The sequence below is a fragment of the Aureimonas endophytica genome, assembly GCF_014642635.1.
In the GTDB taxonomy this organism is placed as follows: domain Bacteria; phylum Pseudomonadota; class Alphaproteobacteria; order Rhizobiales; family Rhizobiaceae; genus Plantimonas; species Plantimonas endophytica.
The window spans coordinates 1-113,534 of sequence record NZ_BMIQ01000002.1; the positions used below are offsets into that span (position 1 = coordinate 1).

Genomic DNA, 113,534 nt, shown 5'->3' on the forward strand with positions numbered 1-113,534 from the left:
CAGCTGCGCACCGGCGGCCAGGGCGGCGCGGCCCGCAAGCCCGCCCCGGCGGCGGACGACTGGGAAGAGTTCTGATCCCTCCCGCCGGGGCGCGATTCGGGGACGGCGGCGCAAGTCGCCGGCCTTCTTCCATGGGTCTGCCGCTTCGCCCGAAATTCGGTTGCCGCGTTCCATCGCAACTTTCGGATGCTTGAGCCGCTACGCTTTTGCGAAGTCTTTTACCAAGTTCATTGAGCCCCTGTTGAAGCGCGATAGCGATGGTGGCGCATGGTCTCGTTTCTCGCCGTCATCGCCGCCAGCCATTCGATCGGCTTCGTCGTCGCGGCCGCCATCATCTGCCTGTCCTCGGCCTGGCTGCTCGCCAGCCTCTTGCCGAAGCTCGCCTCCTTGCAGGGCCGCGTGCCGGCCCTGTGGTTCGGCACCACGGCAGTCGTCGCCGGGATGGGGGTCTGGACGACGCATTTCATGGCCATGCTCGGCTACCGGCCGGACATCGCGCTCGGCTACGATCTGGAAACCACGCTGCTCTCGGCGGCGATCGCCGTCGCTTTCGTCGGGATTCCGCTCGCCGTTTCCGCCGTGAAGACCTCGCTCGTCCTGCGCACGCTGCTCGGCGCCCTGGCCGGGCTCGGCATCGGCGCGATGCATCTCACCGGCATGGGCGCCATCGTCGGCTGCCTCCAGTCCTCGTCCCTCGAAGCCGATCTCATCGCCTGCTTCGCGGCCGCGATCCTGCTCGCCGTCGCGCGCGGCCTGCCGGACCGCTTCGCCACCCCGCCGACCACCTGCACCCTGTTCACGCTGGCGGTCTGCGCCGCCCATTTCATCTCGATCTCCGGCACCTCCATCAGTCCCCTGCTGACCGGCAGGGCCGAGCCGCACCAGAACATCACGCTCAGCATCTTCACCGGGGCGGGCGCGGTGGTGCTGCTGCTCGGCGCCTTTCTGACGCTGATGGCGGCGCGGCGGTTCGAGGCGCAGGAGCGGGCGCATTCTTCGATCCTGTCGACCGCGCTCGAGAACATGTCCAACGGGCTGCTCTATTTCGACCGCAACCACAGTCTCCAGCTCTACAACCGGCGCTATCGCGAGATCTTCGCCCTCGGCGGATCGGCCCTGAAGCCGGGCATGAGCCGAAAGGAGATCATCGATGTCATCGGCGACACCCATGGCTGGGACGCGGCGCGCCGCCGCCTCGCGACCCGCCGGGCGGACGAATGGCTGGCGCCGGAGACGAGCGAGAGTTTCGAATATCTGATGGACGACGGGCGGATCATGGAGATCGAGGTCCGGCCGGTGGCCGCCGGCGGCGCCGTCCTGATCTTCGACGACGTGACCGACATGCGCCGCGCGCATGACCAGATCTCGCAGCTCGCCTATCACGACGTCCTGACCAAGCTGCCGAACCGCCGCTCCTTGCAGATGCGCCTCGACGAGGCCTTCCGGGCGCGGCGCAACATCAAGCTCCTGCTGCTCGACCTCGATCGCTTCAAGGCGGTCAACGACACGTTCGGGCATGGCGTCGGCGACCGGCTGCTCGTCGCGGCGGCCGAGCGCCTGCGCGAGGCCGGCGGCAGCGCCGGCTTCGTCGCGCGCCTCGGCGGCGACGAGATGGCGCTGGTCGTCAATGCCGATCAGAAACAGGCCGTGGCGATCGCCCAGGCCGTGGTCGACGCCATCGCCGAGCCCTTCCTCATCGACCGCATCACGGTGCGCATCGGTTGCAGTATCGGCATCTGCTGCGCCGACGAGGCGGAGGATGCCGAGCAGCTGATGCAGCGCGCCGATATCGCCCTCTACGAGGCCAAGCGCGCCGGGCGCGGACGGGTCGCCTGCTATCGCCCCGGCATGGTGGAGGAGGTGGCCGAGCGGCACCGCCTGGAGGAGGACATGCGTCAGGCCCTGGCGCGGGGCGAGTTCCATCTCGCCTATCAGCCGATCATGGCGCTGGCGAGCGGCGAGATCACCGGCTACGAGGCGCTGATCCGCTGGCGCCATCCGACCGAGGGCGAGATCTCGCCGGCGCGCTTCATTCCGCTGGCCGAGGAGAACGGTCTGGTGGTCGAGATCGGCGAATGGGTGCTGCGCCAGGCCTGCCGGGACGCCGCGACCTGGCCGGCCGGCCGGCATGTCGCCGTCAACGTCTCGACGGTGCAGTTCCGCACGCCGCTGCTTCTGAAGCACATCACCTCGGCCCTCGCCGAGAGCGGGCTTTCGCCCAATCGCCTGGAGGTGGAGCTGACCGAGACGGCGATCGTCGCCGACGGCGCCCAGATCGCGGACGGTCTGGCGGCGCTGCGCGCGCTCGGCATCAGGATCGCCATGGACGATTTCGGCACCGGCTATTCCTCGCTGGCGCATCTGCGCGACTTCCCGCTCGACCGGATCAAGATCGACCGCAGCTTCGTTTCCAACGCGCTCGCCGACCGCCATTCCATGGCCGTCCTCAAGGCGGTGATCCGGATGGGCGAGGAGATGGAGATCTCGACGATCGCGGAAGGCGTCGAATCGGAAGCGGAATTCACGCTGCTCCGCGAGCTCGGCTGCTCGGCCGCGCAGGGCTATTACATCGGCCGGCCGGCTGCGATGCCGGCCGGGGAGCAGGATGCGCGGCGCGTCGGCGGCGCCGGCGCGTTCTAATCCAGAACCCGCGCTTCCGAGACCAGCATGATCGGAATGCCGTCGCGCACCGGAAAGGCGAGGCGCGCCGCCGGGGACACAAGTTCGTCGCGCTCCGCGTCGTAGCGCAGGGGGCCTTTCGTCACCGGACAGACGAGGAAGTCGAGAAGCTTCGCGCCGGGCCTGGCCGGCGACGGGCGCGACATCTGGGACATGCGGGCTTTCTCCGGTGCGGGAAGGCGGGGAGTGGGCCTTCCGGGGCTTATCCTTTTTGCCAGAAAAACCGGCCCGCCGACATGTCTTCGATTCGTTTCGGCGGTATCCTTCCCGAGGGGAGGAATTCGAATGCAGCGGGCATGGCATGCGAACTATCCGGCCGGCGTGCCGCATGAGCTGCCGCCGCTGCCCTACGAGACGCTCGGCGCCCTGTTCGAGGACGCCTTCCGCCGTTATGGCGCGCGGGAAGCCTGCCGCTATCTCGGCCATCGCCTCACCTTCGCCGCGATCGAGCGGGCCGCGGCGGATTTCTCCGCCTATCTCCAGTCCCTCGGCCTTAAGAAGGGCGACCGGCTGGCCCTGATGATGCCGAACGTGCCGCAATATCCGGTGGCGGTCGCGGCGGCGATGCGGCTCGGCCTCGTGATCGTCAACGTCAATCCGCTCTACACGCCGCGCGAGCTCGAACATCAGCTGAAGGATGCCGGGGCCGTCGCGATCGTCGTCCTCGACGTGGTGGCCGGCACGCTCGCCGCCTGCATCGCCGCCACGCAGCTGCGCCATGTCGTGGTGGCGCGGCTCGGCGACATGCTGCCCTGGCCGAAGGGCCGGATCGTCGATTTCGTGGCGCGGCGGGTGAAGAAGCTCGTGCCGCCTTATCGTCTGCCCGGCGCGGTCGCCTGGCGCGAGGCGCTGCGCCGGGGCGCCAAGGGGTCCGTCGCGCCGGTGCCGGTCGCCGGCGAGGATCTGGCGGTGCTGCAATATACGGGCGGCACGACCGGCATCGCCAAGGGCGCCATGCTCACCCATCGCAACATCGTCGCCAATGTCCTGCAGTCGGAGCTCTGGTACGCGCCGGCCCTGGCGCGCGTGCCGCCGGACGAGCAGCCGGTGATCGTAGGGGCGCTGCCGCTCTATCATATCTTCGGCTTCACGGTGAACATGCTGCTCGCGGCCAGGACGGGCAGCGCCAGCCTCCTCATCGTCAATCCGCGCGACATTCCGGCGCTTCTCGCCGCGCTCGGCCGCATGCGCTTCCACAGCTTTCCGGCGGTCAACACGCTCTTCGACGTCATCGCCCGCCACAAGGGCGCCAAGCATGTCGATTGGTCGGGCCTGAAGCTCGCGGTCGGCGGCGGCATGGCGGTGAATGCCGCCACCTCGAAGCGCTGGCAGGCGCTGACGGGGCTCGCGATCTGCGAAGGCTACGGCCTGTCGGAAACCTCGCCGGTGCTCTGCTGCAATTCCGTGCTCGCCACCGGCTGGACCGGCACGATCGGCTATCCGCTGCCCTCGACCGAGCTCCGTATCGTCGACGAGGCGGGCGAAGAGGTGGCGCCCGGCGAGCGCGGCGAACTCGTGGCCAAGGGGCCGCAGGTGATGCGCGGCTATTGGCGGCGGCCGGCGGAAACGGCGGAGGCCTTCACGGCCGACGGCTGGTTCCGCACCGGCGATATCGGCGTGATGAATCCCGACGGCTCCTTCAGCATCGTCGACCGGCGCAAGGACATGATCATCGTGTCCGGCTTCAACGTCTATCCGAGCGAGGTCGAGGCGGTGGTGACGGCGATGCCCGGGATCGCGGAGGCGGCGGTGATCGGCGTGGCGGACGGCGCCTCCGGCGAGGCGGTGAAGCTCTTCGTGGTGCGCGGCGACGGAGCGCCGACGGAGGACGCGATTCGAGATTTCTGCCGCGAGAAACTGACGCCCTACAAGCGCCCCAAGCTGATCGAGTTCCGGGACGAATTGCCAAAGTCCAATGTCGGCAAGGTGTTACGGCGCCTGCTGCGGGAAGATGCGCATTAGCCGCAGCTTTTTCCGCCAGGGGGCTTTTCATTCATCGAGCTGTCGCATATATGGAGCTCACCGGCGGCCGAGGTCGACGGAAATGGCGCGGGGTGGAGCAGCCCGGTAGCTCGTCAGGCTCATAACCTGAAGGTCGCAAGTTCAAATCTTGCCCCCGCAACCATTACGAACTGTGCCAGCAATTCCTTCCTGTCAGCCGCCCCGATCGGGCGGCTTTTTCATGTGCGGTCCGGCTCGCCCTAGCCGCCGCGATCCTGTCCCGTCCTTCATCCCTGTCGCGAACCGACGCCGGCCGCCGCATCGGCGCGCCTCCTCGGAGCGCCGCCCCCGGCGATCCACAGCCGGGAAGGCGTGATGCGCTCAGACGCCGCATTCGGACGATTGCCGCTTGCGAAAACCTAGCTTAAGACTTGTTTCGGGAGCGGATTCGTCGATCGGGGAGGGTTGACCGAATGACGTGGGAGCGGAACGGTGCGCTAAGGCGCGGCCGGGTGGCGGCGCGTGCCGGGATCGAGGGCGCATGAGCCTGCCCGTCAGCGTCGCCGACAAGGCGGAGAAGGCACGGCGGCCGGGCTTCGGCGCGCGGCTTCTGCGGTCGCGCGAGACCGGCATCATCGCGGCGCTCGTCCTCATGGTGGTGGTCCTGTCGATCATCGAGCCGGACTTCGCCAGCACCGACAATCTTCTCAACGACGCCCGCAACTTCTCCTTTGTCGGCATCGTCGTGCTCGGCCAGGCGATGGTGATGATCACCGGCGGCATCGACCTGTCGGTCGGCAGCGTCTGGGGCCTCGCCGCCGTGTCCTCGGCGGCCTTCATGGCCATGGGCCTCGGCACCGTGCCCGCCTGTCTCCTGTCGATGCTCATCGCCGCCTGCTTCGGTCTGTTCAACGGCCTTTGCGTCACCAAGCTGCGCATGCCGCCCTTCGTGCCGACGCTCGCCACGATGAGCATCGCGCGCGCCCTGGCGCTGGTCGTCACGCGCGGCAAGTCGATCGACGAGTTCCGGCCCTATGACGATCCCTTCTTCGCCCTCGGCGGCGGCGACAGCTTCGGCCTGCCGAACCCCTTCATCATCTTCGTCGTCCTGACGGTGATCGCCTGGATCGTCCTCAACAAGAGCGTCTACGGCCGGCAGCTCTACGCCATCGGCGGCAACGAGCGCGCCGCGCGGCTGACGGGCCTCGACGTCGACCGGCTGAAGATCAGCGTCTACGTCATCTCCTCGGTGCTCGCCGCCATCGCCGGCATCATCGAGGTCAGCTACCTGTCCTCGGCCATTTCCAACCAGGGCCTCGGCAAGGAGCTGAGCGTCATCGCGGCGGCGGTCATCGGCGGCACCAATCTGAACGGCGGCGAGGGCACGGTGATCGGCGTCTTCGTCGGCGCGGTGATCCTGGAGGTCCTGCGCAACGGCCTCGTGCTGCTCGGCACCGACGCCTATTGGCAGGGCGTCTTCGTCGGCTCGGTGATCGTGCTCGCCGTCTTCATCGACCAGCTGCGCAAGGGCTTCTGGCGCAGCCGCTGACCGACAAGTTCCGGGCGGCCGGCCGGAGGAACAGGGCCGGGCCGCCGGGAGGCAGGGGCGACGGAGCTTCGGGAGGAAGCGTCGCCCGTCTCGCCGACACGAACCATCGTCTGAGGGAGGAACATCCATGAAACGCATTCTGCTGGCGGGCGCTGCGCTCGCGCTTCTCGCGGCCGGCTCGGCCGGGGCGGCGGAGAAGAAGGTCTTCGCGCTGGTGCCGAAGGCGCTCGGCGTGCCCTTCTATGCCGATGCCGAGAAGGGCTGCAAGGAAGCCGCCGCCAAGCTCGGCGCCGAATGCCTGTTCACCGGCCCGGCCCAGCTCGACGACGCCGAGCAGACGCGCATCGTGCGCGATCTCGTCACCCGCAAGGTGGCCGGCATCGCCATCGCCCCAAACAATGCCGATTCGATCTCCAACGTCATCGCCGCCGCGCTCGACAAGAAGATCCCGGTCGTCACCTTCGATTCCGATGCGCCGAAGTCGAAGCGCATCGCCTTCATCGGCACCAATAACGAGGCGGGCGGCGAGGCGGCCGGCGAGGCCTTCGCCAAGGCGCTGCCGAACGGCGGCACCTATGCCGTGCTGACCGGCGGCCTCTCGGCCTCCAACCTCAACGACCGCATCAAGGGCTTCAAGTCGAAGCTCGGCGACAAGTTCAAGGAAGTCTCCGGCTCGCCCTTCTCCTGCAACGACGATTCCAGCGTCGGCGTGCAGGTGATCCAGGACATCCTGGCGAAGAACCCGAATATCGACGGCATCTTCTTCTCGGGCGGCTGGCCGATGTTCGCGCCGCAGGCCTATACGCGGGCGCTGAAGAACAAGCAGGCCGACCTCAAGGCCGGCAAGTTCGTGATCGTCTCCTTCGACACGCTGCCGACCCAGGTGAAGCTCCTGAAGGACGGCTATGCCACCACGCTGATCGGCCAGCGGCCGCTCGCCATGGGCATGGATTCGGTCGACCAGCTCGACAAGCTGGCCAAGGGCGAGAAGGTGCCGCCGGTCACCGATACCGGCGTCGACATCGTCGACAAGTCCAATGTCGAGAAGTTCGCCGCCGGCAACTGAACGACCCCCGCCGGGCGGCCCTCGCGCCGCCCGGTCCTTCCCGGAGATCCCGTCATGGCCGTGCTCCTCTCCGTCGAGGCCATCTCGAAGAGCTTTCCCGGCGTCCAGGCGCTGAAGGACGTGTCCTTCGCCGTGGAGGCGGGCAGCGTCCATGCCATCATGGGCGAAAACGGCGCGGGCAAGTCGACGCTGATGCAGGTCATCGCCGGCGCCCATCCGCCGACCGCCGGCCGACTGGTCTTCGACGGCAAGGAATTGCAGCTCTCCGGCACGAAGGACGCGGCGCGCGAGGGCATCGCCATCGTCTTCCAGGAGCTGATGCTGGCGCCGAACATGACGATCGCCGAGAATATCTTTCTCGGCCTGGAGCCGCGCCGGGGCCGGGTCTTCGTCGATCGCGCCGCGCTGATCGCCGACGCGCGCGCCGCGATGGGACGGCTCGGCGTCGATCTCGACCCCGAAACGCGCCTCGGCGACCTCACCATCGCCCAGCAGCAACTGGTCGAGATCGCCAAGGCCCTGGTGCACGAGCCGCGTCTCCTGATCCTCGACGAGCCGACCTCCAGCCTGTCGGAGGCCGATGCGCTGGCGCTGTTCCGCGTCGTCCACGATCTGAAGCGGCGCGGCGTCACCATCCTCTACATCTCGCATCGCATGCGCGAGGTCTTCGACAATTGCGACGCCGTGACGGTGCTGCGCGACGGCCATCACGTGCGCACCGCGCGCCTTGCCGACACCTCGCCGAACGAGGTGGTGCGGCTGATGGTCGGGCGCGATCTGGCGGAGGTGCGGCGCGTCGCCCCCGCCGCCGAGGCGCGGCCGGTGATGCTGGAAGTGCGCGAACTCGGCGACGGCCAGCGCTATCGCGACATCTCCTTCCAGCTGCGCCAGGGCGAGATCGTCGGCCTCGCCGGCCTCATCGGCGCCGGGCGCTCGGAAATGGCGCTCGGCCTCTTCGGCTCGCCGCCGGCGCCGGAAGGCACGATCCTGATCGAGGGCCGGCCGGCCGAGATCCGCCGGCCGCGCGACGCGATGCGCCTCGGCATCGGCCTCGTGCCGGAGGACCGCAAGGGCCAGGGGCTGGTGCTCGGCATGGGCGTCGGCAGCAATCTGTCGCTCGCCGCGCTCGGCCTCGGCCGCCTGTCGCAGGCCGGCTTCGTGCGGGAGGGGCGCGAGGCCTCGATGATCGAGGGCTATGTCGATCGCTTCCGCATCAAGACGCCGAGCGTCGAGCAGCTCGTCGGCCTTCTCAGCGGCGGCAACCAGCAGAAGGTGGTGCTCGCCAAATGGCTGGCCTCCAAACCCCGCGTCCTCGTCGTCGACGAGCCGACGCGCGGCGTCGATGTCGGCACCAAGGCGGAGATCTACGCGCTGCTGCGCGAGCTGGCGCGCGAGGGGCTGGCGGTTCTCGTCATCTCCAGCGACCTGCCGGAGGTGCTGACCATTTCCGATCGCATCCTGGTGATGCGCGCCGGGCAGCTGGCCGGCGAGATCCCCTTCGCCGAAGCTTCGGAGGAGCGCATCATGGCGCTCGCCGCGCTGGAACATCCCGATCCCGACCATGCCGCGCCGCCGCCGGCCAGCTACGCCGCCGCCGTCGCGACGAGCTGACCCCGCCGATCGCGCGGGATCGGCCCGAATGCGCCTGGAGGTTGCATCTCCTTCATCCTTGTGCTGCAATCCTTGAAACGGTTTTGATTCGATGGCGCTCCGCCCTCGGGACGCTCTGCGCAAACTTTGGTCACCACGCTTCGCGAAATGTCGATGCGGGTGACGTTTCGAAACATCGGCCGCTTATGTTCGGTGGGCGAAGGCGCGGCCTTCCGCCTTGAGATGTCATGATGTTTCGGGATTTCGCCTCCTCCGTTTCCGCCCTTGTCGGCCGCCACTCGTCCCGCGCCGCCCGTCTCGCGCGCGTGGCGGGTCCTTCGCCGTCAAGGCGCGGGCTGCGGCTCCGCGCCGGCGCCGCTTCGCTGGCCACCCTTCTCGTCGGGGCCGGCCTCGCGCCCTCCGCCTCGGCCGAGGAGGCCGGCGTCACCTGGGCGATCTACGACGCCGCGCCCTTCATGATCGCCGACGGCCCCAATCGCGACCGGGGCATCTTCGATCAGATCCGGCATCTCCTCGACGCCCGGCTCGCCGACATTCCCCACCAGACCCTTTCCGCGCCCTTTCCGCGCATCGTCACTTCGCTGAAGGCCGGCGCGCAATGGTGCTTCGTCGGCGGCGTGAAGACGCCGGAGCGGGAGGATTTCGCCTATTTCTCCCTGCCGGTCGCCCTGTTCTATCCGCTGCGTCTCGTCGTTCCGGCCGAAGAGCGGCAGAAGTTTGCCGCCATGGCGCCGCTTTCGCTGCGGCACCTTCTCGAAGAGCGTCCCGACCTGCGGACCAGCATGCTGCGCAACCGGTCGCTCGGACCGGTGATCGACGACCTCCTGCGCCGCTTCCCGCCTCCGGAGACCCATTCGGATTTTCCCGAAGCCTTCCGCATGCTGCTGAACCGGCGCCTGGACTATCTCATCGACTACGCCAACATCGCCACCTACAATGCCGATCTCCTGGGGCGGCCGGGCGCCTTCGCCATGCTCCCTTTCGAGGAGCGGCCGGAGCCGGTGTTCAGCCGGGTGATGTGCGCGCGCACGCCTTGGGGCCGCGCCTTCATCGATCGTGTCGACGCCGTGCTGCGCGAGGCGCGGCCGATGGCGGATTATCGCGCGATCGTCGAAGCCTGGTCGGCGCCCGAGGACCTGCCGACCATCCGGGCCGCCTATGACGGCGCCTTTCTGGCCAGTGAGTGAGGCCGGCTTGATGAGCCTGTTCCCTTCCATCGACCGGTTCTCGCCCTCGCGGGCTGAGACTCTCGCCGCCCCGCCGCGCCGCAGTCCGCTGGCGCAGCGGCTGATCCGGGTGATGTTCGGCTGCTATCTCGCGGTCGCGGTCGCCCTGACCGCGATCCAGATGGGCCTCGAATATCGCTCGGCCAGCGAAGCGCTGACGGCGAATGTCGTCGCGCTCCAGCGCACCTTCAGTCCTGGCCTCGCCGATGCCATGTGGCGCTTCAATACGGAGGTGGTCGAGGGCATCCTGTCCGGCATGCGGGAGATCCCGATCCTGACCGGCGTCGAGGTGCGGGACGAGGCGGGCCAACGCGTCCGCGCCTTCGGAAGTGCCCTGGCCGATCCGGGGACGCCGCCGGACGGGGCGCTCGGCACGGCGCTCGCCTCGCTCTTCGACGCGCCCTTCCAGCGGACCTTCGAACTGACGCATGTCGACGAGAACGGTGCCCATCACGCGATCGGCTCCTGGACGGTCTATTCCAACCATGCGCTCGTTCTCGATCAGCTGAAGCGCACGGTGGTGATCATCCTGATCAATTCCGCCATCAAGTCGCTGATGCTGCTCGTGATCTTCTATGTGGTGATCCAGCGCATGGTCGGCCGGCCGCTGGCGGAGATGAGCGCCTTCGTCCAGGAGATCGACGCCGACAATCTCGGGACGCGGCCGCTGGTCGTCGCGGCCGGGGGACGGCACGAGCTGCATGCGCTCGCCTCGACGCTGAACCGGATGGCCCGGCGCCTCGGGCATGCCTTCGAGGAGAATGCCCGGCTTCTCGACAATATGCGCGACCTGACCTCGACGCTCCAGGCCAAGGTCGGCGAGCGCACGCAGGAGCTGAAGCTTCTCGCCGAGACCGATCTCCTGACCGGCCTCGCCAATCGCCGCAAGCTGGACGAGGAGCTCGGCCGGGAGATCGCCTTCACCGGCAGGGCCCGGGTGCCGCTCTCGATCATTCTCGGCGATATCGACCGCTTCAAGTCGATCAACGACCGGCACGGCCACAAGGCCGGCGACAAGGTGCTCGCGATCTTCGCCGAGGTGCTGCGCGACCGGCAGCGCCCTGCCGACACGATCGGCCGCTGGGGCGGCGAGGAGTTCATGCTGATCTGTCCGGGAAGCGCTCTGGAGCCCGCCGTCGAATTCGCCGAGGCGATCCGCAGCGCCATCGAGGCGACGTCTTTTCCCGTTGCCGGCCGGCAGACCTGCAGCTTCGGCGTCGCGACGCTCCAGCCGGGCGAGACGGCCGACGAACTCGTCGCGCGGGCGGATGCCGCGCTCTATGCCGGCAAGCGCAACGGCCGCAACCGGGTGGAGGCGAGCCGCCCGGGCGGCTCGGCCTAGACTGTCCCCGCTCCGGTCAGACTTGGCCGGAAGCCAGCTCCACCATGACCTTCAGCGCGGTCGGCTCGCCCGCCCAATAGGGCAGGGCGCCTTCGGCCTCGGCGAAGGGAAAGACCTTGGAGATCAGTCCGTCCGCCTTCGACCCCAGGGTTTCGAGATAGGCGATGACGCGGTCGAAATCGGCGCGCGTCGCGTTGCGCGAGCCCGTGATGTCGAGTTCCTTCAGGTTGAAGAACCGCGTCTCGTAGGTGACGGGCGCCTTGGAATAGCCGACATAGACGACGCGGCCGGCAAAGGCGGCGAGGTCGATCGCCTGGGTGAAGGTTGCCGGCAGGCCGACCGCCTCGATCACCACGTCGGCCCCGTCGCCGCCGGTCAGCGCCTCGATGCGGGCGCCGACATCCTCCTTCGAGCCGTCGATCGCCTCCGCCGCGCCGAAGCGCGTGGCGCGGCCGACCTTCTCCGCGTTGACATCGACGGCGAGGACGCGCGCGCCGGCCGCCGCCGCCGCGATGACGACGCCCATGCCGATCATGCCGCAGCCGAGCACCACCACCGTCTCGCCGGCTGAGACCCGGCCGCGCTCCACCGCGTGAAAGCCGACCGACAAGGGCTCGACCAGCGCCAGATGGCGCTCGGACAGGGTGTCGTTGAGGATGATCTTGTCGAAGGGCAGGGCGATCGCCTCGGCGAGGCCGCCGTCCTGCTGGACGCCGAGCGTGCGGTTGTAGCGGCAGGCATTGACCCGGCCGCGCCGGCAGGAGGCGCAGGTGCCGCAGGCCGTATAGGGCATCACCGTCACCCGGCGGCCGGGCGCGAACTCGGCCGGCACGTCGGCGCCGACGGCGGCGATCGTGCCGCCGATCTCGTGGCCGGGAATGCGCGGCAGCGAGACCAGCGGGTTGAGGCCCTTGAACGTGTTGAGATCGCTGCCGCAGAGCCCGACATGGGAGACGCGGACGAGCACCTCGCCGGGGCCCGGCTGCGGCTCCTGCACCTCGCGCAGCGCGGAACGGCCTTCCGCCTCGATTCTAAGCGCGCGCATCCTCAAGCCTCCTTCTGCCGGCCCGCGCCGGCCCATGCGGGAAAGACCGCCAGCAGCAGCGGAAAGGCCTCGTCGCCGCTTCCCCTGCGCCGCGCCCAGTCCAGGAGACCGCCGGCGCGGCGCGCGATCTTCGCGTCGTGATTGGTGGCGATGTCCGCCAGCCGGTGATCGAGAAACGGATTGGCGAAGCGTTCGAGGCAGGTGGCCCAATAGGCGCCGGCCTCCTCCGCCTTGTCGCCGAAGGCGGGAACGACCTCGCCGAGCATGATGGCGCCGAGCCAGTCGCGGGTGGCGGGCTCGGCCAGCGCTTCCCGGACGGTGAGATCCGCCCGGCCCTTCGTCCTCAGCCAGCGCTCGGCGAGTAGCGTGTGGCCGAGATTGAGGAGGAAGAGCTTCTTGTTCTGGACATCGCCGAGATCGGCGACGAGGCTGATCTGCGGATGCGACCAGGGCAGGTCGAGGCCGGGCCGGGCGGCGATCGCCCAGAGCGCATAGGGCTCGGCCACCGCGCCGAGCGGCTCCAGCGGTTCGGAGACGATGCGGTCGACCAGACTGTCGGCGAAGAGGCAGTTCGCCGAAAGCCAGTCGGAAAAGGCGGCATCGCCATAGGCCGTCGCGGCGAGCTCGGCGACGAGCGCCTGGAGCCGCGCCCCGTTGTCGGTGACGAGTTCGCAGGGCAGGAGAACCAGCGGGCCGCCGCCGGCCTCGAAACGGGCGCGCAGCAGCAGGGTGAGAAGTTCGGGAAAGCTGCGCCAGCCGTCCCGCGTCACGGCGGCGGGCACCGGAATGTCGAAGCCCTTGTCGCCGGTATTGCTGACGACGTAGCGCGCCTCGAGAAAGGCCGCGACCAGCCGGTCGAATTCGCCGCGCGCCGAGATCCCGGCGGCGATGCCCTCGACCTGCCGCGTCTCGTCGATCACCCGCCCGTCCTGAAGGCCGCGGATGCGGATCGGGATTGGCAGGCCGGCATCGAAGGCCTCGATCCGGGCGCGGCTCGCCGGCGCCCCGGTCGTCTCGACCACCGTGACCGGGCCGATCTCCTGGCCGGCGGCGCGCGCCTCCGACAGAATGAGGTCGGCATGGGCCTGGAGAAAGCGGCTGGTGCCGAATTGCAGGATCGCTCCGGCCATGGTTCAGGCCCTCCCGGCCGAAGTCGAGGCCGGGCGCCCGGACGCGCCGCCGGTCCGGCCGCGTCGGCCGCTTGGAAATTCGCTCATCGGTCCTCCCGCCGATCGCCCTCGCCCCGGCGGGCGCCGCCGCGCCTGCCGCGCGCGTCGCCTCGGATCCCGTGGGAACGGGCCGGGCTCAGGGGCCATGGTTAGCCCGTCTTCGTCAATGGCCTTTCGACGATTTCCGGCGCGGCCCTGCCGCAATCGGCGTGCGGCACCTACAGATTCGCGGCGTTTTCGGCTATCAGCGGTGCCGCCGGGCGGCGAAAGCCGGCGCGGCGCGAGGCGAGACGGGTTCGGAGAGCGATCGAACATGGCCGATGGTTTTCATGCGGGGCGCACCTTCGGCGCCTTTCTGTTCGACATGGACGGCACGATCGTCAACTCGCTGGCGGTGGTGAACCGGGTCTGGTCGGCCTGGGCCCGCAAGCACAATGTCGCCGATGTCGAGGAGTTCATGCGCACCATGCACGGCATCCGCGCCGTGGAGAACATCCGGCGCCTCGGCCTGCCGGGCATCGAGATCGAGCGCGAGGCCGAGGCGATCACCATCGCGGAGATGGAGGATGTCGACGGCATCCTGCCGATCGAGGGCGCGCTCGCCTTTCTCTCCGCCCTGCCGGAGGGGCGCTGGGCGATCGTCACCTCCGCCATTCGCGAACTGGCGCTGAAGCGGCTCGCCGCCGCCGGCCTGCCGGTGCCGCGGGTGCTCGTCACCGCCGAGGACGTGGCGCATGGCAAGCCGGCGCCGGATTGCTTCCTTCTCGCGGCCGAGCGGCTCGGCGTGCCGATCGGCGACTGCCTCGTCTTCGAGGACGCGCCGGCGGGCATCAAGGCGGCGGAAGCGGCGGGCGCGGCCGTCGCCGTGGTCACGGCGACGCACAGCCATGTTCTCGAAACGCCGCATCCGAGCTTCGCCGATTACGGCCGCCTGTCGCTCGTCGCCAACGAGCCGGACGGACTGCGGTTCGGCCGCGCCGCCTGAGGAAGGGCCGAGGGTCGGCGGCCTCGCCGCCCTCGCGCTCCAGCCGGAAGCGTCTGGTCGCCGCCTGATCGTGGCGGCGGATGCGCCGTCTCGTGGATCGTCGGCGAGACCCAGTTCGCCGCATGCCAGCCGCCTTCGCGCTCCGGCGTGGAGGACGTGCCGCCAGGGTCGGACGCGCCGGGCGCCTCGGCCGCGATCGGCGTCGGGAGGGATCGGGAGATGTTCCGGGCCCGTCGCTTCGACGCGCCCGTCCGGCCGGGCCGCGCCATGATGCCGCAGCGTCCATCACCCTTTCGGGTGATGTGCCGCGTTCAAGTATTCAATATCCTTTTCATCAATTTTGCTCCGGGCATTAGGCATCCTGTCGCAAGGGAAGTGTCAATCGGACGAAGTTCAGTTATATGAATCCGTCAGGATGTCCCCGGTGAGGTTCAGGGGCAGCCGGGAGGGCCTCAGCATAGGCGGCGAGGCTCAAGAGGTATTGCTGGGATGGCTAACAGTAACAATCTTTTCAATGAGGCAATATTCGTTGATCCGCGCAACGGCGATCGGCGATTGCCGAGTACGATTGCGAGTATCATGCGGAGGCAACGAAGCGGACGGACGCCACGGAGTGCCGTGGCGATCCTGCTCCTCCCGGTCGCGGCAGTGCTGCGCGGGCTGGGCATCGCGGCGATGAGGATCGCCATTTTCCTGAATTCGGCGGCCGGTCGCGGCGCCTCCCGTCGCGAGGATCACGCCGGGAAGGACTGACGCGGCGACGCGGCCGAGAAGCGCCGGCCGCCGGTCCCGACAGGACCGGTACGGCGCCTCGACGGGCGCGGGCGAGGACGGGCGCGGGACGCCCCGCGCCGGCCCGTCGTGGCCGGGGCGCCTGCCGTCAGGCGGCCGGCTTCGGCCGCGCCGTGTCGTTCACCCCTTCGAGATCGGGCGCCTGGCCATAGCTCATGTTCTTCATCTGCTGGAGAACGCGGGCCATTTCCTCGTCCGAGAGGATCGGCGGCTCGCCGAGCGTCAGCGCCTGGACATAGAGGCGCGACAGGGTCTCGACCTCGATGGCGAGGGCGAGGGCGGCGGCCGGCGTCTTGCCGAGCGAGATCTGGCCATGCTGGCCGAGAAGGCAGGCGAGCCGGTCCTCCAGCGCCTCGATCGCGGCGTCCGACAGGCCTTGCGTGCCGAAGGTCGCATAGCGGGCGCAGCGGATGGTCGTGCCACCGGCGATGCCCGTCATGTAGTGGAAGCTCGGAATCGGCTTGTGATGGCAGGCGAGCGTCGTCGCATAGACCGAATGGCAATGCAGCACGACATTGATGTCCGGCCGCGCCTGCTGGATGTCGCGATGGAAGCGCCATTCGGACGAGGGACGGTGGCGGCCCTCGTAGGTGCCGTCGAAGGCCATCTGCACGAGATCTTCCGGCTCCATCCGGTCGTAGGGCAGCGAGGTCGGCGTGATCAGGAAGCCGCGCGGATTGCGCACCGAGAGATTGCCGGCCGTGCCCTGGTTGATGCCGCTGTCGTTCATGCGGCGGCAGGTCGCCACCATCTCGCGGCGCAGGGCCATGTCGTCATAGGCGGTCACGAAACAGTCTCCATTCGTCGGGACAGGTCGCGCCATTGCGACCGGTAGGAAGAGAGGTCCGGCAATCCGGCCCGGGCCGGTTCCTCGGCATCGAACGGGGCGGGGCCGCGCCGCGTCTCGTGGCCGGCGAGCAGCGCCGCGCCGGTCGCGGTGCCGTAGGGATCGTGGTTCACGAGCACGCGGGTGCCCGGCAGGAGCGCCGCCACGAGGCGGCCGAACATCGGCTCCTTCACGAAGCCGCCGTCGAGCGCCACCGTCGCGGCGGGCGGCAGGTCGGCGAGGCATTCGGCGGCGAGGAGCGCCGCATAGAGCACGCCGAGGGTGAAGCGCGCCTGCGGATCGTCGGCGAGGGGGCCGACGAACCGTCCCTCCCGCGCCGTGCCGGGGAACAGGCCGTCGTCCGGGCCGAAGGAGGGCAGGGCGAAGGTCCGGCCGGCGACGAGCCGATGCACCGTCTCCTCGTCGGCGGGGCCGGCCTCGCCGCGGGCGACGAGCGAGAATTCGCGCCCGCCCATCGTCAGCATGCCGGGCATCGGGCGGCCGAGGACATCGGCATTGCAGGCCCGGCCCGGCTTCTCGACATCGAAGTCGATGCCGGCGCGGTCGGTGAGGCAGACGATCCAGGTGCCGGTGGAGACGACGGTGAGATCGGCGAGGCCTGCCGCCTGATAGCGGTAGAAATTGGCCGAGGAATCGTGGATGCCGCAGAGGATGCGGGTCTGCGGCTTCAGGCCCGTGCGCCGGACGAATTCCGGCTTCAGCGGCCCCAGCGTCTCGAAGGCGCTGCGCATCGGCGGCATCAGCCGCGCCCAGCCGCGCCGGTCGACGAGCCGCGCCGGCCGGGCCTCGGCCGAGGCCCAGAGATGCGACTGGGCGGCAAGGCTCGTCACCTCGCCGGCCGCGATGCCGGAGAGGCGGAAGGCCCAATATTGCGGCGTCGCCAGGAAGGCGCGGGCCTCTGCGAATTCCGCCGGCCAATGGCGCTCCAGCCAGAGCATCTGCCGGGCGAGATGGGCCGTGCCGAGCATGACCGCGCTGCCGCGCTCGCGATAGGAGCCGACGATCCCGGCATAGTCGGCGTCGATCTCCGGCGGCGGCGCCTGCTCATAGTCGATCATCGGCATCGCCGCCCCGTCCGCCCCGACGAGAACGCCGCCGGAGCCGTGGGCGCAGGCGACCACCGCCTCGATCTCGTGCCGCGTGCCGAGATCGGCGAGCCCGTCGAGCAGCCAGTCCTCGAGGCCGGCGAGATCGTGATGGCGGTAGGGCGGCCCCTCGCGCACCTGGTTCGGGGCCGAGCCGTGTTCGAGGAGAACGCCGTCCGGCGAGGCGGCGAAGAGCTTCACATTGGTCTTGCCGATGTCGAAGACCGCGATCGCGCCCATGGCTCAGCGCCCCCCGCGCCGGAACAGGCCGGCGAGATGCGGGCGCAGCGTCTGCGCCATCACGACGAGGATCAGCGTCGCGCCCCAGATCGCGACGGTGAGATAGTTCGACAGGCCGAACTGGTTGAAGCCGGAGGAGATGACCTGGAGGATCGCCAGCGCCAGCATCAGGCCGGACACCGTGCCGAAGCCGCCGAAGGGGTCGACGCCGCCGAGCACCGCCGCGAGGATGGTGACGAGGAGATAGGACTGCGCATAGTCGGCCGAGGCCGAGTTGAAGGTGACGAGCATCACCAGCGCCGCGACGAAGCAGGTGAGGCTCGACATCGTGTAGACGCCGACGAGGACGCGCTTCACGTCGATCGCCGAATAGCGCGTCGCCTCGATGTTCGAGCCGATCATGGCGCAGGACAGGCCGAAGGCGGTGCGCTTCAGGATCACGCCGACGGCGAGGGCCGCGACGACGAGGACGAGGAAGATCATCGGCACGCCGAGAAGCGTCGCGTTGCCGACGCGGCCGAAGGCCTCCGGCACGCCGCTGAGCGCCATGCCGCGCGTCAGATAGATGCTGATCCCGTCGATGAGCGACTTGGTGCCGAGGGTGACGAGGATCGGGTGGACGCCGGTATAGGCGACGAGGGCGCCGGTGAGGAGGCCGATCGCGAGGCAGAGGAGAAGGCCGGCGGCGAGCGCCAGGAGGACGACGGCGAGGACGGTGCCGCCGCCCGCGCCCTCCGGCAGGGCGTTCTGCATGATCCAGACCATCAGCAGCGCGCATTGGTTCGTCGTCGCGATGATCGCGAGATTGAGGCCGCCGGTGATCAGCGGCACGACCATGGCCAGCGACAGGAGGCCGAGCAGCGGCAGCTGGTACATGAAGGATTGCAGCGTGCCGAGGCTGGCGAAGCCCGGCACGAAGAGCGCGAAGGCGAGGAGGAGGGCGAGGAGCAGCCCGCCGAGCCCCGCCTGGCCGCCGGGCAGGCCCGGCCGCAGCCGGGCCATCAGATCGGCGAGACCGCCGGATTGCGGGACGGCGCCCGTCGCGCCGCGCGGCTGGTCACGCATGGGCCGGCGCCTCCGCGAGAATGCGATGCCGGCGCCCGCGCCGCGACGACAGGACGGTGATGGAGGTGGAGACGAGGATCGTCAGGCCGATGACGATCTGGAAGAAATAGGACGAGACGCCGAGAAGGTTCAGCCCGTTCTGGAGGATGGCGAGCAGCACGATGCCGAGGAGGACGCCCGGCACGGTGCCGATGCCGCCGGACAGGCTGGCGCCGCCGAGAACGGCGGCCGAGAGCACGGCGAGCTCGGTATTGACCATGGCGTTCGGCACGCTTTCGCCGACGCGATGCGCCTGGACGAGACCGCCCGCCGCCGCCATGAAGCCGAGAAAGCCGTAGGCGACGAAATGCAGCCTGCCGATCGAGATGCCGACGCGCCGCGCCGCCTCCGGATTGCCGCCCATGGCATAGAGCTGGCGGCCGACGGAGGAGCGCGTCATCATCGCCCAGGTGAAGAGCGTGGCGAGAAGCATCGCGACGATCGGCAGCGTCAGGCGCACGAGGTCGCCGGAGGCGGTCTCGACCTCGTAGAAGGTGACGCGGGTGATCCACCAGTCCGGCAGGTCGTAGATCGACTTGCCGCCGGAGAAATACATCAGCAGCGAGAAGCTGACGCTCATCATGGCGATGGTCGCGATGATCGAGGTGATGCGGACGTAGTGGATCAGCGCGGCGTTGACGCAGCCGAGCGCCGTGCCGATCAGCAGGCCGGCGAGGATGACCAGCGGCGCCGGCAGGCCCGCCTGCACCGCGAGGAGCGCCGCGCAATATTGCGCGACGGAGGCGGTGGCGGCGAAGGAGATGTCGATGCCGCCGGAAACGAGCACGACGAAGAGGCCCATCGCCATGATCGCCTGGACCGAATAGGTCTCCAGGAGGTCGATGACATTGGCGAGCGTCAGGAAGCCCGGCGCCAGCGCGCCGAACAGCGCGCCGACGAGAAGGATGACGGCGAAGAGCCAGGCTTCCGGCCGGCGGCGCAGCCGCGCCAGCCGGGGGGCATGCCCGGTGCGGGCGTCAGGCATAGATCCGCTCCTCCATCGCATGTTCCGAGATTTGGCCGGGCACGGCCTCGCCGACGATGCGCCCTTCACGCATGTGGAGGACGCGGTCGCAGGTGGCGAAGACCTCCATCACCTCGTCGGAGATGAGGATGACGCCGACGCCCTGCGCCGCGAGCGCCGCGACCGTCTCGTAGATCCCCTGCTTGTTCTTGATGTCGACGCCGACGGTCGGCGAATCGAGAATGAGGACGCTCGGCCGCGCCGCCAGCCACTTGGCCAGCACGACGCGCTGCTGGTTGCCGCCGGACAGCGTCTGGACCGGCCGGTCGAGGCCCGGCACCTTGATCGACAGGCGCTCCACCCATTCGGCGGCGAGCGCGCGCCGGCGCTTCGGCGACAGGAGGCCGAGGCGCGAGGCGAGGTCCTTCATCACGGCGAGGACGATATTGTCCTCGATCGCCTGCGGCAGGATCACGCCGAGGCCGAGCCGGTCCTCCGAGACATAGGCGATGCCGGCCTTCACCGCGTCGCGGTTGGAGCGGAGGCGCAGCTCCTTTCCCTCCAGCCGGATCGCGCCGCCCTCCGAGCGGTTCATGCCGAAGAGGGTGAGGGCGAGCTCGGTACGGCCCGAGCCGAGAAGGCCGACGATGCCGAGCACCTCGCCGCGCCGCAGCGTGAAGGAAATGTCGGCGAACTCGCCGTCGCGCGACAGGCGGTCGACGACGAGCAGCGGCTCGGCCGCGCCCATGTCGCGGGCGACGACCTTCTGCTCGATGTCGAGGCCGGTCATCAGATGGGCGATGCGGCGCTGGTCGACCTCGGCGACGGGCCAGGTGCCGACCTTCCGCCCGTCGCGGAAGACGGTGACGCGCTCGGCGATCTCCACCACCTCGTCGAGCCGATGCGAGACGAAGACGACCGCGATGCCGTCGGCCTTCAGCCGGGCGACGATCGCGAGGAGGCGGTCCACCTCGGCGCGGGTGAGGGAGGCGGTCGGCTCGTCCATGAAGATGAGGCGCGCGCGGCCGGCGAGCCCCCGCGCGATGGCGACGATCTGCCGTTCGGCGACCGACAGGTCGCCGACCGTCGCGGCGAGGTCGAGATCGAAGTCGAGCCGGGCGAGGACCTCGCGCGCGATGCGGCGCATCGGGCCGATCCGCACCGGCTTCACGAGCGCGTCGAGATGGCTCTCGATCGCGATGTTCTCGGCGACGGAGAGATTGGGGAAGAGCGACAGGTCCTGGAAGATGACCTGGATGCCGAGCGCCTTGGCCTTCGCCGGGTCGAGCGGCAGGACGGACTGGCCGTCGATCTCGACCGATCCCTCCGTCGGCGGATGGACGCCCGCGACGGTCTTGATGAGGGTCGACTTGCCGCAGCCGTTCTCGCCGACGAGGCAATGGACCTCGCCCGGCATGACGTCCCAGTCGATTCCCTCGAGCGCCCGGACCCCGCCGAAATGCTTCGACAGGCCGGTCAGGCGCAGAAACGGCACCCCGTTCGGCATGGGTGGATGCTCCGAAAGGCCAAGCGATGCGGGAAGGGCCGGCGGCGCCACCGTAGCGACGCCGCCGGCCGGGGCTCCTCTAGGGAGGGGTCAGAGCCCGAGCTCGGCGAGCCGCCCGACATTCTCCTTGTCGAGCGATTCCAGCTTCTGCGCCTGGATCAGCTTCTTGTCGGGGAAGACCTGCACCTTGCCGACGCCGACGAGCTCCATGCCGTCGGTCGGCTCCTTGCCGCTGGCGAGAAGGGCGGCGAGCTGGGCGAAGACCTCGCCCGCCGTCATCGGATTCCAGATATAGCCGCCCCGGATCACGCCCGACTTCACGTAGCGCTGGCCCTGGCCGGGCGAGAAGCCGCCGACGAGGGCGATGGACTTCGCCTTGCCGCGATCGTCGAGCACGCGCGCCGCGCCGATCGGGCCCTGGCTGCCGAAGGTGAGGATGCCCTTGAGGCTCGGATTGGCGCGCAGCTGGTCCTGCGTCGTCTTGATGCTCTCGTCGAGGCTTTCGGCGACGCCGAACCGGTCGCCGAGCATCTTCATCTTCGGGTATTTCTCCTTCTGATAGGCGATGGCGGCGTCGGCCCAGGCATTGTGGAGCGGCACGGTCAGCGAGCCGACATAGACGATATAGTCGCCGGCCTCGCCCATCTCCTTGGCGAGAAGGTCCATATGCGCCTTGCCATAGGCCTCGATCGTCGTCAGCTCGAAGTCCCAGTCCTTCTCCTTCTGGTCCGGGCCCTCGTGGGCGATGACCTTGATGCCGGCGGCGCGGGCGCGGCCGAGCACCGGCTCCAGCGCGGCGGAATCGTTCGGCACGATGCCGATCACCTGCACCTTGCGGGCGATGAGATCCTCGATGGCGCGCACCTGCTGGGCGGCGTCGGCCTGGGTCGGGCCGACCATCCAGGCATCGACCTTGTAGTCCTTCGCGCCCTTCTTGATGCCGACCTCCATGGCGTTGAACCAGGGAATGCCGCCGATCTTGACGACGATGCCGGCCTGCGGCTCGGCCGCGGCGGCGAGACCCGGGATGCCGCCGAGCGCGGCGGCGGCGACGCCGGTGCCGAGCATGGCGAGCGTCGTCCTGCGTGTGATGTTCATGCCTTCCTCCCCTTGTGTTCGTTGTCGTCCTGCCCTCAGGCGGCCTCGCTCCTCCGCGAGGCCTCGCGCGGCCCTGTCGAGCCGCGCATCTCGACGGCGCAGGTCAGGCGCCGCGTGATGGATGCGCCGTGGTCGCCCGCCATGCGCTTCGACAGAAGCGTCCAGGCCTCCTCCGCCATGGCCTCGACCGGCTGGCGCACCGCCGTCAGCGGCGGCGCGACGAGGCGCATCCATTCCATCTCGTCGAAGCTCGCATAGGCGATGTCCTGCGGTATCCTCAGCCCGAGTTCGCCGACGAGCCGGTAGAGCGCCAGCGACGTCGTATGGTCGAGGGCGAAGAGCGCGTCGGGACGCGCGGCGCCGACGAGCCGTTCGGCGAGCGGCGCCAGATGGTCCGGCGCGTCGAAGCCGACCTCCAGCATCTCGAAGGCGCAGGAACCGCCGGCCGCGAGAACGCCCTCCCAGCGCTCGCGCACATTGCTGATCGACAGGCTGGTGCCGACGACGAGGCCGGTCCTCGCCCCCGTCTCGCCGAGATGGCGGGCGATCTTGCCCGCCGCCGGCCCGTTGTCGACGGCGACGAGATCGAAGCCGGCGATGTCGGGAATGCGGTCGGCCACCACGGTCGGGATCGCGTGGCCTTCCGGCAGGCGCTCGGCCAGCGCGCCGTCGCACGGGATGACGATGAGGCCCGCCGGACGCCAGGACCGGATGTTCGACAGGCGGTCGGCCTCCTCCGCCGGATCGTTGCGGGCCGAGACGACGACGATGTCGAAGCCGCCCTGGCGCGCGGCATGTTCCAGCGTCGAGACGAAGCTCGCGAACATGGAATTGGCGAGGTCGGGCACCACGACGCCGACCAGCGCCGCCTTGCCGGAGCGCAGGCGCGAGGCGCCGATATCCACCACATAGCCGAGCTCGCGCACGGCCCGCGTCACCCGCTCGGCGAAGTCGGGCGACACGCTCGTCTTGCCGTTGAGGACGTTGGACACGGTCGCGACGGACACCCCGGCGCGCTCGGCCACCATGCGGATCGAAGGGGTCTGCGGCTTCGCGACCATCGTCCCTCCCAAGACGACGAGTGCCAGCGGCATTCTCGTGAAACGTTTTATTGGACGCTAGACATCGGTGCCGACTTTGTCAATCATGCGCGCGCTAGTGCTCTACTGACTCGGATCGGGAGCGGTGCAGCATTCCTTCGCGCATGCGAAGACCTCAACTTGCCGCCTATGGGAGGATTTCATGAACAAGCTCGGCGTTCACGCGCTGGTCTGGGAAGCGGGCTGGAGCCACGAGGAATGCGCTCGTGCCATCGCGAAGACCGCGGAAGTCGGCTACGACTTCATCGAGGCGCCGGCCCTCGATCCCAGCCTCATCGATGTCGACTTCACGCGCCGCGAACTGGAGAAGGCCGGCATCGGCATCAACTTCTCGCTCGGCCTCGACTTCGATTCCGACATTTCCTCGGGCGACCAGGAGAAGCGGGCGCGCGGCAAGCAGAAGCTCGAGGACGCCATCCGCGTCTGCCGCGACTGCGGCGGCCAGAATATCGGCGGCATCCTTTATTCGGCCTTCGGCAAGTACTTCACCCAGCCGACGGCGGAGGGCATCCGCCAGTCGGCCGAGACCCTGGCGCAGGTGGCCGAGATCGCCGCCAAGAGCGACATCACCCTCGTCCTCGAAGTGGTGAACCGCTACGAGACCAATATCTGCAACACGGCCGCGCAGGGCGTGGAAATGGCCAAGCTCGTCGGCGCGCCGAACGTGAAGGTCCATCTCGACGTCTATCACATGAACATCGAGGAGTCGGACATCGCCCAGGCGATTGTCGATACGGGCGACTATATCGGCTATTTCCACACCGGCGATTCGCATCGCGGCTATATGGGTTCGGGCTCGATCGACCTGACGAGCGTCTTCCGCGCCCTGGTGCGCGCCAAGTATCAGGGTCCGATCACCTTCGAGAGCTTCTCCTCGCGCGTCGTCGGCCAGCCGCTGGAAGGCATTCTCGGCATCTGGCGCAATCTCTGGGACGACGGCCACGACCTCGCCAGCCACGCGCTGATGTATACGAAAGCCATGCTGAAATCGGCTCAGGAGGCCGAGCGCCAGGCGAGCGAGCGCAGCCGCCTGCCGATCTGAGGCGAGCCGCGTCTTCGACTTCCGCGTCCGGCCCCGGTCCTCGAGGGGCGGACGCGAACGGTCCGGGGCCGGCTTGCCTCGCCGGCCCGGTTCGTCGCAAGGTCCGGCCCGCGCCCTGCCGGATTCGTCCGCTCGCGCGGGCGGCCGTCCTGGCCAAGCCGGAACGGGCCGGCGGCGGGGCTCCGCCGTGCCGAGCGGGAGTTCCGGTGCCGGGCCCCACGGAACATGCCGAACCATGACGTCCTTCCCGTCCGATCGCGGACCGCGCCCTTCCGAGTTTCCAGCCCTCCGGCCCGCCGCCGCCCCGCGCCGGCCCTTCGCGTCCGGCGCTCGATGACGAGCGGCGCGATCGACCTCGGCGGCACCAAGATCGAGGCCCGGCTCTTCGACGGCGCGATGACGACCGTCGAGATGCGGCGCGTGCCGACGCCCGTCGAGGAGTTCGACAGCTTCATGACGGCGCTGGCCGGGCAGGTCGGCTGGCTGATCGAGCGCGCCGACGCGCCGCATCTGCCGATCGGCATCGGGTTGCCCGGCCTGATCGACCCCGACACCGGCCTGTCCTTCGCCTCCAACGTGCCGATCTCGGGCCGCAATGTCCGCGCCGCCCTGGCCGAGCGGCTCGGGCGCGACTTCGTGCTCGGCAATGACTGCATGTCCTTCGCCTATTCCGAGGCCCATGGCGGGGCGGCGGACGGCGAGGCCGGCGTCGTCGGCCTCATCCTCGGCACCGGGCTCGGCGCCGGCTTCTGCCTCGACGGGCGCGTGCCGCGCCGCCGCAACGGCCTGGCGGTCGAGATCGGCCATGTCGGCATGCCGGCCCGGGCACTGTCGCGCTTCGGCCTGCCGGAATGGCGCTGCGGCTGCGGCAAGAGCGGCTGCATGGAGCGCTATGTCTCGGGCAGCGGCCTCGCGGCGCTCGCCGCGCATCGGCTGGGCCGTCCGGCGACGGCACTCGAGATCGTCGAGCGCGCCGGTGCCGGCGAGGCGGCGGCCGAAGCGGTGCTGACCCTCTGGGCGGAGCTCACGGCCGAATGCCTGCTGACGCTCCAGCTCGTGCTCGATCCCGATTGCATCGTGCTCGGCGGCGGCCTGTCGAAGATGCCGGACATTCTCGCCCGCCTGGAGCCTCCGCTCGCCGGACTCGTCCTCGGCCGGACGCGCCCGCCCGCGCTGCGGCTCGCCCGCCATGGCGACAGTTCCGGCGCGCGCGGCATGGCGCTCCTCGCCCGCGAGGCGCAGGGCGGGTTCTCGAACTTTGCCGGCTTATCTGAAGGGGGATCTCTCGCTTGACCCGTCTCGTCGCGCCCGACCATCTCTGGCTGGACGGCCAGTTGCAGGGCGGCCTCGCCGCCGAATTCGCCGATGGCGCGCTGTCCCGCATCCGGCCGCTCGCCGCCGGCGAGACGCCCGATCTTGCGCCGCATGTCCTGATGCCGGCCGCGACCGACATCCAGGTGAACGGGGCGGGCGGCGTGATGCTGAACAGCCGGCCGACGCCGGAGGGCATCGCCCATATCGTCGCGACCCTGCGCCGGCTCGGCACCGGCTGGGTGATGCCGACGCTGATCACCACGACGGCGGAGGTGATGGCCGAGGTGGCGGAGGCCGCCGTCGCGGCCTATGGCCTGCCGGGCTTTCTCGGCATCCATCTCGAGGGGCCGCATCTCAATCCCGCCCGCAAGGGCACGCATGACGCCCGCCTCATCCGCCCCTTCGAGCCGGAAACGCTGGCGGCGGTGAAACGCATGCGCGAGCGCGGCATCCCGGTGATGGTGACGCTCGCCCCCGAAAAGGTGCCGGCGGAGGCGATCCGGGCGCTGGTCGCGCTCGGCGCCGCCGTGTCGATCGGCCACACGGCCTCGACGGCCGAGGAGGCGAAGGCCGGGCTCGAGGCCGGCGCCGGGCTCTTCACCCATCTCTTCAACGCCATGCCGCCGATGCTGTCGCGCGAGCCCGGCACGCCCGCCGCCGCGATCAACAGCGAGGCCTATGTCGGCATCATCGCCGACGGCCATCACGTCGCCTGGGAGATGATCGCGCTCGCCTGCCGCGCCCGGCCCCGGCCGGACCGCATGGTGCTCGTCTCCGACGCGATGTCGACCATCGGCGGGCCGGACCATTTCGAGCTCTATGGCGAGCGGATCGAGGTGCGGGACGGCCGACTGGTGAATGCCAACGGCTCGCTGGCGGGCGCCCATATCGACATGCTGACGAGCCTTCGCAATCTCGTCGTCCATGCCGGCCTGTCCCTGGCGGAGGCGGTGGCGATGGCGACCGACAATCCCTGGCACGCGCTTGGGCTTCCCCCGGCGCGCCTCGCCGCCGGGGCGGCGCTGGAGGAGGTCGTTGCCCTCGACGCCGACCTCCGGCCGATCCCCCTCGCCTGAAGCGGGGTCAGGCGCTGCGGCGCGCCTCGCTCCCGTCGCCCGCGAGGAGGCTGTCCGCCTCGGCGGGCGACAGGGCGGCCGGCACCGCGCAGCGCGAGCCGATGGCGATCGCCCGTTCCTCCTCCGCCGATCTGAGGATGGCGAGCATGACGTCGAGCGTGTGGAAGGCCCAGTCGCCATTGGCGCGATGCGGCCGGCCCGCCTCGATCGCCGCCGCCATCTCGGCGAGGCCGAGGCCGCGATAATTGGCGTAGATCGGCGCGGCGAAGGGATAGTTCGGCCGCGAATAGAGGCTGTCGCCCGTCGCCACCGTTTCCCAACTCTCGCGATTGGTGGCGATCTCCGTCCGCCCGTCCATGAAGTTCGGGTCGGGCACGCGGAGCGAGGCGTTCACGCCATGCAGCTCGATCGGCCGATGCGCGTGGTTCCAGACGTCCCAGGAGGCGAGCAGCGTCACCTGCGCGCCGGAGGCGAAGGTCAGGATCGAATGGATGGTGGTCTGCACCTCCGGCACGATGCGCTGGCCGAGATTGGGTCCCTCGGCACTGACGATCCGCTCCGGCAGGCCGACCCGCCCGGCCGAGACGACCTTGGCGACCGGGCCGAGCAGCATGACGAGCGCGCCGATATAATAGGGGCCCATGTCGAGGACCGGGCCGCCGCCGGGGCGGAAGTAGAAGCCGGGCGCCGGATGCCAGTTCTCCATGCCGCGCGACATGATGGAGGCAACGCCCGACATGATCTCGCCGACCGTGCCGTCCTCGATGAGGCGGCGGCAGGTCTGCGTGCCGGGGCCGAGCACCGTGTCGGGCGCCGAGCCGACGCGCAAGCCTCGGCGCGCCGCGAGATCGACGATCGCCCGCCCGTCGGCGAGCGAGGTCGCGAGCGGCTTCTCGCCATAGACATGCTTGCCGGCGTCGAGCGCCTTCAGCGCCACCTCGGCATGCGCGTCGGGATTGGTGAGGTTGAGGACGATGTCCACCTCGTCGCTGCGATAGAGTTCGTCGAGGGTGAGGGCGCGCAACCCGTATTCCTCGGCCCGCGCCCGCGCCGCCTCGGGGCGCATGTCGGCGCAGGCCGTGAAGCGGATGTCGCGGAAGAGCGGCGCGTTGTGAAGATAGATTCCCGAGATGACGCCGCAGCCGACGAGGCCGATCCGCTGAACCATGGCTCAGTTCCTTTCCGCATAGGCGCGCATGGCGGCATAGCTCGCCGTGGCGAAACGCTCGAAATCGGCGGGATTGTCGTGCTCGGCGATCATCAGCGTCGCGCCGGCCTCGCGCCCGAGGCGCCAGAGCCGGTCCCAGCCGAGCGTGCCGGCGCCGACATCGGCCCAGCCGTCCTCGTCCGCCTTCTCGCCGGCCGGCGCGATGTCCTTCACGTGCAGCGCCGAGAGCCGGCCCTTGTAGCGCGTCAGCCAGGTGGCCGGGTCCTCGCCGCCGCGCACGATCCAGGCGAGATCGGCCTCCCATTCGAGGCTCATGTCGGATTCGAGGATATGCTCGATCGGCCGCGAGCCGTCCGCCAGCGGACGCATCTCGAAATCGTGGTTGTGCCAGGCGCAGCGCAGGCCCTCGCCGGCGACCCGCTTGGCGATCCCGGCGACGCGATTGCCGAAGGCGCGCCAGCCGGCGCCGTCCGTCGGGCGCTCCTCCGGCGTCAGATAGGGCAGGACCATGATCTCGTTGCCGAGCGTCCGGGCGATGGAAAGGGCGCGGGCGAAATCGCTCTCGAGGAAATCGACGCTGTAATGGGCGCTCTTCACGGTGAGGCCATGCGCGTCGAGCCCGCGCTTCAGCCCCTCGACATCGTCGTAGAGGCCGCGAAAGGTCTCGACGTCGCGATAGCCGATCCGGGCGAGGAGGGCGAGCTGCGCGTCGAGCGGCGGGAAGTTGCGGCCCGAATAGAGCTGCATCGAGATCGTTTCGGTCATGGCGGATGTCCGGTTGGCTTATGGCTCGGGAGCGGGGAGGATCAGAGGCGCGCGCCGGTCTCGACGTCGAAGAGGGAGGCGCGGGCCGGGTCGAAGGAGAAGCGGATCGCCTCGCCGGGCGAGAAGCTCCGCTCGGAATCGATGCGGATCGACAAAGGCTGGCCGGCGAGCTCGGTCCAGAGCAGCGTGTCGGCGCCCATCGGCTCGACGACGCGCACCGTGCCGGCCGCCGAGAAGGCGTGGCGCCCGTCCGGCTCGCCGATCGCGACATGCTCCGGCCGGATGCCGAGGACGGCGGGGCGCGTCGCCGCCTGCCGCGCCATGAGCGTGCCGAGAAGCGGCACCACGAGGCCGCCGGCATTGAAGCTCTCGCCCTCGACGCGGCCTTCGATGAAGTTCATCGCGGGCGAGCCGATGAAGCCGGCGACGAAGCGGTTCACCGGCCGGTGATAGATCTCCGCCGGCGAGGAGAGCTGCTGGATTACGCCGCCCTTCATCACCGCGATGCGGTCGGCGAGCGTCAGCGCCTCGATCTGGTCATGCGTCACGTAGATCATCGTGTTGCCGAGATCCTGGTGGAGCCGCTTGATCTCGACGCGCAGCTCCGCCCGGAGCTTGGCGTCGAGATTGGAGAGCGGCTCGTCGAACAGGAAGACGTCGACCTCGCGCACCAGGGCCCGGCCGATCGCGACGCGCTGGCGCTGGCCGCCGGAGAGTTCGGCCGGCTTGCGGTGGAGAAGCGGCTCCAGCTGCAGCATCCGCGCCACCTTGGCGATGCGCCGCTCGATCTCCGGCCGCGCGACGCGGCTCATGCGCAGGCCGAAGGACAGGTTCTCCGCGACGCTCATGCGCGGATAGAGCGCGTAGGACTGGAACACCATGCCGATGCCGCGATCCTTCGGCTCGGCCCAGGTGACGTTGCGGCCCGAGATCCAGATCTCGCCGTCATGGATATCGAGCAGGCCGGCGATGGCGTTGAGAAGCGTCGACTTCCCGCAGCCGGAGGGGCCGAGCAGCACCAGGAACTCGCCCTGGCCGATCTCCAGATCGATCTTGTCCAGCGCCTTCAGCGCGCCGTAGCGGATGTCGAGATCGCGGACCGAGACGCTGGACGGCGCTTTCACTTCGGACATCATCATCCCTTGACGCTCCCGGCGGCGATGCCGCGGACGAACCAGCGGCCGGAAAGGAAGTAGACGAGGAGCGGCACGAGGGCGGTGAGGATGGTCGCCGCCATGTTGACGTTGTAGAGCCGCTCGCCCTGGGTGGAGTTGACGATATTGTTGAGCTGCACCGTCATCGGCAGGTTCTCCCGCCCAGCGAAGACGAGGCCGAGGATGAAGTCGTTCCAGATGCCCGTGACCTGGAGGATCGCCGCGACGACGAGGATCGGCACCGACATCGGCAGGAGCACATGGGCGAAGATCTGCCAGAAGCCCGCGCCGTCGACACGCGCCGCCTTGAAGAGCTCGGCCGGCAGGCTGGCATAGTAGTTGCGGAAGAGCAGCGTCATCACCGGCAGGCCGAAGATCGTGTGGATGAGGACGATGCCGGGCAGCGAGCCGTAGAGGCCGAGGCCGGAGAAGATGCGCACCAGCGGATAGATGAAGACCTGATAGGGAATGAAGGCGCCGAGCAGCAGCACCGCGAAGAGGAGGTTGGCGCCGCGCATGCGCCAGAGCGACAGGGCGTAGCCGGTGACGGAGCCGAGCGCGATCGACAGGACGACGCTCGGCACGAGGATCTTCACCGAATTGACGAAGCCGCTCTGGATGCCGTTGCAGGCGAGGCCCGTGCAGGCGGTGGACCAGGCGGCGCGCCAGGCGTCCAGCGTCGCGCCGCTGGGCAGGGCGAAGATGCTCGACAGGCGGATCTCGTCCATCGTCTTCAGCGACGTGACCAGCATGATGTAGAGCGGCGTCAGGAAGAACAGCGCGGCGATCATGAGGAAGGCGTAGAGCCCGACCCGGCCGGCGGTGAGCCGGCGCGGCCTGGCGCCGCGCGCCGTGGCGGGAAAGCCGCGCGCATCCGTCGCCGGCAGGGTCTGGGCGGCGGCGCTCATCGCTCGCCTCCCGCCCTGGGCTTGCGGAAATATTCGGCATAGAGCCAGGGCGCGAGCACGCAGAGCACCGTCACCAGCATCACGGACGAGGCGGCGGTGGCGAGACCGATATTCTGGCGGGAGAAGAGATAGTCCATGACGAAGGTGGCGGGCATGGAAGTGGCGGTGCCGGGGCCGCCATTCGTCAGCGCCACGACGAGGTCGTAGACTTTCACCACGGCGATAGAGAGAAGGACGACGGCGGTGACGATCATCGGGCGCAGGAGCGGCAGGACGATCGAGAGATAGAAGCGCCAAGCCGGAATGCCGTCGACGCGCGCCGCCTTCCAGAGTTCGCCGTCGACGCCGCGCAGTCCCGCCAGCATCAGCGCCATGACGAGGCCGCAGGCCTGCCAGACGCCGGCGATCACGACGGCATAGATCGCCATGTCGCGCTGGACGCTCCAGTCGAAGGAGAAGCTCGTCCAGCCGAGGTCGCGCACCGTCTTCTGGATGCCGAGCGCCGGATTCATCATCCATTGCCAGACGAGGCCGGTGACGATGAAGCTCATCGAATAGGGATAGAGGAAGATGGTGCGCAGGCCGTCCTCGGCCCGCACCCGCTGGTCGATGGCGACGGCCAGAAGAAAGCCGATGACAAGACAGAGGCCGATGAACAGGAGGCCGAAGGTCACGAGGTTCTGCAAGGACAGGAGCCAGCGCGCGTCCTTGAACAGCCGGGCATATTGGTCGAGCCCGACGAAATTGTTCACCGGCAGGAGGCGCGAGCTCGTCAGCGAGATCCACACCGTCCAGCCCATCGTGCCGAGATAGGCGAAGAGGACGACGAGAAGGGCGGGCAGAAGCGCCAGGAGCGGCGCCACCTGGACCTTCCGCCGGGATGCGATGCGTGATGCCATGGCCGGATCTCCCTTCCAGCGGGCAGGACGACGGCGGCTGCCGCCCTCCGATGCGATGGCGTCGATCTCCGATCGAGGAGGTCGTCGCCGTTCCGTTTCATTCGTCCCGGCATCCGAGCGATGCCGGACGCTACCCTTTGCAGCTGGCCTGATCTCCGCCTTCGAGGGGAAGATCAGGCAGCGTTGCGGTCTCGCCTCTTCTGTCTTTCAACGGCGCCGGGCATGGCCGCCCGCCTCAATCGGCCGAGCCGATCACGTCGGCGAAGGTGGCGACGAAGTCTTCCGGGCTGGCGGAAGAGTTGGAGAAGAAGTTCGTCACCGCGTCCTGGATCTGGCCGGTCGTGTCGGCGGAGATGAGATAGGTCGCGGCCGGCACCTGCTTGGCGGGGTCCTTCACCAGGGCGATGCCCTTCTGGGCGCAGGCGTCCATCTTCGACGTGTCGACATCGGTGCGGACGGGGATCGAGCCCTTCTTGTTGTTGAACTCGATCTGGGTCGCGGGATCGAGCATGGTCTTGGCGAGCAGGGCCTGGGCCGCGTTCGGGGTCGCCGAGCTGCCGACCTTCGGAAAGACGAAGACGTCGCCGCCCATCACATAGCCCTGATCGCCCGGCAGCACGGCGCAGCCGGCGTCCTGGCCGGGCACCATCTTGGCATTGATGAAATCGCCCTTGGCCCAGTCGCCCATGATCTGGATGCCGGCCTTGCCGGTGATCACCATCGCGGTGGCGTCGTTCCAGTTGCGGCCCGGCGCGCCGGCATCGACATAGTCGCGCAGCTTGCCGAAGCTCTCGACCGCCTTGCGGAAGGCCTCCGACTTCACGGCCTCCGCGTCATGGTCCTTGTAGACCTTCATGAAGAGATCCTTGCCGCCCTGGCCGAGCAGCACGGCGTCGAAGACCAGGGTCTCCTGCCAGGCCTGGCCGCCCCAGGCGAGCGGCGTGACGCCGGACGCCTTCAGCTTGTCGAGCGCGGCAAAGAACTCGTCCCAGCTGGCGGGCGCGGCCGTGACGCCCGCCTTCTCCAGAACGGCGGTGTTGTAGAACATCCAGTTCTGGCCGTGGATATTGACGGGCACGGCGAAGAACTTGCCGTCGCGCGAGGCGGCGTCGACGATCGCCTGCGGCATCACCTTCGCCCAGCCGCCCTCGTCGGCGACGCCCGACATGTCGGCGAGGAGGTTCTGCGACACGAGATCGTCGAACTGGCGGCCGGTATTGAACTGGGAGGAGGCCGGCGGATTGCCGCCGATGATGCGGTTGATCGCGGCGGCCCGCGCCGCCTCGCCACCCGCCACGGCGCTGTCGACCCATTGGCCGCCGGCGGCGTCGAAGCGGTCGGCGAAGACCTTCACGGCTGCGGCCTCGCCGCCGGAGGTCCACCAGTGCATCACCTCGGCGCGCTGCTTTTCCTGAGCTTGCGCGCCCGTCAGGCAAAGCCCGAGCGCGATCCCGCCCAGTAGGGCGCGACGGAAACTCCTCCGCATGTGGATCTCCTCCCAGAGATGTCTCGACTATCTGCTGTAATCGATTACAAGAGGAATGCTAATCGGCTTTGAAATCGATTACAAGACCCTTCCATACTCGCGACGCGAGAGAAACTTGGTTACCCAAACGACGAACGGGCGCGGCCCGAAGATCCGCGACGTGGCGCTGCATGCCGGCGTCTCCACCGCGACGGTCAGCCGGGCGCTGACCGATCCGGCGAGCGTGCGACCGGCGCTGCGCGACAAGGTGCTCGAAGCGGTGAAGGCGCTCGGCTACACGCCGAACGCCGCAGCGCGCTCGCTGCGGGCCGGGCGCACGCGCACCATTCTCGTCGTCACGCGCAAGCGCTGGAGCGCGCCCTTCTTCTCCGAGGTGCTGAACGGCATCGACACGACGCTCGCCCGGGCGGGCCACGCGATGATTCTCGGCAATTTCGATGCGGGCGACCGGCGCGAGGAGGAGATCATCGACATGATGTTCTCCGGCCATATCGACGGGGCGATCATCCTGTCCGGCATCGCCGCCGATACCGGCACGCGCTCCATGCTGGATGCCGGCCTGCCGATCGTCTCGATCTCGGCGGCGGTGGCGGGCACGCTGGCGATCGTCACGGACGAGGGCGAATCGATCGTCCGGCTGGCCGACCATCTCCTCGACGGCGGCCATCGCCGGTTCCTCTATCTCGCCGGGCCGCTCGGCAATTACAACGAGACGGTCCGCTGGGCGGCGCTCCGCGCCCATCTCGCCGGCCGGGCGGACGCGACGCTCGCCCGGATCGAGGGCGACTACACGATGCCCGCCGGCATCGCGGCGGCGAAGGACTTCCTCGCCATGGCGGAGCGGCCGAGCGCCGTCGTCGCCTGCAACGACGAGATGGCGATCGGCTTCATGAAGACGGTGCGCGCCGCCGGCGTCGCGGTGCCGGGCGCGGTCTCGGTCGCCGGCTTCGACGGCATCGAGTTCGCCGACTATTGCGAGCCGACGCTGACGACGATCCGCCAGCCGCGCTTCGAGCTCGGCGCCGCCGGGGCGGAGACGCTCCTGAAGATGCTGGCCGGCACGATGGCGCTGGCCGACGGCCCGGTGCGGCTCGTCAACCGCCTGCGGCTCGCCGATTCCACCGCGCCGCTCGGCGCTGGCTGAGGCTCAGCGCGGCGGCTGCGGCACGGGAAGGAGGGGACCGGGAAAGGCGCGCTCCGCCTCGGCGAGAAGGCGGGCCTCGGCGCGGCGCAGCGCGAGGCTGGCGATCACCGCGCCGACGACGCCGATGGCGAGAAGCGCCAGCCCGACCGGGCCGGCATAGCGCTCGACGAGATGGCCGAGACTATAGCCGCCGAGCCCGAAGACCACCGCCCAGACCACGCCGCCGGCGAGGTTGCACAGCATGAAATGCGGCCAGCTCATGCGGTTGACCCCGGCGAGGAGCGCCGCGAGCGTGCGCAGCAGCGCGACGAAGCGGCCGAAGAACACGACCTTTCCGCCATGGCGGCGGAAGAGATATTGCCCGAGCTTCAGGCGCGGCTCGTCGAGACCGATCCGCCCGCCGTGCCGCACCAGGAGCGGAAAGCCGATCCGCCGGCCGATCCAATAGCCGAGATTGTCGCCGACGACGGCGCCGGCCGCCGCCGCGAGGATCACCGTGCCGATGTCGAGCCGATGCGTCGTGCCGGCATAGATCGCGGCGCCGACGAGAATGGTCTCGCCCGGCAGCGGCACGCCCATGCTTTCCAGCCCCACCACCAGAAGAACGGCCCAGGCGCCATAGGCGGCGATCAGGGCATGCGGGTCGAGGCCGAGAAGATGGATCACGCCGAAGGCACTCCGCGACAGGACGAGGCCGCCTTCGACGCGATGCGAACGGGGCCGCCATCGACCCATCCCAGCCATCCTCGGCAGGAAGATGGCGGCGCCCCCGCCGGAGACCAGGGCCGATCAGCGCTCGTTGAAGGCTCTCGACATGGAGTCGGCGATCGGCTTGGTGAGATAGGCGAAGAAGGTGCGCTCGGCCGTCTGGATCAGGATCTCCGCCGGCATGCCGGGCGTCGGCACGAAGCCGTGCACCCTGGCGATCTCGCTGGCCGGCAGCTTGACGCGGGCGAGATAGATCTCCCGGTTCTCGAAGCCGTTCTGCACCTGCACCGCGTCGGCCGAGACGTAGAAGACCTCGCCCTGGAGGATCGGCGTCGTGCGCTGGTTCAGCGCCGTCAGCCGGACCGACGCCTTTTCCGACACCTTCACGAGGTCGATGTCGGTGCGCGGGATCTGCGTCTCGATGATCAGCGGCACGTCGGAGGGCAGGATCTCCATGATGGGCTTGCCGCTTTCGATCACGCCGCCGGCGGAATGGTAGTACATGCGCACCACCGTGCCGGAGGCCGGGGCCTGGACCGTGGTGCGCTGGAGGACGTTGCGCGCCTCCACCGACTGCTCGCGCACGCTGTCGAGCTCGCCCGCCGCGTTCTGCAACTCGTCCAGCGCCTGCTGGCGGTAGGTCTGCCTGGCCTGGGTGATCTGCTGGTCGAGCTTGTCGATCTGCGCGCGCGTCTCGCCGCTCTCGCCGTCGAGCCGGCCGATCTGCCCTTCCGCGTCGGCCATGGCGCGCTGGAGGGCGGCGAGCTCGGTGCGGCGCAGGAGCCCGTTGCGGAAAAGCTCGTTCTTGCCGGCGAATTCCTCCTTCAGCAGCGCCAGCTGCCGCTTCAGCGCCGTCGTCTGCTCGCCATAGCCGGCGATGCGATAGTCGAGCGAGGCGATGTTCTGCCGGAGAAGTCCGACCTCGCTGTTGAGCTTGGCCCGGGTCGAGGCGAGGCTCGTTTCCTGGCTTTCCTTGATCGCCTGCACGTCGGCATCGGCGAGAGGCGCGGCGAAGGGCGGCGGAAAGGCGATCGGGGTCTCGCTCGCCACATCGGTCTTCAGCCGCGCGACGATGGCTTCGAGCCGCATGCGCCGGAGATAGATCTGCCGCTCGTTGGCGAGCGCCGCCGTCTCGTCGAGTCGGATCAGCGGCTGGCCGGCGGTCACGTGATCGCCTTCGCCGACGAGGAGATCCTTGATGATGCCGCCGCCGAAATGCTGGACGATCTTGTTCTGGCCCGTGGCGACGAAGCTGCCCTGCGTGATGATCGCGGCGGCGAGCGGCGCGGTGAAGGCCCAGATGCTGAAGCCGCCGAAGGTCACGACGAGCAGGAGAAGCCCGAGCACCGTCTGCCGGCCGATCGAGCGCGGCACGTCCGCATACCATTCGATGTCGTGGAAGCCGGTCGTCGCGCCGCCCGTCGGCGCCAGGGACCGGGCGCTCATTGCAGCTGCCCCAGCGGGCCGCCGTCGAGCCGCGTGCCGCGATCGGCCAGCGCCTTCAGGACGTCCTGGCGCATGCCGAACAGCGCCACCGTGCCGTTGTGGACGACGAGGATCTTGTCGACGACATGGAGGAGGGAGGGGCGTTGGGTGATCGTCACCACGGTGATCTTCTGCTTTCGCGCATGGTCGAGGGCGCGGGCGAGGGCGGCGTCGCCGGCGCTGTCGAGATTGGAATTGGGCTCGTCGAGGACGACGAGCTTCGGATTGCCGAAGAAGGCGCGGGCGAGCGCGATGCGCTGCTTCTGGCCCCCGGAGAGCGGCGCGCCGTCGGCCGCGACGAAGGTCTCGTAGCCCTGCCCGAGGGAGGAGATCATCTCGTGGACGTCAGCGAGCTTGGCGGCGGCGAAGATGTCGGCATCGGTCGCGTCGTCGCGCATCCGGGCGATGTTCGCCTTCACGCTGGCCGGGAAGAGCTGCACGTCCTGCGGCAGATAGCCGATGCTCTCGCCGAACTGGCGCTGGTCCCAGTTCCTGAGGTCCATCAGGTCGAGCCGCACCGAGCCGGAGGTCGGCAGGATCGAGCCGACCAGCATCTTGCCGAGCGTCGTCTTGCCGGCGCCCGAATTGCCGATGATGGCGAGGGAATCGCCCGGCGCCAGCGAGAAGCTGATGCCGTTGAGGACGACGCTCTTGGTGCCCTGCGGCACGAAGAGCAGGCGCTCGACATCGAGCCGCCCCTCGGGTTTCGGCAGGGTCAGGCGCTCGAAGTTCAAGGGCGAGCCCTGGAGCAGCGTCGCGATCCGGGCATAGGCGGCGCGGGTCTGGACGAAATGATGCCAGCCCTCGATGGCGCCCTCGATCGGGGCGAGCGCGCGGCCGGCGATGATCGAGGCGGCGATCACCATGCCGCCGGTGAGCTGGCCTTCGAGCGACAGATAGGCGCCCCAGCCGAGCATCGTCACCTGGGTCAGCATGCGCGCGGCGCGGCTGACGGCGGCGCAGGTGATGTTACGGTCCTGCGCGATCACCTGCGCCTTCAGCGAGGAGGCGGTGTCGCGGCCCCAGATGCGCACCGCCTCGGGGATCATCGCCAGCGCGTTGATGATCTGCGAGTTGCGCGACATCGAGTCGAGATGGACGTTCGCCTTCGCCTGATGAAGGTTGGCCTCGCCGAAGGGCGGCGCCGTCAGCTTCTGGTTCACCAGCGTGATGGCGAGGAGGATCAGCGAGGAGACGACGACGATCATTCCCAGATGCGGATGCACGAGGAAGGTGGCGAGCACGAAGAAGGGCGCCATCGGCACGTCGAGAAAGGACAGGAGCACCGGCGAGACGAGGAAGGAGCGCAGCTGCTGGAGATCGCCGAGGATCTGGTATTCGCGGCCGTTGCCGTGCAGCGAGGCGCGCGCCGCCGCGCTCAGCACCGGGGCGCCGAGCTGGGCCGCGACCTCCACCGCCGTCCGCATCAGGATGAAGCGGCGGATGGCGTCGAAGACGGAATGGAGGATCACCGCGCCGACGATCACGGTGGTCAGCATGATCAGCGTGTCGACCGAGCGGCTGGTCAGCACGCGGTCGGAGATCTGGAAGAGATAGATCGGGATCGCCAGGACGAGCACGTTGCTCGCCAGCGTGAAGACGAGAGTGGCGACGAGGTTGCGGATGATGACCGCCTTCGCCTTGCGCAGCAGCGCGTTGAAGTCGACCGGCCCGAGGCGGCGATGGAAGACGCCGTCATTGCCGCCGCCGCCGCCATTGCCGCGCCCCTTGTCCGGCACGGTCGGCCCGCCGCCCCCGGCGACGGGCCGCGCCGGCACCGGGCCGCGATCGGCCTCGATCGTGATCATGCCGGGCGTGGGCGCGGGGCCGGGCGTCGCCTTGGCCTGGACCGGCTCGGCCGGCACGTCGCGCGCCTTGGGCGCGGCTGGAGCCGCAGGGATTGGAGCCGCAGGGGCGGGAGCCGCAGGGGTTGGAGCGGCGGCGGGCGCCGGCGCGGCCACCGGCGGAACGGGCGGCGCGGCCGGCGGCGCGGGCTGAACCGGCAGCGGCGGTGGGGGAGCCGGGGCGGCGAGCGGCGGCGAGGGAAGGACGGGCGCGGCGGGCGGCGGCGCGATCTTGGCGGCGGGACCCCGGCGGACCTCGGCCATGATCGCCGCGACCGCCGTCTCCATGTCGCCGAAGGCCTCGTCGATGATCTCGTCGGCGCTTCGCGACGCCGCCGGCGCGGGGCGGCGGGGCGCGGGCGGCGGCGCGGCGTGATCCTCGGCCTCGTCGTCCCTCATGCGCAGCGAGTCGTAATCGCCGATCCGTGCCCGGTCGTCCATCGCCTCAACCCCTCTGCGAACTCTTACGCGGCCAGGACATGCATCGGGTCGGCCTGCACCGTGCCGAGCGGCAGCGCGCCGTGATGGGCGAGATCCGTCCCGCCATGCGAGCCCATGTCCGGTTTCAGCATGTCGTCGCCGAGAAAGGCGACGGCCTCGTTGACCAGCGCGTCGCCGCCGAGCGGCGCGAGCTGCGGCGTGTGGGAGATCAGGTTCGCCTGGATCAGGATCTCGTCGGAATAGGCCTGGCCGCCGACATGGGTCGGGCCGAAGCCGTCGACATCGAGGATCGAGGCGCTGTTGACGAGCGTGTTGTGGCCGGTGGAGACGGTCCAGTCGGCGCTCGCGTCGCCCTTCACCTTATCCATGGCGAGGGCGACCTTGTCCGCATCGCCGAGGACGTTGGTCTGCTTGACGAATTGCAGGTCGATGACGTCGCCGGTGATGTAGAGCGCCCGGACCACGCCGGAGCCGGCGAAGGCTTCGTCCTTCAGGACGTCGGCCGGGGCGCCCGTGCTGCCCTTGGCGAGATGGTCCGCCGCCTCGCGATAGGCGGCCGGCAACGCGTCGAAGCGGTCGGCCGCGCCGACATTGGTGATCCTCGCCTCGTTCCAGAGGAGGTTGCCATGGCTCGACACGCTGCCCGAACCGGCGGCGAAGCCGCTGACCGCGCCGACCGTGTCGTTGTCGAGCAGGATATTCGTCTGCGTGATGACATTGGCGTCGTAGACGCTGCCGCCGACGATGATGAGGTCGTAATAATGGCCGAGCTCGGCGAGCGAGGTATAGTTCGTCGCGTGGTTGTCGCCGGCGACGACCTGGACCTTGTTGCCCGAGGCCGACATGATCGCGGTGTCGCGGTCCGACATGAAGTTGATCTGCTCGATCCAGTTGAGGATCATGAGATCGCCGGTGACCTTGGTCACGGCCCAGTAGTTCGGGAAGTCGTGCGTGCCGCCGCTGCTCCCGGCCGACGCGGCATGGTCGGCGGCCGGATCGATCCGCCGGAAGCTCGCGATGTTGAAGGCGGCGGTCGCCGCGTCGTCGCCGGCATGGCCGAGCGTGGCGGTCAGCGTGTCGTCGTCGGCATAGGCGTTGATCTGGACGATCGCGTTCAGCTCGACATGGTTGCCGATCACGGCCGTCACCTTCGCCGCGAGCCAGTCGTTGGTCAGCGCCACGGCGTTGACGAGCGTGTTGCCGCCCGCCTGGATGTCGATCGAGGAATGCGGGGCGACGAGCCCTTCGCCGGCGGTGGTCGTGCCCTTGACGACGGCGGGCGTGTCGGGGCCGGGCGTGCCGCCGGCATTGCCGCCGTTGCGGAAGGAGGGCGTGAAGCCGGCGAAGGGATCGTCCGCCGCCGGCGCCGCGACGGCCGGCCGATAGGCGGCATAGTCGGGCACGGCCGCGTCGGCGGTGCCGTTGACGAAATCGCCGTCGAGAACCGCCGCCTTGGCGACGAAGACCGTCAGCTCGTCGCCGTTCGTCGGCGGCGTCGGCGCCTCGTAGGCGCGCAGCGTCGCGGCCGTGTCGTCGATGAAGCTCTTGATCGCCGCGTCCGAGCCGGGCGGCGCGACATGGGCGAGCGGCGAAAGCGCCAGCGTCTTGCCGATGAGCTGCGCCAGGGATTCGCCCGCCTGTTCCGTCGGGCGGAAGACGAGACCGTGGCCGCCGAGGTCGAGGCGGTCGTCGTCGGACAGGATCGCGGCCTGCGCGACGACGACGGCGACGGAGCCGGGCGGCGTGACATGCGGCTCGGGCAGGGTGCCGGTCTGGCGCCACATCATGCCGGAGGTGTGCAGCTGCAACTCGCTCGTCCGCAGCTGGAAGAAGGAGGGCCAGGGCGTGAATTCGTGGAACAGCGCCGGTTCCGGCACCCGCTCGGAAAAGGCCCAATATTGCGCCGGGCCGGGTGCGGCGTAGGAGAGGGAGGGGGCGAAGTCGTCGAGATCGAAGGGGGCGCGGATGGTGACCTGCGTTTCCGCGTGGAGCGGGCGGTCGGCGGTCTGATGCGTCGCGGCGTAGAACTTGTAGTAGTCGTGGCGTGCGCGGGCCTCCTCGGTGGCGAGATGCCAGGAGCCGACGAAATGCGCGATCTCTTCGGTGATCTTGTCCATGGCCGGTTCCCCCGAGGCGCGGCGTCTCCGGCGGCATCGGCGGAGGCGACGGATGGGCCGCGCGCTTGGCGCGCGCGGCCCGGTTTTCGCGGAAGGGACGGGCCTCAGCTCGACGAGTGGTGCGCGCCGGCGTCGTCGCCGGAGATCGTCGAGTAGTGATCGCCGCCGACCACCGTCATGTCCACCGTATTGCCCTGGAGGTTGGCGCCCATGACGAAGGACTGGTTGAAGGCGCTGGTGTCGATCACCGCGTCGGCCGAGGCATGGCTGTAGCCCTGCACATAGCCGTCATGGCCGTTGTTCGAACCCCAGACGCCGCCGTCGCCGCCCGCGCCGCCGAAGCCGGCATTGGCCATCGAGTCGCCGATCGTGCCGCCGAGGCCGCCGAAGCCGGCGCCGCCGGTCGCCGCGCCGCCCGTGCCGCCTTCCGCCCAGGCGCCGCTGAGCGCCGAGGCCGTCGCCGCGCCGGCCGTCGCCGCGCCGCTCATCGCGTCGCCGCCGGTGGCCGCGCCGCTGATGCCGTGACCGGCCGTGGCGAGGCCGCCCGCGCCGGCATCGCCGGCGGTCGCCGTCGAGCTGCCGGTGCCCGAGCCCGAGCCGGAGCCCGTGCCGGAGCCCGAGCCGCCGGCGCCCGCGGCGCCGACCGAGCCGCTATTGCCGCCATTGCCGGAGGAATCGGAGGCGCCGCCGAGGCCGCCCGCCCCGCCGAGACCGCCCGTGCCGCCGGCGCCGCCGAAGCCGCCCGCGCCACCGGCCCCACCGGCGCCGCCGCCGCCCGCGTCACCGGAATTGCCGGCGCCGGCATTGTTGTTGGTGTTCGACAGGTCGCTGCCGAACGGATAGTTGCCGTCGGTGATGCTCGACAGGGACGGCCCGCCGTCGCTGATGCTGCCGCCATGGCTGGCGGAGGAAGCGTCGACGCCGGCCAGTGCGCCGGCGATGCCGCCTTCGCCGCCCGAACCGGCCGAGCCGCCTTCGCCGCCCGAGCCGCCGGTGCCGCCCGTTCCGCCGGTGCCGCCCGTGCCGCCGCTGCCGGCCGAGCCCGTGTTGCTGGCGCTGCCGCCGTCACCCGAAGTGCCGGCCGCGCCGCCGTCGCCGCCGAGCCCGCCGCCGAGGCCGATGCCCGCGCCGAGGCCGAGGCCGAGCGAGCCCGCCGCGCCGCCGGTCCCGCCGGTGCCGCCCGTCGCGCCGCCGCCCGTCGCGCCGCCGCTGCTCGCGCCGCCGCCCGCCACCAGGCCGGAGCTCGCATGGCCGCCGAGGCCGAGGCCGAGGGCCGGACCCGCCACCGCCAGGCCGCCGAGGCCGATGCCGCCATTGGCCGCGCCGCCCGTGCCGCCCTGGCCGCCGCCGGCATAGCCGCCGATCGCGAAGGCGCCGCCGCCTTCACCGCCCGAGCCGCCGGCGCTGATGCCGTCGGCCGCGCTGGAGGTGCCGCCGGTCGCGTTGCCGTTCTGGCTGAGCGTGCCGCTGTTGGAGATGTTGGATGCGGTGTCGTTGTCCGACATATGCGCGTTCTGGCTGATCACGGCGGCGCTGTTGCTGCCGTCGCCGTTCAGCGAGTTGTTCAGGATGTCCTTGAAGTCGACGCTGAACAGGCCGTCGATCGTCGAATCGTTGACCGAGACGCCGTCGATATGCGGCGTCTGATAGGCGTCCATGTTCAGCCCGACATCCACCGCCACGGTCGTCGTGCTGGTGACGTCGGTATGGCTGGTATTGTCGTTGCTGTTGCTGCTGTGGTTGCCGTTCAGGTTGCCGTTGAGATTGGCCGAACCGTTGAGATTGCCGTTGGCGTTGAGGTTCTGGCCGACGCTGGAGCTGCCGGCATTGGCGCTGCCGCTGGCGCCGGCATTGCTGCCGCTGCCGGAATTGGAATTGCTGCCCGAGCCCGCGCCGCTGAGGGCACCGGACCCCGCCAGCGATCCCGCGCCGCTGAGGGCGCCGGCGCCCGCGCCGGAGCCGGACATGCTGCCGGTGTCCGAGGTCGAACTGTTGGTGTTGGAATTCTCGTTGGACTGGCTCTGATCCTGGCCTTGGCCCTGACCCTGGAGTTCGCCCTGGCCCTGAAGCTGGCCCTGGCCCTGGAGTTCGGCCTGGAGCTGACCCTGGCCCTGATCCTGATTCTGGCTGGGATCGCTGTCATGCGGCATACCGCCGGTGGAATTGTAGTTGTTGTTCCTCGTGTTCGACATTGCCGTATCCTCCCTTTGGATACCGCGACCGGGGAACCGCCTTCATCTCTAACGCGGTTATGGCGATCGCGATGGTTTCGACATGACTGCACTTGCGGACTTCGGACGGAGGCGGATCGGCGGCCGGTGAAACGGAACGAACGGCCTTGGGCCCGCGACCGGACCTGACGACACGACTTCTCCCTGCCTGGCGCGAACGCAAACAACGCCAAGCTTCGACAAGCCCGTCGGCAAGCATCGACTTCGGTATGAGTTGGTCTCTTGTTGCCCTATCCTCCGATGTGGCAACGGATGAATTCTTACGAGGACCACAGGCGCATGTCAGCCGCCATTTCGATCTAGACCCTCGCCAAAGTTGCGGAAAATCCGGTGCTGTCACGGCTCGAAACACCAGCCGTGCACGGGTTTGAGGCAGTTCGATAGCGCGACTGGCTATCAAATGAGCGTAAGGAATCGGCAAGCTTTTCATGCTTCCCTAGCGGAATTATCAGCCGGGAAGCGTATTTTTAGATCGTATAAATCGACCGATCTATATCGGAAAGGCGAAACCCACGATAGGGTTATGTAGATCGAACGTAATGTGCGGTGCAATAAACGATCAGTCGCAGTGCATAGGTTTTAATCGTTTTGTTTACGGCGTTCCACCATGGCAAGCATGATCGATACTTCGGACGTGGCGGCGAGCGCCGTGCTGGGCACTGTTCCCATGCGGCGGCGGACCCTGCTGATCATCGGCGACGACGAGGACTGCGTGTCCCGCAACCTGCTCCATGCCATGGCGCTCGAATTTCCGGGCCTGCGCGTCAGCATCTCCTCCGAGCTGGAGGCGGCCTATCAGCGCTTCGATCCGCAGCTTGCCCTCATTCTCGTCGATGTCGCGCTGCGGGAGGACCTGCGCGAGCACGCCCCCGCCATCCTGCGCTCCCAGCCCGGCGCCTCGCTCGCCCTGTTCTTCTCGGACGAGCGCGCGGTGGTGGACTGGCCGGACGTGCTCGGCACGCCCTTCGTGCGCAGCGTCCTGCCGATGAATCTGCGTCTCGATGTCTGGCTGGCGGCGATGCGGCTGATCCTGATCGGCGGCGACTATCTGCCCTTCGCGCTGCTCGGCGCCTTCGCCTCCCGCGCGGCGGGCGGCGCGGTCCTCGAGCGAAGCGCGCCGCCGCCCGCGCCGATGCTCGGCCCGCGTCCCGGCTTCCGCGACCTGACGCTGCGCGAGCAGCAGATCCTCGAACTCGTGGCGCGCGGCCGGCAGAACAAGCTGATCGCGGCGGCGCTCGATCTGTCCGAGCACACGGTGAAGATCCATCTCCACAACATCATCCGCAAGCTCGGCGTCCACAACCGCACGGAGGCGGCGCGGCTCTATCTCGACGGTCTGGCCGCCCGGCCGGCCGCGCGCGGCGGCGAGGGGGCGCGGCCCGAACCGCCGCTGATGCCGTGAACGCGCCCGTCCCCCAGCGCCTGTCGCGCTTTCAGGAAGTGCTGCTGCTCGTCGGCCAGCTCAACTACAGCTGGACCAATACCGAAAGCCTCCTCATCCATCTCATCGCCGGCTTAGCTAGAGTCGAGAAGGAGGTGGCGATCGTCATCTTCCTCACGCTGAACACCGGCAAGGCGCGGATCGAACTGGTGGAGCGTCTCGCCAAGACGCGTCGCGTCGATCCGGCGCTGCGCCGCGAGGTGCTCGGCGCCATGCGGCAGATGACGCGCCAGGCCAAGCTGCGCAACAAGTACAGCCATTGCATCTACGCCTTCGACGAGACCGGCTCGCACGCCTCGACGCAGCTGATGCGCATCTTCGACAGCGAGACGGAGATCCGCTACGGCAAGACCGAGGATCTCGGACCGGACGAGATGCAGGCGATCATGACGGCGGTCGCCGAGATCAAAGGCGTCAACGCCGCCATCTGGGACATCGTCCAGCGCTACGACTTTCCGCGCTGAAAGGGCCAAACCTCCGGCCGAGGCTCAGTCGTTGCGTCGGTAATGGTAGCGATAGACATCGCGCGTGAAGCCGAGGCTTCGGTAGAGCGCGAGGGCCGGCGCGTTTTCGGCGAGAACCGAGAGGCAGGCCCTTTCACCACCCTGTCCGCCCGCCCAGTCCATCAGGCCCGCAAGGACGTGCCGGGCATGTCCCTGCCGCTGTGCCTGCGGCTCGGTGCCGACCGCTTCCAGACCGAGAAAGCCGCGATGCAGAACGCCATAGGCGATCGAGGCGAGCCGGCCCTCGACCCGGCGCGCCGCGAAGGCCTTTGGTAGGACGATGCCGGCGAGAGAGCGCCGGAAGGCCTCGCGCGCCGCCTCGGAGGCGCCGCCGTCCATGGTCGCCCAGGCGGCCAGCCATTCCTCGGAGGGCTGCCCGGGCGTGATCTCGATCCCGGTCGCCGGTCAAGACGGCGGCAGAGCCGGCGCGAACAGGACGAGGCTTTCCGCCTCGATCCGATAGTTCCGGGCCGCCAGCGCAGCGTCGATCTCGTCGGCGACCGAGAGCACCTTGAAGATGGCCGCGCGGCCGAGCGCGTCGTAGATGGTTTCGGCCGCACCGATCAGGATGTCGGGTGCGACGGATCTGTGTTCGGTCGGCGTCGTGGCGTTGATGCGCCGCACCGGGCCGCCCGAAGCGTTGATCAGCCAGCCGCCGAACTGCACCTGGATGGGAGAGGGGCGGCTGTTGCGGGCGACTTCCTCGACGGTCCAGGCCAGCGTCCGATCCATTGTCCGGTCCTTTCCGGGCGGCTCCGGGCGCCCACGAGGCGAGATCATGCCAGACGGTCGGCACGGTCTCCATGCGCGGACGAAGCGTCCTCGCGCGGCCGCTCGCGGGCGGCGCGGCGGCGGGCGATGCGCTCCGTCAGCGCCGCCTTGAAGCGCCCGCGCCGCGCCGGCCGGCTGGATGCGGCGAGGCCGAACACCGCCTCGCGCAGCGCCTTGGTCAGGTCGGGGCCGTCGAGCGCCGCCGGCCCGTCGCCCGCCCGGATCGGCGCGCCGACCGTCAGATGGATCGGCCGGCCGTAGAGCCGGCGGAAGGCGCCGATCAGGAGGCCGTAGCGCAGCGTCTGCGACCACTTGCTGACGAGATGGAAGAGCGGCCCGTTCTGCCCGTGGACATGGACCGGCAGCACCGTCGCCCGTGCCATGCGCACCAGCCGGGCGGTGAATTGCTTCCAGGGCAGGTCGTCCGCCCGGCCGAACACCTTCGCCGCCGTCGCGACGCCGCCGGCTGGGAAGACGATGATCGTGACGCCCTCCGCCAGGAGGCGCATCGTCTCCTTGCGTGTCCGGAGATTTAGCGCCTGCGCCGCCTTCGTCTCCTCGAAGGAGATCGGCAGGCCGAACTCGGCCATTTCCTCGATCTTCATCAGGTCGTTGCTAATGAGGATGCGGAAGGGGCGGCCGAGCCGCTCGGCCAGCGCCAGGAGGGCGGCGCCGTCGCCGATGCCGAACGGATGGTTGGCGACGAGGATCAGCGGCTCCGCCCTGTCGATCGCCGGCGGCCAAGCGCCGGAAATGTCGAGGCGGATGCGCATGAGATCCAGCATCGACTGGAAGCGCGCGCCGGCGTTTCGCGCCGCGTCCTCGCGCCAGAAGCGATAAAGGCGGGCGAGCCTGGTGCGGCCCGCCGCATGTTCCATCGAGCGGATGACCACGCGCCGCACGAGCCGGTCGTTCGGGCGGGCGTAGCTGAGTTCGGGAAACAGCATCGATCGAAAGGCCGGGGGTCCAACGGGTCCGCCGCTTTTACGACGGGGATCCGACGGTTCGATGACGGTTCGGCCGGAGGGCGCGCGCCGCGCCCGGCTCGCGCTGGACGAGGATGCTGACGAGCGCCAGCAGCCCGCAGCCAGCGACGAGCACCAGCGACACGGCGTTCAGCACCGGCGTCGAGCCGGCCTTCGCCATGCGGTCGTACATGGCGATCGGCAGCGGCGGATCGGCGCCGACGAGCATCAGCGTCGTCGTGAAGTTCTCGAAGGAGACGAGAAAGCAGGTGATCAGCGAGGCGAGGATCGCCGGCCGCAGGAAGGGCAGGGTGACGGTGCGGAGCACCCGGCCGCGTCCGGCGCCGAGATCGAGCGCGGCCTCCTCGAGGGCTGGATCGAACTTCTTCAGCCGCGCGCCGAGGATCAGCGTCGAAACCGTCGCCAGGAACGAGACCTGGCCGAGGACGACGAGGGTCGAGCCCGGGCGCAGCGCCGAGACCTCTCCGCCGGTCAGCGCCTCGATGGCGCTCGCCGTGCCGCTGGCGAGCACCAGGATCGACAGGCCGAGAATGATGCCGGGAACCACCAGCGGCACGATCATCAGGACGTAGAGGAGGCGCTTCAGCGGAAAGGCGAAGCGCTCGAAGAGAAAGGCGGTGCAAAGGCCGGTGGCGGTGGACAGGAGCGCCACCGCGACACCGATCGCGCCCGAGGTGGCGAAGCTCGCCATCAGCCGCCGGTCGTGGAAGAGGCCGAGCTTCGGCTCGGCCGTGCCGAAGAACCAGTCGAGCGTGAAGCCCCGCCAGGGCAGCGCGGGAAACAGCGAATCGTTGAAGGCGAAGAGACAGGCGGCGACGAGCGGCGCGGCGAGGAACAGGGCGAAGAGGCCGAGATAGAGCCGGAACGCGAGGATCGGCCAGGGCGCGCGCCGCATCTCAGGCGCGCCCCATCGTGCCGGCCAGCGTCTGGCCGGTGAGGCGCAGGGCCAGCCAGACGATGCCGGAGGTGAAGGCGAGAAGCAGGATGCCGAAGGTCGATCCCATCTCCCAATTGTAGCGGGTGACGAACTGCTGGTAGATCGCCTCGGTGAACCACATGGCGTTCTTGCCGCCGAGAAGGGCCGGCGTGAGATAGCTGCCGGCCGTCAGCATGAAGACGAGGATCGAGCCCGAGACGACGCCGGGCATCGCATAGGGCAGGACGACGCGGCGGAAGACGGTGAGGCGCGTGCCGCCGAGATTGCGGGCCGCCTCGATCAGGCTGTCGTCCATGCCGTCCAGGGTCGAGACGAGCGGCACGACCATGAACAGGATCACCGTATAGACGAGGCCGAGGACGACGGCGGCGTCGTTGTAGAGGAATTCCACCGGCCCGGAGACGAGGCCGAGCCCTTGCAGCGCCCGGGACAGAAGGCCGGTCTCGCGCAGCAGCACGACCCAGCCGAAGGCGCGCACCAGATCGCTGACCCAGAGCGGCAGGAGGCAGAGCAGGAATAGTGCCGCCTTGGAGCGGCCGGCGGCGATCTTGGCGATGTACCAGGCGACGGGAAAGGCGGCGACGAGCGTCAGCGCCGTGACGAGGAGCGAGGTGGCGGCGGTGCGCAGCAGCAGCGTCCAGTAGATCGGCTCGGAAAAGAACTTCCAGTAATTGCCGAAGCCGAAGCCGTATTGGCGCGGCCCCGTCTTCTCGCGGAGGGAGAGGAAGGCGACGCCGAGATGCGGCAGCAGGATGAGCAGGAGCATCCAGAGCGCGAAGGGCATGAAGAGGAGGATCAGCGTCAGGCGGCGCGCGTCGCGCGGCGCGGCGCCCGTCATGCCGCCTCGGCGAAGCAGCGCGTCTCGGCGCTCGGCCAGCCGAGCTCGATCGGCTCGCCGATGCCGATCTCCGCCGCCGGCCCGGTGGCGGGCAGGGCACTCTCGACCAGGGCGCCATTGGCGACGCGCACGAGGACGCGGCTCGCCGCGCCGTCGAAGAGCACGCTTTCCACCGTGCCGGCGAGGCGGTTCGGCAGCGGCGCCAGCGCCTCGGCCGACGGGCGGGCGAGGGCGATCGCGGCCGGCCGCACGAAGACCGCGACGGGCGCGCCCGGCGCCGGCATCCGGCCGCCGCCGGCGGGCAGGCCGCGCAGGACGACGCCGGCCGAGGTCTCGACCTCCAGCCCGTCCGCCCCCGCCGCGACGACGCGGCCCGACCAGCGGTTCGACTCGCCGACGAAGCCGGCGACGAAGGCGCTGGCCGGCGCGTGATAGAGCTCGCGCGGGCTGCCGACCTGCTCGAAGCGGCCCTCGTTCATTACCGCCACCTGGTCCGACATGGTCAGCGCCTCGGACTGGTCGTGCGTGATATAGACGAAGGTCGTCCGGAACTGGTGCTGGAGCAGCTTCAGCTCGACCTTCATCCGCTCGCGCAGCTTGAGGTCGAGGGCGCCGAGCGGCTCGTCGAGCAGGAGCACGTCGGGTTCGAGCACCATGCAGCGGGCGATGGCGACGCGCTGCTTCTGGCCGCCGGAAAGCTGGGCGACGGAGCGTCCGGCGAAGTCCGGCAGGCCGACGCGCTCCAGGATGGCGGCGACGCGTCGGGCGATCTCCGCCTTCGGCAGCTTCCGGCAGCGCAGGCCATAGGCGACGTTCTCGCCGACATTCATCATCGGAAACAGCGCCAGATGCTGGAACACCATCTTCACGTTGCGCCGGTTCGGCGGCAGCGCGAGGACGGAGGCTCCCTTCAGCCGGATGTCGCCGGCGCTCGGGGCCTCGAAGCCGGCGATCATCCGCATCAAGGTGGTCTTGCCGCAGCCGGACGGGCCGAGGATCGAGAAGAAGGAGCCGGCGGGGACGGTGAACGAGACGTCGCGGACGGCGGTGAAGCCGTCGAAGCGCTTGGTCAGGTTCCGGCATTCGAGGTCGTGCACGGGCTTTGGGGTCTCAAGGGTCGGGGGCCGCGACGGTGACGGCGAGGCCCCCGCCGCCGAAGGGCTTCGGCGGGGAGGGCCGGAAGGGCGGCTGTCAGTTCGCGGCTTGGATGCGGTCCAGCACCTCGCCCTCGATCTCCTCGATGCCGGGCGGGATATTGGCGAAGAACTTCATGTTGCCGAGATCCTCCTCGGTGAAGGCGGCCTGCACCGCGTCGCGCTTGTCGGCCGGCAGGAGATCGATGCCGTTCTTCACGGCGGCGATGGCGCCGGTGCTCGCCGACATCGCCGGCACGTTGTCGGCGCGCAGCACGAAGTTGATCCACTTGTAGGCCGCCTCGTCCGCCTGGCCCTTGGCGGGAATGGCGAAGGTGTCGACCCAGGTCAGCGCGCCGGTCTTCGGCGGCACGTAGCGGATGTCGCGGTTCTGGCCGTAGAGCTTGAAGGCGGTGGAATCCCAAGCCTCCGACAGGACGACCTCGCCGGACAGCATCAGGGCGGCCAGATCGTCGCCGCCGGTCCAGTAGGTCTTCACATTCTTCTTGCAGGCGATGAGCCTGTCGGCGACCTCGTTCATCAGCGCCTTGTAGCCGGCGAGATCGGCATAGGCGGCGAAGGGGTCCTTGCCCATGCCGAAGGCGGTGCCGAGAAGGATCGTGCGGCGCAGGCGCATGGAGGTGCGGCCGGCATATTTCGCATCGCAGAGATCGGACCAGCTCCGGGCCCCCGGCGCCTTGGTCATGTCGGCCATCAGGCCCGACGTGCCCCATTGATGCGGGAAGGCATAGACCTTGCCCTCCACCGTGTCGTTGGCCTTCACCGCCTCGATCAGTTTCGGCGCGATATGGCTCTGGTCGATCTTCGACCAGTCCATCGGCTTGTAGACGCCGTATTCGCTCTCGACGGCGAAGATGCGGTCATGGCTCGGCTGGGCGAGATCGAAGCCGGCGCCGCCCGTGGCGCGCAGCTTGGCAATCATCTCCTCGTTGTTCGACAGCGTCACCTCGACGGTGATGCCCGGATTCTCCGCCTCGAACTTCTTCACGATCGCGTCCGGCGCGTAGCCGCTCCAGGTCAGGAGGCGCAGCGTCTCGGCGCCGGCGGCCGGAATGCCGGCGAGGAGCGCGAGCGCCGACAGGGCGGCGAGGGCGGTTCGGTTCGACATGGGACGATCCCCTTGGGCAGAGAAGGACGGCGGCCGGCGATGCCCCCGCCATGCCGGCGGGAGCCGATCGCGGCGCGGGACGGGCGGCGCGGGCCTCAGAAGAGGCGGACGAAGAGCGTGTAGAACAGGCCGGCGAGCAGCATCGAGGCCGGAAGCGTCAGCACCCAGGCGGCGGCGAGATTGCGCACCGTGCTCATCTGGAGGCCGGACCCGTTGGAGACCATGGTGCCGGCGACGCCGGAGGACAGGACATGGGTGGTCGAGACCGGCAGGCCGAAGCCGTCCGCCATGCCGATCGTCGCCATGGCCGTCAGTTCGGCCGCCGCGCCCTGGCCATAGGTCAGATGCGTCTTGCCGATCTTCTCGCCGACCGTGACGACGATGCGCTTCCAGCCGACCATGGTGCCGAGGCCGAGGGCGATCGCCACCGCCACCTTGACCCAGGTCGGGATGAAGCGCGTGCCGGCATCGAGCGAGCTCTTATAGGCGGTGAGCGCCGTCTTCTCCTTGGCCGAGAGCGGATTGGCCTTGTCGGCCGAGAGCCGCTTGATCGCCTCGGAGGCGAGATACATGTCGTTGCGCACGTTCTTGGTCTCGCCGGCGGGCACCGCCTTCAGCGAGCCGTAGCGCCCGACCTCGCCGTCGATGTCGCGGGCGAGCGCGACGAGCGCCGGTAGCGTGTCCGGCCGCACGGCCTTCTCGGCGATATAGGTCTCGATGGCGCGCGCCGGCTCGGCGACCGGCACCGTCGCGACCTCCGGCCGCTTCGACAGCGCCTCGACGGCCGCCGTCGTCCGGGCATGGAACTCGGCCGTATATTGCTCCGGCACGGCGCGGTTTAGCGCATAGGCGGTCGGCACCGTGCCGATGAGGATGAGCATGATGAGGCCCATGCCCTTCTGCCCGTCGTTCGAGCCGTGCAGGAAGCTGACGCCGGTGCAGGTGAAGATCAGGAGGCCGCGGATCCAGGCGGGCGGCGGCGCCTTGCCGCTCGGCTCGCGATAGAGCGCCTCGTTCCGAACGACGAGCTTCATCGCAGCGAAGAGGAGGGCGGCGAGGCCGAAGCCGATCAGCGGCGAGAGAAGCAGCGACTCGCCGATCTTGATCGCCTCGCCCCATTCGACGCCCGCCGTGCCGCCGCGCCCGGCGAGGAGCGCGTTGGCGAAGCCGACGCCGATGATCGAGCCGATCAGCGTGTGCGAGGAGGAGGAGGGGATGCCGAACCACCAGGTGGCGAGGTTCCAGAGGATCGCGGCGAAGAGGAGGGCGAAGACCATGGCGAAGCCCGCTTCCGAGCCGACCTTCAGGATCAGCTCGACCGGCAGCAGCGAGACGATGGAGAAGGCGACCGCGCCGGTCGAGAAGACGACGCCGAGGAAGTTGAAGACGCCCGACCAGACGACGGCGACCTGGGCGGGGAGCGAATGGGTGTAGATCACCGTCGCCACCGCATTGGCCGTGTCGTGGAAGCCGTTGACGAACTCGAAGCCGAGCGCGGTGAGAAGGGCGACGAAGAGAAGGATGAAGGGCAGGTAGGTCGTCGCCTGGACGCCGGCCTGCGCGGCGTCCCAATAGATGCTGTAGGCGACATAGGCGACGGCGGCGACGATGGTGCCGACAAGGGCGATCCGACCGACCGGTCCCATGCCGCGATCGAGATCGGGGCGATGCGTGCCGAAGGTGGCGGCGGATTCGCTGGCTAGAACCGACATGGAGATTCCGTCCGACCCGTGGCGTCGGAATTGCTTAACCCTCTTTCATGACAGTTCGATGCAAGCCTTCCGCCGGGTGCTTCGGCCGCCGCGCGAGGGAAGGCTACGGTTACGATCGGTTAGGCGCGCAAGCATAGGATAAGCCAGTCCTGCCAAAGGCTGGAGCCGCCGAAGACGGCGCGTCTCGCCGGCGGCGCGACGCTTCAGGTTCCGCATCGCGACGGGTGGTTCATGCAGAGGTTTGCCGCAGCCGAGGTTGGGGAAGAGGATCGCCTGAGGGGCGACGTCCTGCCGCAGGCGCGCCCCGCCGCGCCGCGCAAGGGCGCCTTCCTCACCCTCATCAAGCCGCGCTCGCAGCCGAAGGCGCCGCCCGCCGCCGCCGAGCCGGCCGAGGCGGCGGCGATGGCGGCGGCGCTCCGGATCGTCGACGCCCAGGGCTTCGGCGAGGCCAATCTCGTGCGCATGGGCGACAAGAGCATTCTCCTGTCGGAGGATGGCGAGGCCTTCGTCATGTATGCGCGCCGGGGCCGCTCGCTCGTCGCGCTCGGCGATCCGGTCGGCGCCCCGGCCGCCTGGCCGGGCCTCCTCCGGCGCTTCGCCGCGCTTGCCGAAGAGAGCGGCTGCCGGCCGGTCTTCTATCAGGTCTCCCCGGCGCTGCTCGGCCCCTGTTTCGAGACGGGGCTGCGCACCCTGAAGCTCGGCGAGCAGGCGGTGGTCGATCTCACGCGCTTCGATCTGAAGGGCGGCAAATGGCTGAGCCTCCGCCGCTCGATCAATCGGGCCGAGCGCGACGGGCTGGAATTCTCGCTGGTCGAGGCCGCCGACGTGCCGGCCCTCCTGCCGGAACTCGCCACGGTCTCGAACACCTGGCTCGCCCATATGCGGGCGCGCGAGAAGAGCTTCTCGCTCGGCAGCTTCATCCCGGCCTATCTCGCCACGCAGCCGGTCGCGGTCATCCGTCTCGAGGGCCGTCTCGTCGCCTTCGCGTCGCTCTTGGTCACCGCCAAGCGCCAGTCGGCCTTCGTCGACCTGATGCGCTTCGTGCCGGGCGTCCATCGCGGCATGATGGATTTCCTGTTCGTGAAGACCATGGAGCGGCTGAAGGCGGAGGGCTACGAGGCGCTCAATCTCGGCATGGCGCCGCTGGCCGGCCTCGGGGCGAAGGACGTCGCTCCGGTTTGGGACCAGCTCGGCCGGACGATCTTCGAATGCGGCGAGCCCTTCTACAATTTCCGGGGGCTTCTGGCCTTCAAGTCGAAATTCGAGCCGCAATGGCAGTCGCGCTATCTCGCGGTGCCGCTCCACGCCAATCCCTATCTGGCGATCATGGATGTCGCGATCCTGATTGGCGGCGGCCTGCGCGGCATCATCGGCAAGTGAAGGCCCCGGGCGGCGCCCCGCCGCCCGAGACCGCGCCCGATCAGGGCTGAAGCGGCGTCCAGCGGCTGTCGTCCCGCGCCGAGCGGATGCAGGCATCGACGAAGCGCATGGCGAGAAGACCGTCCTCGACGGTGGGGAAGAGCACGCCGTCCGGCACCGGGCGGCCTTCCTCGCGCGCCCGGATCGCCTCGGCCGCCTCGCGATAGATCGTGGCGAAACCTTCGAGATAGCCTTCCGGATGGCCGCCGGGAATGCGGGTGACGCGGGCGGCGGCCGCGCCGAGGCCGGCCCCGCCGCGCGTCGCCAGACGCTTCTGCTCGCCGAAGGGCGTGAACCAGAGCTGGTTCGGATTCTCCTGGCTCCATTCGAGCCCGCCCTTCTCGCCATAGACGCGCAGCTTCAGGGCGTTCTCGTTGCCGGGCGCCACCTGGCTCGCCCAGAGCAGGCCCTTCGCCCCGCCGGCGAAGCGCAGCATCACGTGGTCGTTGTCGTCGAGCCGCCGGCCGGGCACGAAGGCGGAGAGATCGGCGGCGACGCTGTCCAGCGTCAGGCCGGTGACGAAGGAAAGAAGGTTGAAGGCATGGGTGCCGATGTCGCCGAGCGCGCCGCCGGCGCCGGCCCGGTCCGGGTCCACCCGCCATTCGGCCTGCTTGGAGCCGGTCGTCTCGCTCGCCTCGGTCAGCCAGTCCTGCGCATATTCGGCCTGGACGACGCGGATCCTGCCCAGGCGCCCCGCCGCCACCATGTCGCGCGCCTCGCGGATCAGCGGATAGCCGGTATAGTTGTGGGTGAGGACGAAGACGCCCTTCGCGCCCGCCGCGACGCGGGCGAGTTCCACCGCGTCCTCCAGCCGCGCCGTCAGCGGCTTCTCGCAGATCACGTGGAAGCCGGCTTCGAGAAAGGCGCGGGCCGGCCCGAAATGCAGATGGTTGGGGGTGACGATCGCCACCGCCTCGATGCCGTCGGCGCGCGCCCGCTCCTTCTCCGCCATCTCGGCATAGGAGGCATAGACGCGCTCGGGCGCCAAGCCGAGCTCGGCGCCCGAGGCCCGGGCGCGTTCGGGATCGGAGGAGAAGGCGCCGGCGGTGAGCTGGAACGCGCCGTCGAGGCGCGCGGCGATGCGGTGGACGGCGCCGATGAAGGCGCCCTGGCCGCCGCCGACCATGCCGAGACGGATGGGGCGGACGGCGTTCGGGCCTTGTGCTGCGGAAACCATGGATCGCGCGCCTTTCGTCAGCGGTCGAGGCCGAGGGCGCGGCGGTTCATCGCCTCGTCGGCGCCGGACCCGGCGAAATCGTCGAAGGCTCGTTCGCCGCGCTCGATGATATGGGCGGCGATGAAGGGCGCGCCTTCGCGCGCGCCCTGCTCGGCGCTCTTGATGGCGCATTCCCATTCGAGGACGGCCCAGCCGTCATAGCCATATTGCGTCAGCTTGGAGAAGACGGCGCCGAAATCCACCTGTCCGTCGCCGAGCGAGCGGAAGCGCCCGGCCCGGTCGATCCAGGACTGGTAGCCGCCATAGACGCCCTGCCGGCCCGTCGGGTTCAGCTCGGCGTCCTTCACGTGGAACATGCCGATCTTCTCGTGATAGATGTCGATATTGGCGAGATAATCGAGGCCCTGCAGCACGTAATGCGAGGGGTCGTAGAGCATGCGGGCGCGCGGATGGTTGCCGCTGCGCTCCAGGAACATCTCGTAGGTGACGCCGTCATGGAGATCCTCGCCCGGGTGGATCTCGAAGCAGATGTCGACGCCGTTCTCGTCGAAATGATCGAGGATCGGGCGCCAGCGCCGGGCGAGCTCGTCGAAGGCGGTCTCCACGAGGCCGGCGGGGCGCTGCGGCCAGGGATAGAGATAGGGCCAGGCGAGAGCGCCCGAAAAGGCGGCGGCCTTGGACAGGCCGAGGCGGCGCGAGGCGACGCCCATCCGCTTCACCTGCTCCACCGCCCATTCCTGGCGCGCCTTCGGATTGCCGCGCACCTCGGGCGCCGCGAAGCCGTCGAAGAGCTCGTCATAGGCCGGATGGACGGCGACGAGCTGGCCCTGAAGATGGGCCGAAAGCTCGGTGATCTCCAGGCCGTGCGAGGCGACGACGCCCTTCACCTCGTCGCAATAGTCCTGCGATTCCGAAGCTTTGGCGAGGTCGAACAGCCGGCCGTCCCAGCTCGGGATCTGGACGCCCCTGTAGCCGAGCTCCGCCGCCCAGCCGCAGATGGCGTCGAGCGACGAGAAGGGCGCGGCGTCGCCCGCGAACTGCGCCAGAAAGATTCCGGGCCCCTTGATGGTCATGGCGATCCTCCTCCGTCCCGGCCCCGGCGCCGCTCCACCGGCGACGAGGCGGGAATCACGTCCTCTGCGTCGCCATCTTGGCCGAAGGCGGGCGGCGGGTCGAGCCGCCGGCTCGTTCGCCGTCTCAGGCGCCGAAGGTGCGGCGCAGCACCGACAGCCAGTTGCCCCAGGCGATCTTCTCGACCAGCGCCCGGCCGTAGCCCGCCTCCGCCATCGCGGCGAGAAGCGCCGGCAGGCCGGCCGCCGAGCCGATCGCCTTCGGGATCAGCGCGCCGTCGAAATCCGAGCCGAGCGCGACGCCGTCCTCGCCGAGCCGGGACAGGAGATGGTCGAGATGGCGCAGCATCGCGTCGAAGCCGGTCTCCTCGTTCATGCAGCCGTCCGGCCGCAGGAAGCCGGTCGCGAAGTTCAGGCCGACGAGGCCGCCGGAGGCGCGGATCGCGTCGAGCTGCCGGTCGGTGAGGTTGCGGCTGTGCGGCGTCACGGCATGGGCGTTGCAATGGGTGGCGACGAGCGGCGCGTCGGACAGGCGCGCCACGTCGTCGAAGCCGGCCTCATTGAGATGCGAGAGATCGACGAGGATGCGCAGCGCGTTGCAGCGGCGCACCAGCGCCTTGCCGGCCTCGGTCAGCCCGTCGCCGATGGCGGGCGAGGACGGAAAGCGCATCGGCACGCCATGGCCGAAGATGTTCGGCCGGCTCCAGACCGGGCCGAGCGAGCGCAGGCCGGCGGCATGGAGCACGTCCAGCATCGCGAGATCTGCGGCGATCGCCTCGGCGCCCTCGATATGGAGGACGGCGGCGAAGGCGCCCGCCGCCCGCGCCGCCTCGATCTCGGCGGCAGAGCGGCAGACGCGGAAGGCCCCGCCCGAGCGCGCTTCCAGGCGGAAGAGGATCGCGGCCATCTCGATCGTCGCCCGCGCCGCGCCGGCCCAGTCGAGCGGCTCCGGCAGCGGCAGGGCATAGGGCGCGGCGGCCATGGCGTCGGACAGCGAGGCCTCGCGCGGCGAAGGCGGGAAGATGGCGAAGAGGCCGCCGCCGAGATGGCCGGCCCGCGCCGACGGCAGGTCGATATGGCCGCCCGCGCCCCCGGTGAAGAAGCCTTCGAAGGCCTGTCCCGTCGGGTCGCCATAGAGGCGCAGCAGCGTGTCGTTATGGCCGTCGAAGACGAGGATTGGGTCGGTGGGCATGGCAGTCCGTTTCGGCAGGAGAGGATCAGGCGGAGACGAGAAGGCCCATGGCCTTGGCGACGGAGACCGCCATGGTGCGGCGGCTGGCGCCGAGCTTGGCGAAGAGGTTCTTCAGATGGAACTTCGCCGTCGCCTCGGTGATGCCGAGCTCGCGGGCGATCTCCTTGTTGCTGCGCCCGGCGGCGAGAAGGGCGAGGACATCGGCCTCGCGCGCCGAGAGCATGCCGGGGCGCGGCGCCGGCGAGCCGTCGCCCGCGCTGGCGACGATGCGGTTGACGAAGGCGCTCGCGGCCGGACTGAGGACGGTGAGGCCGAAGCGGCGCACCAGGGCGCGCACCATGTGGCGGAAGGGCTCGCCCTCGGCGGAAAAGGGCTCGGTCAGCCCCTGCGGCTGCGCCGTCTCGACGGCGCGGATGAGATGCCCGAGCGCGCCCGGCGCGTCGTCGGCGCCGGCCAAGGCCTCCGCAAGAAGGATCTCGGCGGTGAGGCCGGTCAGCGCGTCGTCCTCCTCGCGGCCGGTATCGGCGAACGCTGCGAGGTCGCGTGCCGCGCCATGCGGATCGCCGGCGCGCAGCCGCAGCCGGGCGAGCGCCACCTGCGCGTCGCGCCGCTCGCGCCGGGTCGGCCAGTCGGCCTCGCGGCGCGGATCGGGCAGGCGCCGCGCCGCCTCGGCCGCCGCGTCGAGAAGACCCGCCCCGGTCAGCGTCTCGACGCGCAGGATGTCGGCGACGAGCCGCAGGCGGTCGAGGCCGCGATCCTCGGCCACGTCCTCCGCCCGGTCGGCGACGGCGAGGGCGGCCTGGGCGCCGCCGAGCTGGCGCCGGCAGCGCGCATAGGTCACGAAGCCGCGCGCGAAGACGTCGACCCAGCCCTCGCCGCGCGCGACGACCGGCAGCGCCTCGGCGAGGATCGCGTCGGCCGCCCGCACATGGCCCTGGCGGTAGAGCGTCTCGGCCATCGGGATGCGGGCGATGGCGAGAAGGTTCTCGTCGCTCCACTGCGTCTTCTGGATCAGGTCCTCGGCCTGCCGGCCGAAGGTCGTCGCGGCGGCGAGCCGGCCGCCGAGGAGGTTCACCAGCGCCAGATGGACGAGCATGAAGACCTGGGCATAGGCCGCGCCTTCCTCGCGATAGCAGTCGAGCGCCTTCAGCGCGTGGAGCCGCGCGAGGCGCAGATGACCCTCGCGCGTATGGGCGATGCAGAGATGGTTGTGCAGCCAGCCGCGCTCCCAGGTGTCGGTGACGCGGTAGGAGCGCACGCGCGCTTCCAGCCATTCGACCTGCGCCGCCTCGAAATGGCAGTCCTCGTAGATGTCGATCAGGCTGTCGATATGGACGAGCACCCGTTCCGGCATCTCGGGCGAGCCGCCTTCGGCGGCCAGCGCCTTCAGCTCCTCGATCGCCTCGCGGGCGGCGTGGATCTGTCCTTCCTTGGCGAGCACGAGCACCGCGCAGAGGCGCAGGCCCGGCGAGGCATGGACGACATCCGGCGGAATGCCGTGGATGAGACGGCGCAGCACCGTGTAGCCGGCGCGCAGGAAAAGATCGACGCCGCCGGCCGCCCGGATCGTCTCGGCGGCGAAGCCGAAATCGCCGGCCTCGCCGGCATGGCGCACGGCCTTCTCGATCTGGCCGCTTCCGGCGAACCAGACGGCCGCGAGCGAGTGGCGTCGCCGCGCCTCGGCCGTGTCCCCGTCGAAGGCGAGCGCTGCTCTGACCAGCGGCTGGAGCGCGAACCAGCCGGGCCGGCCGGGCAGGGGCGCCGTCAGCGGCTCCAGCCGCTCGAAGCTCGCGACGGCCCCGGCTTCCGGCAGGCCGGCGAGCCGGCAGGCGAGGGCCGGCGGCACCTCGTCCAGACCGGCGGCGGCGGCGAGAAGCGCGAAGGCGTCCGGCGGCAGCGCGGCGAAGACCTGCTCTTCCAGGAAGGCGCGCTGGTCGCGATGCAGCCCGGCGAGGATCGCCGCCCGGTCCTCTGCTCCGGGATCGGAGGCGAGCCGGGCCGCCGCCAGCCGCACCAGCGCCGGCCAGCCGGCGACGAGCTCGGCGAAACCGTCGAACTCGGCCGGCGACAGCATGCCGAGAAGGCGCCGCATCTCGCCGCGCGTGAAGGCGAGATCCTTCGCGTCGATCTCGGCGAGAAGGCCGCGCATCCGCAGGCGCGACAGCGGCAGCGATAGATCGCCGCGCGTCGCGGCGACGAGCCGCAGCTTGTCCGGCAGCTCAGCAAGAAGCGCCGCGAGCGCCTCGCCATGCGCCGCGCCGGCCTCGTCGAGAAAGAGGACGAGGCGGCGGGCGGGAATGGCGGCGAGTGTATCCAGAACCGGGTCGAGCGCCGCCTCGCAGCCCGGCAGGGCGAAGCCGAAGCTCTGGGCGAGCGCGGCGGCAAGGCCCGTCACGCCCGCCTCGGCCGGCGAGAGCGTTACCCAGGCGGCCTGCTCGCCCTGCATCTACAAACCGTGGAAGGCGCCCGCGAGCAGTTCGGTCTTGCCGTAGCCGGCCGGCGCGCGCAGGAGCACGAGCTGACCGTCGAGGCCGGCCCGCAGCTTCTCGACGAGAAAGGCACGCTCGATGCCGTCCGGCACCCTGCGCGGCGGCCGGAACCGCTCCGCCCGGCCGACCGGTAGTCTCGCCATCGCCCGTCCGCCCTCCTTCGCCCGATCGTCGCCAGGATCGGCGTTCACGCCCGTCTCCGCAAGATCCGACCTTCCGGGCGTGCTCGTGGCGAGCCTTTCTTTGCCATAAGTGAAGTTCGGCTCTTCCGAAAATGCCGCCGTCTGCGACTGGCCTGATCTCCCCCTCAGGAGGGGAGATCGCAGCTTCGAGGCTCCGCAATTCCTGCATCCGAAGCGATGCCGAGCGCAGCTTTCGGCGAAGGGGTGCGCTCAGGCCGCGGCTTCCAGGGGGCGGTAGGCGTGGGGCAGGCCGAAGGCGGCGGGGCCGAAGACCTTCAGCGCTTCCGGCGTGCGCATGATCTCAGGGACCCGCACGGCGAGGATGTCGACGCGCTGGCCGTAGCGCAGGCGTTCCGTCGGGATCGCCTCCGCCGTGTCGAGATCGAGGATCGAGATGAGGTCCGGCACCACGGCAAGGACCTCGCCGCCCTGTTCGGCGACGAGATTCTCGTTCTGGATCTGGATCTCGATCGGCGCGCCGCCGGCCAGGGGCTCGATCCGCACGGTGCCGACCGACCAGCCGTTCACCTCGCGGCGCGACACGTCCGCCACCTTGCCGGCGCCGATGCGCCGGGCGAGCCCGTAATGCGTGCCGGCGAAGAACTCGATCAGCGCCTCGACCGGCGGCCGCTTCCTCGCCTTCGCCTCGCGCAGCGTGCGGCCGATGCCGATCGTCAGCGACAGGGTACCGGGCACGGACACGCGCCGGGCCGTTTCGCCCGTCATGCCGTAATTGGCGACATAGGCCTGGCCGCCCATGCGGATGGTGAGCCCGCGCGCGATCCATTCCGACTGCGCGGCCGCCGCCGTCTCGACGATCGCGACATTGCCCTTCTCGTCGGCGATGGCGGTCGGGCAGGCCGGCACGCCATAGACGTTGAAGGTCTCCATCTCGAGCTGCGGAAAGGCCCGGCCCATGCCGTCGGCATCGATGACCGGCAGCCCGCGCCGGGCGGCGACGGCGAGCGGCACGGTGGAATTGACGCCGCCCGCCTCGAAGGGGATCACCGCCTCGATGCGCCGGCCCGTATGGGCCTCCCAGGCGGCGAAGGCGAGATCCATCTCGTCGCCGCCGGGCAGCTTCTCGATGAGGATGGTCGGCGCGCCCATCGCGCCGCAGGCGACGACCTGCGCGCCGTCCGGCACCTCGTCCAGCGACAGGAGGCGCACCGGGCCGAACTCCTCGATGGCCGCCCGGGCCACCAGTTTGCCGATATAGGGATCGCCGCCGCCGCCGGTGCCGAGGATCGCGGCGCCGAGAGCGAGGTCGTCGAGGTCCGAAAGGTTGATCTCGCGCATCACGGCTCCATGGTCTCGATCGGCGTGAAGGGATGGTCGAGACCGAAGCACTTCGGCCCGAAGACCGCGAGCGCTTCCGGCGTGCGCATGATCTCGGGCACCGCCACCGCCATCACCGAGACGCGCTGGCCGTAGCGCAGGTTCTCCGTGGTGATCGGCTCGGCCGTCTCGGAATCCATGATGCAGATGAGGTCCGGCACGATCGCCTTCACCACGCCGTCGACGCGGGCGATGAGGTTCTCGTTCTGGATCTCGATCTCCATCGTGCCGGAAAAGCGGCCGCTGCCGTCGATCCGGGCCCGGCCGACCGTGAAGCCCGCCCGCGTCTCGCGCCGCATGTCGGCGATCTTGCCGGTGAAGATGATGCGGCCGTGATGGTAGAGCGTCTGCGGTAGAAGCTCCATCAACGCCTCGAACGGGTTGAGATGGCGGCTCTTGGCCTCGCGCAGCGTCCTGCCGATGCGCATCGCCAGCGTCAGCGTGTTGGGAATGGCGGTGCGCTTCACGTCGGCGCCGCTCATCGAATATTCGGCGATATAGGCGCAGCCGCCCATGCGGATGGCGACGCCGCGCGACAGCCATTCCATGTCCTTGTTGTCGCGGGCGAGGATCAGCGCCTGGTCGCCGTCCTCGTCGGTGACGACCATCGGGCTGCCCGAGACGCCATAGACGCCGAAGGTCTCCATCTGGAGCTCGGGAAAGGCGCGGCCCATGCCGTCGGCATCGACGATCGGCAGGCCGAGCCTCGCGCCGACGACGAGCGGGATGGTGGAGTTGATGCCGCCGATCTCGATCGGCATCGTCGCCGTCGCCCGGCGGCCGAGATGGGCTTCGAGGCGCTTCAGCGAGTTCACCGCCTCCTCGCCGCTCGGAATCTTCTCGACCAGCACCGAAGGCGCGCCCATCATCGCGGTCGGGATGACGAAGGCGTCGTCGGCAAGCTCGGTCGGGTCGATCAGCTCGACCTCCAGCCCCTCGTCGAGGCATTGCTGCACCATCAGCCGGCCGACATAGGGGTCGCCGCCGCCGCCGGTGCCGAGAAAGGCGGCGCCGACCGCCAGGTCCTTCAGGTCTTCGGATGAGAGCTTCATCGCCGTCCTCACGCGATCACGAGGTCGCCGACGGCCTTGACGCGGATGCGCGTCGCCGAGCCCGGCAGATAGGCGAGGGGCACCTCCTCGATATCCATGATCTTGACGGTGCCGGCGGCGGCGCCCGCCTTCACGGCCTGCTCGCTCGCTTCCCTCTTGGCCCCGTCCAGCACCGCCTCGCGGCTGGTGCCCTCCAGCGAATAGATGCGGTCGACCTCGCCGCCGACCTGGGCGATCGCCGCGCCGATCGCATTGGCGACGGAGGCGTTTTCCGGCCGGATCACCTTCGAGGCCGAGGGCAGGTCGCGCGAGACGAGGATCGAGCCGCCGCCGACGAGGACGACGGGCAGCGGATCGGCCGAGGTCTTCATGCGGTCCACCGTCTCGTCCACCATGCGGTGCATGGTGTCGAGCGCCGCCGCGATGGTCTTCGCCGGCACATGGGCGACGCGCGAGCGGTCGCCGATATCCTCGAGGCCCGCCGCGACGACGATGTCGGTCGTCGTCAGCGTGTCGCCGCCGAAGACCAGCGCCTTCTTCGTGATCTCGTAGCCGACCGAATCCGGGCCGATCCGCATGCCCTCGTCGCGGACGATCGAGCCGCCGCCGAGGCCGACGGCGAGGACGTCCGGCATGCGGAAATTGGTGCGCACGCCGCCGATATCGACCGCGACCGCCGATTCGCGCGGGAAGCCGTGCATCAGCATGCCGACATCGGAGGTCGTGCCGCCGATATCGACCACCATCGCCTCCTTCTCGCCGGCGAGCATCGCCGCGCCGCGCATGGAATTGGTGGGGCCCGAGGCGAAGGTCAGCACCGGATAGCGCTCGACATGGTCGGGCGTCATCAGCGTCCCGTCGTTCTGGCTGATGAAGAAGGGCGCCTCGATCGCCATGTCGGCCAGCGCCTGGCGGAAGGAGGCGACGACATGGCGCGAGAGATTGGCGAGGCAGGCATTCATGATCGTCGCGTTCTCGCGCTCCAGGAAGCCGACGCGGCCGATCTCGTGGCTGAGCGACAGGGCGAGATCCGGCACCTCGTTCAGGAGGATCTCGGCGGCGCGCTTCTCCATGGTCGGCGTCACCGGCGAGAAGACGGAGGTGATCGCGGCGGTCTTCAGGCCCTTCGCCTTGATCTCGCCGGCGATCCTCTGGATCTCCGCCTCGTCGAGCGGGGCGATCTCGCGCCCGTCGAACTCGTGGCCGCCGCGCACCATGTAGCGGTGCCGGCCGAGCGTACCGGCGAGATCGGCCGGCCAGTCGGTCATCGGCGGCAGCGCCTTGGTGGCGGGCAGGCCGAGCCGGATGGCCGCGACCTCCAGGAGGCGCCGCCGCTCCACCACGGCATTGGTGAAATGCGTGGTGCCGATCATCACCGCCTCGATCTGCGAGGCCTTGACCGCGCTGGAGGTGAGGACCTGGCGCAGCGCCGCCACGACGCCGGACGAGACATCCGCCGTGGTCGGCGACTTGCAGGCCGCGACGACGGCGAGGCCGTCCATCAGGGCGGCGTCCGTATTGGTGCCGCCCACGTCGATACCGATCCGCATGGGGTGTTCCTCGAAGCTGTGAAGGGGGTTGGAAAGGGGCGGCGTCAGCCGGCGGCCAGCGCCTCGCAGCGCGCCGGGTCCCAGCCGGCCAGGACGGCGGCGCCGGGCGCCAGCCGGCGGACATGGGCCTGGTTCTGGCGCTCGGCGACGAGCTCCTGGCCGCCGACCGACAGGCGGTAGCGCACGATCGGGCCCTGATAGGTCTCCGACAGCACGGTGGCGGGAAAGGGGATCGCGCCCGCCGGCAGGGCGTCCGGGTCGACCACGACATTTTCCGGGCGCACCACGAGCTTGGCCTTGGTGCCGGCGCCGAGGCCCGGCGCCGAGCGGGTCTCGAAATCGGTGCCGGCGAAGGCGACGCGGGCGCCGCCCGGCGTCGGGCCGCGCACCTCGATGTCGAGAATGTTGGAATGGCCGATAAAGCTCGTGACGAAGAGCGTCCGGGGCCGCTCGTAGATCTCCTCCGGACTGCCGACCTGGACGAGCCTCGACTTCTGCATCACGCCGATGCGGTCGGACATGGTCAGTGCCTCGTCCTGGTCATGCGTGACATAGACGGTGGTGATGCCGAGCTTTCTCTGGAGATCCTTGATCCAGAACTTCATTTCCTCGCGCATGTTCTTGTCGAGGGCCGAGAGCGGCTCGTCGAGCAGGAGGATGCGCGGCTCGGTGACGAGGACGCGGGCCAGCGCCACGCGCTGCTGCTCGCCGCCCGACAATTGCCGGGAATAGCGCTCGTCATAGCCCTTCAGCCCGACCTGGGCGAGAACGGCCTCCACCTTGCGGGCGATCTCGGCCTTCGGCACCTTGCGCATCTTCAGGCCGAAGGCGACGTTCTCCGCGACGTTCATATGGGGGAAGATCGCGTAGTTCTGGAAGACGATGCCGATGCCGCGCTTCTCGGGCGGCAGGTCCGTCACGTCCTCGTCGCCCAGCCAGATGCGCCCCTCGGAGGGCTGGACGAAGCCGGCGATCATGCGCAGCGTCGTCGACTTGCCGCAGCCGGACGGCCCGAGCAGCGAGAAGAATTCGCCGTTCTCGATCAGGAGATCGACATTGTCGACCGCGCGCGAGGCGCCGTAGCTCTTCGTCAGCTTGATGAGGCGGATGTCGGTCATGGGCGTCGGGTCCGGGGGAGCGGAAGGGGGCCGCGCGCCGGTAAGATTCGGCGCGCGGCGGTCCGCCGGAGCAGGCTTGGGACGCTCCGGCGGGGACTCGGCGATCGGGTCAGGAGGCGAAGATCTGGTTCACCGTCTCGACGATGTCGTCCTCGTTCTCGAGATAGCTCTTCCAGTCCGGCATCCAGAGGCCGTCCAGCGCGTTGGCCGTGTTCTCGACGCCCTGGTCGAGGAGACCCTTCGGCAGCTTGGCGTCCTTATGGCTCGGGCGGTAGAAGAAGACCTCGCCGATGGCCGTCTGATAGGCGGGATCGAGCGTGCGGTTGACGAGAGCGAGGGCCAGCTTCTTCTGGACCGGCTCCAGATAGCGGCTGACGGTCTTGGTCTGGGTGAGGATCGACTTGGGGTTGTCCCAGATATAGGCGTCGACCGGCACGCCCTTGGCCTTCTGGAGATAGACCTCGCCGTCGTTCTGCACGGCGATCTCGACCTCGCCCCGCTCGACGAGCGCCTGCATATTGCCGGTGAAGTCGGAGATCTTCATCGGCATCGCCTGGCGCATCGCCTCGTAGGCGGCGTCGAGATCGTACTGGTCCTTGCCGAAATTCAGCGCCGCGCCGATGAAGAAGTCCATCTGGAGCGTGTTGGTGGTGACATAGGTGCCGCGCTTGGCGGCATAGCGCGCGTCCCAGAAGTCCTTGAAGCTTGTCGGCGCCGGCAGGCCCGTATCGGTGCGGTAGACATAGCAGTAGCGCGAGAAGGCCCAGGTGACGCCGAGGCCGTTCGCGGTCGCGAAGGGCCAGACGCCCTTGGCGTTCGGCATGTTGGCGATCATCTCCTCCTGCGGCAGGAAATAGTCGCCGGCCGCGGCCGTCTTGAACATTTCCGGCAGGTTCCAGTTCGTCACGGCGAAGGGCGGGTTCTTCGGCCCGTTGGCGACGAATTTCGGGAACCAGGGGAAGGAGCTGTCGTACTGCACCTTGCAGTTGAAGTCCTTCTCGAACTGGTCGAGCAGGTGCTTGCGCTGCGTCTCCTGCCAGAAGCCGCCCCATTCGGCGATGGTGATGGTGGCGCCGCCGGCGTCGAAGGTGCCGCCGTCATAGGTGACGTCCTGCGACCAGGCATGGTTGATGTTGAAGAGATTGGCGCCGGAGGCGGCGAGACCGAGGGCGGCCGCGCCCTTCAGGATCTGGCGGCGGCTGGGCGTCGCAGGCGTCTTCGGGGTCTGGTCGGGCATCGCGGCACTCCTGGGGAGGGGAAGGGACGGGTGTCAGCGGCCGCCGAAGAGACGGCGGAAGTCGACGAGGCGGGAGGACAGGATCGTCGAGACGATGACGAGGGCGATGGCGAAGATGCCGGCCGCCGCCGCCGTCGGCTCGAAGCGGTAGCGGAGCGAGGTGTAGATCGCGATCGGCAGCGGCTGCTGGTCGGGCGTCGCGAGGAACAGCGTCACCTCGAACTGGCCGAAGGAGACGATGAAGGCGAAGAGCGCGCCGGCCGAGATGCCCGGCGCGACGATCGGCAGCGTCACCTTCAGGAAGGCCTGGAGCGGCGAGGCGCCGAGGGCGCGCGCGGCGTCTTCCAGCGAGCGGTCGAAATCGACCATCGCCGCCGTCACCGTCGCGATGACGAGCGGCGTCGTCACGATGACATGGCCGACGAGGAGGCCGGCGAAGGACCGGGCGAGCCCGATGTCGCTCGTCGCGAAGAAGACGTAGAGCGCGAGCCCGAGCACGACGCCCGGCAGGACCAGCGGCAGGACGAAGAGCCCGCGCAGGAGGCTGGTCATCCGGCCCTTCGTCCGCGCCAGGAAGATCGCCGCCATCGTGCCGATGAGGGTCGAGATCAGCGTCGCGGCGCCCGCCAGCTTGAAGGAGAAGAGATAGGCCGGCACGAAGGTGGGCGAGGTGAGGAAGGCCTCGACCCAGCGCAGCGACAGGCCCTGCGGCGGGAAGGTGAGATAGTCGCCGGCATTGAGGCCGGTGAGGATCACGATCGCCACGGGGACGAGGAGCACGGCGAGCGCCAGCGCCGCGCCGAGCTTGAAGGGCAGGGCGATCCTGTCGGCGTCCTCGCGCATCACGCCCGCCCTCCGGAGCTTCGCGCCGCGGCGCGCTGGTAGAGGAAGATCGCGAGGAGGCTGGTGAGGAAGAGCGTCGCGGCGATGGCCGCGCCGAACTGCCAGCGCCCCGCCTCGGCGATCTGCTGATAGATGTGGATCGGCAGCGTCACGACCTTCCAGCCGCCCATCAGTGCCGGCACGACATAGGAGGAGATCGAGAGCGCGAAGACGAGGAGCGAGCCCGACAGGATGCCCGGCATCGACAGGGGCAGGACGACGCTGCGGAAGGCGGCGAGGCGCGAGGCGCCGAGCGAGCGCGCCGCCTCCTCGAAGGAGGGCGGGATCGCCTTGATGATGCCGATCAGCGAGATGACCATGAAGGGCAGCGTCACCTGCACGAGGCCGACGACGACGCCGAAGAGATTGTACATCAGCGGCAGCGGGCTCTTGATGATGCCGGCCGAGAGAAGCGCGCCGTTGATCAGCCCGTTGTCGCCGAGCAGCACCATCAGTCCGTAGAGGCGGATCACCATGTCGAGCTGCATGGAGGAGAGGACGAGGATCATCAGCACCGCGTTGCGCAACGGGTGCTTCGTCTTGGCGATCACATAGGCGAGCGGATAGCCGAGCAGCAGGCAGAGGAAGGAGACGAGGACGCCGATGCCGACCGAGCGCAGGATCGCGCCGTAATAGATGTCGCGCGAGAAGATGCGGACATAGTTGTCGAAGGTCAGCAGCGGCTTGAAGGTCACGACGCCGGCGACGCTCTTGTTGAGCGAAATCGCGAAGAGCGAGGCCGTCGGCAGCACGAAGAAGAGCAGGAAGAAGAGCGCCGCCGGCACGACGAGCAGCCAGAAGACCGGCAGGCGCCGGCGCCGGGCGGGGCGCGCCGTCGCGGGCGTCTCCTCGGCGAGGGTTTCGGCGAGCGTCATCGCGGCACTCCGGTTCCGGTCACTCGGCGGCGAGCGGCAGCGCGGCGCGCAGCTTCGGATAGCCGACGAGCTCCTTCTGCGGCGGCGCCGGGAAGGTGAGGGCGCTGTGGCTGAGCCCCGAGCGCACCAGCGCGGCGGCGATGTTCACCGCCGTCGGGATCGGGTCGATCACCGGAATGTCGATGCCATGGGCGAGAAGGCCCTCGCGCACCGCGCCGGCGCAGCCGAGAAGGCCGGTGCAGCCGAAGATCACTGCCTCGGCGCCGTCGAGCTCCACCGCGAGCCGCGCCTGTTCGACCAGCGCCACCTTCGTGGCGTCGAGATCGTCCTCCAGTTCCAGCACCGGAATCTCGACATGGCGCACCGAGGCCATGCGGGTGGAGAGGCCGTGGATGGCGGCGGCGTTCTCGAACTGGGCGCGCAGCCGGCGCATCACCGTGACGACGCTGAAACGGTGGCCGAGCATGGCCGCGACATGCATCGCCGCCTGGCTCGGCCCGACGACCGGAATGCGCACCATCTCGCGGGCCGGGCGCAGGGCGGGGTCCGCCATGCAGTCGATGACGACCGCATCCGCGCCGTCGCGCTCGGCCTCGACGATCTTGGCGATCGTGTCCGGCACGCAGATCGCCGTCTCGAACTCGCATTCGATCGAACCCGGACCCTCGTCGATCTGCGAGCCGCTGACGATCATCCCCTCGTGACCCAAGGCCTCCAGGTCCTCGACGCGGCGGAAACCCCGGGTGGTGATGGGCGAGACGACGCGGACATGGATGGTGCGGCCGGACATGGCGTCCTCCTCAGCGGCGGGATGACCGAGAGATTGCGAAAGAATGGCGACGGGCAAAACCACGGAAACGGATAGGGTCGCCGCTCATGCGAGGAGGGGTTGGGTCAGCCTATCGCACGAAAGACCATCCATTCGGATAGGTCATGCCGGCCTTTACCGGGCGCGGACCCGCCTTCTGCTTCGGCATGGGCAGGCTGATGCCCAAATGGACCGCACTCCGCCCGGTCCGGTTGCGTCGCGGAGTTGCGGGCGCTCCGGCCGCGCCGTTGCCAGGGCCGACGCCATCCGAAGAATGGCTCGCATCGCCAAACGCGCCGCGCCACGCCGGCAGGTCACGTGCCTGCGCTCCGCCCGGTCGCCGCCGTCTTCGAGGATCGTTCGATGTCTCTCCCCGCCGCCGAAATTCCGTCGATGTCGCCGCCGCCGCGCGCCGCGCGGCCCGCCGCTCCCCTCGGCGCCCGGAGCCAGCCGGAGGCGCTCCGCTGGCGCACCCGCCTCGCGCTCGCCGCGCGGCTTGTCCGCAATCTCGCCTATGACGGCGGGCGCCTGTGGCGGCATTCCTTCCTGACCGGCGCGGCCGGACGCGAGCAGCGGCGCGGCCGGATGCGGATGGACGCGCATTTCCTCGAATACGGCATGTCGATGCGCGACCCGCGCCGGGGCTTCGGTCTCGACCGGGTGCATCGCCTGATCGACGATCTGGAACGCTCGCTGGAGTCGCACGGCCCCGACGCGACGACCGAGATCATGCAGCGGACGCTCGACGCCTATCTCGCCTTCAACGCGGATGCGACTGTTGATCTCGACTGGCTGCGGCGCCGCCTCGCCGCCTTGGCCCCGCAGCCGGCGACGGGTCTGCGCGGCGGCAGCGAAACGGTCACGCGCGAGGCGATCCAGCGCGACGGGATGATCGACTTCCTCGCCTTCGCCGAAAGCCGGCATTCCATCCGCCAATATGCGCCCGGCCCGGTAGCGCCGGAGAAGATCGAGCGCGCGGTGCGCGCCGCCCAGCAGTCGCCGTCGAGTTGCAACCGGCAGACCTGCCGCGCCTATGTCTGGACCGATCCGGCTTTGGTGCGCCGCGTCCTCGCCCTGCAATCGGGCAATCGCGGCTTCGGCGCCGAGATCGCCGGTGTCGCCGTCGTCGCCAGCGATCTCAGCCATTGGGGCGGCCCGGACGAACGCTATCAGGGCTGGGTGGATGCCGGCATGTTCGCCATGAGCCTCGCCTATGGGCTCCATGCCGAAGGGCTCGGCGCCGTGATGCTCAACTGGGGCGAAGAACATAAGAGAGACAAGGAGTTGCTGGCTCTGGCCGGCCTCCCGGACAGCACGCTCGTCGCCACCATGATCGGCTTCGGCAATCTGCCGGACCGCCTCGTCGTGCCGGTCTCGCAACGCGAGCCGCTCGAACGCTGCCTGGTGCTGAACCGCCCGCTCGCGTCCGCCTGAAGGGTCTCGGGAGGGACGCCGAAGCGTCTTTCCCAACGTCATCCGGGATCGCCCCAGGGGCCTCCCGATGGCGCGCCGCGAATCACTTCGAGCGGCGCGGCGCGTGATCGATACTCCTAAAGGTTGCATTTGCCCAACAGGCTCGACGACTCGGATGTGTCAGATTGACGCATAGGATGGACGGTTAATTCCGGTGCTCCAGCGACCCTGATTCGCGACCGCGATTTCGACGGGTGACGCGCCTCGAAGGGGCGCCCAATCGCCTCGCCATCAGGCGATTGCTGCAATTTGAGATATTCCGTGAACGGCCTTTCCGGACCTCCGAAATCGGGGTCGGCGGACCCTTGCTTGATGCGCCCGTCAAGCGAAGCGAAACGGAAGACCCCGCGCTTTGATCAGCTTGCGATAACCTTCGTAAACAAACTTTAACGGAGGTCGCCGAGCCTAGATCGAGGACAGAGGGGAGACGGGTGATGAAGGATTTGACCGGCTACAAGCTGACCTTCAGCGATGAGTTCAACAATCGCAGCATATCGAAGGATGGTGCCGGCACGACTTGGGCGGATATTCGCTCGGAATGGAAATATGACGCGAATTCCGACATCGGTTTCGGCAATTCATCTTTCGTGGACGCATCGTCGGGCTATGATCCGTTCAAGGTCGAGAACGGCGCCCTCACCATCACCGCGACGCCCGATCGCACGGCGTCGGGCTATCCGGGCAGCTGGGAATCCGGCCTGATCCACACAAAGAACTCGTTCCAACAGACCTACGGCTATTTCGAGATGCGGGCCGATCTGTCGGAGGTGAAGGGCGCCTGGGACGCCTTCTGGCTGCTGCCGGTCGAGCAGATCAACAAGGGCAAGAACGACGGCTGGCAGGAACTCGACATCGTCGAGCACTACGGGGCCAATCCGGCCGGCGTCTATCGCTGGATCCACACGACCGACTACCATGCCGATCCGAACAAGGATCTCCAGGTCTATAGCGAGGACAAGAACCAGAGCCAGGGCTTCCACACCTATGGCATGGACTGGAATGCCGACACGATCAGCTTCTACTACGACGGCCAGCTGATGGGCACGCGTCCGACCCCGAGCGACATGCACGGGCCGATGTATATCCTCGCCAATCTCGCCACCCAGTCGGATGCCGACAAGTCGGGTCCGGCGCCGCAGATGAAGATCGACTATATCCGCGCCTATGCGAAGGACGCGGGCGGCGGCACGCCGCCGGTGTCCTCGCCGCCGGCATCCTCGCCTCCGGTCACGTCGCCGACGCCGGTGGAGACGGGCAAGACCCTCACCGGCACCGCCAAGAGCGACGTCCTCACCGGCACCGACGGCAACGACCGGCTGGTCGGCCTCGACGGCTCGGACACGCTGATCGGCGGCAAGGGCGCCGACAAGCTGGAAGGCGGCAACGGGTCCGACACGGCCTCCTATGCCACGGCCGATGCCGGAGTGACCGCGAGCCTCGCCGATGCCTCGAAGAACAAGGGCGACGCCGCCGGCGACACCTATTCCTCGATCGAGCATCTGACCGGCAGCCGCTTCGCCGACGTCCTCGAAGGCGATGCCAAGGGCAACCTCCTCGATGGCGGCGCCGGCGCCGACCGGCTGATCGGCGGCGCGGGCAACGACACCTATCGTGTCGATCATGCCGGCGACATGGTGGTGGAAGCGGCGAAGGGAGGCTGGGACACGGTCTTCGCCTCCGTCGACTACGCGCTGTCGGCCGGCCAGGAGATCGAGGCTCTGCGAGCCGTCGCCGGCAATGCCGGGATCAAGCTGACCGGCAACGAGTTCGCCAACACCATTCTCGGCAATGACGGGGCGAACGAGCTGCATGGCGGGGCGGGGAAGGACATCCTGTCCGGCGGCGCCGGCAACGACCGGCTCTTCGGCGAAGAGGGCTCGGACCGGCTCACCGGTGGCGCCGGCGCGGACAGTTTCGTCTTCACCACGGCGCCGAAGGCGGGCGAGCACGACACGATCACCGATTTCAACGTCCGCGACGACACGATCGAACTGAGCCTCTCGGCCTTCGGCAAGGCCGGCGTCGCCGGTGTTCTGTCGGCCGATGCCTTCCATGCGGCCGCCGGCGGTCTGGCGCATGACGCGTCCGACCGGGTGATCTACGACACCAAGTCGGGCGATCTCTTCTACGATGCCGACGGGTCGGGCGGCGGCGCGGCGGTGCGCTTCGCCCATCTGGAGCCGGGCCTGGCGCTGACCGCCGCCGACTTCCTGCTGATCGCCTGAGGTCGATCGGTCTCGAACCCCGGACGGCGCGGCCGTCCGGGGTTTTTCCGTGGCTCAGGCGAAGCGCGCCGTGAGGCTTCGCAGGCGACGCAGCCCCAATTCCTCCAGACCCGGCGGCGAGCCTTCCAGGCGCCAGAGGAGGAGGAGGGCGGCGAGATAGGTGACGCCGCCGATCAGCCCGCCGCCCAGGAGATGCAGGACGGCATCGAGAAGGCTGCTGTCCGGCGACAGCGCCCGCTCGAAGAACCAGAGCGCCGCCGCCATCGGCACCGCCGCGAGATAGGGGCGGCGCAGATTGGCGAGCTGGCCGGCGATCGACAGGCCGATCATGCCGCGCACCGCCGTGAGACAGAAGACGAGGCTCGCCGAGACCGCCAGGAACCGTGCGCCGATCGCGCCGGCGACGCCGAAGGAATAGGCGAGGACGGCCACGGCCGGCACCATCATGCAGAACTCGACGAGCATGCGGAAGGTGACGAGCCGCATCCGGTCGAGCGTCATCGCCAAGGGATAGAGCGCGACGGTCGGCAGCGAGATGAGCTGGGCGAGCGCGATCCAGTAGAGGATCGGGGCCGCTTCCAGCCATTTCGTGCCGACGGCGATATGGACGATCGGCTTGGCGAGAAAGGCGAGACAGATGAAGATCGGCGTCGTGACCAGCGCCAGCGTGCCGACCGTGCGATTATGCGCCTGGATCAGCGTGCCCTTCTGCGCGGCCGGGGCGAAGGCGGCGAGGAGCGGGCGCGTCAGCGGCGCGACGAGCGCCTGGCCCGGCAGGTCGTTCAGGGTGTTCGCCATCGCGTAGCGGCCGAAGGAGACGATGTCGATCAGGCGGCCGAGCACGATGCGGTCGAACTGCCAGTTGATCGCCGAGATGAATTGCGCCGCGCTGCTCCAGCCGACGATGTCCTTGAACCGGGCCCATTCCTGGAGCGTCAGGCGGGGGCGCATCGGCGCGAGGCAATAGGACAGGACCGTCATGACGAAGGGCGTCGTCACCGTGCCGACGGCGAGCGCCCAGTAGCTCTGCGTCGCGAAGGCGAGCGGCACGGCGATGAACAGATTGGCGCTCTTGCCGGCGATCTCGATCGCCGCCTCGCGGCGGAAGTCGAAGGACTGCATGAAGATCACCATGCGCGGGCTGATGAGGCCGCGCAGCACCGGCGCCAGCGACAGGGCGCAGATGAGCGGCACGAGGCGCGGCTCCTCGTAGAAGCGCGCCATCGGCCAGGCGGCGAGACCCATCAGGACCGCGACCGCCACGGCGCGCAGGACGCCGAGCGTGAAGACGGTGGCGAACATCGCCTCCGTCGGCTTCGGCACGCGCAAGAGCGCCTGCGCCAGCGGCAGTTCCAGGACTGCCTCGACCACGAAGAGCACCGTCATCGCCATGGCGACGAGGCCGAAATCGGCGGGGGTAAGGAGGCGGGCGAGCAGAAGAAGGCAGATGAAGTCGATGCCGCGCACCAGCATCTTGCCGCCGATCACCCAGATGGCGGCGAGGGCGGTGCGGCTGGCGACGCTGGGCTCCGCCGCCGCCTCCGCCGCGACGGCGGCGATCCCGGCCTGCGGCATGAGATCGTCCGGCGCGGGGGCCGCGCCGGACGATCCCGCCTCAGGGGGCGGGCTTGCGTTGATAGACATGAACGTAGTCGACCCAGAGATAGGAGGGATTGGGTGTCTCGTCGATCGGCCAGCCGCTGCCCAGCGCGAGATTGACGAGTGGATAGAAGGGCATCTTGTATTCGTCCGGCGTCTTCATCGACCAGATCTCGCGCCGGTCGAAATAGAAGCGCACCTTATCCTCCGCCACATCGACGCCATAGGTGTGGAAGTCGTCGGAGAGCGAGCCGGGCGGCACCTTGGTCATATGGCCCTCGCCCTCGTTCGGCTTGCCCCATTCCTCCCTCCAGATGTGCCAGACCGTGTGGAAGATCGACGGATCGTGGCCGTAATATTCCACGACGTCGATCTCGGAGGCGAAGCCCGGCTTGGCATTGCCCATCAGCCAGAAGGCCGGCCAGACGCCCTTGCCGGGGGGGAACTTCATGCGCGCTTCGAAATAGCCGTATCTCTGCGAGAAGCCGCGGCCGCGCGGATCGTTGGCGGCGAGAAGGCCGGATTCCCATTTGCCGTCGGGCCGCTTGCGCGCCTCGATGCGCAGGACGCCGTCATGCAGCGTGAAGGGATAGCCCGGCTGCGGATCGGCGAACTGCGCATCGCCGAAATCGCCGGCCCAGGGCGTATGGGCGATCCAGCGGCTGCCTTCCGCCGTCGCGCCCCAGGGCGTCACGTCCAGGCTGTCGAAGTCCTCGCTGAAGGTGCGCTCGTAGCCGGACAGGTCGATCGCGGGTCCGGCCGCCGCGATATCGGTCTGCGCCTCGGCCGTGCGGCCGAAGGCGAGGAAGCCGGCGCCTGCCACAGCCAGCAGCCCGGCCATGGCCAGGCCGGCGGCTCGTGCCGAAAGTCTCATCGTCGCTGTCCTTTCCCAGGTTGGATGATCGGCCGGCGCACCCGCTTCGCGCGGCGGCGGCGGCGAAGGTCACGCATGGCGCCTGACGAGGCGACGCGCCTCGTCGTAGACGGCCTCGGTCTCCCGGGCCATCCGCTCGACGCTGAAATGGCCGAGCTCGGCCTGGGCGGCCGCCGTCAGCCGGTGGCGCTGCGCCTCGTCCCGGACGAGCTCGATAAGGACCTCCGCCAGGAGATCGGGGCGCGACGGCGGCACGAGCCGGCCCTTGGCGCCGAAGCCCAGCACTTCCGGTATGCCGCCGACATCGCTGCCGATGCAGGCGCAGCCCATCTGGAGGGCTTCGACCAAGACGAGGCCGAAGGGCTCCGCCCTGGAAGCGAGGACGAAGACATCCACCGAGGCCAGAACCTCGCGCGGGTCGCGCAGATAGCCGAGGAAATGCGCGCGCTCGCCGAGCGGCGCGGCCATCGCCTCCAGCCGGGGGCGTTCCGTGCCCTCGCCGACGATATAGAGATGCGCTTCCGGAATGCGCGGCGCCGCCAGAAGAAAGGCCTCGACCAGCGTGTCGACGCCCTTGCGGCCATGGAGACCGGCGACCGTCGCCACCGCCGGGCGATGCAGGGGGAGGCGGCGTTCCGGCAGCGGCGGGCGACGCTTGCCGCCGATCAGGCCGTTATGGACGACCCGCAGCTTCTCAGCCTTGATGCCCTTTTCCGCCATCTCGCGCTTCACCGCCGCGCTGACGGCGATGACCAGATCGCCGACGCGCATCAGGGGCGAGGGTCGGTCGAAGGAATTGTGGACGGTGGTGACGAGGGCGAAGGGCGTCGCCAGCCGCGCGGCCCGGGCGATGAGCGCCGCCTTCACCATATGGGCGTTGACGACATCCGGCCGCAGGCGGCGCAGCGCCAGCGCCATGTCGCGGGCGGCGTGGATCTGTCCGACATGGCCGTCCCGCTGCGGCAGTTGAACGAAGGCGACGCCGTTGTCGCGCAGGCAGTCGCCGAAGTCGCCGGGGCCGGAGAGCATCGTCACCTCGTGCCCCTGCGCCGCCTGCTCGCAGGCGAGATCGACGGCCAGTTCCACATGGCCGTTCGCCTGATGCGTATGGTTGAGCAGGTGGACGATCTTCATCTTGGCCATGGGGCACCATTCGGGCTCGCGAGGGAGAGGCACGCCCCGATTGTATGCAGGGAAGTCTTGAAGAGTCCGGTTGCTCGCGCAGCCGCCCGAAGGGCCTGACGACGGGCGGGCCGGCGCCTCAGCGCGCGACCACGGTCGCCGGATCGGCCTCGCCGGCGGCGGGCCGCTCGGCGGCGACATCTTCCGACGACGTATCGATCTCCATCTGGACCTGCAGCGTGTCGCCGCCCTGCAAGGCCTCGTCCCGGCCGATCTCGGTCGTCACCGCCTGCCCGCTGATCGAACGGGTGAGGAAGAAGCGGATGCCGGCCTGCATGCGGCGGGTCTGGCGCAGCGCCATGGTCGGGGCGGTGACGGTCGCCTCGTGCAGGAGCTTCTTCGAGGTCTCGATATCGGTCAGGCGCCGGTCGAGCTCGCCCCGCGTCGTCTGGGCGTCGTTGGCGGCGTCGGTGCGGAAGGTCGTGACGAGTTCCACCGCGTCGCGATCGGCCTGGTTGGCGGCGAGCTGCGCCTGGAGAATGGCGACGTCGAGATCGACGCGCCGGCTCTGCAGTTCGGCGCTCGAACGCTCCAGCGTCAGCGACCGGCTGGTCGCGGCGAGGCCCTGATTGACCAGATTGTTGACGGAGGCGAGTTCCTGCTTCGTCAGGTCCATCTGCTTCTGCAGATTGCCCTGCTGGTCGCGCAGCGCCTTCAGCTGGTTCTCGGCCAAGGTCTTGCGGTTCGCGGCGCTTTCCAGCCGGGAGCGGCGGGCCTCGAGCCGCACTTCGAGCAGCTTCTGCTGCTCGGCGAGCATGGCCGGCGTCGGGCGCACCGGAATGGCGGGATCGAACGCCTCGCGCACCTTCGCCTCGTCGGCGAGTTCGGCCTCGAGGCGGCCGAGCCGCGCCACGAGGCGCGCCGCCTCGTTCTCGGCGGTCTCCAGCGCACCGGCGGTGGTGGCGACGTCGCGTTCGAGCCGCAAGTCGCCGCCGCCGAGCCGGTAGAAGCCGCCGGCCAGCGCCACGGCCTTGGCCGGGGTGATGTTGGCCGCATAGGCGACTTGGCCGGGCGTCTGCACGGCGCCGAGCACGTAGATCGGCGCGCGCGCCATGAAGGAGATCGTCACGTCGGGCGGCAGCGGCAGGCTGAGATGGCGCTGGAGCTCGCCCGAGATGAAGCGGGCGAGCTCGTCCGGGCTGCGATCGAGGGTCGAGACGTCGCCGAGAAACGGAAACAGCACCGACTGGTCCGGCGAGACGGCATATTCGCCGGTGACGCCTTCCCACTGCTTGTACTCGCCGCGCGCCGGCATCCATTCCAGCACCTTCACCTGCAGGCGGTCCTGCGGGAAGATGCGCTCGGCGGCGCTCGCCGCGCCGGCGAAGAGGGCGAGGGCCGCGACGGTGAGGCCGAGCGAGGCGAGGGCGCGCCGGGGCGCTGCGGAAAACAGACGGAGCGGGCTCATCGGGAATTCCATCCGCGGGTGCGGGTCCGGCGGAGCGGCATCAGGCGGCGCAGCAGCGAGCCCGAGCGCCGTTCCGGCTTGAAATAGGGATCGTAGAGATGGATCTCGCTCATATCGACCTGCGTCATGACCACGCCGACCGCCTTGTCGCGCAGGAGAGGCAGCGATTGGAGCTGGTATTCGAAGCGCCCCCGGTCGGTCTTGCCCCAGGCGACGACGAAGATCACCTGGTCGAGATCCTCCGCCAGCGCCTTGGCGTCGGAGGTCGTCTCGATCGGCGGCAGCTCGACGAGGGTCATGTCGAAGCGCGTCAGCCATTCGCCGCGATGCTCGTGCATCAGGGGCACGACGGTGGCGATGCGCGGCGCGGCGCCGGTCGGAAGCGGTGGGCTCGGCATGAGAGCGACGCCGTTGCCGACCTCGACCACCGCCTCCTCGATGGTGCGGCGGCTCGCCACGACATCGGTGAAGTTGGCGCCGCTGGCCGAGGCGTAGCCGGCCGAAAGCTCGGGATTCTGGGTGTTGCCGTCGACGAGCAGCACGCGCCGTCCGCCGCTGGCGATGAGCCGGGCGAGGTTCAGCGCCACGACCGACTTGCCCTCGCCGCTCGTCAGCGAGACGATGCCGACGACCTTGCCGCGATGCGGCTTGCCGACCTCGATCGCCGTCTTCATGTTGCGCACGCCCTCGACGAAGCGCGCCTCGTTGCGGCCGAGCACGGCCCCGCCGCGCGCCTTCTCGTCGAGGACGCTGGCCAGATGGCCGGACAGCGCCTTGCGTCCGAGCTTCGGCAGATAGCCGAGGAAGTCGAGCCGCAGGACATCGACATCGTGCCGGCTGCGGAAGCTGTGATCCATCATCTCCTTCAAGACGCCGATGGCGGCGCCGGCGATGAGGCCGAGGACGAGGGACAGGGCGACGGTGATCGGCTTCTTCGGCAGGACCGGCGCGTCGGCGATCTGCGCGTCCGAGATGACGCGGGCCGTGTTCACCGGCAGGGACTGCTGCTGCACCGCCTCCTGGTAGCGTGTCAGATAGCTCTGGTAGAGCGCATGGTAGGAATCGGCCCGCTGCTCCAGGCTGCGCAGCGTCACGAGCGTGGAATTGGCGGTCTGCGTCTTGCCGGAGGCGGCCTTGATCGTCGAGTTCAGGTCGTGGAGCTGCGCCTGCCCGATCTCGAGATTCTTACGGTAGATGTCCACGGCGCGGCGCGCCTCGTCCATCAGGAGGTTCGACAGGCGCTGGCGCTCGCTGCGCACCGCGACCGCCTGCGGCGTGTCCTCGCCCCAGCGCTCGGTGATCGCCCGCTCGCGCTCGCGCGCCTGGAGATATTCGGTGCGCAGCTGCTGGATCGCCGCCGATTGCGACAGTTCCGTCGAGGTGTTCAGCACGCTGATCACGTCCTCGGCGCTGCCGGAATTCAGCGCCTCCTCGTAGACCTGGAGCCGCGCCTTCTGGCGGGCGTAGTCGGTCTCGGCCAGCACCATCTGGCTGTTCATGCCGGCGAGGTTCTGCTCGGCGACGAGCTGGCCGTTGGCGGCGACGAGGTCGTTCTTGGCGCGGAAGGTCTCGACCTCCTGGCTGGCGGCGAGGGACTGCTGGCGCAGGTCCTCGATGCGGCCTTCCAGCCAGGTGCTGGCGCGCGTCACGGCGGCGAAATGCGATTCGGTCTGGTCGGTGAGATAGGCGCGGCCATAGGCGGCGGCGATGTCGCGGGCGAGGATCGGATCGGGCCCGGTATAGCGGACCTCGATGATCAGGCTGCGCTCGACGCGGAAGATGCCGAGCCCGTCGCGCAGCCGGTTCACCGCCCGCGTCGTCACGTCGTCGTTCTTCTCCGCCTCGTCCTTGCCGGCGCCGAGGAGGGGAATGGCGGCGCGCAGGCGATTGAGAAGCGACGGGCGCTCGGCCATGAAGACCGGATTGTGCGTCAGGTCGAGCATGTCGACCACGCGGCGCGCCACGGCTTCCGAGCTGATCATGCCGATCTGCGTCGCGATATATTCGTCGGCATTGCGGGCCGTCTCGACGCCGGAAATCTCGTCGAGCAGCTTGGTGCGGTCTTCCGTCAGCACGATGTGGATGTCGGACTGATAGGCGGGGGCCGAGAAATGCAGCATCACCACCGCGAGCGCCGCCGCGATGGCGGCACCGACGATGGCGAGCGGATAGCGGCGGCGCACCGCGCCCCAGATCCGCGAGGATTCGCCACGCAGATTCTCCGTTTCCGGTCCGGTTGGGGCCGCCCAGACGTGATCCTTGCTGATGATGTTCACGTCCATGCTCCGTTCAGCGGGGCGTCCGGGTCTCGTGAGGGCAGTCCGTGGAGCATAGAAAGCTTTCGATCGCCCTCACCACTTCCTTTGGACGAGAACGGGTGACGGGTAAACAAGGCGTTTTTAGAACCCCTTGCTTTCCATATCCCCCAGGCGGGCGAAGGCCACCGGCGGGTGATCCTCGTTGGCGGGGCGATTCCAGGATCGCACGGTTTCTCCGGCGGCGGGCGCCCCCGTCGCCAGCGAAGCGGCGATGCGCGCCTCGACGAAGTTGCGCATCCGCTCGCGGAACACGTCCGGCGCGAAGCCGCTGGCATGCTGGCGCAGCGCGACGGAATCGATCTCGTTCTCGACGGCCTCGAAGCGCTCGACCGCGTCGAGCAGGCTTTCCACCGTCTGCTCGGCGAAGCGGAAGCCGCGATTCGGCGGCACGGTCTCGCGGGCGCCGCCCGCGTCGAAGGCGATGACCGGCCGACCGCTGGCCATGACCTCGAGCGGCACGATGCCGAAATCCTCCTCGCCCGGGAAGACAAGGGCGCGGCAGCGCGCCATGTGCTCGCGCAGCACCGGGAAGGGCTGGTGGCCGAGGAAGGTGATGGTCGGACCGGCGATCTGCTTCAGCTTTTCCAGCTGCGCGCCCTCGCCGATCACCACGAGGCGGCGATTGGTCTTGGTGAAGGCCCGGACCGCGATGTCGATCCGCTTGTAGGTCACGAGCTGGCCGGCGCAGAGATAGAAGTCCTTCGAGCCGTCCTCGATCGCGAAGTCGTCGATCGCCACCGGCGGATGGATCACGTCCGCCTCGCGGTTGTAGTAGCGCTTGATGCGCCGGGCGACGTGATGGGAATTGGCGACGAAGGCATCGACGCGGGCCGAGGTCGAGCAGTCCCAGGCGCGCAGCGGCGGCGCGAAGAGCATCAGCAGCAGCTGGGCGCTCCAGGGCAGGTCGCGGCGATAGACGTGGTAATGGTCCCACACGTAGCGCATCGGCGAATGGCAGTAGCAGACATGCACCGCGTCGGGCCGCGTGATCACGCCTTTGGCCGGGCCGGATTCGCTGGAGATCACGAGGTCGTAGGCGCTGAGATCCAGATGCTCCAGCGCGAAGGGCATCAGCGGCAGGAGCTTCTGGTAATGCTTGCGGGCGCCCGGAATGCGCTGAAGGAAGGACGTGTGGATGGTGCGCGAGGCGAGAAACGGCGAGATCGCGTCCCGATCCAGGACGAGCGTGAAGATGTCGGCGGTCGGATAGAGGCGGCAAAGCTCCTCCAGGACCTTCTCGCCGCCCCGCATCGACACAAGCCAGTAGTGAACGATCGCAATCTTCAACGAACTCTCCGTCGGCTATCCGCAAGCCAGGACGTCACGGGTGGTCGGTGGCAACGGGAACCGCCTCTGCGACGACCCGGACGAAATGCGGAAATCCGCCCTTCGCGTCCAGGCCGCTGATGCGACGCTTCCATGTTTATTCGGAAGTAAGTGTCTCATCCGTCACATGGCGATACCCGCCTGTCAACAAGTATGGCGGGCCGGGCGGTGGAAGACATGAACATGACGCACATTTCGGATCAGATGGTTAGCGTCTATTCGATGCGCTCCAAGATGAAGCTCGCGAAGGTTCTGCCTCCGTCTCGGGAGCGCTGCGTTATCCGCCTAAAAATAATTATCTGTGGTTCTAGGACATCGCGACCTTGAAGCAACGGCTTCACGCGAAGTTCATCACGCGGAATGAAGGCGACACAATTCCGCTCATTAAAATTTGACGCATTAATGCTTTTATCAGCCGATCATGCGATGATCGAAGATGACGGAGGAGGAAATCCTGTGGCCCGCCCGTCAGTAGTTAAATTTTGATGTCTCTATGTCATTGGACTTGATGGCTGGCTTCACAGGCCAGCGCGAAACCTGGAGTCGCATGCTTTCGACGCGCATGATCCGGACCGTCTTCCGTGAGGTCCTGCCTGGACTCGCGCCGCGTTTTCGGCATTGTGCGCCGCATCATGGTTTTGCGGTGCGAAAATGAAGGCTCGGCATGTCGTCGTCAATGGTCGTTTTCTGACCCGACCGCCGACCGGCGTCGACCGTGTCGCGGAAGAGATCCTCGCGGCGTGGAGCCGGCGGCTCGGCACGGACGAAGGCTTGCGCGCGCGCCTGTCGCTGTCCGTCGCGACGCCGGCCGGTGCGCGTCGTCTCGACCTGCCGCATGTCACCGAGCGCCGGATCGGCCGCGGCGCCGGCCATGCCTGGGAGCAGTTCGAACTGCCGCGGGCCCTCGGCGACGCCTGGCTGGTCAATCCCTGCAATACGGGGCCGCTGGCGGTGCGCCGCAGCCTGACCATCCTGCACGACGCCCAGGTCTGGCAGACGCCGCAGGCCTATGGCCGCGCCTTCCGTCTCTGGTATCGCCTGCTCCTGCCGCTGCTCGGCCGCCGCTCCGCTCTCGTCAGCACCGTTTCGCGCTTCTCGAAGGGCGAGCTCGAACGGTTCGGCGTCGTGCCGCCCGGCAAGATCGTGGTGGCGCCGAACGGCTGCGACCATATCGACCGCATCGCGCCCGATCCCACCATCCTCGCGCGCTCGGGCCTTGCCGCCGGCCGCTACTTCCTCGCCATCGGCAGCCTCAGCCCGCACAAGAACATCGCGACGCTTCTGAAGGCGGAAGCGCTGCGCGCGCGGCGCGATCTGCCGATCGTGCTCGCCGGCGGCGCCAATCCCCGCATCTTCTCCGGCACCGGCCTCGAAGGCGAAACGGGCGTGCGCCATCTCGGCCGCGTGTCGGACGGCGAATTGCGCGCGCTCTACGAGGGCGCGACGGCGCTGCTCTTTCCGTCCTTCTTCGAGGGCTTCGGTCTGCCGCCCCTGGAGGCGATGCGTTGCGGCTGTCCGGTGATCGCCTCGACCGCCCCCGCGGTGGTCGAAAGCTGCGGCGAGGCGGCGCTCTATGCCGATCCGCACGATCCCTCGGCCTTCGCGGCGCGCATGGACGAGCTGGCCGGCGACGAGGCGCTGAGAGCGCGCCTCGCGGCGGCCGGCCGGCGCCAGAGCGACGGCTTCACCTGGGCGCGGACCGCCGAGCGGCTGCTCGACGCGCTGCTCGACGGCGGGGCGCTCGCCCCGGCACCGGCCGGTGCCCCGTCCCCGGTGCGGCCGTCATGAGGTCCGCCGCCGCGATGCGCCCCGTCCCGTTTCCCTTCGCCGGAGCCTCCCGATGACGCCCTATGTGATCGTGGCGACCAAGGGGCGCGCGGCCGAGGTCGCGGTCCTGTTCGATCATCTCGCCGCCCAGTCCACGCCGCCGCGCCGCACCCTGGTGGTCGGCGCCGGACCGGCCGACGTCGCGGGCCTCGCCGATCATCCGCGCGGCGCGGCGATCGGCGCCGAGATCCTGATGGCGGACAAGGCGGGCCTGCCGATCCAGCGCAATGTCGGCCTTGATCGGCTGGCCGCCGAAGGCTGCCTCGCCGATGCCGATGCCTTCGTCGTGTTCTTCGACGACGATTTCCGCCCCGCCGGCGACTGGCTGCAACGGGCCGGCGAGACCTTCGCCGCGATGCCGGAGGTCGTCGGCTTCACCGGCCTCGTCCTCGCCGACGGGATCAAGGGCCCCGGCCTCACCGAGGCGGAGGCCGGGCTCTATCTCTCCGGCCAGCGCCCCGGCCAGCCGCATTGGGCGACCGGCACCGAGCCGCGCGACCTCGAATCCGTCTATGGCTGCAACATGGCCTGGCGCGCCGGCCTCGTCGCCGCGCAGCGCTTCGACGAGCGCCTGCCGCTCTATGCCTGGCAGGAGGACCGCGACTATACCGGCCAGGCCCTGAAGCGCGGCCGCGTGATCTTCGCCCCCGCCTGCCGGGGCGTGCATCTCGGCGTGAAGGGCGCGCGTTCGAGCGGCGTGCGGCTCGGCTATTCGCAGATCGCCAATCCGATCTATCTCGCCGGCAAGGGCAGCATGCGCCGCCGCGACACGCTGGAATTCGTCGCCCGCTCGCTTCTGTCCAACATCGTGAAATCGCTGATCGCCGATCGCTCGGCCGATTTTCCCGGCCGCTGCCGGGGCAATTGGGTCGCCTTGCGCGATCTGGCGACCGGCTCCATGCGTCCCGAACGAATCCTCGATCTATGACCGCCCACGTTTCCTCCCCCGTCTTCGCGGATGCGACCGATCGACGCGGATCGCCGAGGCTGTCCCTCGTCGTCTCGACGCTCGGGCGAAGCGCCGAGCTTGGGCCCTTCCTCCAGAGCCTCGAGAACCAGACCGAGCGCGATTTCGAGCTGATCGTCGTCGATCAGAATGAAGACGACCGCCTGGTGCCGCTTCTCGACCCCGCGCGCCTGTCCTTTCCGATCCTCCACCTGCGCGACCGCGAAAGCCGGGGCGTCAATGCCGGCCGCAATGCCGGCGCCGCGCGGGCCCGGGGCGAGATCATCCTGTTTCCGGACGACGACTGCTGGTATCCGCCCTGGCTGTTCGAGCGCTCGCTCGCCTGCCTCGATCGCACCGGCGCGGACCTTCTCACCGGGCGGGCGGCGGACGAGGCGGGCCGCACGATCAACGGCCGCTTCCTGGGGGCCGCCGGCCCGATCCGGCGCGACAACGTCTTCGAGACGCAGATCGAGTGGCTGATGTTCTTCCGGCGCGCCGCCTTCGAGGCGACGGGCGGCTTCGATCCGGCGATCGGACCGGGCTCCGGCACGCCCTGGCAGTCCTGCGAGGGGGTGGATATCATCCTGCGGGCGCTCGCCCTCGGCTATCGCGGCCATTACGATCCGAGCCTGATCGGCCACCATGCCGAACTCGACATCCGGACGCCGGACGCCGCGATGCGCCGCAAGGCGCGCGGCTATGCGCGGGGCATGGGCTATGTCATGCGTAAGCATGGCTACAGGCCGAGCTTTGCATATTATCGAATTTGCCGGCCGCTCGCGGGTCTGGCCATGAACCTGTCGAAGCTGAACGGATCGCGTTCCCGCTATTATGCCAATGTCTTCGCGGGACGCTTGGAAGGCTATCGGACGAGGAGCTGAGGGGCGCGCCGAGGGTGTCGACGAGACCTGGCGCGAGGGGAGGGACGAAGCGATGGAGTTCGTGACGACGGCCTTGTTCTGGGCTCTGGCGATCTATGCGCTTTTGCGCGGCGGCCCGCTGCTCATCTATCTCTTCTTCTTCTGGAGCGCCTTCGGCTCCTTCGCCGTGGTGCCGACGGCGGCGAGCGGCGGCGTGTCGCTGACGGCGCTGCCGATGATGTCGCTTCTCGTCATCGTGCGCATGCTCGGCGGCTGGTCGGGCATCGCCTATACGTTCTCGGCCGGCACCCGCCTCAACCATCTCGGCCTCCTGATGCTGTTCTGGCTGGCCGCGACGGTGACGACGATGTTCATGCCCCGCTTCTTCGCGGGCCAGGTCTATGTCGTGCCCATGACCTACGATTTCGAGCCGCGCCAGCCGCTCGCGCCGTCGATGCAGAACTTCACCCAGATCACCTATCTGACGATCTCGGTGCTTTGCGTCTTCGCCTTCGCCCGGCTCCTGGAACAGCCGGGCGGCCGCAAGGTGGTCATGCGCGGCCTCTTCATCGGCGCCTTCGCGCTGATCGGGACGGGCATTCTCGACATCATGTCGATCGCGCTGCCGATCGATCCGCTGCTGGAAGGGTTCCGCACCGCCGCCTATACGCTGCGCGTCGATGACGAGGTGATGGGCGCCAAGCGCATCGTCGGCCTGATGCCGGAAGCCTCCGCCTTCGGCGACGCCTGTCTCAGCACCATGGCGCTGCTTTATTTCCTGCGCCACGCCATCGCGTCGGACCGGAGCCTGGAGCGCTATCTCTGGCCGGTGATCGGCGCGCTCTTCCTTCTCAGCTGCCTGTCCACCTCCTCGGCGGCCTATGCCGGCATCGCCATCTTCTCGGCGCTGGCCGCCGCCGAATGGACCTGGCGGGCGCTGGCCCATTGGCGGCAGATGCGCATCCGGCGCCATCTCGCCCGTCAGCTCCTGGCGGCCACCGGCATCGCGGCCCTGGTGATCTGCCTCCTGCTCTTCGTGCCCTCGGTCTTCACCCCGGCGCTGAACATGGTCGACGAGCTGCTCTTCAACAAGACGGCGAGCCAGTCCTTCGAGGAGCGCAGCATGTGGACGGCGATCTCGCTCCAGTCGGTCTTCGACACCTATGGCTTCGGCGTCGGCGTCGGCTCCACCCGCGCCTCATCGAGCTTCGTCGCGGGCCTCAGCAATCTCGGCCTGATCGGCGCGTCGCTCTACTGCCTCTTCCTGGTCTACTGCTACTTCCAGCGCGCCGCGTCGAACGATTTCCAGGGGGCCTGGATCCTGTCCGGCCTGCGCTGGGCCATCGTCCCCGGCACGATCGTCGGCTGGATGATCGGCACGACGCCGGATTTCGGTTCGGGCCGCTCGGTCGTCTATGCCCTGATGATCGCGATCGGGCAGGGCGCCGTCCGCGCGTCCCGGCCCGTCGCGTCCAAATTCGGCGCCGCCCGCGCCACCGCATGAGCCGACACCCCTCAGTCCGGTCGCCCGTCCTTGCCGGCGCGCGCGTCCGCACCGTCGCAAGGAGCCGACCATGAACCGTCTGAGCCCCGCCGCCATCGACCTGGCTCCGGGCGAAGTCCCGGTCGTCACCCTCGTCAAGAACGAGATGGGCTTCCTGCCGCATTTCCTGCGGCACTACCGCAAGCTCGGCGTCGCGAGCTTCATCTTCATCGACAACGGCTCGACCGACGGCAGCCTGGAATTCCTGCTGGCCGAGGACGACTGCCATGTCTTCCAGGAGCTCGGCGCCTTCCGTGCCGCCAATTACGGCATCGACTGGGTGAACGAGGTCGCCAATGCCCATTGCGTCGGGCGCTGGTCCGCCTTCGTCGACTGCGACGAGCTCCTGGTCTATCGCGACTGCGAGACGGTGCCGCTCGCCGATTTCTGCGCCGGCTTCACCGCGCGCGGCTTCGACAAGGTCGGCGGCGCGATGATCGACATGTATCCCGACGGCGACTTCCTGGCCGTGTCGCTCGGGCCGCAGGACGATCTCCTGGAGGTGATGGGGAATTTCGATTCGGACTACGTGTTCCGCGCCTGGCCGCGCCGGCCCTGGGACGCGGAGCCGGAAAGCTTCCATCTCCAGGTGCTCGGCGGCCCGCGCCTGCGGCTCCTCTCCGATCTCGGAGCCGAGGCGGGACATGGCGCGCTCTATTACACGCTCTGCAATCAGGTGGACCGTTTCATCGACAAGGTGCCTCTGTCCTGGGTCGGGCCGATCGCCGCCCTCTGGCCGATGGAGATGCCGGCGCAGCAGAAATGGCCGATCAACTTCGTCCGGCCCGGCTTCGCCTTCGCCAACAGCCATGCCAATCGCAACACGGCGCCGGCCGACGAATTCGTCTCCCTCCTGCATTTCAAGCTCTGCGACGAGCTGCGCAAAAGGGTGCAGCAGAACACGCTGATGGAGGCGCATTACCGGCGCGGCCTGTCCTACGAGCAGCTGCGCCGCGCGGTCCTGCGCTGGGGGCCGAAGCCCCTCGTCTACGAGGGCACGCGGCGCTTCCGCTCGTCCAAGGATCTCGAAGCGATCGGCCTCATCGGGCCGGCCGTCGCCGGTCTCTGGAGCGGCAAGGCGCGGACCGAGGTCCGCACCCCGCTCGGCGACAGCGGCCGCGCCTATGCCCTCGCGGCCGCGAGCCAGTCGGCCGCATAGGCGGCGAGCGCCTCCGTCGCATGGCCGGAGGCCGGTGACGCTTCGGCATCGATGGTCGACGTCGGCGCCGCCGGCGGCGAGCCCGCCAGCAGGGCGGCGCCCGCCGTCGTGCCGGTCGCGCCGGCGGAGGGCACGACGGCACGGCCGGTCGCGGCCTGGAGCGCCGCCAGGAACAGACGGTTGCGCGCGAAGGGGCCTTCGACGATGGTCGGCCCGTCCGCGCCGGTCAGCGCCAGCATCTCGGCCGTCACCATCGCGCAGTAAAGGCTGGCGACGGCCGTGCGGACGCCGGGCGACAGCCCGTCCGGCTCGCGGCTCCAGCGTCCGGCGCCGTCCGGGAACGGCCCGGTGCCCGGCACGAAGGTCGGCAGGGCGAAGATGCGCGCCTCCACGACCTCCGCGATCTCCGCCGGCGTCGGCTCCCGCGGCGCGCCGCCGGTCAGCCGGTCGAATTCGCGCCCGCCCATGAAGCGGCCGGACAGCGAGGTGCGGCCGAAGGCATCGACATTGAGGAGGATGCCGGCCGCCGGCTCGATCGGCCGCGCGGCGCCGCCGACCGCGAAGGACACGACCCAGGTGCCGGTCGACAGGACGGTGAAGGGGGGCGCATGCCGCAGGAGATGCGGCAGGAGCGAGGCGTTGGAATCGTGGATGCCGCAATGGACGGGCATCGGCGCCGCGCCGAGGCCAATCCTCCGGGCGAGATCGGGGGCGAGGGGGCCGAGCGCGTCGAAGGCGCTGCGCAGCGGCGCGGTGAACAGTCGCCCCCAGCCGCGGCCGGCGACGAGCGAGGAGAAATCCTCCCGGCGCGGCGCCCAGAGATCGGTATGGCAGGCGATGGAGGTGATCTCCATCGCCGCGACGCCGCTGAGCCGCCAGGCCCAATATTGCGGCAGGCAGAGGACGTGGCGGGCCCGCGCGAAGGCCTCCGGAAAGGTCCGCTCCTGCCAGAAGAGCTGGGCGCCGACATTCAGCCCGTTCGGCAGGCGCGGCGACAGGGTCTCGGCGAAGTCCGGACGCAGCCGGTCATAGTCCTCGCGGCAGCTCTCGGGCCCGTCATATTCGTAGTCGAGAATCGGCAGCGCCAGTTCGGTGTCGCCGACCAGCGCCGCCGAGGCGCCATGCGTCGTCACCGAGATCGCCTCGAACGGATGCCGGCCGGCGCAGTCGGCGAGGGCGTCGACCAGAAAGGCGAGAAGCCGCGCCTCGTCGTAATGCGGATAGGGACCGTCGCCGCGCACCGCGTTCGGCTCGGTCCGCACGAAGAGATCCTCGCCGGCCGCGAGATCGTGCAGCGCCAGCTTGGCATTGGTCTTGCCGATGTCGACGACGGCGACATGGCGGGGAGCGGGACGGGCGCTCATGCGAGATGGAACAGGGTCGCGAGCGGCACCGCGACCGGCTCGTTGTCGGGCTTCACCTCCATGAGGTCGGCCATCATGTCCCACCAGCGCCGCATCACCGGCTCGGCCGGCAGCGCGTCCATGCCGTGCTCGACCGGCCGCCAGAGGACGGCGAAGAGATGGTGCGTCTCCTCGTCGAGATGGATCGAATAGTCGCGCACGCCCGCCTGGCGCAGCAGGTGCACCAGGTCCGGCCAGATGGCGTCGTGCCGTTCGCGGTACTCCGCCGCGCGGCCGGGCTTCAGCACCATGCGAAAGGCGAGCTTCTCCAAGGCCGGCGCCGTCATCGCGGGGCCTTCCCATGCCGAGCCGAGAAAGGCGCCGCCATCGGGCGCGCCGCATCCGTATCCGTCACCATCATCCTCCCGTCGCCGCGCCCTCCCACCGGCGCGGTGTCCTGTCTCAGGCCGCGAAGGCCTCGTCCTCGCCCGGCGCCTCCGCCGCGCGCTCGGCCACGATCAGCCGCACGCCGGCAGCCTCGATCATCTGCGCCGCCGCGTCCTCGATCCCGTCGTCGGTGACGATGGTGCCGACCCGCTCCAGCGAGGCGACGAGCATCGAGGACCGCGCCTTGAACTTCGAGGCGTCGGCGAGCACCACGATCTCGTCCGCCTGGCGCATCAGGCGCTGTTCCGACTGGACGATCAAGGGGTCCGCCTCCGCGATGCCGAGCGCCGAGATGCCCCGGCAGCCCATGAACATCTTCCGCGCCGCGAAATTGGCGATGCCGTCCGTCTCGAACGGGCTGATGATCAGCCCCTGTTCCGGGTAGATGGCGCCCGCCGGCACCAGCACCGTGCATTTCGAATGGCGGATCAGATGTTCGGCGATCTGAAAGGAATTGGTCATCACCTGCAGCTTCAGCGCGGTGAGCGGATGCACCATCTGGAAGGTCGTGGTGCCGCCGTTGATGATGACCGAATCGCCCTCCGCGCAGAGCGCTACGGCGGCGCGGGCGATCATGCGCTTCTCGCGCCGGTTGAGCGCCTCGCAGGCGGCGAGCGACGGGCCGCCGATCCGGCCGTAGGGCGAGGGGGCCAGCGCCTCGGCGCCGCCCCGCACCTTGCGCAGCTTCTTTTCCAGGGCGAGGGCGGCGATGTCGCGCCGGATGGTCGCCTCCGAGGCGCCCGTCAGCTCGGCGAGTTCGGCGACGCCCGCCACCGATCGCCCCTGGACGGCGCTCAAGATGATGCGGTGGCGTTCGACTTCGTGCATCAGGATCTCCTGAAGCCAGACTTGCGATCCGCTCCTCGCCTGTCAATCATTTTCCGTCAAAACCGATCATTGCACTGCACAATTTGCGTGTTCATGACCGGATTTGTTGACAATCCGGAGCCGATGCCGCATTCCTGCGCCGCATCCGGCGCTTCGCAGCGACGCCGCCGGACATCGCGCATGGGAGGAAACATGTCCGCGACCACCGACGGGAGCCGTGTCCGCAATCTCTGGGACGAGGCGAAGGCCGCCACGCTCGACGAGCCGGGCAAGCTGCTCTACCGCTCCAATCTCCTCGGCTCCGACAAGCGGATCACCAATTACGGCGGCGGCAACACCTCGGCCAAGGTCACGCATCGCGATCCGCTGACGGGCGAGGACGTGACGGTCCTCTGGGTCAAGGGCTCGGGCGGCGATGTCGGCACGATCAAGCTCGACGGCTTCGCGACGCTCTACATGGACAAGCTGAACCGGCTGCGCGACATCTATCGCGGCCCGGCGCACGAGGACGAGATGGTGGGCTATCTGCCCCACTGCACCTTCAACCTCAATCCGCGCGCCGCCTCGATCGACACGCCGCTGCATGCCTATCTGCCCTATCCCCATGTCGATCACATGCATCCCGACGCGGTGATCGCCATCGCCGCGACGCGGAACGGCCGCGAGATCACGCGGCGCGTCTATGGCGAGGAGATCGGCTGGCTGGAATGGCGCCGTCCGGGCTTCGAGCTCGGCCTGGAACTCGCGCGCTTCGCCGCCGAGAACCCGGAGGCCAAGGGCGTCGTGCTCGGCAGCCACGGCCTCTTCACCTGGGGGCGCACGGCGGAGGAGTGCTATGCCACGACGCTCGCCATCATCAACCGCGCCATCGAATGGTTCGAGGGCGAGCTGAAGGACAAGCCGGCCTTCGGCGGCGAGGTGGTCGCGGCCCTGCCGCGCGAGCGCCGGCGCGAGATCGCCGCCCGGCTGATGCCGGAGATCCGCGCCCGCATCGGCCGCGACGAGGCGAAGATCGGCCATTTCGACGATTCCGACGCCGTCCTGCAATTCGTCGGCTCGGCGGCGCTGCGGCCGCTCGCCGCGCTCGGCACCTCCTGTCCCGACCATTTCCTGCGCACCAAGATTCGCCCCCTGGTGCTCGATTTCGATCCGGCGAACGGCGATGTCGAGGCGCTGGTCGCCGGGCTGGACGGAGCGGTCGAGGCCTATCGTCAGGACTACGCCGCCTATTACCAGCGCTCCAAGCACCCGGATTCGCCGGCGATGCGCGATCCGAACGCCGTGATCTATCTGGTGCCCGGCGTCGGCATGATCTCCTTCGCCAAGGACAAGGGCACGGCCCGCGTCTCGGCCGAGTTCTATGTCAACGCCATCAACGTGATGCGCGGCGCCTCCGGCGTCGACGACTATCTCGGCCTGCCCGAGCAGGAGGCCTTCGACATCGAATACTGGCTCCTGGAAGAGGCCAAGCTCCAGCGCCTGCCGAAGCCGAAGCCGCTGGCCGGCCGCGTCGCGCTCGTCACGGGCGGCGCCGGCGGCATCGGCCAGGCGATCGCCGCTCGGCTGATGGCGGAGGGCGCCTGCGTCGTCCTCGCCGATATCGACGCCAACGCGCTCGACGCGACAAAGGCTGATTTCGCCAAGGGCTTCGGCGCCGATCAGGTGCGCGGCACGCGCATGAACGTCACGTCCGAAGCCGAGGTCGCGGCGAGCTTCGCCGAGGCCGTGGTGGAATATGGCGGGCTCGACATTCTCGTCTCCAATGCCGGCATCGCCTCCGCCGCGCCGGTGGAGGACACGACGCTGGAGGTCTGGGACCGCAACATCTCGATCCTCGCCACCGGCTATTTCCTCGTCTCGCGCGAGGCCTTCCGCCTGTTCCGCCGCCAGAAGCTCGGCGGCTCGATGATCTTCATCTCCTCCAAGAACGGGCTCGCCGCCTCGGCCGGCGCCTCGGCCTATTGCACGGCCAAGGCGGCGGAGATCCATCTCGCCCGCTGCCTCGCCCTGGAAGGGGCGGAGGCCGGCATCCGCGTCAATACGGTGAACCCGGACGCGGTGCTGCGCGGCTCGAAGATCTGGAGCGGCGAATGGCGCGAGCAGCGCGCCGCCTCCTCGAAGATCGGCACGGAGGAGCTGGAGGCGCATTACCGCAACCGGTCGCTCCTGAAGCGCTCGGTCTTCCCGGAGGACATCGCGGAAGCCGTCTATTTCTTCGCCTCCGACCTGTCGGCGAAGTCGACCGGCAACATCGTCAATGTCGACGCGGGCAACGCGATCAGCTTCACGCGGTGAAGCTGCGTCCTTCTCCCGAGCCGGGAGAAGGTGCCGGCAGGCGGATGAGGGAGCGCGGGACACAGGCGTTTCCGCCCTGCGGCTCCCTCACCCGGTTCGCTGGCGCGAACCACCCTCTCCCGACTCGGGAGAGGGCTGGCGCTCTATTCTGAACCGGCGGAGGGAGGATCTGCCATGCCATCACCCATCGATCCGAGCGTGATCGAGACCAGCAACGCGGCGCGGGCGCGCGATCATGCGGCGGATTTCGCCAGCCTCGGCGAGCGTCTCGCCCGGCGCGGCCTCGACATCGAGGCGCTGACGGCGAAGGTTTCCGCCTTCACCGTCGCGGTGCCGTCCTGGGGCGTCGGCACCGGCGGCACCCGCTTCGCCCGCTTTCCGGGCCGGGGCGAGCCGCGCGGCATCTTCGAGAAGCTCGACGATTGCGGCGTGATCCAGGCGCTCGGCCGCGCGACGCCCGCCGTCTCGCTGCACATCCCCTGGGACAAGGCCGATCCGGCGGAGCTGAAGGACAGGGCGGCGGCGCTCGGCCTCTCCTTCGACGCGATGAATTCCAACACCTTCCAGGATCATCCGAGCGATCCGCGCCAGCCGCTGTCCTACAAATACGGCTCGCTCTCCCATGCCGATCCGGCGGTGCGCGCCCAGGCGGTCGAGCACAATCTGGAAACGATCGCGATCGGCGAGGCGATCGGCTCGAAGGCGATCACCGTCTGGATCGCCGACGGCTCGAACTTCGCCGGCCAGAGCGACCTGTCGCGCGCCTTCGAGCGCTATCTCGACTCGATGAAGGCGATCTATGCCGGGCTGCCGGCCGACTGGCGCATCTTCTCCGAGCACAAGATGTACGAGCCGGCCTTCTATTCGACCGTCGTCTCGGACTGGGGCACCAGCTACATGACGGCCCAGGAGCTCGGGCCGAAGGCCTTCTGCCTCGTCGATCTCGGCCATCACGCGCCGAACGTGAATATCGAGCAGATCGTCGCGCGGCTGATCCGGGCATCGAAGCTCGGCGGCTTCCACTTCAACGATTCGAAATATGGCGACGACGATCTCGACGCCGGCTCGATCGATCCCTTCCGTCTCTTCCTCGTCTTCAACGAGCTCGTCGGGGCGGGCGACGCGCTGGAGCGCCTCTATCCGGCCCATATGATCGACCAGTCGCACAATGTGACCGATCCGATCGAGAGCCTCATCCGCTCGGCCGACGAGATCCGGCGCGCCTATGCCCAGGCGCTGCTCGTCGATCGTATCGCGCTTTCCGGCCACCAGGACGGCAACGATCCGCTGATGGCCTCGGAGGTGCTGAAGAGCGCCTTCCGCACCGATGTCGGCCCGATCCTCGCCGAGGCGCGGCTGCGGGCCGGCGGTGCCCTCGACCCGATCGCCGCCTATCGCGCCAGCGGCTATCGCGAGGCGGCGGCGGCCGAGCGCCCGGCGGTGCCGGGCTCCGGCGGCGGGATCGTCTGATCCCGCTCAGCCCGGCAGGCGCGCCGCCCGGGCGAGGCGGTGGCGGATCGTGCGGATCATGCCCTTCCTGCGGCTGCGCAGGATGGCGATCTCGACGCTGTCCGCCGTGCCCGGCAGGAGCACGCTGAGCGACGGCACCCGCCCGCGCGGCTTCAGGCCTTGGCTGCGCGCCAGGTCCAGCGTTTCCCGCGTCGTCAGGGCGAGCGTGCCGATCTCCTTGTTGTGCTTCTCCAGCTTGGCGCAGAGATTGACCGCCGAGCCGATCACCGTGAATTCGAGCCGCCCCTCCACTCCCACGACGCCGGAGACGACGCGGCCGGCGACGACGGCGATGCCGATTCCGTCCTCGGCGAACCAGGCATGGCGCGCCGCGACGTCTCGCGCGAAGGCGTCGAGCACGGCCTCCGTCGCCATCAGCGCGTTGGCCGCATGGGTCGAAAGCGGGCGCACCGCGCCGAAGGTCGCCATGATGCCGTCGCCGAGGAACTTGTCGATCGTGCCGCCATGGTCGCGGATGATCGGCACCACCGCCTTCTGGAAGCTCGCGAGCGCCGCGAGGACGTCGGAGGGCGGATGTTCGGCGGCGAGCCCCGTGAAGCCGCGCAGGTCGACGAACATGATCGAGGCCTCGCGCTGCGTGCCGTGGCCGGGGGCGAGGCCGCTCTCGAAGGCGCGGATGTCGTCGGCGACGGCCGGATCGAAGAAGCGGGCGAGATTGACCGCCGCCTGCGCCTCCGTCACCGAGGCGACCAGGAGATTGCGGGCCAGCGTCAGGGCCAAGGTCAGGACGCCGGTGACGAGGACGATGAGCACGATCTTGTCGATCTCGGCCCAGAGCAGCACCGAGTTCGAGGTGAGATAGTTGACATAGTTGCGCGTCAGCACCTCCGAGCTCGGCTCGGTGGCGAGCACCCAGGCGAGCAGCGCCAGCCAGCCGGCGGCGGCGGCGGCGCCCGCCGCCAGCACGTAGCGGATCTCGAAGCGCAGCGTGCGGATCGCGATGAACAGGAAGACGTAGAGCAGCGTCGGCGACTTCATCACGAAGGAGGGCGGCTGCGCATATTGGATATGCGTGCTCCAGATGAGGCCGTAGAGCAGCAGGAAATCGAGAAGGATCGACAGATAGACGGCGAAGGCCGGCACCGGCGGGCGGAGCGCCCAGAGAAGTCCCAGCGTCGACAGGACAAGATAGAGGCCGAGCACATAGGGCGTCGGCGAGGCGAACATCGTGACATCCGCCGGATGCGGCGTCGCGATATAGAGCAGCGTCGCGACGATGACGACGAAGATCTGGATGAGCTTGACGATCACCTCGCCGATATCGTCGAGCCGCTGCACGCGCAGGCGGATCGCCGGCGAGAGCATGCGCGGCATCTCGCGGCCGCGGATCTGGTTCCACACCTCCGCCGGACGGATCCGGCGGCGACGGCGGCGTGGCTTGTCGCCTTCGCTCATCCCCCGGAACGGACGCGCGTCTCGGCAAGCGCCGGCGCGAGGGAGAAGGTCATGCCGGTATAGCCGGCGACGGCGCCCGGAAACATTGCCTGCGCCTCGGCCTCGATCTGCGCCAGCGCCTCGTCGTCGCGCATATTGGCATGGTGGAAGAGGACGAGCTGGCGCACGCCGGCCAGCTTGGCGAGGCGCACCCCTTCCTGCCAGGAGGAATGGCCGTAATTCTTGAACTTGGCCATCTCGGCCTCGGTATAGGACGTGTCGTAGAAGACGAGATCGGCGTCCCGGAACAGGGACAGGACGGCCTCGTCCGTCTGGCCCGGCACATGCTCAGTATCGGTGACATAGGAGACGACGCGCCCCGCATGCTCGACCCGGTAGCCGACGGCGCCGTTCGGATGGTTGAGCCGCGCCGTACCGATGCGGATGCCGGGGCCGGGCCGCAGGACGTCGCCCGGCCGGAAGGTGCGGTAGTCGATATCGGCGGAGAAGACCTTCGGCCCGATCGGCAGGAAGGGCGCGCGCATGAAGTCGGCGATCAGCTCGCCCGCCGGCTGGTGGTCGAGCATGTGCCCGAGCGAGACCGAGATGCGCGTCCCCGGCCGGTAGAGCGGCATGAAGAAGGGGAAGCCCATGATGTGGTCGTAATGGACATGGCTGAAGAAGAGATCGACCGAGGGCACGCATTCGGCGGCGAGCAGGCGGCCGAGCGGCACGATGCCGGTGCCGGCGTCGAAGACGAGGCGGTGCCCGTCGATCCGCATCTCAACGCAGCAGGTCTCGGTGCCATAGGCCGTCTGGGCGGGGCCGCTGCCGGGGAGGGTGCCACGGGCGCCCCAGACGATCACATCGAATGAGGACGGTTTCACGCGCATGTCGCGACTCTGGTCATTCTCGCCCGGGGCGGCAAGCGGCGACGGCGAAGGGGTTGGCGGCCTGGTTCAAGCGTGGGCGTGGCGTCGCTCGGACGCGACGAGTTCGGCGGTGGTGCGGCTGAGGCGGAAGGCGAGCTCCCGCATCATCGCGACGCTCATGGTCGGGAAGGTGACGAGGAATTCGGCGAAGGTCTCCTTGCTGAGGCGCAGCGCGGTGAGGTCGCTCGTCGCCGCGACGCTCGCGGTGCGCGGCACGTCGCAGAGAATGGCGATCTCGCCGACGAAATCCGTCTCGCCGACCTCGGCGAGCTCGATCTCGCCATCCGGCCCGTCGACGAAGACGCGCGCCGTGCCGGAGAGGATGACATAGGCGCTGTCGCCGGCGTCGTTCTGGCGGAACAGCACCTCGCCCGCCTTGAAGCGCACCACCTTCGACGTGAAGGCGAGAAGCTTCAGCTTGCCGGCGTCGACGCCCGAAAACAGCGGCACGCGCTTCAGAACGTCGACCTCGTTCTTCAACAGGCTCATCGCGGAGACGCTCTCCTCGAACGGACGGCGGGGGATCGAAGCTCGCCGCTGGAGCCGGGCTTGCGGCCGAACTCGGGATTTGTCCTATGATATGATTGTATTTCCCACCGTTCTTCAAGGCGGGCCATCGGAAAAACGGGCGAATTCACGGCAAAACGACGCCTCGCTATTCGGCGGCGGTGCGCGTCGCGTCGCGCTTGGCCGCCTCGCCTTCCGCCATGTCGCGCTCCGTGGCGGCCTCGGTCGCGCCCATTCCGGGCGATTCGCTCGCCGCGCGATTGGCCTCCGGATGCGCTTCCGGATGCTCGACCACGTCCGGCAGCGGCCCCGCGCCCGGCGTCTCGTCGGACACGAGCCGGCCGTCGCGGAATTCGAGGATGCGGTCGAAGAGCCTCGCATGCTGGGCCGAGGCGACCACCCAGAAGGTGCCGAAGGGCCTCGGGCCCGACCGGCCGCGCTCCAGCGCCGCGCCGACGATGCGCCCCTGCGATTCGCCGTCGAGGGCGGAGAGCGCGCGGTTCACCACGAGATAGTCCGGCGCCTTCACCAGCGCCCGGGCGAGCGCCAGCTTCTGCTGCTGGCCGAGCGACAGGCGCTTGGCGCCCGAGCCGATATCGTAGGTGAGGCCGGCATCCTGGACGATGGCGGCGAGGCCGAGCTCCTCGAGATCGCGCAGGAGCAGGCCCTCCACCGCGTCGCCGGCATTGGCGAGATCGGTGGCGATGCGGCCGAAGAGCACGTTGTCCTGGACGCTCGTCGCCGGGTTGAACGCATGGGCGTCGTGGAAGACGAGGACCTCGGCGAGCTCTTCCGGCAGGCGGTCGCGCAGCGCCCGCCGCGTTTCCACGACATTGCGCATCACCGCCTCGTCGACGAGACCCAGCCGGTCGCGCGTCTCGACATAGCCGAAGGCGAGGCGGATGAAGGCGACCCGGTCCTCGTCCGCCGCGCGCTCGAATTCGACGTTCTCGCTGCGGGCGAGGCGCTGGCGATAGTCGCCGAGCTCGTCCGCCGTCATCATGGTCATGCGCTGGAGCAGTGGATTGCCGGGTTCGAGATCGCCGAAGATGTCGACGATGGTCGTGGCGATGTCGCGGCCGATGCGGAAGAGCGTGCGGGCGAGGCCCGTCTCGCGCAGCACGGCGCGCGCCTCCTCGTTGCTCCAGAACTGGGCGAGGCCGGCCAGCGGATCGCGCGGCGCGCCGAAGACGATGTTCTCGAGCAGCGTCGCGTTGTGGATGTAGAGATCGGGGTCGAAGGGCTCGACATAGCTCTCCATCCCCGCCGCCGCGAGGCGCTCGCGGAAGGCGAGGCGCGCGGCGAGGATGCGCTCCTCGACATCGGCCGCGTGCTCGTCCGGCACGCGCGAGCGCAGGCCGAAGAGGCGCACGTCCCGTTCCAGCTCGACCAGATGCAGGATGCCGCCGAGATGGGCGCCGAGCTCTTCCTTGGAGGCGAGGCCGATATCCTCGTAGTCGATCCAGTCATGGGCGATGTCGAGCGCGGTATTGCCGGAAAGGCGGGTTTCCAGCGCCGCGAGTTCGGCCTTGCGCGAGTTCCCGGCTTCGCGCTCGGTCACCGGATGGTGCATCAGCCCGTAGAGAAGGGCGGTGCGCAGCGAGGTGCGCGGGAAATAGGTGGCGGCGTCGACATAGGCGAGGCGCCGGCCGGTGACGGATTCGGGATAGGCGGCGAGCGGCTTGCCCGCGAGATCGACCTCGCCGCCCGTCGCCGGGCGCAGGCGCACCAGCATCTCGGCCAGCTGCTCCGCCCCTTCGCCGATCGGCCCCACCGCCGCGACGCGGCGGTCGAGCGGCAGGTCGAGCGTGACCGGATCGAGGATGCGCCCGCCATTCTCGTCCTGCAGCGCCGCGCCGGCCAGCGCGAAGCCGCCGGCGAGCGCCGCGACGCGCGTCGCCTCCGGCGCCTGCAACGCCTCGTCGGCGAGATTGGGAATGTGGAACTGCTCGATCACCTGCTCGAACTTCACCTGCACGTCGAGGCGCAGCTGGTCCCAGTCGATGAGGTCCTTCAGCGGGGACGGCAGGTCCTTATAGGCGGCGATGACGGCGACGAGCTGGCCGATGTCGAGATGGCCGGTGATCGCGAAATAGCCGCCGAAGAGATAGAAGATGAAGGGCGTGAGCTGGGCGAGGAAGTTGTTGAGGAATTTGACCAGGAACTTCCACTGGTAGATGTCGAAGCGGATGAGGAAGATCCGCCCGAGCTCCTCCGAGACGCCCGCCCGCTCGTAGTTCGAGGTGTCGTTGGTGTGGATCGAGGAAATGCTTTCCACGATCTCGCCCACCCGGCCGGCGAACTGGCGGGCGGTGAGCTGGCGCTGGCGGCCGAGCACCAGGAGGCGGCGCCGCATGCGCGGGATGATGATCACCTGGATCAGCATCACGCCGAGCGCGACGAGGCCGAGCGAGAAGGACTGGACGAAGATGAAGACCACCGCCGTCAGCACCTGGCTGATCAGATAGACGGGGGTGACGACGGAATCGCCGATGAAGCCGCCGATCGGCTCCAGCTCGTCCTTCACCATCGAGGAGAGTTCGGAGGCGCGCAGCTGCCGGAAGCGCCCGATCGGGAAGCGCAGGATCAGGTCGACGAACTCGTAGCGCATGCGCCGGAGCATCCGCTCGCCGAGCCGGCCCTTGTAGGTGTTGATGTAATATTTGAACGCGCCGTTGACGATGACGAGCGTCAGGAACAGGCCCGACAGCACGAAGAGCGCTTCCATCCGCCCGAAATCGAGGCCCGGAAACAGAACGATCTCGCCGGAGGCATGCAGCCAGTGCGGCACCGGCAGGGTGGTGCGCAGATATTCGCGCGTCGCCTCCGCCCCCTTCTCGAAGCCCTCGCCCTGGATCGGGCCGTTGACGATGAGCTTCGGCAGGTTCAGGCTCATGAAGAGCGGGACGATCGACACGGCGACCACCACGAGCATCCAGAGCTGGGCGCGCTTGGTGTGACGCCACGTATAGCCGTAGAGGGTATCAGCCATTCGCGCCTTTCGGGAGCGTCGGAGGCCCGGAGCACGGGGCCATCGGCGATCTTAGCAGGCGCGAGGATGCTGCACTAGCGCAGGACGGAAAGACGGGTGCGACGCTGGGGCGCGCCGGAATCGGCGCTTCACCCGCCAAGTCCCGCAGCCGTGATTTGCGTGCCGTTCCGCGACGCGCCATGTCTTGCGGCAAAGCGCGACGCGAGCCGGCGGATCGGCGGCGCCGCCGGATCGAAGGGACCCGCCCCATGCCATCGAGCCACCTGCCTCTTCTCCGCCGTCGGATCGCCCTGCCGCTCGGCCTCGCGCTGGCGCTCGGTCTCGGCGGCCTGGGCCTCGCGCTCCATCCGCCCGCCGCCGTGGCGGCGGAAGAGGCCTTCGTGCTGCCGAAGCCCGCGCTCGACGCCAAGGCGGGCGGCCCGCAGACGGCGCTCTTCGCCGGCGGCTGCTTCTGGGGCGTGCAGGGCGTGTTCCAGCATGTGAAGGGCGTCACCCGCGCCGTGTCCGGCTATGCCGGCGGCAAGACGGCCGATCCGACCTACGAAGAGGTCTCGACCGGCACGACCGGCCATGCCGAGACGGTGAAGGTCGAGTTCGATCCTTCCGTCGTCAGCTATGGCGAGCTCCTGCGGATCTATTTCTCGGTGGCGCACGACCCGACGCAGCTCAACCGCCAGGGGCCGGACCATGGCACGCAATATCGCTCCGCCGTCTTTCCGGTGAACGACGAGCAGAAGCGCGTCGCGGAGGCCTATATCGCCGAGCTCGACAAGGCCGGCATCTACAAGGCGAAGATCGTCACCACCACGAGCCCGGCTTCGGGTTTCACGCCGGCCGAGGCCTATCACCAGGATTTCCTCGCCAACAATCCGTCCTATCCGTATATCGTCTACAACGACCTGCCGAAGGTGGAGAACCTGAAGCGGCTCTTCCCGGAGGATTACCGCGCCGACCCGGTGCTGGTGGCGGCCGCCAGAAGCTGAAGGACCATCGGGACGATCCATGCCGGGCCCGCGCGTTTCGATCACCTATTGCACGCAGTGCCAGTGGCTGCTGCGCGCCGCCTGGATGGCCCAGGAACTCCTGTCGACCTTCGGGCCGGATCTCGGCGAGGTGGCGCTCGTGCCTGGCACGGGCGGCATTTTCGAGGTGCGCTGCGCCGAGGAACTCATCTGGGAGCGCAAGCGCGACGGCGGCTTCCCGGAGGCCAAGGTGCTGAAGCAGCGCGTGCGGGACGTGATCGATCCGGCCCGCGACCTCGGCCATAGCGACCGTTAGGCGATCGCCTCCTCCGGCATGAAATCCGCCCGATGGGCGAAGGTCCAGTCCGCGATGGCGGTCGGCCGGAAATCCTCGAGGCCCGGCTGCGGCGCGAAGGGCGCCGCCAGGATCGCCTCCGCTTCCTCCGGCAAGGCCGCGAAGAAACGGAATTTCGACGCGACGGCCGCCGCCAGGGCCGGACCCATCGCCGCCGCCACCTCGCGCTCGAAATCCTCGACCGGCTGCGCCCGATAGTGGACCCTTCGCCCGAGACCGACCGACAGCCGCGCGGCGAGTTCGGGACCCGTGACGCCGGCCGGCCCGGCGATCCGATGGTCGCCGCCGAAGGCGCCGCGTTCGAGCAGCACCAGCGCCGCCTCGGCGCAGTCCTCGGCCGAGGTCCAGGCGATGCGCTGGTCCGCCGCGATCGGCGGCGCGAAGAGGCCGTTCTCCACGATGTCGCGGCGCGCCGAATCCTTCAGGAGATTGTCGAGATAAAGCGTCGGGCGCACCGTCGCGGCGGGCAGGCCGGCCGCGCGGACCATCGCCTCGACCATCGCATTGGCGACGAGGCTCGGCTCGGCGCAGGGCGCTGTCCGGCTGGCGCTGGCGAGCTTCAGGACGAGGCCGGCGACGCCGGCCGCCGCGAAGGCGTCGAGCGCGTTCGCCGCCATCGCCCGCATCGCCTCGACCGGCCCGGTCAGCACCTGGAGGACGACATGGCGGATGCCGAGGCTCGCCGCCCGAAGCGAGGCCGGATCGAGGAGATCGCCGCGGGCGAGTTCCGCGCCGAGCGCCGCGAGCGGGGCGGCCCGCGCCGGATCGCGCACGAGGGCGCGCACCTTCCGGCCTCGGCGCAGGGCCGCGCGAACGACCGCGCCGCCTTGGACGCCGGCGGCGGGAATGACGAGAAGGGACATGGCTTGCTCCGTCGAAACGGGGTCGTCGGAGCCTTTGAGTCATGGCACCCGGACAGACCCGCAAGACGCCATCGGCACCGGGACTGTCGGGGGATTCGCTGAAGACCGCGAACCAGAGCTTCGCCCGGAAGACGAAGGGCTTGGGCCTACCCAGACCAAGCCAGCCATTTTCGACGGTTGGACTCTAGCGGGCCGCGCCCCCTGGTGCAAGCGCGCCTCGCTTAAGCAAAAGGCCATCCCGGCGGACCGGAATGGCCTTCGCGTCTCGCTTGGAGCCCGCGATCAGCGGACGATGCGGATCACGCGGCGCTGCGAATCGACGATCACCGGCGCGCCGTCGCTGTAGAAATAGGAATAGCCGTCATGGCCGCGTACCGGCGCGAGATTGACGTCCGGCGGCACGATCGTGCCGTTCACCAGGCGGCCTTCGAGCACGGGCGCGGCGTCCAGCGGATTTTCGCGAACATAGGTCGTCACCTCGTCCGGCACCTGGTCGACGACGACCGAGCCGGTCGTATCGGGCGAATCCTGCTGGATGATCACCGTTTCGGCGAAGGCGGGGGCGGAAAGAAGCGCGGCGGAGGCCGCGACGATCAGGAAGCTGCGCATGCGATTGTCCTCCTCCATGGGACGGAACCCTTCGGCGCGGGTAACAGAATCGCGAGGTGAAGGGTTCCCTCCGCCCTCAGCCGACCTCGATGCGCAGCCGGTCGGGATAGAAGGCGAGATGGCCGGCGATGGCCGAGACCTCCGCATGTGGGTTGTCATAGGCCCAGGCGCCGTTCTCCACCGCCCGGCCCTGGCCGGTGATCGTCCAGTAGCGCGCCTCGCCCTTCCAGGGGCAGGTCGTGTGGTGGTCGGTCGGGATCAGGAACTCCATCGCCACATGCTCGCGCGGGATATAGTAGACCGGCGGATGGTCGCCTTCCGTCAGGATCAGCGCCTCCTTGGTGCTGGCGATGATGTTGTCGTTCATGAGGACGATCACCGGCCGGGCTTCCGGCTCGATGGTGATCCTCGGTCTTGTCCCTGCCGCGCTCATCGCCCTGTCTCCGTCTCGGGTCCCGCACGGAAAACCGGCCGGCCGGCCGGTCGGTTCCGGGTGGCTCGACAGGAGGGCCCGACCGCCCGATAACGCTTCTCGAAATTTCAGGAGTTTCGCGATGCCCGCCCAGCCGCCTGCTTCCCATTTCATCGACGGCGTCTTCCACGAGGATGTGGAGGGCGCGACCTTCGAGAGCCTCTATCCGGCGACCGGCCAGGTGATCGCGCGTCTTCACGCGGCGACACCGGCGGTGATCGAGATGGCGGTGGCGGCGGCAACGCGCGGCCAGGCCGAATGGACGGCGCTGCCCGGGGCCGAGCGCGGCAAGGTGCTGCGCCGCGCCGCCGCGATCATGCGCGAGCGCAACCGCGAGCTTTCCGAGCTGGAGACGCTCGACACCGGCAAGCCGATCGCCGAGACGCTGGTGGCGGATGCCGCCTCCGGTGCCGACTGCCTCGACTATTTCGCCGCGCTCGCCGCCGATCTGCGCGGCGACCATATCGATCTCGGCGGCTCCTTCGCCTATACGCGGCGCGAGCCGCTCGGCGTCTGCGTCGGCATCGGCGCCTGGAACTATCCGATCCAGATCGCCTCCTGGAAGGCGGCGCCGGCCCTGGCCTGCGGCAATGCCATGATCTTCAAGCCCTCCGAGACGACGCCGCTCTCCGCGCTGCGCCTCGCCGAGATCCTGATGGAGGCCGGGCTGCCGAAGGGCGTCTTCAACGTCGTCCAGGGCGCGGGCGCGGTCGGGGCGGCGCTCGTTTCCCATCCCGGCATCGCCAAGGTCTCCGTCACCGGCTCTGTCGCCACGGGCGCGCGGGTGATGCAGGCGGCCAGCGCCGGCATCACGCCGGTGACGCTGGAGCTCGGCGGCAAGTCGCCGCTGATCGTCTTCGCCGATGCCGATCTCGATGCGGCGGTGTCGGGCGCGATCCTCGGCAATTTCTATTCGGCCGGCCAGATCTGCTCCAATGGCACGCGCGTCTTCGTCGAGCGTTCAGTGCGCGGCGCCTTCGTCGATAAGCTTCGCGCCCGCGTCGCGAGGATCCGGCTCGGCGACCCGATGGCGGAGACGACCGACATGGGGCCGCTCGTCTCGCGCGCCCAGATGGAGCGCGTCCTCGCCTATCTGCGGCTCGGCCGGGAGGAGGGGGCGGTGCTCGAATGCGGCGGCGCGGCGGCGGAGGTGCCGGGCTTCCCGAACGGCTGCTTCGTGCAGCCGACCGTCTTCACCGGCGTCGCCGACGAGATGCGCATCGCGCGCGAGGAGATCTTCGGGCCGGTGATGAGCGTCTTCGACTTCGATACGGAGGAGGAGGTGATCGCCCGCGCCAACGCGACGGAATTCGGCCTCGCTGCCGGCGTCTTCACCCGCGACATCCAGCGCGGCCACCGCGTCGTGGCGAAGCTCAAGGCCGGCACCTGCTGGATCAACGCCTACAACCTCACCCCCGTGGAAATGCCCTTCGGCGGCGCCAAGCGCTCCGGCATCGGCCGCGAGAACGGCCGCGCCGCGATCGAGCACTACAGCCAGGTGAAGTCCGTCTATGTCGAGATGGGCAAGGCGGAGGCGCCGTATTGAGGCGGGGGCGTTGATCCACACGACAATCGAAAGAGAAGCCTAGTTGCCCGGTCGCTTCACGTCGGCCAAGGAGGTGGAGGATTTCTGCCTCCATTCGGCTTTCAGCATGGCGCAAACATATTCATCGCCCCATCGCCCATCGAAGCGATCATTCTGGATCAGATGCGCTTCTCGCCGAAAGCCCAAGCGTTCTACCACTCCGAGCGAGCCGCTGTTCAATGCGTCGAGGCGCGCATAGATGCGATGGAACCCGATCTCTTCGAATCCAATACGAAGCATGGCGGTGGCGGCTTCGGTCGCGTAACCATTGCCTGCGAATGCAGGATTGAAAATATAGCCGATCTCGCCCTGCAAAGCCTTGCGGCTCGCCATCTTCAGAAGGGTCTCCCCTACAACCCTGCGATCCTGCTGCCGGACAACGGCAAGCCGGAAAACATCGCCGTCATTTTCGAATTTAGCAGCCAGAATGGCACGAAACTGCTCATCCAAGGCACTTCCCGTTGGTGCCACTGCGTAGAGATATCTGTAGACATCTGAACAGGAATGATATGCGGCATAGTGGTCCCAATCACTAATGGTGAAGGGGCGGAGCATCAGACGTTCGGTCTTGTAGTGCGGTGACAGATTATTTAGCTTCGTCAAACCTTCATGGGTCAATTCTTAAGACCTTCACTGCGGTGATGATGCGACGCTCGGCTGTAATCGTCACCGTTAGCAGGCCGTATCCACGCCGCAGTCATTGGATTCGACGCCATCCAGTTCGTAAACGAGCCTTCTGTAGAATGCTCCGATTCGCCCATGGGCGTCGAGGTCGAAGGGCCAATTCCAACCCAAGACTAAAGGCGATTCTTTCCGCTTCTCCCGCTCCGCTTCTCTCCCCACCACATCGACACCCGCGCCCGCGATGCCGCATTGACATTCGGGCGCGGGCGCTGTTCGGCTGCGGGGCAGGGGATGGGGAGCCGCGCGCGGGATCGTGACGCCTGACGAGGGACGGACAATCTTGGCGGGGCGCCTCCGGGCGGTCGCGCGGGGCGATCGCGCCGCGCTCGGCGATGTTTATCGCCTCACCTCCGCGAAGCTTTTCGGCGTGATCCTGCGTATCTTGTCCGACAGGGACGAGGCCGAGGACGTGCTGCAGGAAGTCTATCTCACCGTCTGGAACAAGGCGGACCGCTTCGACGAGGGCCGCGCCAGTCCCATCACCTGGCTCGTCGCCATCGCCCGCAACCGCGCCATCGACCGGCTGCGCAGCCTCGGGCCGCGCCGGGCCGGCGAGCGGCCGGCGGAGGAGGCGGAAGCCGTCGCGGATGGCGGCCCCGGTCCGCTCATCGCGCTGGAGGAGAGCGACGAGGCGCGACGGCTGCTCGCCTGTCTCGAAACCGTCGAGGCGCGGGCGCGGGGCGCCATCGTCGCCGCCTTCTACGAGGGGCGCACCTACGAGGATCTGGCGCGGGCCGGCGGCCTGCCGCTCGGCACGATGAAGAGCCTCATCCGCCGCGCCCTCCTGCGCCTCCGGGGATGCCTCGAGGCATGAGCGACTTCTCTCCTTCCCCCGAGGACGAGGACGACCTCCGCGCCGCCGAACATGCGCTCGGGCTCGGCGAGGCCGGCGAGCGCCGCCGCCTTGCGCGGCGCCTGCGCGACGACGCCGATTTCCGGCGCCGGGTCGAGACCTGGGAGGCGCGTCTGGCGCCGCTCCTCGCCGGCGTTTCGCCCGTCGAGGCGCCGCCGGGCGTGCTGGCGCGCGTCGAGGCGGAGCTCGACCAGGCGGCGAGGGCGCGGCCGGCGCCCGCCAACGACAATCGCGCGCTCCTCGCCTGGAAATGGTTCGGCCTCGGCTCCTTCGGCCTCCTCGCCGCCAGCCTGGTGATGCTCTTCGTCCTCGTCTCGAACCCGCCGGGCGCCGGGCCGCAGATGACGGCGGTGATCGCCTCCGACGGCGGACCGGCGCTCTATGCCGCCGTGATCGACGCCCGCACGGGCCAGGCGACGCTGATCCCGGTCGGCGTGCCGGCGGCCGGCGATCCGGCCCATGCGCACGAGCTCTGGGCGATCCTGCCCGGCGGCGAGCCGCGCTCGCTAGGCGTCATGCCGCCGGGCGGGGCGATGCGCCTCGTCCTGCCGCCCGGCACGGTGGCCGGCGACATGACGCTGGCGATCTCGCTGGAGCCGCCCGGCGGCTCGCCGACCGGCAAGCCGACCGGGCCGGTGATGGGCACGGGCGCGGTGCAGGGCATCTGACGCGGGGCCGCGAAAAAATTTCGTGTCGCGCCTGCATCCGCCGCCCGCCCCCGATCCGTAGCTCCCGCACCTCGCCAGGATGGACGAGGCAACGGGAGACTGACAATGAAACTCGTGACATCCGCCGCGGCCGCCCTCGTCGCTGCCTCCGTCGCCTTCTCGGCTCCGGCTTTCGCGCAGGTCATGGTCGGCGGCGCGCCGATGTACGCCTCGAAGACGATCGCCGAGAACGCCCCGAACGCCCCGAACCTCACGACGCTCGTCGCGGCGGTGAAGGCGGCGGGCCTCGTCGACACGCTGGCCGGCAAGGGCCCCTTCACCGTCTTCGCGCCGACCAATGCCGCCTTCAAGAAGCTGCCGGCCGGCACGGTCGACACCTTGGTGAAGCCGGAGAACAAGGAAAAGCTCACCCAGATCCTCACCTACCATGTCGTTTCCGGCGACTATTCGGCGAAGGAACTGAAGGCCGGCGCCATGAAGAAGGGCGGCATGAAGCTGACCACGGTGGAAGGCGAGCCGCTGACGGTGAAGATGAGCAAGGGCAAGCTCGTGGTGGTCGACGCCAAGGGCGGCATGAGCACGATCCAGACGCCGGACGTGAAGCAGAAGAACGGCGTGGTGCATGTCGTCGGCTCGGTGCTGATGCCGTAAGGCCGAAGACGCCTCTCTTCCAAGCTTTCGGCGAGGCCGCCGCTTCCTGCGTTGAAGCGGCGGCCTCGGCCGTTTAACGAAGCGGCATGGGCAAGCTCTTCGCGCTTCTTCTGCTTCTGGCGATGCTGCTGCATATCCTGCGGCCGCTCGGCCTGCCGGGCCTCCGGCGGCGCGGCGACGCCTGGAAGATCGCGCTCGTCGCCCTCTTCGTCTTCGGGCTGACGGCGCTGATCCGCCCCCATTGAGGGCATTTCCGCTATCTGAAGGCCGAGCCACAATTTTTCCGGAAATCGCGCCGATTTGAATGTCGCCGCCGCGTGGTGTAGGGGACCCGCTTCGACGAAGCCGCGCGCCTTTGGGGCTGTGACCGCGGCCGAGAGAACGCAGCGCCGGCGCCCCGCGTCCGCCGCCGCCGAGGGGCTGGACGAACGCATGGATCGCATCCGCATCAGGGGCGGCAACACGCTTGCCGGAACCATTCACATCTCGGGCGCCAAGAACGCGGCGCTGCCGCTGATGATCGCCTCGCTTCTGACCGACGACACGCTGACGCTGGAGAACGTGCCGCATCTCGCCGATGTCGAGCAGCTGATCCGCATTCTCGGCAATCACGGCGTCGACTATTCGGTGAGCGGCAAGCGCGTTGGCCAGAACGGCGCCAGCGGCCGCACCATCCATTTCACCGCCCGCACCATCGTCGACACGACGGCGCCCTACGAGCTCGTCTCCAAGATGCGGGCGAGCTTCTGGGTGATCGGGCCGCTACTCGCCCGCTGCCACGAGGCGCGCGTCTCGCTGCCGGGCGGCTGCGCCATCGGCACGCGGCCGGTCGATCTGTTCATCGAGGGCCTCACGGCGCTCGGCGCCCGGATGGAGATCGAGAACGGCTATATCGTCGCCAAGGCGCCGGGCGGCCTTGTCGGCAACCGCTATGTCTTCCCGAAGGTCTCGGTCGGCGCGACCCATGTGATGATGATGGCCGCCTCGCTCGCCAAGGGCGAGACGCTGATCGAGAATGCCGCGCGCGAGCCGGAAGTCGCCGACCTCGCCGCCTGCCTCAACGCGATGGGCGCGCGGATCGAGGGCGCCGGCACGAGCACCATCCGCATCGAGGGCGTCACCTCCCTCTCCGGCGCGCGCCACCGCGTCCTGCCGGACCGGATCGAGACCGGCACCTATGCCATGGCGGTGGCGATGACGGGCGGCGACGTGACGTTGGAGGGCACGCGGCCGGATCTTCTGGAAAACGCGCTCGGCGCGTTGCGCGAGGCCGGGGCCGAGATCCTCGAGGCGCCGAACGGGCTGCGCGTGCGCCGCAACGGCAACGGGCTCCAGCCGGTCGATGTCGTCACCGATCCGTTTCCGGGTTTCCCGACCGATCTCCAGGCGCAGTTCATGGCGCTGATGACCCGCTCCTCCGGCGTCTCGCACATCACCGAGACGATCTTCGAGAACCGCTTCATGCATGTGCAGGAACTGGCCCGGCTCGGCGCCCGGATCTCGCTGGCCGGCCAAGTGGCGCGGATCGAGGGCGTGCCGCGCCTCGCGGGAGCGCAGGTGATGGCGACGGACTTGCGCGCCTCGGTCTCGCTCGTCATCGCAGGGCTCGCGGCCGAGGGCGACACCTTCGTCAACCGCGTCTATCATCTCGATCGCGGCTTCGAGCGGCTCGAGGAGAAGCTCGGCAATTGCGGCGCCGAGGTCGAGCGCCTGTCGAGCTGACGGCGGCCCGGCCCGGCGATCGATGGCGGCCCGCCCTTGCCGAAGGGCGGGCGGCGCCCGATTTTATGGTGACCTTCCCGACGCGCCGCTTGCTTTTTCGCCGCGAAGCGCCGATGGAGGACCGCTCTAGCGAATGACGGGCGCCGCGAGGCGGCACGCGGGCAGCCGTCTGGCGCCCGGTGCGTCATCCGCATCCACGAAGGATCATCGATGCCGAAAGAAGAAGTTCTCGAATTTCCGGGCACCGTGACCGAGCTTTTGCCGAACGCGACGTTCCGGATCAAGCTCGAGAACGACCACGAGATCATCGCGCATACGGCCGGCCGCATGCGGAAGAACCGCATCCGCGTGCTGACCGGCGACAAGGTGCTCGTCGAGATGACGCCCTACGATCTCACCAAAGGCCGTATCACCTACCGCTTCAAGTGAGCCGGGCCCGCCGATGGCGCTGAGCCCCCGACTCGTCCTCGCCTCCGGCTCGCCCCGGCGGCTGGAACTCCTGGCCCAGGCCGGCATCGAACCCGAGCAGCTCCTGCCGGCCGATGTCGACGAGACGCCGGAGCGTTCCGAACATCCTCGCTCGCTCGCCCGCCGGCTCGCCCGGCAGAAGGCCGACCGCGCGCGCTTCGTGCTGGCCGAGCGCGACGAGCTCGAAGGCCGCCTGATCCTCGCCGCCGACACGGTGGTGGCCGTCGGACGCGAGATCCTGCCGAAGGCGGAGCTCGAGGACGACGCGATCGCCAATCTGCGCATCCTGTCCGGGCGCATGCATCGCGTCTTCACCGGCCTTTGCGCCATCGGTCCCGGCTCCGACCGCCACCGGCTGCGCGTCGTCGAATCGCGCGTGCGCTTCAAGCGCCTGTCGCGCGAGGACATGGATTTCTACATCGCCTCCGGCGAATGGCGCGGCAAGGCCGGCGGCTATGCGATCCAGGGCATCGCAGGCAGCTTCGTCGTGCGCCTCATCGGCTCCTACACGAATGTGGTGGGGCTGCCGCTCTACGAGACGGTGTCGCTGCTCGGCGGGCTCGGTCTCGACATCCATGGACGGACCCGCGCCCCGGTGCCGGAGACGGCGGCGACGTGAGCGCCGATCCGAAGGTCACGCCGCTTCGCCCGAAGCGGATCTGTCCCGAATGCGGCCGGCCGTCCGACCGGGCGAGCTATCCCTTCTGCTCGCCGCGCTGCAAGGCGGTGGATCTCAATCGCTGGCTGTCCGGCACCTATGTCATTCCCGGCCCGGTATCCGAGGAGGCGCTGCCCGGCGAGGACGACGACGGGCGCTAGCCCGCCTCGCGCCGTCGCCTCTACTGCTTCACCGCGCCGACCGCGACATCGGCATCGTTGACGATCGCCAGCCAGACATTCGGATCGGCCGTGCTCTGCCGCTTGACGTAGGTGTAGCTCGTGTCGCTCCAGAGCCGGACATCCGGGTCGAGATTGTCCAGCACATAGTCGCCGCTGGTGGTGCGCACCGTCAGGATCGCATGGCCCTCGCCATTGCGCTTGTGGACGACGGTCATGAGAAGATCGGCGATCGGCACGCCGGCGGCATGCAGTTCCTTGCGCTTCTCCAGGGCGAAGTCCTCGCAGTCGCCCTTGTCCTTGGGATAGGTCCAGCGTTCCTCGACACCGTAGAGCTCGCGATCGGTGACCGGCTGCACCGCGCGGTTGACCTTGCGGTTCACCGCGTCGACGGCGGCCATGAAGGCCGGCGTCGCCGAACGGGGCGAGGAGCCCTCCGCCGGCCGCGCCGCGCAGTCGGGGGCGAATTCCCGGCAGAACATGATCCAGCCGATGGGCGTGGTCGTCGCCTTGCCGACCGGCATCGCATTGGCCGGCGTGCCGGCCGCGAGGCTGGCCCCGGATGCCAGGCAAAGAAAGAGCGCCAGTGCGGCGCGAAACGCGCGGCCCATTCCCAACTTTTCCCTCTCCGCCAAGCCGGCGGTATCGTGCGGCTGATGGCGTCGATCGTGGGTGCATTGCGAAAGAGTGTCAATGTCGGGAGCGGCCGCAGGCGGGCCGATCGTCCGGCTCCGCTCCAGCCTCGCGCCCGTTCCTGCCGGGATGGTGGGAGGCGCGTCCTCTGGTGTTCGAGGAAAAGGCTATATCCAACAATGGGATGGAGGGAGTCGTCTCGACCTTGTGTCGTTACGGCAACAAGGCCGAGACGCTTTCAAAAAATTTTTTCGAACAGGGAACAAAACCGCTTCACGCGTTTTGTGTTCGCCCAATGAGGTCGAGGGCGGCCGCTTCGATGCGTTCGAGATCGGCCTCGCGCGAAAGGCGATGGTCGCCGCCGGGGATGAGCGTCAGCGTCACCGCCTCGCCCGGCAGGCAGGCGACGAGATCGATGGCATGGGCGGCCGGCACGTCGGGATCGGCGGTGCCCTGCAGGATGTGGACGGGGCAGGGAACGTCGATCGGCCCGGTCATCAGGAGGTTCCGGGCGCCGTCCTCGATGAGCGCGCGCGTATAGATGTTCGGCGCGTCGGAATAGGCGGAGGGCTCGGTGCAGAAGCCTTGGGTCTCCAGATCGGCACGTTGCGCCGGGCTGAGGGCGGGCTCGACGAGGCGCCGGGTGAAATCCGGCGCCGGCGCGAGGAGCAGGAGGCCGCGCAGCCGCCCGTCGCCGCGCGCCGCCGCCTCGCGGGCGAGAAGAAGCGCGATCCAGGCGCCCATGGAGGAGCCGACGAGGATCAGCGGTCCGTCCGTTGCGGCGGCGATCGCTGCCTTCGCGTCCTCCAGCCAGAGCGAGATCGTGCCGTCCTCAAAGCGGCCGCCCGATTCGCCATGGCCGGAATAGTCGAAGCGGCAGAAGCCGAGGCCCTCCCGCGCGGCCAGGGCCGACAGGCGCTCGGCCTTGGTGCCGCGCATGTCCGAACGGTAGCCGCCGAGCCAGACGAGGCTGGGCGCCGCTCCGGCGAAGGATCGGACCGCGATGGCCCGCGGCGCGGCGCCCGGGCCGGCCGCGACGAAGCGCGGCGGCGGAAGAAGATCGGTCAAAAAGGCGGCTCCCTTGCGAAAACTGACGGCGATCGCTCCCTCGCGAGGTGAATTCGCCGCGTCAACATGCTATATTCGATCTTGACGCGGGCATATTCCCATCCCGTCCTGGCGCGAACCGCTTCGTGATCGCGTGCCGCCAGGGCGTTCGGGAACCGAAGCCCCGTGTGGGAAAGTTTCGTTAGAAGACCATCGTCAACAACCGGAGAAGACGACCATTCGCAGACCGTTCCGCGCCCCGCCCGTCCAGAAGGAAGGGCCGCGCTCCAACCGGGAAATCCGAATTCCCTTCGTGCAGCTCATCGACGCGGAGGGCAAGAATCACGGGCAGACGGCGACGGCCGACGCGCTCGCGATGGCCGAGGAGGCCGGGCTCGATCTCGTCGAGATCGTGCCGAACGCCAATCCGCCCGTGTGCAAGATCCTCGATCTCGGCAAGCTGAAATACGAGGGCCAGAAGAAGGCGTCCGAACAGCGGAAGCGTCAGAAGGTCATCGAGGTCAAGGAGATCAAGATGCGCCCGAACATCGACGACCACGACTACGAGACGAAGATGAAGGCCGTGCGCCGCTTCTTCGAGGAGGGCGATAAGGTCAAGGTGACGCTGCGCTTCCGGGGCCGCGAGATGGCGCACCAGGAGCTCGGCATGGAGCTTCTGAACCGCGTGCGCGAGGAAACGGCCGAAGTCTCCAAGGTCGAGGCGGAGCCGAAGCTTGAAGGCCGCCAGATGATGATGGTGCTCGCGCCGCGCCATTGACGGGTGCTGCCCGGCCGCCGCGCCGGGCTTGCCTTTCGCGGCGGCCTCCGCTATGAGCCGCCCGTTGAACGAGCCGGCCGGCAGGGCATGCCGAGCCGGCTCCTAACGCTGACCGCGATCCCCAGAGTTTCATCGACTTCGGGAGCGCTCCGCGCCGAGGCGCGGAGGGTTTGTCGCGGCATCCTGTTCCAAGGAGAGCAAAATGCCCAAGATGAAGACCAAGGCGGCCGCCAAGAAGCGGTTCCGCTTCACCGCCAATGGCCATGTGAAGGCCGGCCCCGCCGGCAAGCGCCATGGCATGATCAAGCGCTCCAACGACTTCATCCGGGACTCGCGCGGCACGATGCTGCTGTCGAAGGCCGACGAGAAGATCGTCAAGGTTTAC

Annotated in this window: 99 protein-coding genes and 1 tRNA gene (1 of these 100 running past the window's edge); 39 read left to right on the plus strand and 61 right to left on the minus strand. The window is 69.1% G+C overall.

Annotated features, from left to right (window positions below; all coding sequences use genetic code 11):
* Positions 1–267: 267 nt before the first annotated feature.
* Complete coding sequence (locus IEY14_RS06365; protein ID WP_188907412.1) at positions 268–2,640, plus strand: EAL domain-containing protein; 2,373 nt, start codon at positions 268–270, stop codon at positions 2,638–2,640.
* Here IEY14_RS06365 and IEY14_RS06370 read toward each other — a convergent pair.
* Positions 2,637–2,825 (minus strand): Trm112 family protein, encoded by a 189-nt coding sequence (locus IEY14_RS06370; protein ID WP_188908067.1) that lies wholly within the window; start codon positions 2,823–2,825, stop codon positions 2,637–2,639. The two genes, IEY14_RS06365 and IEY14_RS06370, sit on opposite strands and share 4 nt — an antisense overlap.
* Positions 2,826–2,964: 139 nt before the next feature.
* Here IEY14_RS06370 and IEY14_RS06375 point away from each other — a divergent pair, with 139 nt between their 5' ends.
* From IEY14_RS06375 to IEY14_RS06405, 7 genes are all read left to right on the plus strand, one after another.
* A complete protein-coding gene (locus IEY14_RS06375; protein WP_188907413.1) occupies positions 2,965–4,641 on the plus strand; it encodes an AMP-binding protein in 1,677 nt (558 codons plus the stop codon).
* An 86-nt stretch (positions 4,642–4,727) separates the two neighbouring features.
* Positions 4,728–4,804 (plus strand) — tRNA-Met (locus IEY14_RS06380).
* Positions 4,805–5,161: 357 nt separating this feature from the next.
* Positions 5,162–6,169 (plus strand): ABC transporter permease, encoded by a 1,008-nt coding sequence (locus IEY14_RS06385; RefSeq protein ID WP_188907414.1) that lies wholly within the window; start codon positions 5,162–5,164, stop codon positions 6,167–6,169.
* A 127-nt stretch (positions 6,170–6,296) separates the two neighbouring features.
* The gene (locus IEY14_RS06390; protein ID WP_188907415.1) at positions 6,297–7,235 is read left to right on the plus strand and encodes a sugar-binding protein; all 939 of its coding nucleotides are present in this window, start codon (positions 6,297–6,299) and stop codon (positions 7,233–7,235) included.
* A 54-nt stretch (positions 7,236–7,289) separates the two neighbouring features.
* Positions 7,290–8,846, plus strand: coding sequence for a sugar ABC transporter ATP-binding protein (locus IEY14_RS06395; RefSeq protein WP_188907416.1), 1,557 nt, complete (start codon positions 7,290–7,292; stop codon positions 8,844–8,846).
* 227 nt (positions 8,847–9,073) lie between these two features.
* Positions 9,074–10,033 carry a TIGR02285 family protein gene (locus tag IEY14_RS06400; RefSeq protein WP_188907417.1) on the plus strand — a complete coding sequence of 320 codons (960 nt, stop codon included), beginning with the start codon at positions 9,074–9,076 and terminating at the stop codon, positions 10,031–10,033.
* A gap of 10 nt (positions 10,034–10,043) precedes the next feature.
* Complete coding sequence (locus IEY14_RS06405) at positions 10,044–11,414, plus strand: GGDEF domain-containing protein (RefSeq protein WP_188907418.1); 1,371 nt, start codon at positions 10,044–10,046, stop codon at positions 11,412–11,414.
* 16 nt (positions 11,415–11,430) lie between these two features.
* Here the strand turns inward: IEY14_RS06405 and IEY14_RS06410 are convergent, their stop codons facing one another.
* Together IEY14_RS06410 and IEY14_RS06415 are read right to left on the minus strand one after the other, a co-directional pair.
* Entirely contained in the window at positions 11,431–12,459 is a 1,029-nt protein-coding gene (locus tag IEY14_RS06410) for a zinc-binding alcohol dehydrogenase family protein (protein WP_188907419.1), read from the minus strand.
* A 2-nt stretch (positions 12,460–12,461) separates the two neighbouring features.
* Positions 12,462–13,589, minus strand: a complete 1,128-nt coding sequence (locus IEY14_RS06415) for a mannitol dehydrogenase family protein (RefSeq protein WP_188907420.1) — start codon at positions 13,587–13,589, stop codon at positions 12,462–12,464.
* A gap of 352 nt (positions 13,590–13,941) precedes the next feature.
* On the opposite strand from IEY14_RS06415, the gene IEY14_RS06420 reads away from it, so the two are divergent.
* Both IEY14_RS06420 and IEY14_RS26110 read left to right on the plus strand, forming a co-directional pair.
* On the plus strand, positions 13,942–14,613 hold the full coding sequence (locus tag IEY14_RS06420; RefSeq protein ID WP_188907421.1) for an HAD-IA family hydrolase: 672 nt from the start codon (positions 13,942–13,944) through the stop codon (positions 14,611–14,613).
* Positions 14,614–15,231: 618 nt separating this feature from the next.
* The gene (locus tag IEY14_RS26110; protein WP_280515025.1) at positions 15,232–15,366 is read left to right on the plus strand and encodes a hypothetical protein; all 135 of its coding nucleotides are present in this window, start codon (positions 15,232–15,234) and stop codon (positions 15,364–15,366) included.
* Between the two features lie 127 nt (positions 15,367–15,493).
* Here the strand turns inward: IEY14_RS26110 and IEY14_RS06425 are convergent, their stop codons facing one another.
* The 7 genes from IEY14_RS06425 to IEY14_RS06455 all read right to left on the minus strand — a co-directional run bounded on the left by IEY14_RS06425 (position 15,494) and on the right by IEY14_RS06455 (position 23,311).
* Positions 15,494–16,156 (minus strand): class II aldolase/adducin family protein, encoded by a 663-nt coding sequence (locus IEY14_RS06425; protein ID WP_188908068.1) that lies wholly within the window; start codon positions 16,154–16,156, stop codon positions 15,494–15,496.
* Between the two features lie 32 nt (positions 16,157–16,188).
* The gene (locus IEY14_RS06430) at positions 16,189–17,577 is read right to left on the minus strand and encodes an acetate and sugar kinases/Hsc70/actin family protein (protein ID WP_188907422.1); all 1,389 of its coding nucleotides are present in this window, start codon (positions 17,575–17,577) and stop codon (positions 16,189–16,191) included.
* Between the two features lie 3 nt (positions 17,578–17,580).
* Entirely contained in the window at positions 17,581–18,642 is a 1,062-nt protein-coding gene (locus tag IEY14_RS06435; protein ID WP_188907423.1) for an ABC transporter permease, read from the minus strand.
* A complete protein-coding gene (locus tag IEY14_RS06440; protein WP_188907424.1) occupies positions 18,635–19,666 on the minus strand; it encodes an ABC transporter permease in 1,032 nt (343 codons plus the stop codon). Before IEY14_RS06440 ends, IEY14_RS06435 begins: the two co-directional genes overlap by 8 nt.
* Positions 19,659–21,152, minus strand: a complete 1,494-nt coding sequence (locus tag IEY14_RS06445; RefSeq protein ID WP_188907425.1) for a sugar ABC transporter ATP-binding protein — start codon at positions 21,150–21,152, stop codon at positions 19,659–19,661. Before IEY14_RS06445 ends, IEY14_RS06440 begins: the two co-directional genes overlap by 8 nt.
* 90 nt (positions 21,153–21,242) lie before the next feature.
* A complete protein-coding gene (locus IEY14_RS06450; RefSeq protein ID WP_188907426.1) occupies positions 21,243–22,250 on the minus strand; it encodes a substrate-binding domain-containing protein in 1,008 nt (335 codons plus the stop codon).
* Between the two features lie 35 nt (positions 22,251–22,285).
* A complete protein-coding gene (locus tag IEY14_RS06455; protein ID WP_188907427.1) occupies positions 22,286–23,311 on the minus strand; it encodes a LacI family DNA-binding transcriptional regulator in 1,026 nt (341 codons plus the stop codon).
* 181 nt (positions 23,312–23,492) lie between these two features.
* Here IEY14_RS06455 and IEY14_RS06460 point away from each other — a divergent pair, with 181 nt between their 5' ends.
* The 3 genes from IEY14_RS06460 to IEY14_RS06470 all read left to right on the plus strand — a co-directional run bounded on the left by IEY14_RS06460 (position 23,493) and on the right by IEY14_RS06470 (position 26,782).
* Positions 23,493–24,392, plus strand: coding sequence for a sugar phosphate isomerase/epimerase family protein (locus IEY14_RS06460; RefSeq protein WP_188907428.1), 900 nt, complete (start codon positions 23,493–23,495; stop codon positions 24,390–24,392).
* A 333-nt stretch (positions 24,393–24,725) separates the two neighbouring features.
* Positions 24,726–25,685 (plus strand): ROK family protein, encoded by a 960-nt coding sequence (locus IEY14_RS06465; protein WP_188907429.1) that lies wholly within the window; start codon positions 24,726–24,728, stop codon positions 25,683–25,685.
* Entirely contained in the window at positions 25,682–26,782 is a 1,101-nt protein-coding gene (locus IEY14_RS06470; protein ID WP_188907430.1) for an N-acetylglucosamine-6-phosphate deacetylase, read from the plus strand. Before IEY14_RS06465 ends, IEY14_RS06470 begins: the two co-directional genes overlap by 4 nt.
* A 7-nt stretch (positions 26,783–26,789) precedes the next feature.
* On the opposite strand, the gene IEY14_RS06475 is transcribed toward IEY14_RS06470, so the two are convergent.
* From IEY14_RS06475 to IEY14_RS06500, 6 genes are all read right to left on the minus strand, one after another.
* A complete protein-coding gene (locus IEY14_RS06475; RefSeq protein ID WP_188907431.1) occupies positions 26,790–27,950 on the minus strand; it encodes a Gfo/Idh/MocA family protein in 1,161 nt (386 codons plus the stop codon).
* Between the two features lie 3 nt (positions 27,951–27,953).
* Positions 27,954–28,715 carry a sugar phosphate isomerase/epimerase family protein gene (locus IEY14_RS06480; RefSeq protein ID WP_188907432.1) on the minus strand — a complete coding sequence of 254 codons (762 nt, stop codon included), beginning with the start codon at positions 28,713–28,715 and terminating at the stop codon, positions 27,954–27,956.
* 41 nt (positions 28,716–28,756) lie between these two features.
* Positions 28,757–29,848: an ABC transporter ATP-binding protein gene (locus IEY14_RS06485; protein WP_188907433.1), complete on the minus strand. Its 1,092-nt coding sequence runs from the start codon at positions 29,846–29,848 to the stop codon at positions 28,757–28,759.
* Between the two features lie 2 nt (positions 29,849–29,850).
* Positions 29,851–30,777, minus strand: a complete 927-nt coding sequence (locus IEY14_RS06490; protein WP_188907434.1) for a carbohydrate ABC transporter permease — start codon at positions 30,775–30,777, stop codon at positions 29,851–29,853.
* The gene (locus IEY14_RS06495) at positions 30,774–31,676 is read right to left on the minus strand and encodes a carbohydrate ABC transporter permease (protein WP_188907435.1); all 903 of its coding nucleotides are present in this window, start codon (positions 31,674–31,676) and stop codon (positions 30,774–30,776) included. Before IEY14_RS06495 ends, IEY14_RS06490 begins: the two co-directional genes overlap by 4 nt.
* Positions 31,677–31,911: 235 nt before the next feature.
* Positions 31,912–33,162: an ABC transporter substrate-binding protein gene (locus IEY14_RS06500; RefSeq protein WP_188907436.1), complete on the minus strand. Its 1,251-nt coding sequence runs from the start codon at positions 33,160–33,162 to the stop codon at positions 31,912–31,914.
* Positions 33,163–33,277: 115 nt separating this feature from the next.
* Here IEY14_RS06500 and IEY14_RS06505 point away from each other — a divergent pair, with 115 nt between their 5' ends.
* Entirely contained in the window at positions 33,278–34,306 is a 1,029-nt protein-coding gene (locus IEY14_RS06505) for a LacI family DNA-binding transcriptional regulator (protein ID WP_188907437.1), read from the plus strand.
* Between the two features lie 3 nt (positions 34,307–34,309).
* Here IEY14_RS06505 and IEY14_RS06510 read toward each other — a convergent pair whose 3' ends face one another.
* The 5 genes from IEY14_RS06510 to IEY14_RS06530 all read right to left on the minus strand — a co-directional run bounded on the left by IEY14_RS06510 (position 34,310) and on the right by IEY14_RS06530 (position 43,093).
* Entirely contained in the window at positions 34,310–35,041 is a 732-nt protein-coding gene (locus tag IEY14_RS06510) for a DedA family protein (RefSeq protein WP_188907438.1), read from the minus strand.
* Positions 35,042–35,095: 54 nt separating this feature from the next.
* Positions 35,096–36,460 carry an HlyD family type I secretion periplasmic adaptor subunit gene (locus IEY14_RS06515; RefSeq protein ID WP_188907439.1) on the minus strand — a complete coding sequence of 455 codons (1,365 nt, stop codon included), beginning with the start codon at positions 36,458–36,460 and terminating at the stop codon, positions 35,096–35,098.
* Entirely contained in the window at positions 36,457–38,784 is a 2,328-nt protein-coding gene (locus IEY14_RS06520; protein WP_244639351.1) for a type I secretion system permease/ATPase, read from the minus strand. The genes IEY14_RS06515 and IEY14_RS06520 overlap by 4 nt, the downstream gene beginning before the upstream one ends.
* Before the next feature lie 23 nt (positions 38,785–38,807).
* A complete protein-coding gene (locus IEY14_RS06525) occupies positions 38,808–40,901 on the minus strand; it encodes a type I secretion protein (protein WP_188907440.1) in 2,094 nt (697 codons plus the stop codon).
* 104 nt (positions 40,902–41,005) lie between these two features.
* Complete coding sequence (locus IEY14_RS06530) at positions 41,006–43,093, minus strand: hypothetical protein (RefSeq protein ID WP_188907441.1); 2,088 nt, start codon at positions 43,091–43,093, stop codon at positions 41,006–41,008.
* A 646-nt stretch (positions 43,094–43,739) separates the two neighbouring features.
* Between IEY14_RS06530 and IEY14_RS06535 the strand changes: the two genes are divergently transcribed.
* Both IEY14_RS06535 and IEY14_RS06540 read left to right on the plus strand, forming a co-directional pair.
* A complete protein-coding gene (locus IEY14_RS06535) occupies positions 43,740–44,534 on the plus strand; it encodes a helix-turn-helix transcriptional regulator (protein ID WP_188907442.1) in 795 nt (264 codons plus the stop codon).
* Positions 44,531–45,037: a hypothetical protein gene (locus tag IEY14_RS06540; RefSeq protein WP_244639352.1), complete on the plus strand. Its 507-nt coding sequence runs from the start codon at positions 44,531–44,533 to the stop codon at positions 45,035–45,037. Before IEY14_RS06535 ends, IEY14_RS06540 begins: the two co-directional genes overlap by 4 nt.
* Before the next feature lie 24 nt (positions 45,038–45,061).
* On the opposite strand, the gene IEY14_RS06545 is transcribed toward IEY14_RS06540, so the two are convergent.
* The 8 genes from IEY14_RS06545 to IEY14_RS06580 form a co-directional block, all read right to left on the minus strand.
* On the minus strand, positions 45,062–45,469 hold the full coding sequence (locus IEY14_RS06545; protein WP_505625264.1) for a GNAT family N-acetyltransferase: 408 nt from the start codon (positions 45,467–45,469) through the stop codon (positions 45,062–45,064).
* Positions 45,470–45,481: 12 nt separating this feature from the next.
* Complete coding sequence (locus IEY14_RS06550; protein ID WP_188907444.1) at positions 45,482–45,808, minus strand: hypothetical protein; 327 nt, start codon at positions 45,806–45,808, stop codon at positions 45,482–45,484.
* Between the two features lie 44 nt (positions 45,809–45,852).
* On the minus strand, positions 45,853–46,794 hold the full coding sequence (locus IEY14_RS06555) for a 1-acyl-sn-glycerol-3-phosphate acyltransferase (RefSeq protein WP_188907445.1): 942 nt from the start codon (positions 46,792–46,794) through the stop codon (positions 45,853–45,855).
* 37 nt (positions 46,795–46,831) lie between these two features.
* On the minus strand, positions 46,832–47,728 hold the full coding sequence (locus IEY14_RS06560; RefSeq protein ID WP_188907446.1) for an ABC transporter permease: 897 nt from the start codon (positions 47,726–47,728) through the stop codon (positions 46,832–46,834).
* Between the two features lies 1 nt (position 47,729).
* The gene (locus tag IEY14_RS06565) at positions 47,730–48,608 is read right to left on the minus strand and encodes an ABC transporter permease (RefSeq protein WP_188907447.1); all 879 of its coding nucleotides are present in this window, start codon (positions 48,606–48,608) and stop codon (positions 47,730–47,732) included.
* Entirely contained in the window at positions 48,605–49,705 is a 1,101-nt protein-coding gene (locus IEY14_RS06570) for an ABC transporter ATP-binding protein (RefSeq protein ID WP_188907448.1), read from the minus strand. Before IEY14_RS06570 ends, IEY14_RS06565 begins: the two co-directional genes overlap by 4 nt.
* A gap of 94 nt (positions 49,706–49,799) precedes the next feature.
* Positions 49,800–50,870 (minus strand): extracellular solute-binding protein, encoded by a 1,071-nt coding sequence (locus tag IEY14_RS06575; RefSeq protein ID WP_188907449.1) that lies wholly within the window; start codon positions 50,868–50,870, stop codon positions 49,800–49,802.
* 95 nt (positions 50,871–50,965) lie between these two features.
* Positions 50,966–52,582: an inorganic phosphate transporter gene (locus IEY14_RS06580; RefSeq protein ID WP_188907450.1), complete on the minus strand. Its 1,617-nt coding sequence runs from the start codon at positions 52,580–52,582 to the stop codon at positions 50,966–50,968.
* 231 nt (positions 52,583–52,813) lie between these two features.
* Here IEY14_RS06580 and IEY14_RS06585 point away from each other — a divergent pair, with 231 nt between their 5' ends.
* Positions 52,814–53,962, plus strand: coding sequence for a phosphatidylglycerol lysyltransferase domain-containing protein (locus IEY14_RS06585; RefSeq protein ID WP_188907451.1), 1,149 nt, complete (start codon positions 52,814–52,816; stop codon positions 53,960–53,962).
* Positions 53,963–54,002: 40 nt separating this feature from the next.
* On the opposite strand, the gene IEY14_RS06590 is transcribed toward IEY14_RS06585, so the two are convergent.
* The 13 genes from IEY14_RS06590 to IEY14_RS06650 all read right to left on the minus strand — a co-directional run bounded on the left by IEY14_RS06590 (position 54,003) and on the right by IEY14_RS06650 (position 68,953).
* The gene (locus IEY14_RS06590) at positions 54,003–55,178 is read right to left on the minus strand and encodes a Gfo/Idh/MocA family protein (protein WP_188907452.1); all 1,176 of its coding nucleotides are present in this window, start codon (positions 55,176–55,178) and stop codon (positions 54,003–54,005) included.
* Positions 55,179–55,195: 17 nt separating this feature from the next.
* Positions 55,196–56,251, minus strand: coding sequence for a sugar phosphate isomerase/epimerase family protein (locus tag IEY14_RS06595; protein ID WP_188907453.1), 1,056 nt, complete (start codon positions 56,249–56,251; stop codon positions 55,196–55,198).
* A gap of 124 nt (positions 56,252–56,375) precedes the next feature.
* Positions 56,376–57,440, minus strand: coding sequence for a dipeptidase (locus IEY14_RS06600; protein ID WP_188907454.1), 1,065 nt, complete (start codon positions 57,438–57,440; stop codon positions 56,376–56,378).
* A 25-nt stretch (positions 57,441–57,465) separates the two neighbouring features.
* Complete coding sequence (locus IEY14_RS26115) at positions 57,466–59,886, minus strand: helix-turn-helix transcriptional regulator (RefSeq protein WP_188907455.1); 2,421 nt, start codon at positions 59,884–59,886, stop codon at positions 57,466–57,468.
* Positions 59,887–60,120 carry a hypothetical protein gene (locus tag IEY14_RS06610; protein WP_188907456.1) on the minus strand — a complete coding sequence of 78 codons (234 nt, stop codon included), beginning with the start codon at positions 60,118–60,120 and terminating at the stop codon, positions 59,887–59,889.
* A gap of 201 nt (positions 60,121–60,321) precedes the next feature.
* Positions 60,322–61,410: an S-methyl thiohydantoin desulfurase family protein gene (locus IEY14_RS06615; protein ID WP_188907457.1), complete on the minus strand. Its 1,089-nt coding sequence runs from the start codon at positions 61,408–61,410 to the stop codon at positions 60,322–60,324.
* Positions 61,410–62,501, minus strand: a complete 1,092-nt coding sequence (locus tag IEY14_RS06620; RefSeq protein ID WP_188907458.1) for an S-methyl thiohydantoin desulfurase family protein — start codon at positions 62,499–62,501, stop codon at positions 61,410–61,412. The genes IEY14_RS06615 and IEY14_RS06620 overlap by 1 nt, the downstream gene beginning before the upstream one ends.
* Positions 62,502–62,509: 8 nt before the next feature.
* Positions 62,510–64,051, minus strand: a complete 1,542-nt coding sequence (locus tag IEY14_RS06625; protein WP_188907459.1) for a hydantoinase/oxoprolinase family protein — start codon at positions 64,049–64,051, stop codon at positions 62,510–62,512.
* 44 nt (positions 64,052–64,095) lie between these two features.
* Positions 64,096–65,169, minus strand: a complete 1,074-nt coding sequence (locus tag IEY14_RS06630; protein ID WP_188907460.1) for an ABC transporter ATP-binding protein — start codon at positions 65,167–65,169, stop codon at positions 64,096–64,098.
* 109 nt (positions 65,170–65,278) lie between these two features.
* A complete protein-coding gene (locus IEY14_RS06635) occupies positions 65,279–66,406 on the minus strand; it encodes a type 2 periplasmic-binding domain-containing protein (protein ID WP_188907461.1) in 1,128 nt (375 codons plus the stop codon).
* A 33-nt stretch (positions 66,407–66,439) separates the two neighbouring features.
* Positions 66,440–67,249, minus strand: a complete 810-nt coding sequence (locus tag IEY14_RS06640) for an ABC transporter permease (protein ID WP_188907462.1) — start codon at positions 67,247–67,249, stop codon at positions 66,440–66,442.
* Positions 67,249–68,163, minus strand: a complete 915-nt coding sequence (locus tag IEY14_RS06645) for an ABC transporter permease (RefSeq protein ID WP_188907463.1) — start codon at positions 68,161–68,163, stop codon at positions 67,249–67,251. The genes IEY14_RS06640 and IEY14_RS06645 overlap by 1 nt, the downstream gene beginning before the upstream one ends.
* Positions 68,164–68,182: 19 nt before the next feature.
* A complete protein-coding gene (locus IEY14_RS06650; protein ID WP_188907464.1) occupies positions 68,183–68,953 on the minus strand; it encodes an aspartate/glutamate racemase family protein in 771 nt (256 codons plus the stop codon).
* Between the two features lie 381 nt (positions 68,954–69,334).
* Between IEY14_RS06650 and IEY14_RS06655 the strand changes: the two genes are divergently transcribed.
* Both IEY14_RS06655 and IEY14_RS06660 read left to right on the plus strand, forming a co-directional pair.
* Positions 69,335–70,405, plus strand: a complete 1,071-nt coding sequence (locus tag IEY14_RS06655) for a nitroreductase family protein (RefSeq protein ID WP_188907465.1) — start codon at positions 69,335–69,337, stop codon at positions 70,403–70,405.
* A gap of 473 nt (positions 70,406–70,878) precedes the next feature.
* On the plus strand, positions 70,879–72,669 hold the full coding sequence (locus IEY14_RS06660) for a family 16 glycosylhydrolase (RefSeq protein ID WP_188907466.1): 1,791 nt from the start codon (positions 70,879–70,881) through the stop codon (positions 72,667–72,669).
* 54 nt (positions 72,670–72,723) lie between these two features.
* On the opposite strand, the gene IEY14_RS06665 is transcribed toward IEY14_RS06660, so the two are convergent.
* The 6 genes from IEY14_RS06665 to IEY14_RS06690 form a co-directional block, all read right to left on the minus strand.
* Complete coding sequence (locus IEY14_RS06665) at positions 72,724–74,244, minus strand: oligosaccharide flippase family protein (RefSeq protein WP_188907467.1); 1,521 nt, start codon at positions 74,242–74,244, stop codon at positions 72,724–72,726.
* A gap of 40 nt (positions 74,245–74,284) precedes the next feature.
* On the minus strand, positions 74,285–75,142 hold the full coding sequence (locus tag IEY14_RS06670; protein ID WP_244639353.1) for a glycoside hydrolase family 16 protein: 858 nt from the start codon (positions 75,140–75,142) through the stop codon (positions 74,285–74,287).
* 69 nt (positions 75,143–75,211) lie between these two features.
* The gene (locus IEY14_RS06675) at positions 75,212–76,285 is read right to left on the minus strand and encodes a glycosyltransferase family 4 protein (protein WP_188907468.1); all 1,074 of its coding nucleotides are present in this window, start codon (positions 76,283–76,285) and stop codon (positions 75,212–75,214) included.
* Between the two features lie 118 nt (positions 76,286–76,403).
* Positions 76,404–77,732, minus strand: a complete 1,329-nt coding sequence (locus IEY14_RS06680; protein ID WP_188907469.1) for a polysaccharide biosynthesis/export family protein — start codon at positions 77,730–77,732, stop codon at positions 76,404–76,406.
* Positions 77,729–80,008: a GNVR domain-containing protein gene (locus IEY14_RS06685; protein WP_188907470.1), complete on the minus strand. Its 2,280-nt coding sequence runs from the start codon at positions 80,006–80,008 to the stop codon at positions 77,729–77,731. Before IEY14_RS06685 ends, IEY14_RS06680 begins: the two co-directional genes overlap by 4 nt.
* Before the next feature lie 123 nt (positions 80,009–80,131).
* Positions 80,132–81,301 carry a glycosyltransferase gene (locus IEY14_RS06690; protein ID WP_188908072.1) on the minus strand — a complete coding sequence of 390 codons (1,170 nt, stop codon included), beginning with the start codon at positions 81,299–81,301 and terminating at the stop codon, positions 80,132–80,134.
* Positions 81,302–82,027: 726 nt separating this feature from the next.
* On the opposite strand from IEY14_RS06690, the gene IEY14_RS06695 reads away from it, so the two are divergent.
* From IEY14_RS06695 to IEY14_RS06715, 5 genes are all read left to right on the plus strand, one after another.
* The gene (locus IEY14_RS06695; protein ID WP_188907471.1) at positions 82,028–83,164 is read left to right on the plus strand and encodes a glycosyltransferase family 4 protein; all 1,137 of its coding nucleotides are present in this window, start codon (positions 82,028–82,030) and stop codon (positions 83,162–83,164) included.
* Positions 83,165–83,216: 52 nt separating this feature from the next.
* On the plus strand, positions 83,217–84,131 hold the full coding sequence (locus IEY14_RS06700) for a glycosyltransferase family 2 protein (RefSeq protein ID WP_188907472.1): 915 nt from the start codon (positions 83,217–83,219) through the stop codon (positions 84,129–84,131).
* Entirely contained in the window at positions 84,128–85,033 is a 906-nt protein-coding gene (locus IEY14_RS06705) for a glycosyltransferase family 2 protein (protein WP_188907473.1), read from the plus strand. The genes IEY14_RS06700 and IEY14_RS06705 overlap by 4 nt, the downstream gene beginning before the upstream one ends.
* Before the next feature lie 52 nt (positions 85,034–85,085).
* Positions 85,086–86,516 (plus strand): hypothetical protein, encoded by a 1,431-nt coding sequence (locus tag IEY14_RS06710; protein ID WP_188907474.1) that lies wholly within the window; start codon positions 85,086–85,088, stop codon positions 86,514–86,516.
* Positions 86,517–86,586: 70 nt separating this feature from the next.
* A complete protein-coding gene (locus tag IEY14_RS06715) occupies positions 86,587–87,714 on the plus strand; it encodes a glycosyltransferase family 2 protein (protein ID WP_188907475.1) in 1,128 nt (375 codons plus the stop codon).
* Here the strand turns inward: IEY14_RS06715 and IEY14_RS06720 are convergent.
* The 3 genes from IEY14_RS06720 to IEY14_RS06730 form a co-directional block, all read right to left on the minus strand.
* On the minus strand, positions 87,678–89,078 hold the full coding sequence (locus IEY14_RS06720; protein WP_188907476.1) for an FGGY-family carbohydrate kinase: 1,401 nt from the start codon (positions 89,076–89,078) through the stop codon (positions 87,678–87,680). The genes IEY14_RS06715 and IEY14_RS06720 overlap by 37 nt on opposite strands.
* On the minus strand, positions 89,075–89,389 hold the full coding sequence (locus tag IEY14_RS06725) for an L-rhamnose mutarotase (RefSeq protein WP_188908073.1): 315 nt from the start codon (positions 89,387–89,389) through the stop codon (positions 89,075–89,077). The genes IEY14_RS06720 and IEY14_RS06725 overlap by 4 nt, the downstream gene beginning before the upstream one ends.
* Positions 89,390–89,519: 130 nt before the next feature.
* Positions 89,520–90,332, minus strand: coding sequence for a DeoR/GlpR family DNA-binding transcription regulator (locus IEY14_RS06730; protein WP_188907477.1), 813 nt, complete (start codon positions 90,330–90,332; stop codon positions 89,520–89,522).
* A 192-nt stretch (positions 90,333–90,524) separates the two neighbouring features.
* Here IEY14_RS06730 and IEY14_RS06735 point away from each other — a divergent pair, with 192 nt between their 5' ends.
* Together IEY14_RS06735 and rhaI are read left to right on the plus strand one after the other, a co-directional pair.
* The gene (locus IEY14_RS06735; RefSeq protein WP_188907478.1) at positions 90,525–92,627 is read left to right on the plus strand and encodes a bifunctional rhamnulose-1-phosphate aldolase/short-chain dehydrogenase; all 2,103 of its coding nucleotides are present in this window, start codon (positions 90,525–90,527) and stop codon (positions 92,625–92,627) included.
* A gap of 174 nt (positions 92,628–92,801) precedes the next feature.
* Positions 92,802–94,097: an L-rhamnose catabolism isomerase gene (rhaI, locus tag IEY14_RS06740; RefSeq protein WP_188907479.1), complete on the plus strand. Its 1,296-nt coding sequence runs from the start codon at positions 92,802–92,804 to the stop codon at positions 94,095–94,097.
* 6 nt (positions 94,098–94,103) lie between these two features.
* On the opposite strand, the gene IEY14_RS06745 is transcribed toward rhaI, so the two are convergent.
* The 4 genes from IEY14_RS06745 to IEY14_RS06760 form a co-directional block, all read right to left on the minus strand.
* Positions 94,104–95,498 carry an adenylate/guanylate cyclase domain-containing protein gene (locus IEY14_RS06745; RefSeq protein WP_188907480.1) on the minus strand — a complete coding sequence of 465 codons (1,395 nt, stop codon included), beginning with the start codon at positions 95,496–95,498 and terminating at the stop codon, positions 94,104–94,106.
* A 50-nt stretch (positions 95,499–95,548) separates the two neighbouring features.
* A complete protein-coding gene (locus tag IEY14_RS06750; RefSeq protein ID WP_188908074.1) occupies positions 95,549–96,418 on the minus strand; it encodes an MBL fold metallo-hydrolase in 870 nt (289 codons plus the stop codon).
* A gap of 72 nt (positions 96,419–96,490) precedes the next feature.
* Entirely contained in the window at positions 96,491–96,952 is a 462-nt protein-coding gene (locus IEY14_RS06755) for a cyclic nucleotide-binding domain-containing protein (protein ID WP_188907481.1), read from the minus strand.
* A 166-nt stretch (positions 96,953–97,118) separates the two neighbouring features.
* Positions 97,119–99,962, minus strand: a complete 2,844-nt coding sequence (locus tag IEY14_RS06760) for an ABC transporter transmembrane domain-containing protein (protein WP_188907482.1) — start codon at positions 99,960–99,962, stop codon at positions 97,119–97,121.
* A gap of 248 nt (positions 99,963–100,210) precedes the next feature.
* Between IEY14_RS06760 and msrA the strand changes: the two genes are divergently transcribed.
* The gene (msrA, locus tag IEY14_RS06765; RefSeq protein ID WP_188907483.1) at positions 100,211–100,945 is read left to right on the plus strand and encodes a peptide-methionine (S)-S-oxide reductase MsrA; all 735 of its coding nucleotides are present in this window, start codon (positions 100,211–100,213) and stop codon (positions 100,943–100,945) included.
* A 19-nt stretch (positions 100,946–100,964) separates the two neighbouring features.
* Complete coding sequence (locus IEY14_RS06770; protein ID WP_188907484.1) at positions 100,965–101,240, plus strand: Rdx family protein; 276 nt, start codon at positions 100,965–100,967, stop codon at positions 101,238–101,240.
* On the opposite strand, the gene IEY14_RS06775 is transcribed toward IEY14_RS06770, so the two are convergent.
* The 3 genes from IEY14_RS06775 to IEY14_RS06785 all read right to left on the minus strand — a co-directional run bounded on the left by IEY14_RS06775 (position 101,237) and on the right by IEY14_RS06785 (position 103,184).
* On the minus strand, positions 101,237–102,142 hold the full coding sequence (locus IEY14_RS06775) for an SDR family oxidoreductase (protein ID WP_188907485.1): 906 nt from the start codon (positions 102,140–102,142) through the stop codon (positions 101,237–101,239). The two genes, IEY14_RS06770 and IEY14_RS06775, sit on opposite strands and share 4 nt — an antisense overlap.
* Positions 102,143–102,424: 282 nt before the next feature.
* Positions 102,425–102,769: a DUF1236 domain-containing protein gene (locus IEY14_RS06780; protein ID WP_188907486.1), complete on the minus strand. Its 345-nt coding sequence runs from the start codon at positions 102,767–102,769 to the stop codon at positions 102,425–102,427.
* Positions 102,770–102,827: 58 nt separating this feature from the next.
* Positions 102,828–103,184 carry a DUF427 domain-containing protein gene (locus IEY14_RS06785; protein ID WP_188907487.1) on the minus strand — a complete coding sequence of 119 codons (357 nt, stop codon included), beginning with the start codon at positions 103,182–103,184 and terminating at the stop codon, positions 102,828–102,830.
* 121 nt (positions 103,185–103,305) lie between these two features.
* Here IEY14_RS06785 and betB point away from each other — a divergent pair, with 121 nt between their 5' ends.
* A complete protein-coding gene (betB, locus tag IEY14_RS06790; protein WP_188907488.1) occupies positions 103,306–104,769 on the plus strand; it encodes a betaine-aldehyde dehydrogenase in 1,464 nt (487 codons plus the stop codon).
* Between the two features lie 39 nt (positions 104,770–104,808).
* On the opposite strand, the gene IEY14_RS06795 is transcribed toward betB, so the two are convergent.
* The gene (locus IEY14_RS06795; RefSeq protein ID WP_188907489.1) at positions 104,809–105,363 is read right to left on the minus strand and encodes a GNAT family N-acetyltransferase; all 555 of its coding nucleotides are present in this window, start codon (positions 105,361–105,363) and stop codon (positions 104,809–104,811) included.
* 409 nt (positions 105,364–105,772) lie between these two features.
* On the opposite strand from IEY14_RS06795, the gene IEY14_RS06800 reads away from it, so the two are divergent.
* The 8 genes from IEY14_RS06800 to yacG all read left to right on the plus strand — a co-directional run bounded on the left by IEY14_RS06800 (position 105,773) and on the right by yacG (position 110,673).
* Positions 105,773–106,306: a sigma-70 family RNA polymerase sigma factor gene (locus IEY14_RS06800; protein WP_244639354.1), complete on the plus strand. Its 534-nt coding sequence runs from the start codon at positions 105,773–105,775 to the stop codon at positions 106,304–106,306.
* On the plus strand, positions 106,303–107,013 hold the full coding sequence (locus IEY14_RS06805; protein WP_188907491.1) for an anti-sigma factor: 711 nt from the start codon (positions 106,303–106,305) through the stop codon (positions 107,011–107,013). The genes IEY14_RS06800 and IEY14_RS06805 overlap by 4 nt, the downstream gene beginning before the upstream one ends.
* Before the next feature lie 105 nt (positions 107,014–107,118).
* A complete protein-coding gene (locus IEY14_RS06810) occupies positions 107,119–107,664 on the plus strand; it encodes a fasciclin domain-containing protein (RefSeq protein WP_188907492.1) in 546 nt (181 codons plus the stop codon).
* 86 nt (positions 107,665–107,750) lie between these two features.
* Positions 107,751–107,909 (plus strand): hypothetical protein, encoded by a 159-nt coding sequence (locus tag IEY14_RS06815; RefSeq protein WP_188907493.1) that lies wholly within the window; start codon positions 107,751–107,753, stop codon positions 107,907–107,909.
* A 187-nt stretch (positions 107,910–108,096) separates the two neighbouring features.
* Positions 108,097–109,386 (plus strand): UDP-N-acetylglucosamine 1-carboxyvinyltransferase, encoded by a 1,290-nt coding sequence (murA, locus tag IEY14_RS06820; protein WP_188907494.1) that lies wholly within the window; start codon positions 108,097–108,099, stop codon positions 109,384–109,386.
* A gap of 210 nt (positions 109,387–109,596) precedes the next feature.
* Positions 109,597–109,815, plus strand: a complete 219-nt coding sequence (gene infA / locus IEY14_RS06825; RefSeq protein ID WP_150971899.1) for a translation initiation factor IF-1 — start codon at positions 109,597–109,599, stop codon at positions 109,813–109,815.
* Positions 109,816–109,828: 13 nt separating this feature from the next.
* Complete coding sequence (locus tag IEY14_RS06830; protein ID WP_188907495.1) at positions 109,829–110,473, plus strand: Maf-like protein; 645 nt, start codon at positions 109,829–109,831, stop codon at positions 110,471–110,473.
* Positions 110,470–110,673: a DNA gyrase inhibitor YacG gene (gene yacG / locus IEY14_RS06835; protein ID WP_188907496.1), complete on the plus strand. Its 204-nt coding sequence runs from the start codon at positions 110,470–110,472 to the stop codon at positions 110,671–110,673. The genes IEY14_RS06830 and yacG overlap by 4 nt, the downstream gene beginning before the upstream one ends.
* Positions 110,674–110,693: 20 nt before the next feature.
* Here the strand turns inward: yacG and IEY14_RS06840 are convergent, their stop codons facing one another.
* Both IEY14_RS06840 and IEY14_RS06845 read right to left on the minus strand, forming a co-directional pair.
* A complete protein-coding gene (locus IEY14_RS06840) occupies positions 110,694–111,302 on the minus strand; it encodes a transglutaminase-like cysteine peptidase (RefSeq protein WP_244639355.1) in 609 nt (202 codons plus the stop codon).
* 295 nt (positions 111,303–111,597) lie between these two features.
* Positions 111,598–112,392, minus strand: a complete 795-nt coding sequence (locus tag IEY14_RS06845; protein WP_244639356.1) for an alpha/beta hydrolase — start codon at positions 112,390–112,392, stop codon at positions 111,598–111,600.
* Between the two features lie 217 nt (positions 112,393–112,609).
* Between IEY14_RS06845 and infC the strand changes: the two genes are divergently transcribed.
* Positions 112,610–113,149 (plus strand): translation initiation factor IF-3, encoded by a 540-nt coding sequence (gene infC / locus IEY14_RS06850; protein ID WP_188908077.1) that lies wholly within the window; start codon positions 112,610–112,612, stop codon positions 113,147–113,149.
* A 202-nt stretch (positions 113,150–113,351) separates the two neighbouring features.
* Positions 113,352–113,534: the 5' portion of a 50S ribosomal protein L35 gene (gene rpmI, locus IEY14_RS06855; protein ID WP_188907497.1), read on the plus strand. The gene runs 18 nt beyond the window's last position; only the first 183 of its 201 coding nucleotides appear in the window; it begins with the start codon at positions 113,352–113,354; the stop codon falls past the right edge of the window.

Bases quoted from the DNA above. Each gene is read 5' to 3' on its own strand.
- IEY14_RS06620 (WP_188907458.1), bottom strand. From the start codon at position 62,501: ATGAAGCTCTCATCCGAAGACCTGAAGGACCTGGCGGTCGGCGCCGCC.
- IEY14_RS06715 (WP_188907475.1), top strand. From the start codon at position 86,587: ATGAACCGTCTGAGCCCCGCCGCCATCGACCTGGCTCCGGGCGAAGTC.
- IEY14_RS06760 (WP_188907482.1), bottom strand. From the start codon at position 99,962: ATGGCTGATACCCTCTACGGCTATACGTGGCGTCACACCAAGCGCGCC.
- IEY14_RS06670 (WP_244639353.1), bottom strand. From the start codon at position 75,142: ATGAGACTTTCGGCACGAGCCGCCGGCCTGGCCATGGCCGGGCTGCTG.
- IEY14_RS06785 (WP_188907487.1), bottom strand. From the start codon at position 103,184: ATGAGCGCGGCAGGGACAAGACCGAGGATCACCATCGAGCCGGAAGCC.
- IEY14_RS06455 (WP_188907427.1), bottom strand. From the start codon at position 23,311: ATGGTCGCGAAGCCGCAGACCCCTTCGATCCGCATGGTGGCCGAGCGC.
- msrA (WP_188907483.1), top strand. From the start codon at position 100,211: ATGCCATCGAGCCACCTGCCTCTTCTCCGCCGTCGGATCGCCCTGCCG.
- IEY14_RS06775 (WP_188907485.1), bottom strand. From the start codon at position 102,142: ATGTCCCTTCTCGTCATTCCCGCCGCCGGCGTCCAAGGCGGCGCGGTC.
- rhaI (WP_188907479.1), top strand. From the start codon at position 92,802: ATGCCATCACCCATCGATCCGAGCGTGATCGAGACCAGCAACGCGGCG.
- IEY14_RS06485 (WP_188907433.1), bottom strand. From the start codon at position 29,848: ATGTCCGAAGTGAAAGCGCCGTCCAGCGTCTCGGTCCGCGATCTCGAC.
- IEY14_RS06495 (WP_188907435.1), bottom strand. From the start codon at position 31,676: ATGGCATCACGCATCGCATCCCGGCGGAAGGTCCAGGTGGCGCCGCTC.
- IEY14_RS06550 (WP_188907444.1), bottom strand. From the start codon at position 45,808: ATGGATCGGACGCTGGCCTGGACCGTCGAGGAAGTCGCCCGCAACAGC.
- IEY14_RS06755 (WP_188907481.1), bottom strand. From the start codon at position 96,952: ATGAGCCTGTTGAAGAACGAGGTCGACGTTCTGAAGCGCGTGCCGCTG.
- IEY14_RS06475 (WP_188907431.1), bottom strand. From the start codon at position 27,950: ATGGTTCAGCGGATCGGCCTCGTCGGCTGCGGCGTCATCTCGGGAATC.
- IEY14_RS06520 (WP_244639351.1), bottom strand. From the start codon at position 38,784: ATGGACGACCGGGCACGGATCGGCGATTACGACTCGCTGCGCATGAGG.
- IEY14_RS06805 (WP_188907491.1), top strand. From the start codon at position 106,303: ATGAGCGACTTCTCTCCTTCCCCCGAGGACGAGGACGACCTCCGCGCC.
- IEY14_RS06695 (WP_188907471.1), top strand. From the start codon at position 82,028: ATGAAGGCTCGGCATGTCGTCGTCAATGGTCGTTTTCTGACCCGACCG.
- IEY14_RS06460 (WP_188907428.1), top strand. From the start codon at position 23,493: ATGAACAAGCTCGGCGTTCACGCGCTGGTCTGGGAAGCGGGCTGGAGC.
- IEY14_RS06530 (WP_188907441.1), bottom strand. From the start codon at position 43,093: ATGTCGAACACGAGGAACAACAACTACAATTCCACCGGCGGTATGCCG.
- IEY14_RS06720 (WP_188907476.1), bottom strand. From the start codon at position 89,078: ATGAGCGCCCGTCCCGCTCCCCGCCATGTCGCCGTCGTCGACATCGGC.
- IEY14_RS06370 (WP_188908067.1), bottom strand. From the start codon at position 2,825: ATGTCGCGCCCGTCGCCGGCCAGGCCCGGCGCGAAGCTTCTCGACTTC.
- IEY14_RS26115 (WP_188907455.1), bottom strand. From the start codon at position 59,886: ATGCAGGGCGAGCAGGCCGCCTGGGTAACGCTCTCGCCGGCCGAGGCG.
- IEY14_RS06780 (WP_188907486.1), bottom strand. From the start codon at position 102,769: ATGGAGGAGGACAATCGCATGCGCAGCTTCCTGATCGTCGCGGCCTCC.
- IEY14_RS06580 (WP_188907450.1), bottom strand. From the start codon at position 52,582: ATGTCGGTTCTAGCCAGCGAATCCGCCGCCACCTTCGGCACGCATCGC.
- IEY14_RS06645 (WP_188907463.1), bottom strand. From the start codon at position 68,163: ATGACGCTCGCCGAAACCCTCGCCGAGGAGACGCCCGCGACGGCGCGC.
- IEY14_RS06650 (WP_188907464.1), bottom strand. From the start codon at position 68,953: ATGTCCGGCCGCACCATCCATGTCCGCGTCGTCTCGCCCATCACCACC.
- IEY14_RS06640 (WP_188907462.1), bottom strand. From the start codon at position 67,249: ATGCGCGAGGACGCCGACAGGATCGCCCTGCCCTTCAAGCTCGGCGCG.
- IEY14_RS06555 (WP_188907445.1), bottom strand. From the start codon at position 46,794: ATGCTGTTTCCCGAACTCAGCTACGCCCGCCCGAACGACCGGCTCGTG.
- IEY14_RS06655 (WP_188907465.1), top strand. From the start codon at position 69,335: ATGTCTCTCCCCGCCGCCGAAATTCCGTCGATGTCGCCGCCGCCGCGC.
- infA (WP_150971899.1), top strand. From the start codon at position 109,597: ATGCCGAAAGAAGAAGTTCTCGAATTTCCGGGCACCGTGACCGAGCTT.
- murA (WP_188907494.1), top strand. From the start codon at position 108,097: ATGGATCGCATCCGCATCAGGGGCGGCAACACGCTTGCCGGAACCATT.
- IEY14_RS06700 (WP_188907472.1), top strand. From the start codon at position 83,217: ATGACGCCCTATGTGATCGTGGCGACCAAGGGGCGCGCGGCCGAGGTC.
- IEY14_RS06500 (WP_188907436.1), bottom strand. From the start codon at position 33,162: ATGCGGAGGAGTTTCCGTCGCGCCCTACTGGGCGGGATCGCGCTCGGG.
- IEY14_RS06490 (WP_188907434.1), bottom strand. From the start codon at position 30,777: ATGAGCGCCGCCGCCCAGACCCTGCCGGCGACGGATGCGCGCGGCTTT.
- IEY14_RS06510 (WP_188907438.1), bottom strand. From the start codon at position 35,041: ATGGGTCGATGGCGGCCCCGTTCGCATCGCGTCGAAGGCGGCCTCGTC.
- IEY14_RS06365 (WP_188907412.1), top strand. From the start codon at position 268: ATGGTCTCGTTTCTCGCCGTCATCGCCGCCAGCCATTCGATCGGCTTC.
- IEY14_RS06430 (WP_188907422.1), bottom strand. From the start codon at position 17,577: ATGGGCGCGATCGCGGTCTTCGACATCGGCAAGACCAATGTGAAGCTC.
- IEY14_RS06600 (WP_188907454.1), bottom strand. From the start codon at position 57,440: ATGCCCACCGACCCAATCCTCGTCTTCGACGGCCATAACGACACGCTG.
- IEY14_RS06480 (WP_188907432.1), bottom strand. From the start codon at position 28,715: ATGACCGAAACGATCTCGATGCAGCTCTATTCGGGCCGCAACTTCCCG.
- IEY14_RS06590 (WP_188907452.1), bottom strand. From the start codon at position 55,178: ATGGTTTCCGCAGCACAAGGCCCGAACGCCGTCCGCCCCATCCGTCTC.
- IEY14_RS06810 (WP_188907492.1), top strand. From the start codon at position 107,119: ATGAAACTCGTGACATCCGCCGCGGCCGCCCTCGTCGCTGCCTCCGTC.
- IEY14_RS06710 (WP_188907474.1), top strand. From the start codon at position 85,086: ATGGAGTTCGTGACGACGGCCTTGTTCTGGGCTCTGGCGATCTATGCG.
- IEY14_RS06675 (WP_188907468.1), bottom strand. From the start codon at position 76,285: ATGGCCAAGATGAAGATCGTCCACCTGCTCAACCATACGCATCAGGCG.
- IEY14_RS06690 (WP_188908072.1), bottom strand. From the start codon at position 81,301: ATGCGGGGCGGCGAGAAGGTCCTGGAGGAGCTTTGCCGCCTCTATCCG.
- IEY14_RS06420 (WP_188907421.1), top strand. From the start codon at position 13,942: ATGGCCGATGGTTTTCATGCGGGGCGCACCTTCGGCGCCTTTCTGTTC.
- IEY14_RS06625 (WP_188907459.1), bottom strand. From the start codon at position 64,051: ATGCGGATCGGTATCGACGTGGGCGGCACCAATACGGACGCCGCCCTG.
- IEY14_RS06410 (WP_188907419.1), bottom strand. From the start codon at position 12,459: ATGCGCGCGCTTAGAATCGAGGCGGAAGGCCGTTCCGCGCTGCGCGAG.
- IEY14_RS06515 (WP_188907439.1), bottom strand. From the start codon at position 36,460: ATGAGCGCCCGGTCCCTGGCGCCGACGGGCGGCGCGACGACCGGCTTC.
- IEY14_RS06415 (WP_188907420.1), bottom strand. From the start codon at position 13,589: ATGGCCGGAGCGATCCTGCAATTCGGCACCAGCCGCTTTCTCCAGGCC.
- IEY14_RS06680 (WP_188907469.1), bottom strand. From the start codon at position 77,732: ATGAGCCCGCTCCGTCTGTTTTCCGCAGCGCCCCGGCGCGCCCTCGCC.
- IEY14_RS06375 (WP_188907413.1), top strand. From the start codon at position 2,965: ATGCAGCGGGCATGGCATGCGAACTATCCGGCCGGCGTGCCGCATGAG.
- IEY14_RS06575 (WP_188907449.1), bottom strand. From the start codon at position 50,870: ATGTCGAACCGAACCGCCCTCGCCGCCCTGTCGGCGCTCGCGCTCCTC.
- IEY14_RS06665 (WP_188907467.1), bottom strand. From the start codon at position 74,244: ATGCCGCAGGCCGGGATCGCCGCCGTCGCGGCGGAGGCGGCGGCGGAG.
- IEY14_RS06595 (WP_188907453.1), bottom strand. From the start codon at position 56,251: ATGACCATCAAGGGGCCCGGAATCTTTCTGGCGCAGTTCGCGGGCGAC.
- IEY14_RS06395 (WP_188907416.1), top strand. From the start codon at position 7,290: ATGGCCGTGCTCCTCTCCGTCGAGGCCATCTCGAAGAGCTTTCCCGGC.
- IEY14_RS06705 (WP_188907473.1), top strand. From the start codon at position 84,128: ATGACCGCCCACGTTTCCTCCCCCGTCTTCGCGGATGCGACCGATCGA.
- IEY14_RS06535 (WP_188907442.1), top strand. From the start codon at position 43,740: ATGGCAAGCATGATCGATACTTCGGACGTGGCGGCGAGCGCCGTGCTG.
- IEY14_RS06565 (WP_188907447.1), bottom strand. From the start codon at position 48,608: ATGACGGGCGCCGCGCCGCGCGACGCGCGCCGCCTGACGCTGATCCTC.
- IEY14_RS06465 (WP_188907429.1), top strand. From the start codon at position 24,726: ATGACGAGCGGCGCGATCGACCTCGGCGGCACCAAGATCGAGGCCCGG.
- IEY14_RS06795 (WP_188907489.1), bottom strand. From the start codon at position 105,363: ATGCTCCGCCCCTTCACCATTAGTGATTGGGACCACTATGCCGCATAT.
- betB (WP_188907488.1), top strand. From the start codon at position 103,306: ATGCCCGCCCAGCCGCCTGCTTCCCATTTCATCGACGGCGTCTTCCAC.
- IEY14_RS06390 (WP_188907415.1), top strand. From the start codon at position 6,297: ATGAAACGCATTCTGCTGGCGGGCGCTGCGCTCGCGCTTCTCGCGGCC.
- IEY14_RS06735 (WP_188907478.1), top strand. From the start codon at position 90,525: ATGTCCGCGACCACCGACGGGAGCCGTGTCCGCAATCTCTGGGACGAG.
- IEY14_RS06385 (WP_188907414.1), top strand. From the start codon at position 5,162: ATGAGCCTGCCCGTCAGCGTCGCCGACAAGGCGGAGAAGGCACGGCGG.
- IEY14_RS06815 (WP_188907493.1), top strand. From the start codon at position 107,751: ATGGGCAAGCTCTTCGCGCTTCTTCTGCTTCTGGCGATGCTGCTGCAT.
- IEY14_RS06660 (WP_188907466.1), top strand. From the start codon at position 70,879: ATGAAGGATTTGACCGGCTACAAGCTGACCTTCAGCGATGAGTTCAAC.
- IEY14_RS06445 (WP_188907425.1), bottom strand. From the start codon at position 21,152: ATGCCGAACGGGGTGCCGTTTCTGCGCCTGACCGGCCTGTCGAAGCAT.
- IEY14_RS06435 (WP_188907423.1), bottom strand. From the start codon at position 18,642: ATGCGTGACCAGCCGCGCGGCGCGACGGGCGCCGTCCCGCAATCCGGC.
- IEY14_RS06440 (WP_188907424.1), bottom strand. From the start codon at position 19,666: ATGCCTGACGCCCGCACCGGGCATGCCCCCCGGCTGGCGCGGCTGCGC.
- IEY14_RS06730 (WP_188907477.1), bottom strand. From the start codon at position 90,332: ATGCACGAAGTCGAACGCCACCGCATCATCTTGAGCGCCGTCCAGGGG.
- IEY14_RS06615 (WP_188907457.1), bottom strand. From the start codon at position 61,410: ATGCGCGAGATCAACCTTTCGGACCTCGACGACCTCGCTCTCGGCGCC.
- IEY14_RS06400 (WP_188907417.1), top strand. From the start codon at position 9,074: ATGATGTTTCGGGATTTCGCCTCCTCCGTTTCCGCCCTTGTCGGCCGC.
- IEY14_RS06840 (WP_244639355.1), bottom strand. From the start codon at position 111,302: ATGGGCCGCGCGTTTCGCGCCGCACTGGCGCTCTTTCTTTGCCTGGCA.
- IEY14_RS06830 (WP_188907495.1), top strand. From the start codon at position 109,829: ATGGCGCTGAGCCCCCGACTCGTCCTCGCCTCCGGCTCGCCCCGGCGG.
- IEY14_RS06450 (WP_188907426.1), bottom strand. From the start codon at position 22,250: ATGAACATCACACGCAGGACGACGCTCGCCATGCTCGGCACCGGCGTC.
- IEY14_RS06560 (WP_188907446.1), bottom strand. From the start codon at position 47,728: ATGCGGCGCGCGCCCTGGCCGATCCTCGCGTTCCGGCTCTATCTCGGC.
- IEY14_RS06405 (WP_188907418.1), top strand. From the start codon at position 10,044: ATGAGCCTGTTCCCTTCCATCGACCGGTTCTCGCCCTCGCGGGCTGAG.
- IEY14_RS06425 (WP_188908068.1), bottom strand. From the start codon at position 16,156: ATGGTGGCGACCTGCCGCCGCATGAACGACAGCGGCATCAACCAGGGC.
- IEY14_RS06770 (WP_188907484.1), top strand. From the start codon at position 100,965: ATGCCGGGCCCGCGCGTTTCGATCACCTATTGCACGCAGTGCCAGTGG.
- IEY14_RS06525 (WP_188907440.1), bottom strand. From the start codon at position 40,901: ATGGACAAGATCACCGAAGAGATCGCGCATTTCGTCGGCTCCTGGCAT.
- IEY14_RS06585 (WP_188907451.1), top strand. From the start codon at position 52,814: ATGCAGAGGTTTGCCGCAGCCGAGGTTGGGGAAGAGGATCGCCTGAGG.
- IEY14_RS06630 (WP_188907460.1), bottom strand. From the start codon at position 65,169: ATGACCGACATCCGCCTCATCAAGCTGACGAAGAGCTACGGCGCCTCG.
- IEY14_RS06635 (WP_188907461.1), bottom strand. From the start codon at position 66,406: ATGCCCGACCAGACCCCGAAGACGCCTGCGACGCCCAGCCGCCGCCAG.